The sequence below is a fragment of the Nocardioides salarius genome (genome assembly GCF_016907435.1).
Taxonomy (GTDB): Bacteria; Actinomycetota; Actinomycetes; order Propionibacteriales; family Nocardioidaceae; genus Nocardioides; species Nocardioides salarius.
Genome location: NZ_JAFBBZ010000001.1, coordinates 787242 through 900990, shown reverse-complemented (window position 1 = coordinate 900990; position 113749 = coordinate 787242). Strand labels below are relative to the sequence as shown.

General features: G+C 73.8%; 100 protein-coding genes and 1 tRNA gene (1 of these 101 running past the window's edge). 69 read left to right on the top strand and 32 right to left on the bottom strand.

What is annotated here, in order from left to right:
- The first annotated feature begins 42 nt into the window (after window positions 1–42).
- From JOE61_RS04360 to clpX, 6 genes are all read left to right on the top strand, one after another.
- Window positions 43–115, top strand: a tRNA-Pro gene (locus tag JOE61_RS04360).
- A 57-nt stretch (window positions 116–172) separates the two neighbouring features.
- Complete coding sequence (tig, locus tag JOE61_RS04355; protein ID WP_193667826.1) at window positions 173–1600, top strand: trigger factor; 1428 nt, start codon at window positions 173–175, stop codon at window positions 1598–1600.
- 115 nt (window positions 1601–1715) lie between these two features.
- Window positions 1716–2894, top strand: coding sequence for a PGAP1-like alpha/beta domain-containing protein (locus tag JOE61_RS04350; RefSeq protein WP_193667827.1), 1179 nt, complete (start codon window positions 1716–1718; stop codon window positions 2892–2894).
- Window positions 2895–3043: 149 nt separating this feature from the next.
- A complete protein-coding gene (locus tag JOE61_RS04345; RefSeq protein ID WP_193668010.1) occupies window positions 3044–3646 on the top strand; it encodes an ATP-dependent Clp protease proteolytic subunit in 603 nt (200 codons plus the stop codon).
- Window positions 3647–3663: 17 nt separating this feature from the next.
- Window positions 3664–4269, top strand: a complete 606-nt coding sequence (locus tag JOE61_RS04340) for an ATP-dependent Clp protease proteolytic subunit (protein ID WP_193667828.1) — start codon at window positions 3664–3666, stop codon at window positions 4267–4269.
- A gap of 174 nt (window positions 4270–4443) precedes the next feature.
- Complete coding sequence (clpX, locus tag JOE61_RS04335; RefSeq protein WP_193667829.1) at window positions 4444–5727, top strand: ATP-dependent Clp protease ATP-binding subunit ClpX; 1284 nt, start codon at window positions 4444–4446, stop codon at window positions 5725–5727.
- A gap of 94 nt (window positions 5728–5821) precedes the next feature.
- On the opposite strand, the gene valS is transcribed toward clpX, so the two are convergent.
- Window positions 5822–8434, bottom strand: a complete 2613-nt coding sequence (gene valS / locus JOE61_RS04330) for a valine--tRNA ligase (RefSeq protein WP_193667830.1) — start codon at window positions 8432–8434, stop codon at window positions 5822–5824.
- Window positions 8435–8531: 97 nt separating this feature from the next.
- Here valS and JOE61_RS22390 point away from each other — a divergent pair, with 97 nt between their 5' ends.
- A complete protein-coding gene (locus tag JOE61_RS22390) occupies window positions 8532–9428 on the top strand; it encodes a GNAT family N-acetyltransferase (RefSeq protein WP_204797143.1) in 897 nt (298 codons plus the stop codon).
- On the opposite strand, the gene JOE61_RS04320 is transcribed toward JOE61_RS22390, so the two are convergent.
- Complete coding sequence (locus JOE61_RS04320) at window positions 9406–10506, bottom strand: NAD(P)-dependent alcohol dehydrogenase (protein WP_193667832.1); 1101 nt, start codon at window positions 10504–10506, stop codon at window positions 9406–9408. The two genes, JOE61_RS22390 and JOE61_RS04320, sit on opposite strands and share 23 nt — an antisense overlap.
- Before the next feature lie 65 nt (window positions 10507–10571).
- Between JOE61_RS04320 and folC the strand changes: the two genes are divergently transcribed.
- Together folC and JOE61_RS04310 are read left to right on the top strand one after the other, a co-directional pair.
- Window positions 10572–12002 (top strand): bifunctional tetrahydrofolate synthase/dihydrofolate synthase, encoded by a 1431-nt coding sequence (folC, locus tag JOE61_RS04315; protein ID WP_193667833.1) that lies wholly within the window; start codon window positions 10572–10574, stop codon window positions 12000–12002.
- Window positions 11999–12364 carry a DUF4233 domain-containing protein gene (locus JOE61_RS04310; RefSeq protein ID WP_307822804.1) on the top strand — a complete coding sequence of 122 codons (366 nt, stop codon included), beginning with the start codon at window positions 11999–12001 and terminating at the stop codon, window positions 12362–12364. The genes folC and JOE61_RS04310 overlap by 4 nt, the downstream gene beginning before the upstream one ends.
- A gap of 3 nt (window positions 12365–12367) precedes the next feature.
- Here the strand turns inward: JOE61_RS04310 and pdxR are convergent, their stop codons facing one another.
- Entirely contained in the window at window positions 12368–13699 is a 1332-nt protein-coding gene (gene pdxR / locus JOE61_RS04305; protein WP_193667834.1) for a MocR-like pyridoxine biosynthesis transcription factor PdxR, read from the bottom strand.
- Window positions 13700–13770: 71 nt separating this feature from the next.
- On the opposite strand from pdxR, the gene JOE61_RS04300 reads away from it, so the two are divergent.
- From JOE61_RS04300 to JOE61_RS04265, 8 genes are all read left to right on the top strand, one after another.
- The gene (locus JOE61_RS04300; protein WP_193667835.1) at window positions 13771–14466 is read left to right on the top strand and encodes a pyridoxamine 5'-phosphate oxidase family protein; all 696 of its coding nucleotides are present in this window, start codon (window positions 13771–13773) and stop codon (window positions 14464–14466) included.
- Window positions 14467–14476: 10 nt separating this feature from the next.
- Window positions 14477–14896, top strand: a complete 420-nt coding sequence (gene ndk, locus JOE61_RS04295; protein ID WP_193667836.1) for a nucleoside-diphosphate kinase — start codon at window positions 14477–14479, stop codon at window positions 14894–14896.
- A 368-nt stretch (window positions 14897–15264) separates the two neighbouring features.
- Window positions 15265–16293: a rod shape-determining protein gene (locus JOE61_RS04290; RefSeq protein ID WP_193667837.1), complete on the top strand. Its 1029-nt coding sequence runs from the start codon at window positions 15265–15267 to the stop codon at window positions 16291–16293.
- Window positions 16293–17351: a rod shape-determining protein MreC gene (gene mreC / locus JOE61_RS04285; RefSeq protein ID WP_227491398.1), complete on the top strand. Its 1059-nt coding sequence runs from the start codon at window positions 16293–16295 to the stop codon at window positions 17349–17351. The genes JOE61_RS04290 and mreC overlap by 1 nt, the downstream gene beginning before the upstream one ends.
- Complete coding sequence (gene mreD, locus JOE61_RS04280; protein ID WP_193667838.1) at window positions 17348–17857, top strand: rod shape-determining protein MreD; 510 nt, start codon at window positions 17348–17350, stop codon at window positions 17855–17857. The genes mreC and mreD overlap by 4 nt, the downstream gene beginning before the upstream one ends.
- A gap of 46 nt (window positions 17858–17903) precedes the next feature.
- On the top strand, window positions 17904–20057 hold the full coding sequence (gene mrdA, locus JOE61_RS04275; protein ID WP_193667839.1) for a penicillin-binding protein 2: 2154 nt from the start codon (window positions 17904–17906) through the stop codon (window positions 20055–20057).
- Window positions 20054–21259: a rod shape-determining protein RodA gene (gene rodA / locus JOE61_RS04270; protein WP_193667840.1), complete on the top strand. Its 1206-nt coding sequence runs from the start codon at window positions 20054–20056 to the stop codon at window positions 21257–21259. Before mrdA ends, rodA begins: the two co-directional genes overlap by 4 nt.
- Before the next feature lie 106 nt (window positions 21260–21365).
- Entirely contained in the window at window positions 21366–23336 is a 1971-nt protein-coding gene (locus JOE61_RS04265) for a TIGR03960 family B12-binding radical SAM protein (RefSeq protein ID WP_193667841.1), read from the top strand.
- A gap of 63 nt (window positions 23337–23399) precedes the next feature.
- Here the strand turns inward: JOE61_RS04265 and JOE61_RS04260 are convergent, their stop codons facing one another.
- On the bottom strand, window positions 23400–24164 hold the full coding sequence (locus tag JOE61_RS04260) for a DUF4190 domain-containing protein (RefSeq protein WP_193667842.1): 765 nt from the start codon (window positions 24162–24164) through the stop codon (window positions 23400–23402).
- Window positions 24161–25366, bottom strand: a complete 1206-nt coding sequence (locus JOE61_RS04255) for an MFS transporter (RefSeq protein WP_307822803.1) — start codon at window positions 25364–25366, stop codon at window positions 24161–24163. Before JOE61_RS04255 ends, JOE61_RS04260 begins: the two co-directional genes overlap by 4 nt.
- A 174-nt stretch (window positions 25367–25540) precedes the next feature.
- Between JOE61_RS04255 and JOE61_RS04250 the strand changes: the two genes are divergently transcribed.
- From JOE61_RS04250 to ligA, 12 genes are all read left to right on the top strand, one after another.
- Window positions 25541–26737: a winged helix DNA-binding domain-containing protein gene (locus tag JOE61_RS04250; protein ID WP_193667843.1), complete on the top strand. Its 1197-nt coding sequence runs from the start codon at window positions 25541–25543 to the stop codon at window positions 26735–26737.
- Window positions 26730–27443: a TIGR03936 family radical SAM-associated protein gene (locus JOE61_RS04245; RefSeq protein ID WP_193667844.1), complete on the top strand. Its 714-nt coding sequence runs from the start codon at window positions 26730–26732 to the stop codon at window positions 27441–27443. Before JOE61_RS04250 ends, JOE61_RS04245 begins: the two co-directional genes overlap by 8 nt.
- Window positions 27444–27830: 387 nt before the next feature.
- On the top strand, window positions 27831–31523 hold the full coding sequence (locus tag JOE61_RS22045; protein WP_193667845.1) for an Rne/Rng family ribonuclease: 3693 nt from the start codon (window positions 27831–27833) through the stop codon (window positions 31521–31523).
- 198 nt (window positions 31524–31721) lie between these two features.
- Entirely contained in the window at window positions 31722–32024 is a 303-nt protein-coding gene (gene rplU, locus JOE61_RS04235) for a 50S ribosomal protein L21 (RefSeq protein ID WP_179615856.1), read from the top strand.
- Between the two features lie 60 nt (window positions 32025–32084).
- Window positions 32085–32339, top strand: a complete 255-nt coding sequence (rpmA, locus tag JOE61_RS04230; protein ID WP_179615857.1) for a 50S ribosomal protein L27 — start codon at window positions 32085–32087, stop codon at window positions 32337–32339.
- Window positions 32340–32474: 135 nt separating this feature from the next.
- Entirely contained in the window at window positions 32475–34049 is a 1575-nt protein-coding gene (gene obgE, locus JOE61_RS04225; protein ID WP_193667846.1) for a GTPase ObgE, read from the top strand.
- 7 nt (window positions 34050–34056) lie between these two features.
- Window positions 34057–35172 (top strand): glutamate 5-kinase, encoded by a 1116-nt coding sequence (gene proB, locus JOE61_RS04220; protein ID WP_193667847.1) that lies wholly within the window; start codon window positions 34057–34059, stop codon window positions 35170–35172.
- Between the two features lies 1 nt (window position 35173).
- Window positions 35174–36175, top strand: a complete 1002-nt coding sequence (locus JOE61_RS04215) for an endonuclease/exonuclease/phosphatase family protein (protein WP_193667848.1) — start codon at window positions 35174–35176, stop codon at window positions 36173–36175.
- Window positions 36172–37356, top strand: coding sequence for a cysteine desulfurase family protein (locus JOE61_RS04210; protein ID WP_193667849.1), 1185 nt, complete (start codon window positions 36172–36174; stop codon window positions 37354–37356). The genes JOE61_RS04215 and JOE61_RS04210 overlap by 4 nt, the downstream gene beginning before the upstream one ends.
- Window positions 37356–38459 (top strand): tRNA 2-thiouridine(34) synthase MnmA, encoded by a 1104-nt coding sequence (mnmA, locus tag JOE61_RS04205; RefSeq protein ID WP_193667850.1) that lies wholly within the window; start codon window positions 37356–37358, stop codon window positions 38457–38459. The genes JOE61_RS04210 and mnmA overlap by 1 nt, the downstream gene beginning before the upstream one ends.
- Complete coding sequence (locus JOE61_RS04200) at window positions 38456–39469, top strand: uroporphyrinogen decarboxylase/cobalamine-independent methonine synthase family protein (protein ID WP_193667851.1); 1014 nt, start codon at window positions 38456–38458, stop codon at window positions 39467–39469. The genes mnmA and JOE61_RS04200 overlap by 4 nt, the downstream gene beginning before the upstream one ends.
- Before the next feature lie 56 nt (window positions 39470–39525).
- Window positions 39526–41622: an NAD-dependent DNA ligase LigA gene (gene ligA, locus JOE61_RS04195; RefSeq protein ID WP_193667852.1), complete on the top strand. Its 2097-nt coding sequence runs from the start codon at window positions 39526–39528 to the stop codon at window positions 41620–41622.
- 33 nt (window positions 41623–41655) lie between these two features.
- On the opposite strand, the gene wrbA is transcribed toward ligA, so the two are convergent.
- The 3 genes from wrbA to JOE61_RS04180 all read right to left on the bottom strand — a co-directional run bounded on the left by wrbA (window position 41656) and on the right by JOE61_RS04180 (window position 44687).
- Window positions 41656–42249: an NAD(P)H:quinone oxidoreductase gene (gene wrbA, locus JOE61_RS04190; RefSeq protein ID WP_193667853.1), complete on the bottom strand. Its 594-nt coding sequence runs from the start codon at window positions 42247–42249 to the stop codon at window positions 41656–41658.
- A gap of 90 nt (window positions 42250–42339) precedes the next feature.
- Entirely contained in the window at window positions 42340–43332 is a 993-nt protein-coding gene (locus JOE61_RS04185; RefSeq protein ID WP_193667854.1) for a cobalamin B12-binding domain-containing protein, read from the bottom strand.
- Window positions 43329–44687 carry a PP2C family protein-serine/threonine phosphatase gene (locus JOE61_RS04180; RefSeq protein ID WP_193667855.1) on the bottom strand — a complete coding sequence of 453 codons (1359 nt, stop codon included), beginning with the start codon at window positions 44685–44687 and terminating at the stop codon, window positions 43329–43331. Before JOE61_RS04180 ends, JOE61_RS04185 begins: the two co-directional genes overlap by 4 nt.
- A 139-nt stretch (window positions 44688–44826) precedes the next feature.
- Between JOE61_RS04180 and gatC the strand changes: the two genes are divergently transcribed.
- The 9 genes from gatC (at window position 44827) to JOE61_RS04140 (ending at window position 55407) form a co-directional block, all read left to right on the top strand.
- Window positions 44827–45126, top strand: coding sequence for an Asp-tRNA(Asn)/Glu-tRNA(Gln) amidotransferase subunit GatC (gatC, locus tag JOE61_RS04175; protein WP_193667856.1), 300 nt, complete (start codon window positions 44827–44829; stop codon window positions 45124–45126).
- 32 nt (window positions 45127–45158) lie between these two features.
- Complete coding sequence (gene gatA / locus JOE61_RS04170; protein WP_204797361.1) at window positions 45159–46649, top strand: Asp-tRNA(Asn)/Glu-tRNA(Gln) amidotransferase subunit GatA; 1491 nt, start codon at window positions 45159–45161, stop codon at window positions 46647–46649.
- Entirely contained in the window at window positions 46646–48145 is a 1500-nt protein-coding gene (gene gatB / locus JOE61_RS04165) for an Asp-tRNA(Asn)/Glu-tRNA(Gln) amidotransferase subunit GatB (protein ID WP_193667858.1), read from the top strand. Before gatA ends, gatB begins: the two co-directional genes overlap by 4 nt.
- 240 nt (window positions 48146–48385) lie before the next feature.
- Window positions 48386–49477 carry a hypothetical protein gene (locus JOE61_RS04160; protein WP_193667859.1) on the top strand — a complete coding sequence of 364 codons (1092 nt, stop codon included), beginning with the start codon at window positions 48386–48388 and terminating at the stop codon, window positions 49475–49477.
- Entirely contained in the window at window positions 49474–50439 is a 966-nt protein-coding gene (locus tag JOE61_RS04155; RefSeq protein ID WP_193667860.1) for a hypothetical protein, read from the top strand. The genes JOE61_RS04160 and JOE61_RS04155 overlap by 4 nt, the downstream gene beginning before the upstream one ends.
- Window positions 50440–50673: 234 nt before the next feature.
- Complete coding sequence (locus tag JOE61_RS21490) at window positions 50674–51810, top strand: hypothetical protein (protein WP_227491399.1); 1137 nt, start codon at window positions 50674–50676, stop codon at window positions 51808–51810.
- On the top strand, window positions 51807–52961 hold the full coding sequence (locus JOE61_RS04150; RefSeq protein ID WP_307822802.1) for a CbiQ family ECF transporter T component: 1155 nt from the start codon (window positions 51807–51809) through the stop codon (window positions 52959–52961). The genes JOE61_RS21490 and JOE61_RS04150 overlap by 4 nt, the downstream gene beginning before the upstream one ends.
- Complete coding sequence (locus JOE61_RS04145; RefSeq protein ID WP_193667862.1) at window positions 52958–54568, top strand: ABC transporter ATP-binding protein; 1611 nt, start codon at window positions 52958–52960, stop codon at window positions 54566–54568. Before JOE61_RS04150 ends, JOE61_RS04145 begins: the two co-directional genes overlap by 4 nt.
- Window positions 54565–55407 (top strand): ECF transporter S component, encoded by an 843-nt coding sequence (locus tag JOE61_RS04140; RefSeq protein WP_307822801.1) that lies wholly within the window; start codon window positions 54565–54567, stop codon window positions 55405–55407. Before JOE61_RS04145 ends, JOE61_RS04140 begins: the two co-directional genes overlap by 4 nt.
- Here JOE61_RS04140 and JOE61_RS04135 read toward each other — a convergent pair.
- From JOE61_RS04135 to JOE61_RS04120, 4 genes are all read right to left on the bottom strand, one after another.
- A complete protein-coding gene (locus JOE61_RS04135; protein ID WP_193667863.1) occupies window positions 55391–56584 on the bottom strand; it encodes a PQQ-dependent sugar dehydrogenase in 1194 nt (397 codons plus the stop codon). The two genes, JOE61_RS04140 and JOE61_RS04135, sit on opposite strands and share 17 nt — an antisense overlap.
- Entirely contained in the window at window positions 56581–57492 is a 912-nt protein-coding gene (locus JOE61_RS04130; protein WP_193667864.1) for an alpha/beta fold hydrolase, read from the bottom strand. The genes JOE61_RS04135 and JOE61_RS04130 overlap by 4 nt, the downstream gene beginning before the upstream one ends.
- A 42-nt stretch (window positions 57493–57534) precedes the next feature.
- Window positions 57535–57768 (bottom strand): hypothetical protein, encoded by a 234-nt coding sequence (locus JOE61_RS04125; protein ID WP_193667865.1) that lies wholly within the window; start codon window positions 57766–57768, stop codon window positions 57535–57537.
- A 121-nt stretch (window positions 57769–57889) separates the two neighbouring features.
- Window positions 57890–58768 carry an EamA family transporter gene (locus JOE61_RS04120; protein WP_193667866.1) on the bottom strand — a complete coding sequence of 293 codons (879 nt, stop codon included), beginning with the start codon at window positions 58766–58768 and terminating at the stop codon, window positions 57890–57892.
- Window positions 58769–59124: 356 nt separating this feature from the next.
- Here JOE61_RS04120 and JOE61_RS04115 point away from each other — a divergent pair, with 356 nt between their 5' ends.
- Window positions 59125–59913: a WD40/YVTN/BNR-like repeat-containing protein gene (locus JOE61_RS04115; protein ID WP_307822800.1), complete on the top strand. Its 789-nt coding sequence runs from the start codon at window positions 59125–59127 to the stop codon at window positions 59911–59913.
- Here the strand turns inward: JOE61_RS04115 and JOE61_RS04110 are convergent.
- Together JOE61_RS04110 and JOE61_RS04105 are read right to left on the bottom strand one after the other, a co-directional pair.
- Window positions 59910–62411 carry a glycoside hydrolase family 65 protein gene (locus JOE61_RS04110; protein WP_372440050.1) on the bottom strand — a complete coding sequence of 834 codons (2502 nt, stop codon included), beginning with the start codon at window positions 62409–62411 and terminating at the stop codon, window positions 59910–59912. The two genes, JOE61_RS04115 and JOE61_RS04110, sit on opposite strands and share 4 nt — an antisense overlap.
- Window positions 62408–63118 carry an HAD family hydrolase gene (locus JOE61_RS04105; RefSeq protein ID WP_193668015.1) on the bottom strand — a complete coding sequence of 237 codons (711 nt, stop codon included), beginning with the start codon at window positions 63116–63118 and terminating at the stop codon, window positions 62408–62410. The genes JOE61_RS04110 and JOE61_RS04105 overlap by 4 nt, the downstream gene beginning before the upstream one ends.
- Window positions 63119–63219: 101 nt before the next feature.
- On the opposite strand from JOE61_RS04105, the gene ilvD reads away from it, so the two are divergent.
- Window positions 63220–64908 carry a dihydroxy-acid dehydratase gene (gene ilvD / locus JOE61_RS04100; protein ID WP_193667867.1) on the top strand — a complete coding sequence of 563 codons (1689 nt, stop codon included), beginning with the start codon at window positions 63220–63222 and terminating at the stop codon, window positions 64906–64908.
- Between the two features lie 15 nt (window positions 64909–64923).
- Here the strand turns inward: ilvD and JOE61_RS04095 are convergent, their stop codons facing one another.
- Window positions 64924–66471 carry an acyl-CoA carboxylase subunit beta gene (locus JOE61_RS04095; RefSeq protein ID WP_193667868.1) on the bottom strand — a complete coding sequence of 516 codons (1548 nt, stop codon included), beginning with the start codon at window positions 66469–66471 and terminating at the stop codon, window positions 64924–64926.
- A 43-nt stretch (window positions 66472–66514) separates the two neighbouring features.
- On the opposite strand from JOE61_RS04095, the gene JOE61_RS04090 reads away from it, so the two are divergent.
- The gene (locus JOE61_RS04090) at window positions 66515–67750 is read left to right on the top strand and encodes a kynureninase (RefSeq protein ID WP_193667869.1); all 1236 of its coding nucleotides are present in this window, start codon (window positions 66515–66517) and stop codon (window positions 67748–67750) included.
- Window positions 67747–68784, top strand: a complete 1038-nt coding sequence (locus JOE61_RS04085) for a S66 family peptidase (RefSeq protein WP_193667870.1) — start codon at window positions 67747–67749, stop codon at window positions 68782–68784. The genes JOE61_RS04090 and JOE61_RS04085 overlap by 4 nt, the downstream gene beginning before the upstream one ends.
- Here the strand turns inward: JOE61_RS04085 and JOE61_RS04080 are convergent.
- Window positions 68765–69418 (bottom strand): Pr6Pr family membrane protein, encoded by a 654-nt coding sequence (locus JOE61_RS04080; RefSeq protein ID WP_193667871.1) that lies wholly within the window; start codon window positions 69416–69418, stop codon window positions 68765–68767. The genes JOE61_RS04085 and JOE61_RS04080 overlap by 20 nt on opposite strands.
- Before the next feature lie 37 nt (window positions 69419–69455).
- Between JOE61_RS04080 and JOE61_RS04075 the strand changes: the two genes are divergently transcribed.
- The 4 genes from JOE61_RS04075 to ilvC all read left to right on the top strand — a co-directional run bounded on the left by JOE61_RS04075 (window position 69456) and on the right by ilvC (window position 73561).
- A complete protein-coding gene (locus JOE61_RS04075; protein ID WP_193667872.1) occupies window positions 69456–69863 on the top strand; it encodes a VOC family protein in 408 nt (135 codons plus the stop codon).
- A 283-nt stretch (window positions 69864–70146) separates the two neighbouring features.
- Complete coding sequence (locus JOE61_RS04070; protein WP_193667873.1) at window positions 70147–71931, top strand: acetolactate synthase large subunit; 1785 nt, start codon at window positions 70147–70149, stop codon at window positions 71929–71931.
- A 13-nt stretch (window positions 71932–71944) separates the two neighbouring features.
- The gene (gene ilvN, locus JOE61_RS04065) at window positions 71945–72484 is read left to right on the top strand and encodes an acetolactate synthase small subunit (RefSeq protein ID WP_193667874.1); all 540 of its coding nucleotides are present in this window, start codon (window positions 71945–71947) and stop codon (window positions 72482–72484) included.
- A 48-nt stretch (window positions 72485–72532) separates the two neighbouring features.
- Entirely contained in the window at window positions 72533–73561 is a 1029-nt protein-coding gene (ilvC, locus tag JOE61_RS04060) for a ketol-acid reductoisomerase (protein WP_307822799.1), read from the top strand.
- A 78-nt stretch (window positions 73562–73639) separates the two neighbouring features.
- Here ilvC and JOE61_RS04055 read toward each other — a convergent pair whose 3' ends face one another.
- Window positions 73640–74464, bottom strand: coding sequence for an ABC transporter permease subunit (locus JOE61_RS04055; RefSeq protein ID WP_193667875.1), 825 nt, complete (start codon window positions 74462–74464; stop codon window positions 73640–73642).
- Window positions 74461–75378, bottom strand: a complete 918-nt coding sequence (locus JOE61_RS04050; RefSeq protein WP_193667876.1) for an ABC transporter ATP-binding protein — start codon at window positions 75376–75378, stop codon at window positions 74461–74463. The genes JOE61_RS04055 and JOE61_RS04050 overlap by 4 nt, the downstream gene beginning before the upstream one ends.
- Before the next feature lie 108 nt (window positions 75379–75486).
- Here JOE61_RS04050 and JOE61_RS04045 point away from each other — a divergent pair, with 108 nt between their 5' ends.
- From JOE61_RS04045 to arr, 5 genes are read left to right on the top strand one after another with little or no spacing between them, the layout of a single operon-like run.
- Window positions 75487–76194, top strand: a complete 708-nt coding sequence (locus tag JOE61_RS04045; RefSeq protein WP_193667877.1) for a DsbA family oxidoreductase — start codon at window positions 75487–75489, stop codon at window positions 76192–76194.
- 54 nt (window positions 76195–76248) lie between these two features.
- The gene (gene efeU / locus JOE61_RS04040) at window positions 76249–77088 is read left to right on the top strand and encodes an iron uptake transporter permease EfeU (protein WP_193667878.1); all 840 of its coding nucleotides are present in this window, start codon (window positions 76249–76251) and stop codon (window positions 77086–77088) included.
- 19 nt (window positions 77089–77107) lie between these two features.
- The gene (gene efeO / locus JOE61_RS04035; RefSeq protein ID WP_307822797.1) at window positions 77108–78298 is read left to right on the top strand and encodes an iron uptake system protein EfeO; all 1191 of its coding nucleotides are present in this window, start codon (window positions 77108–77110) and stop codon (window positions 78296–78298) included.
- Entirely contained in the window at window positions 78295–79557 is a 1263-nt protein-coding gene (efeB, locus tag JOE61_RS04030; protein WP_193667880.1) for an iron uptake transporter deferrochelatase/peroxidase subunit, read from the top strand. Before efeO ends, efeB begins: the two co-directional genes overlap by 4 nt.
- 29 nt (window positions 79558–79586) lie before the next feature.
- Complete coding sequence (gene arr / locus JOE61_RS04025) at window positions 79587–80003, top strand: NAD(+)--rifampin ADP-ribosyltransferase (protein WP_193667881.1); 417 nt, start codon at window positions 79587–79589, stop codon at window positions 80001–80003.
- Here the strand turns inward: arr and JOE61_RS04020 are convergent, their stop codons facing one another.
- Together JOE61_RS04020 and JOE61_RS04015 are read right to left on the bottom strand one after the other, a co-directional pair.
- Complete coding sequence (locus JOE61_RS04020) at window positions 80004–80408, bottom strand: PPOX class F420-dependent oxidoreductase (RefSeq protein WP_193667882.1); 405 nt, start codon at window positions 80406–80408, stop codon at window positions 80004–80006. It abuts the gene before it with no gap.
- Window positions 80405–81814, bottom strand: coding sequence for an ATP-binding cassette domain-containing protein (locus JOE61_RS04015; RefSeq protein ID WP_193667883.1), 1410 nt, complete (start codon window positions 81812–81814; stop codon window positions 80405–80407). Before JOE61_RS04015 ends, JOE61_RS04020 begins: the two co-directional genes overlap by 4 nt.
- Before the next feature lie 109 nt (window positions 81815–81923).
- Between JOE61_RS04015 and tnpB the strand changes: the two genes are divergently transcribed.
- A complete protein-coding gene (tnpB, locus tag JOE61_RS04010) occupies window positions 81924–83315 on the top strand; it encodes an IS607 family element RNA-guided endonuclease TnpB (protein WP_204797142.1) in 1392 nt (463 codons plus the stop codon).
- Between the two features lie 492 nt (window positions 83316–83807).
- Here the strand turns inward: tnpB and yczR are convergent, their stop codons facing one another.
- Window positions 83808–85241 carry a MocR-like transcription factor YczR gene (gene yczR / locus JOE61_RS04005; protein ID WP_193667885.1) on the bottom strand — a complete coding sequence of 478 codons (1434 nt, stop codon included), beginning with the start codon at window positions 85239–85241 and terminating at the stop codon, window positions 83808–83810.
- A gap of 62 nt (window positions 85242–85303) precedes the next feature.
- On the opposite strand from yczR, the gene yczE reads away from it, so the two are divergent.
- Window positions 85304–85996 (top strand): membrane protein YczE, encoded by a 693-nt coding sequence (yczE, locus tag JOE61_RS04000; RefSeq protein WP_193667886.1) that lies wholly within the window; start codon window positions 85304–85306, stop codon window positions 85994–85996.
- Here the strand turns inward: yczE and JOE61_RS03995 are convergent.
- On the bottom strand, window positions 85977–86546 hold the full coding sequence (locus JOE61_RS03995) for an O-methyltransferase (RefSeq protein WP_193667887.1): 570 nt from the start codon (window positions 86544–86546) through the stop codon (window positions 85977–85979). The two genes, yczE and JOE61_RS03995, sit on opposite strands and share 20 nt — an antisense overlap.
- 402 nt (window positions 86547–86948) lie before the next feature.
- Between JOE61_RS03995 and JOE61_RS22035 the strand changes: the two genes are divergently transcribed.
- The 12 genes from JOE61_RS22035 to JOE61_RS03940 all read left to right on the top strand — a co-directional run bounded on the left by JOE61_RS22035 (window position 86949) and on the right by JOE61_RS03940 (window position 99757).
- Window positions 86949–87074, top strand: a complete 126-nt coding sequence (locus tag JOE61_RS22035) for a hypothetical protein (protein ID WP_264675470.1) — start codon at window positions 86949–86951, stop codon at window positions 87072–87074.
- A gap of 10 nt (window positions 87075–87084) precedes the next feature.
- The gene (locus JOE61_RS03990; protein ID WP_193667888.1) at window positions 87085–88167 is read left to right on the top strand and encodes a 3-isopropylmalate dehydrogenase; all 1083 of its coding nucleotides are present in this window, start codon (window positions 87085–87087) and stop codon (window positions 88165–88167) included.
- Window positions 88168–88200: 33 nt separating this feature from the next.
- On the top strand, window positions 88201–89289 hold the full coding sequence (locus JOE61_RS03985) for a branched-chain amino acid aminotransferase (RefSeq protein ID WP_193667889.1): 1089 nt from the start codon (window positions 88201–88203) through the stop codon (window positions 89287–89289).
- Between the two features lie 52 nt (window positions 89290–89341).
- Window positions 89342–90367: a FecCD family ABC transporter permease gene (locus JOE61_RS03980; protein WP_307822793.1), complete on the top strand. Its 1026-nt coding sequence runs from the start codon at window positions 89342–89344 to the stop codon at window positions 90365–90367.
- The gene (locus JOE61_RS03975) at window positions 90364–91434 is read left to right on the top strand and encodes a FecCD family ABC transporter permease (RefSeq protein ID WP_204797141.1); all 1071 of its coding nucleotides are present in this window, start codon (window positions 90364–90366) and stop codon (window positions 91432–91434) included. Before JOE61_RS03980 ends, JOE61_RS03975 begins: the two co-directional genes overlap by 4 nt.
- A complete protein-coding gene (locus JOE61_RS03970; protein WP_193667891.1) occupies window positions 91431–92261 on the top strand; it encodes an ABC transporter ATP-binding protein in 831 nt (276 codons plus the stop codon). The genes JOE61_RS03975 and JOE61_RS03970 overlap by 4 nt, the downstream gene beginning before the upstream one ends.
- A gap of 103 nt (window positions 92262–92364) precedes the next feature.
- Window positions 92365–93354, top strand: a complete 990-nt coding sequence (locus tag JOE61_RS03965) for an iron-siderophore ABC transporter substrate-binding protein (protein WP_204797140.1) — start codon at window positions 92365–92367, stop codon at window positions 93352–93354.
- A 26-nt stretch (window positions 93355–93380) separates the two neighbouring features.
- Window positions 93381–95063 (top strand): serine/threonine-protein kinase, encoded by a 1683-nt coding sequence (locus tag JOE61_RS03960; RefSeq protein ID WP_193667892.1) that lies wholly within the window; start codon window positions 93381–93383, stop codon window positions 95061–95063.
- A gap of 99 nt (window positions 95064–95162) precedes the next feature.
- Window positions 95163–96761, top strand: a complete 1599-nt coding sequence (gene cimA / locus JOE61_RS03955) for a citramalate synthase (protein ID WP_193667893.1) — start codon at window positions 95163–95165, stop codon at window positions 96759–96761.
- A gap of 178 nt (window positions 96762–96939) precedes the next feature.
- The gene (locus JOE61_RS03950) at window positions 96940–97470 is read left to right on the top strand and encodes a SigE family RNA polymerase sigma factor (RefSeq protein ID WP_193667894.1); all 531 of its coding nucleotides are present in this window, start codon (window positions 96940–96942) and stop codon (window positions 97468–97470) included.
- A complete protein-coding gene (locus JOE61_RS03945; RefSeq protein WP_193667895.1) occupies window positions 97463–98185 on the top strand; it encodes a hypothetical protein in 723 nt (240 codons plus the stop codon). Before JOE61_RS03950 ends, JOE61_RS03945 begins: the two co-directional genes overlap by 8 nt.
- Before the next feature lie 384 nt (window positions 98186–98569).
- Complete coding sequence (locus JOE61_RS03940) at window positions 98570–99757, top strand: IS110 family RNA-guided transposase (RefSeq protein ID WP_204797139.1); 1188 nt, start codon at window positions 98570–98572, stop codon at window positions 99755–99757.
- 26 nt (window positions 99758–99783) lie between these two features.
- Here the strand turns inward: JOE61_RS03940 and JOE61_RS03935 are convergent, their stop codons facing one another.
- On the bottom strand, window positions 99784–100464 hold the full coding sequence (locus tag JOE61_RS03935) for a hypothetical protein (RefSeq protein ID WP_193667897.1): 681 nt from the start codon (window positions 100462–100464) through the stop codon (window positions 99784–99786).
- Window positions 100465–100893: 429 nt separating this feature from the next.
- Between JOE61_RS03935 and JOE61_RS03930 the strand changes: the two genes are divergently transcribed.
- The 3 genes from JOE61_RS03930 (at window position 100894) to JOE61_RS03920 (ending at window position 104238) form a co-directional block, all read left to right on the top strand.
- The gene (locus tag JOE61_RS03930) at window positions 100894–102207 is read left to right on the top strand and encodes an HNH endonuclease signature motif containing protein (RefSeq protein ID WP_193667898.1); all 1314 of its coding nucleotides are present in this window, start codon (window positions 100894–100896) and stop codon (window positions 102205–102207) included.
- A gap of 65 nt (window positions 102208–102272) precedes the next feature.
- The gene (locus tag JOE61_RS03925; RefSeq protein ID WP_193667899.1) at window positions 102273–102818 is read left to right on the top strand and encodes an NADPH-dependent FMN reductase; all 546 of its coding nucleotides are present in this window, start codon (window positions 102273–102275) and stop codon (window positions 102816–102818) included.
- 16 nt (window positions 102819–102834) lie between these two features.
- Window positions 102835–104238, top strand: coding sequence for an amidase (locus tag JOE61_RS03920; protein WP_193667900.1), 1404 nt, complete (start codon window positions 102835–102837; stop codon window positions 104236–104238).
- Window positions 104239–104272: 34 nt separating this feature from the next.
- Here the strand turns inward: JOE61_RS03920 and JOE61_RS03915 are convergent, their stop codons facing one another.
- Genes JOE61_RS03915 through JOE61_RS03905 form a run of 3 tightly spaced genes read right to left on the bottom strand, consistent with a single transcriptional unit; the run spans window position 104273 to window position 106225 of the window.
- Entirely contained in the window at window positions 104273–104887 is a 615-nt protein-coding gene (locus JOE61_RS03915) for an energy-coupling factor transporter transmembrane component T family protein (protein ID WP_193667901.1), read from the bottom strand.
- Between the two features lie 18 nt (window positions 104888–104905).
- On the bottom strand, window positions 104906–105601 hold the full coding sequence (locus JOE61_RS03910) for an energy-coupling factor ABC transporter ATP-binding protein (RefSeq protein WP_193667902.1): 696 nt from the start codon (window positions 105599–105601) through the stop codon (window positions 104906–104908).
- A gap of 3 nt (window positions 105602–105604) precedes the next feature.
- Window positions 105605–106225, bottom strand: coding sequence for a biotin transporter BioY (locus JOE61_RS03905; protein ID WP_193667903.1), 621 nt, complete (start codon window positions 106223–106225; stop codon window positions 105605–105607).
- Window positions 106226–106335: 110 nt separating this feature from the next.
- Between JOE61_RS03905 and JOE61_RS03900 the strand changes: the two genes are divergently transcribed.
- Window positions 106336–106920: a TetR/AcrR family transcriptional regulator C-terminal domain-containing protein gene (locus JOE61_RS03900; protein WP_193667904.1), complete on the top strand. Its 585-nt coding sequence runs from the start codon at window positions 106336–106338 to the stop codon at window positions 106918–106920.
- On the opposite strand, the gene JOE61_RS03895 is transcribed toward JOE61_RS03900, so the two are convergent.
- From JOE61_RS03895 to JOE61_RS03870, 6 genes are all read right to left on the bottom strand, one after another.
- Window positions 106894–107490 carry a pentapeptide repeat-containing protein gene (locus JOE61_RS03895; protein ID WP_193668020.1) on the bottom strand — a complete coding sequence of 199 codons (597 nt, stop codon included), beginning with the start codon at window positions 107488–107490 and terminating at the stop codon, window positions 106894–106896. The two genes, JOE61_RS03900 and JOE61_RS03895, sit on opposite strands and share 27 nt — an antisense overlap.
- A gap of 14 nt (window positions 107491–107504) precedes the next feature.
- Window positions 107505–107732: a hypothetical protein gene (locus JOE61_RS03890; protein WP_193667905.1), complete on the bottom strand. Its 228-nt coding sequence runs from the start codon at window positions 107730–107732 to the stop codon at window positions 107505–107507.
- A gap of 46 nt (window positions 107733–107778) precedes the next feature.
- Window positions 107779–110070 carry a GNAT family N-acetyltransferase gene (locus JOE61_RS03885; RefSeq protein WP_193667906.1) on the bottom strand — a complete coding sequence of 764 codons (2292 nt, stop codon included), beginning with the start codon at window positions 110068–110070 and terminating at the stop codon, window positions 107779–107781.
- Complete coding sequence (locus tag JOE61_RS03880) at window positions 110067–111389, bottom strand: lysine N(6)-hydroxylase/L-ornithine N(5)-oxygenase family protein (RefSeq protein ID WP_193667907.1); 1323 nt, start codon at window positions 111387–111389, stop codon at window positions 110067–110069. The genes JOE61_RS03885 and JOE61_RS03880 overlap by 4 nt, the downstream gene beginning before the upstream one ends.
- Entirely contained in the window at window positions 111386–112870 is a 1485-nt protein-coding gene (locus JOE61_RS03875) for a pyridoxal phosphate-dependent decarboxylase family protein (RefSeq protein WP_193667908.1), read from the bottom strand. The genes JOE61_RS03880 and JOE61_RS03875 overlap by 4 nt, the downstream gene beginning before the upstream one ends.
- Window positions 112871–113000: 130 nt before the next feature.
- Window positions 113001–113749, bottom strand: the 3' portion of a protein-coding gene (locus JOE61_RS03870; RefSeq protein WP_193667909.1) for a PP2C family protein-serine/threonine phosphatase. The gene runs 430 nt beyond the window's last position; the window shows 749 of its 1179 coding nt (coding positions 431–1179); the start codon falls outside the window, past its right edge; its stop codon occupies window positions 113001–113003.

The window sequence follows — 113749 nt, the reverse complement described above, 5'->3', positions numbered from 1 at the left end:
CCCCCGGCGGCCTCGCGACGCGAGCCGGAGGGGGCGCTTTGGCGGGGCGTAGCGTAGTGGCTAGCGCGCCTGCTTTGGGAGCAGGAGACCGCAGGTTCGAGTCCTGTCGCCCCGACGTCACACCACGAACCACCTGTGCCGACACCACCACCGAACCATGAGGAGACACCCTGTGAAGAGCGCCGTCGAGACCTTGAGCCCGACCCGGGCCAAGCTGACCGTCGAGGTGCCCTTCGAGGAGCTCAAGCCGAGCCTCGACGCGGCCTACAAGGCGATCGCCCAGCAGATCAACGTCCCCGGCTTCCGCCGGGGCAAGGTGCCGCCGATGGTCATCGACCGTCAGGTCGGCCGGGGCGCGGTCCTCGACCAGGCCATCAACGACGCGCTGCCGAAGAAGTACATGGAGGCGCTGCAGGAGAACTCGCTCGAGCCGCTCGCGCAGCCCGAGATCGAGGTGACCCGGCTCGAGGACAACGACCTCGTCGAGTTCACCGCCGAGGTCGACGTCAAGCCGCAGATCGAGCTGCCGGCCTACGAGGGCCTCGAGGCCCAGGTCGACGACATCGAGATCAGCGACGAGGACGTCGACGAGCAGGTCCAGTCGCTGCGTGAGCGCTTCGGCACCCTCGCCGACGTCGAGCGTGCCGCGGCCGAGGGTGACTTCGTCGTGCTCGATCTCAAGGCCATGAAGGACGGCGAGGTGCTCGAGGGCGCCGAGGTGGCCGGCATGAGCTACCAGGTCGGCAAGGGCGGCATGATCGACGGCCTCGACGACGCGCTGGTCGGCATGAAGGCCGGCGACGACAAGACCTTCACCTCCCAGCTCGTCGGCGGCGACCTCGTCGGCGAGGAGGTCGAGGTGGCCGTCTCGGTCAGCCAGGTCCAGGAGCAGGAGCTGCCCGAGCTCGACGACGAGTTCGCCCAGCTGGCCTCCGAGTTCGACACCTCCGAGGAGCTCGTGGCCGACGTCCGCTCGCGCCTGGGCAACGGCAAGCGCCTCGAGCAGGCCGCCGAGGCCCGCGACGCGGTGCTCGAGGCCCTCCTCGAGAAGATCAGCGTCCCGCTGCCGGAGACGATGGTCACCGACGAGCTCAACGCGCGCCGCCAGAACATCGAGCAGCAGCTGATGATGGCCGGCATCACGATGGAGAAGTACCTCGAGGACGAGGAGCAGACCCAGGAGGAGTTCGAGGCCGAGCTCGACCGCCGGGTCCGCGACGCCGTCGCCGCGCAGTTCCTGCTCGACGAGATCGCGAAGAAGGAGGAGCTCGGCGTCGACCAGCAGGAGCTCTCCCAGCACCTGATCCGTCGCGCCCAGCAGTCCGGCCAGGACCCGCAGGAGTTCGCGAACCACATGTTCGAGCACAACCACATCCCCGAGCTCGTGCAGGAGATCCTGCGCGGCAAGGCGCTGGCGGTGCTGGTGGAGTCGGCGACCGTCAAGGACGCCTCGGGCAACGTGCTGGAGCTGAAGAACCTGCAGCCCGACGGCACCATCATGGAGCAGCCGGCCGAGGAGCCCGAGGCGGAGGCCGCTGAGCCGGCCGAGGCCCAGGTCGAGGACGAGAGCGACAGCGAGACCGAGGACGCCCAGGCCTGAGCCTGGCGCGTGCCCGCCCACGACCCGCCCGAGCACTGCTCGGGCGGGTCGTGGCGTCCGGGGGCCCCGCGATGATCGAGTGCACGCTCGTCCACTGAGGCGCTAGGGTGCACCCATGACCACCGCCAGCGGCCCCTCGGTGCTCGACCTCGCCTCGCTGGCCTGCGAGGTCGCCGACGCCCTGGTCGTGCGCAGCGCGCGCGACACCCACACCGCCTGGCTCGACCGGGTGCACGGCCTGGGCCGTCGCCTCGGCGGCACCGGGCCCGGGGTCGTCGAGACGGCCCACCGCGGCATCGCGGGCGCCGTGTACGGCGGGCTGGGGCTGGGCCTGCGCACCGCCTCGCGCGGGCTCGACCGCGCGGCGGCCACCGGCGCCGGCCCGCGCCTGGAGGACTCGACCCGGGGCCGGTTCGTCAGTGCCGCCGTCAACGGCCTGATCGGCGACCGGTTGCTGCGCGAGCGCCCGCAGATGGCCATCTCGACCGCGGTGCGGCTCGGCGGGCGCGACGTGGTGCCCGACGGTCCCGGGCTGGCCCAGGCCTTCCCCGACGCGACCGGACGGGTCGTGGTGCTGCTGCACGGCCTGTGCGAGGACGAGTCCTACTGGGGCCGGCACCGCGAGCGCACCGGCACGACGTACGCCGACGACCTGGCCGCGCGCGGGTGGACCCCGCTGCTGCTGCGCGCCAACACCGGCCTGTCGCTGCGCGAGAACGGCGCGGCCCTGACCGCGCTGCTGCAGCAGGTCGTCGAGCACTGGCCCGTCGAGGTCACCCGGATCGCCCTGGTGGGCCACTCGATGGGCGGGCTGGTGATGCGCGCCGCGGGCGCCGTGGCCGTGCAGCCCGACGGGACGGGCGCGGGCTGGACCCGGCTGGTCAGCGACGTCGTCACGCTCGGCACCCCGCACCTCGGCGCGCCCGTGGCCCAGGGCATCGGGCACGGCAGCCGCGGGCTGTCGCTGCTGCCCGAGACGGCCGCCTTCGGGCGGCTGCTCGACTGGCGCTCGGTGGGGGTGCACGACCTGGTCGCCGGTCTCGCCGAGGACGTGCCGGCCCTGCCGCACGCGCGCTACCGGCTGGTGGCGGCCACCCTGAGCGCCGCCGAGCGGCACCCCGTGGGCCAGGTGGTCGGCGACCTGCTGGTGCGTCCGCCCTCGGCGTACGGCCGCGACCGGCGAGGTGGCGAGCTGTTCCCCGGCGCCACGGTGCTGCACGTCGGGCGCAGCGGCCACTTCGACCTGCTCAACCATCCCGAGGTGCTGACGTCGCTGCGCCGCTGGCTGGACTGAACGGCTGGACCGGACCGGTGCGGCGCCGGGATCCGCTGTCGGCGAACAGGGCGGGGTTGCCCGTGGAACTGTCCGTCCTTCGGGCTAGTGTCGGCGACGTGAACCAGAACTCCAGCTCCGCAGGCCGCGACACCGCCTCCGACCAGAGGATGGGTGGTGGCGCCGGGCTCAACGTCCTCGACGACCACATCTACCAGCGTCTGCTCCGGGAGCGGATCGTCTTCCTCGGCTCCGAGGTGCGCGACCAGAACGCCAACGCGATCTGCGCGCAGCTGCTGCTGCTCTCGGCAGAGGACCCCGAGGCCGACATCTTCCTGCACATCAACTCCCCGGGCGGGTCCGTGGACGCCGGCATGGCGATCTACGACACCATGAACTACATCCCCAACGACGTGGCCACGGTCGGCATGGGCCTGGCCGCCTCGATGGGCCAGTTCCTCCTGTGCGCCGGCACCAAGGGCAAGCGCTACGCCCTGCCCCACGCGCGCATCATGATGCACCAGCCCTCCTCGGGCATGGGCGGCTCGGCCTCGGACATCAAGATCCAGGCCCAGCAGTCGCTGCACATCAAGAAGGTGCTGCTCGACCTGATCGCCGAGCACACCGGCCAGCCGATCGACCAGGTCGTCGCCGACGCCGACCGCGACCGCTGGTTCACCGCCGACCAGGCCAAGGAATACGGCCTGGTCGACCAGGTCATCAAGAGCGCTCGCGAGGCGGCCGACGACGGCCGTCCGGCCCACACGAAGTGACGGGAGCACCGCACACCATGAACTACTACATCCCGCAGTGGGAGGAGCGCACCTCCTACGGCGTGCGCCGCATCGACCCCTACGCGAAGCTCTTCGAGGAGCGGATCATCTACCTCGGGACGCCGATCTCCGACGACGTCGCGAACGCGGTCATCGCCCAGCTGCTGTGCCTGCAGTCGATGAACCCCGACCAGGAGATCAGCATCTACATCAACAGCCCCGGTGGCTCGTTCACCGCGCTGACGGCGATCTACGACACGATGAACTTCATCAAGCCCGACGTGCGCACGGTGTGCCTGGGCCAGGCCGCCTCGGCGGCCGCGATCCTGCTGGCCGCGGGCACCCCCGGCAAGCGGATGGGCCTGCCCAACAGCCGCATCCTGATCCACCAGCCCTACACCGAGGGCACGTTCGGCCAGACCTCCGACATCGAGATCCAGGCCAACGAGATCATCCGGATGCGCGAGCTGCTCGAGAAGATGATCAGCGACCACTCCGGCCGTCCGGTCGAGGAGGTCAGCCGCGACATCGAGCGCGACAAGATCCTCACCGCCCAGCAGGCGGTGGAGTACGGCCTGATCGACTCGGTCCTGGAGTCGCTGAAGACCCCGGCCCTCACCTGAGGTCCACACGGCGAGGGTGTCTCCCCGCGTCCTCCCCCACGAGGGGCGGCTCGGGGAGTACCTTCGTCCAGATCGCTGCAACACGGCTGCCCCCCGCCCGACGGGGGAGCGGCGCACCAAGACGCACGACCCGGGCGCCCCTCGCGCCCGAGGTGATCGAGGAGGGTGACCCCGGTGGCACGGATCGGTGACGGCGGAGACCTGCTGAAGTGCTCGTTCTGCGGCAAGTCGCAGAAGCAGGTGAAGAAGCTCATCGCCGGACCCGGCGTCTACATCTGCGACGAGTGCATCGACCTGTGCAACGAGATCATCGAGGAGGAGCTCAGCGAGGGCACCGAGGTCGGCATGGGCGAGCTGCCCAAGCCGCGCGAGATCTTCGACTTCCTCAACTCCTACGTGATCGGCCAGGAGCAGGCCAAGAAGTCGCTGGCGGTGGCGGTCTACAACCACTACAAGCGCGTCCAGTCCGGACTCGCGCCGGCCGCGGGCAAGCACGCCAAGGACGAGGTCGTCGAGGTCGCCAAGTCCAACATCCTGGTGATCGGGCCGACCGGCTGCGGCAAGACCTACCTGGCCCAGACGCTGGCCCGGATGCTCAACGTGCCGTTCGCCATCGCCGACGCCACCGCGCTGACGGAGGCCGGCTACGTCGGCGAGGACGTCGAGAACATCCTGCTCAAGCTGATCCAGGCCGCCGACTACGACGTCAAGAAGGCCGAGACGGGCATCATCTACATCGACGAGATCGACAAGGTGGCCCGCAAGTCCGAGAACCCCTCGATCACCCGCGACGTCTCCGGCGAGGGCGTGCAGCAGGCGCTGCTGAAGATCATCGAGGGCACCACCGCCTCGGTGCCGCCGCAGGGCGGGCGCAAGCACCCGCACCAGGAGTTCATCCAGATCGACACCACCAACATCCTCTTCGTGGTGGGTGGCGCGTTCGCGGGTCTCGAGCACATCATCGAGCAGCGGGTCGGCAAGAAGACCCTGGGCTTCACCGCCGAGGTCAAGAAGCAGGCCGACCGCACCGAGGACGACCTGCTGGCCCTCGTGCGGCCCGAGGACCTCACCAAGTTCGGCCTGATCCCCGAGTTCATCGGCCGGCTCCCGCTCATCGCCAGCGTCTCCAAGCTCGATCGGCCCGCGCTGGTCCAGATCCTCACCGAGCCGCGCAACGCCCTGGTCAAGCAGTACCAGAAGCTCTTCGAGATCGATGGGGTCGAGCTCGAGTTCACCGCCGAGGCGATCGACGCCATCGCCGACAAGGCCATGGAGCGCGGCACCGGTGCGCGCGGGCTGCGCGCCATCATCGAGGAGGTCCTGCTCCAGGTGATGTACGACGTGCCCTCGCGCGGCGACGTCGCCAAGGTGATCCTGTCCGCCGAGGTCGTCACCGGTGACGAGAGCCCCGAGCTGGTGCTGCGCGAGAGCGAGACCAAGAAGAAGAAGTCCGCCTGAGCGGCTCCCGCCGCCGCACGCAGCAGCGCCCCGACCGGACCGGTCGGGGCGCTGCTGCGTTGCAGGGTGGCCAGGGAGGGTGGCTGGGGGCCGATCAGCCCTCGGCGACGGGGGCCAGCTCGGCCGCGACGCTGATCTCGCCGGCCGACGCGTCGGCGGTGAAGAGCAGCTCGCCCACGATGCGGCCCGAGCGGCGCAGGTCGTCGGCGGCCTGCTCGGCCGCGCGCACCAGCGCCTCGGGGCCACGCACCTCGACCCGGCCCAGCTCGGCGCGCATCGAGACCTTGGCCTGCGACTTGGCGCCGCGGATGCCCACCAGGGCCGCGGCGACGGCGTCGAGCACGCCGGGGTCGGCGGCGGCCGCCGCGCCCAGGTCGATCTCGGTGGGCCAGCTGGCGCGGTGGATGGAGCCCTCCTGCCACCACGACCAGACCTCCTCGGTCACGTAGGGCAGGAACGGGGCCAGCAGGCGCAGCTGGACCTGCAGAGCGATGGCCAGCGTGGCCTTCGCCGAGGCGGTCGCCGCGCCGCCGTCCTCGGCGTACGCGCGCTCCTTGACCAGCTCGAGGTAGTCGTCGCAGAACTCCCAGAAGAACTTCTCGACGCTCTCGAGGGCGCTGGTGTAGTCGTAGGCGTCGAACGACTCGGTGGCCCGGCGCACCACCAGGGCCAGGCGGCCCAGCAGCGCGCAGTCGACCGGCTCGGAGACCTCGAAGGCGTTGCACGAGGTCGCGCCGACGTTGCCGAGCACGAACTTGGAGGCGTTGAGGACCTTCATGGCCAGGCGGCGCCCGACCTTCATCTGGGCCTCGTCGAAGGGCGAGTCGAGGCCCGGGCGGGCCATCGCGGCGCGCCAGCGCACGGCGTCGGCGCCGAACTTCTCGAGGATCTCGGTCGGCACGACCACGTTGCCCTTGGACTTCGACATCTTCTTGCGGTCGGGGTCGAGGATCCAGCCCGAGAGCATCGCGTGGGTCCACGGGGTGCGCCCGTGCTCGAAGTGCGCGCGCACCACGCGGCTGAAGAGCCAGGTGCGGATGATGTCGTGGCCCTGGGTGCACAGGTCCATCGGGAAGACCCGCTCGAAGAGGTCGGTGTCGTCCTCCCAGCCGCCGGCGATCTGCGGGGTCAGCGACGAGGTGGCCCAGGTGTCCATCACGTCGGGGTCGCCGAGGAAGCCACCGGGCTGGTTGCGCTGCGACTCGTCGTAGCCGCGCGGGGCGTCGGTGGACGGGTCGACGGGCAGCTCGGCCTCGGTGGGCAGCAGCGGGTGCTCGTAGTCGGGCTCGCCCTCGGCGTCGAGGGGGTACCAGACCGGGAAGGGGATGCCGAAGAAGCGCTGGCGCGAGATCAGCCAGTCACCGTTGAGGCCGCCGACCCAGTTGTCGTAGCGGTGCTTCATGTGGGTGGGCAGCCAGGTGATCTCGTCGGCGCGGGCGAGCATCTCGCCGCGCAGGTCGGCGTCGCGCCCACCGTTGCGCACGTACCACTGGCGGGTCGCGACGATCTCGAGGGGCTTGTCGCCCTTCTCGAAGAAGTTCGCCATCCGCTGGGTCGGCTTCGGGTCGCCCTCGAGGTCGCCGACCTCGCGCAGCATCGCGACCATCTCCTCGCGCGCCGAGAACGTCGTCTTGCCGGCCAGGCGCTGGTAGGACTCCTCGGCCGCGGCCAGCCAGGGCGGCGTCTCGCGCGTGAACCGGCCGTCGCGACCGATCACGGTGCGCACCGGCAGGTCGAGCTCGCGCCACCAGGTGACGTCGGTCAGGTCGCCGAAGGTGCAGCACATGGCGATGCCGGCGCCCTTGTCCATCTCGGCGCCCGGGTGGGCCAGCACCGGCACCTCCACGCCGAAGACCGGCGAGGTGACGGTGGTGCCGAACAGCGGCTGGTAGCGCTCGTCGTCGGGGTGCGCGACCAGCGCCACGACGCTGGGGATCAGCTCGGGGCGGGTCGTCTCGATGTGGATCGGGGTGCCGTCGGGGGCGTGGTAGGCGACGCGGTGGTAGGCGCCGGCGTACTCACGGGCCTCGAGCTCGGCCTGCGCGACGGCGGTCTGGAAGGTGACGTCCCACAGCGTGGGCGCCTCCTGCAGGTAGGCCTCGCCGCGCGCGAAGTTGCGCAGGAACGCGCGCTGGCTGACGGTCTGTGCCTTCGGGCCGATGGTCGTGTAGTGCTGCGACCAGTCGACCGAGAGGCCCAGGGTGCGCCACAGCGACTCGAAGACCTCCTCGTCCTGAGCGACCAGCTCCTCGCACAGGGCGATGAAGTTGGGCCGGCTCACCGGCACCTGCTTCTTGGGGTCGGGCTTGGCCGGCGGGGTGAAGTCGGGGTCGTAGGGCAGCGAGGGGTCGCAGCGCACGCCGTAGTAGTTCTGCACCCGGCGCTCGGTGGGCAGGCCGTTGTCGTCCCAGCCCATCGGGTAGAAGACCGACTTGCCCTGCATGCGCTGGTAGCGCGCGATCAGGTCGGTGTGGGTGTAGGAGAAGACGTGGCCCACGTGCAGGCTGCCGCTGACGGTCGGCGGGGGAGTGTCGATGGAGTAGACGTTCTCCCGCGGCTGGGTGCGGTCGAAGGCGTAGGTGTCCTGCTCCTTCCAGCGCGCCGCCCAGGTCGACTCGAGACCCTCGAGCGCCGGCTTCTCCGGTACGACGAGGGCACGCGCGTCGGTGCTCGTCGTGTCGGTGGCCTGCTGCGTGGTCTCGGTCATGGGGGAATCCTATGAGTGGCGCCTCGAGGGGTGCGAACCCGCGTCGTGCCCGAAACCGGCGTGCGGTGCCCGTCGGGCAGCACCTAGCGTGCGCCCCGTGACGTCCTTCCTCTTCGAGAGCACCACCGACCCGGCCGACTTCCTGGACCGTGCCGGGGCCCACCTGGCCCTCGAGCCGGTGCTCGCCACGGTGCTCGCCGGCTCCGCCCACGGCGTGCTGGAGGGCGGTGCGTCGCGGCCGGCGCACCCGCAGTGGTGGGTCAGCGTGCTGGCCGGTCGCGGCGCGGAGGTGGTGGGCGTGGCGATGCGCACCGCGCCCTTCCGGCCCTACCCGATGTGGGTGCACCAGATGCCCGACGAGGCCGCGGTCGCGCTGGCGCACTGGGTGCACGAGCGCGGCGACGACGTCACCGCCGCCAACGGCGCGCTGCCCGCGGTGCGGGTCTTCATGGACGAGCTGGCCCGGCTGCGCGGCGCGGCGGCGTACGTGCACGAGCACCTGCGGCTCTTCGAGCTGCGCCGGCTCGTGGAGCCCCGGGTGACGCGTGGCGCGGCCCGGACCGCCGGGCCGGCCGACCTCGACCTGCTCACCTGCTGGGCGGCGGCGTTCTCGGTCGACGCCGACGAGCAGGCCGGTCGCCCGCCCGAGCCCCTCGAGCACCTCGACCGCGAGTGGACGCGTGAGCGCCTCGAGCGCGGGCTGCTGTGGGTCTGGGAGGTCGACGGCGTGCCGGTGCACTTCAGCGCGCGCACGCCGGCGCGCTTCGGCGCGGCCCGGATCGGTCCCGTCTACACCCCTGCCCAGCACCGTGGGCACGGCTACGCCAGCGCGCTCGTGGCGCACCTGAGCCGCGGGGTGCTCGACGAGGGCGCGCGGCCCACCCTCTTCACCGACCAGGCCAACCCGGTCTCCAACCGGATCTACCAGGCGCTGGGCTACGAGGCGGTCACCGACACCGCCAACCTGCGGCTCACCACACCAGCACCGGCTTGACGACCCGCCCGGCCAGCACGTCGGCGACCGCCTCGTCGACCTGCTCGAACGGGTAGGTGGTGACCAGGGCGTCGAGGTCGAAGCGGCCGGCCTCGCGCAGCGCCAGCAGCCGGGGGACCATCTCCTGCGGGTCGGAGTCGCCCTCGATCGACGACATCACCCGCTTGCCGCCCTGCAGCAGGTCGATGGCGTCGAGCTGGTACTCCTCGGGGCCGAGCCCGAGCGCCACCAGGGTGCCGCGCGGGGCGAGGGCCTGCTGGGCCTGCTTGACCACGACCGGCAGTGCCGTGGTGTCGATGGCGCACGTCGATCCCGCGCCGCCGGTGAGCTCCTTGACGCGGGCGACCACCTCGGCCGGCTCCAGCCCGCCGGCGTCGACGGGGGTCGCCCCGAGGCGCTGCGCCTCGGCGAGCCGGCCGCCCACGAGGTCGACGGCCAGCACGGTCGCGACCCCCTCGGCCGCCGCGGCCGCCACGGCGGCGAGCCCGACGGCGCCGGCGCCGTACACCGCCAGGGAGTCGGACGGGGTGGGACGCAGCACGTTGAGCACGGTGCCGGCGCCGGTCTGGAAGCCGCAGCCGTAGGGCGCGGCGATGCGCAGGTCGAGCGCGGGGTCGACCACGACGCAGTTGTCGGCGTGCGCGAGGGCGTGGCGCGCGAGGCTGGACTGGCCGAAGAAGGAGCCGAGGACGGGGGAGCCCTCGTGGGTCATGGTGGTCGAGCCGTCGGGGCGCATGCCCATGTAGTTGAGCAGCAGCGTCTGCTCGCAGTAGCCCACGTCGCCGGCCCGGCACGGGGCGCACGCGCGGCAGGAGCGGAAGGAGAGCACGACGTGGTCGCCCACCGCGACGCCCTCGACGCGTGGGCCGACGGCCTCGACGACGCCGGCACCCTCGTGGCCGAAGACGTGGGGGAACATCTCCGGCGGCAGGAAGTGACGCATCGTCAGGTCGGTGTGGCACAGCCCGGTGGCCACGATCCGCACCAGCACCTCGTCGTCGCGGGGGTCGTCGAGCTCGACCTCCGTGAGCTCGAAGGCGCCGCCCTGCTCGGTGACGATCGCCGCTGTCGTCCTCATGCGCAGAACTAGAACGCGTTACAGAGTCGGGGTCAAGGGGGTCGCGTCCCTAGACTGGACCGGACATGAGTGACGCATCCGCCCTGCCAGACGACGAGACCGTCGTGCCCCGCGCCGCCGAGACCTTCAGCGAGGTCGAGGACGCCCTGCTCTCGCGCTGGCCCGAGACCCGCCTCGAGCCCTCGCTGGAGCGGATCGAGGCGTTCCTCGAGCTGCTCGGCGACCCGCAGCGATCCTTCCGGATGATCCACCTGACCGGGACCAACGGCAAGACCTCGACCTCGCGGATGGTCGACGCGCTGCTGCGCGCCCTCGAGCTGCGCACCGGGCGCTTCACCAGCCCGCACGTGGAGACCATGAACGAGCGGATCAGCGTCGACGGCGAGCCGCTCGACGACGACGCCTTCGTGCGCGCCTTCAACGACGTCGCGCCCTACACGCACCTGGTCGACGAGGACCAGGCCCACCCGCTGTCGTTCTTCGAGACCGTGGTCGGCATGGCCTACGCCGCCTTCGCCGACGCCCCGGTCGACGTGGCCGTCGTCGAGGTCGGCATGGGCGGCTCGTGGGACGCCACCAACGTCGCCGACGCCGACGTGGCCGTGGTGCTGCCGGTCGCGGTCGACCACGCCCGCTACCTCGGCGGCACCACCGAGGCGATCGCCCACGAGAAGGCCGGCATCATCAAGGCCGGCTCGACCGTCGTGATGGCCCAGCAGGAGGCCGAGGCCGGCGCGGTGCTGCTGGCCCGCGCCGCCGAGGTCGGTGCCACCGTGGCCCGCGAGGGGCTGGAGTTCGGCGTGGTGGCGCGCACGCCCGCCGTGGGCGGGCAGATGGTCTCGCTGCAGGGCCTGCGGGCGCGCTACGACGACGTCTTCCTGCCGCTCTACGGCGCCCACCAGGCCCAGAACGCCGCCGTCGCGCTGGCCGCGGTCGAGGCGTTCGCCGCCTCCGGTCCCGACGCGCAGCCGCTGGACGCCGAGCTCGTGCGTGCCGCCTTCGCCGACGTGACCTCGCCGGCCCGGCTCGAGGTCGTGCGGCGCAGCCCCACGGTCGTGCTCGACGCCGCCCACAACCCCCACGGCGCCGAGGCCGTCGGCGCCGCCCTCGAGGACTCCTTCACCTTCGAGCCGCTGATCGGCGTGCTCGGCGTGATGGGCGACAAGGACGCCGAGGGCCTGCTGGTCGCCCTCGAGCCGCACCTGGCCCACGTCGTGTGCACCCAGAACAGCACCGACCGGGCCATGCCGGCCGCCGCGCTGGGCGCCGCCGCCGTCGAGGTCTTCGGCGAGGACCGCGTCACCGTCATCGAGCGGCTCCTCGACGCGGTCGACGCCGCCGCCGCGCTCGCCGAGGCGGGCGAGACCGTGGGCTCCTCGATCGGGTCGGGGGCGGTGCTGGTCACCGGCTCGGTGGTCACCGCCGGCGAGGCCCGCACGCTGCTGACCCGCGGCCGCCGCGTCCCCGGCACCCCCCGCGAGGAGGACCAGGAGTGAACCGCTCGCCCCGCCGCGGCATGTGCGCCGCGATCCTCTCGCTCGAGGCGATCACCCTCGGACTGACCACGCCGGTGCTGGTCTCGCTGACCGACGTGCCCACCGGGCTCGCCCTGCTGATCGGCCTCGGGCTGGCCGTGGTGTGCCTGCTGCTGGCCGGCATGCTGCGCTCCGAGTGGGCCTACACCGCCGGCTGGGTGGTGCAGGGCGCCGCGATCGCGCTGGGCCTGGTGATCCCGATGATGTTCTTCCTGGGCGGCGTCTTCGCCCTGCTCTGGGGCACCGCGGTCCTCCTGGGGCGCAGGATCGAGAGCGAGCGGGCCGCCGCCTACGCGGCGTACGAGGCGGAGCAGGGCAGCTAGGCCCTAGGCCCGCAGGGCGGCCGTGACCGCTGCCAGGGCCCGGTCCAGCTCGGCGTCGGTGCAGCCCCCGAAGCCGAGCACCAGCCCGCTGCGTCGCGCCGAGCGGCAGTAGTCGTCGAGCAGCGGCACGTCGAAGCCCGCCGCGAGCGCCGCGTCCCGGGCCCGCCGGGCCGCGTCCGCCGGCAGCGGGACGGTGGCGTACATCCCCGCGACCGGTCCGTCGAGGTGGGCGCCGAGCACCTCGACCACCCGCGCCGCCCGGGCCGCGTAGGTGCGCCGCGCCGAGCGGACCACGCGGTCGACGTAGCCCTCGCGCAGCAGGGAGAGGTAGGCCCGCTGCACCGGCCAGGGCGCGGCGTCGTGGGTGCGCGCCCGCTGCTCGTCGATAACGGCGCCGAGCCCGGCCGGCGGCACCACCCAGCCCAGGCGCAGGCTGGGGGAGACCGACTTGCTGGTGGTGCCCAGGTAGGCGACCCGCTCGCGGTCGAGGCTGGCCAGGGCGGGGATGGGCGCGACGTCGTAGCGGAACTCCGAGTCGTAGTCGTCCTCGACCAGCACCGCCCCGGCCTCGCGGGCCGCCGCCAGCAGCGCCAGCCGCTCGGCTCCCGGCATGGTGCGCCCGAGCGGGTGCTGGTGGGCCGGGGTGACGTACGCCGCCGCGAGACCGCGCAGGTCGGAGCCGGCCGCCCCGGGCGGCAGGTCGACGACCCGGCGCCCGGCGGCCTCGACCGTGGCGACGGCCGCGCGGTAGCCGGGGTCCTCCACCCCCACGGGACCCGGGGGCAGCGCGCCCAGCAGGTGCCGCAGCCCGTCGGTGGTGCCGACCGTGACCCGCACGTCGTCGGGGTCGACCTCCAGCCCCCGGGTGCGGGTCAGCCGCGCCGCGAGCTCGGCGCGCAGCTCGGGCAGCCCCCGCGGGTCGTCGTACCCACGAGGCGGGGTGGCGGCCGCGACGTCGCGCCAGGCCCGGCGCCACAGGCCCTGGTGGCGCGGGTCGATCCAGGGCGTGCCGGTGTCGAGGCGCACGAGCGGTGCCTCGCCGGTCGCCGGGCTGGGCCGGCGGGGGCGCGGTGCTGCGCCGGCGCTGCGGCCGGCGGCCACGAAGGTGCCCGACCCGTGCCGCCCCTCGAGCCAGCCCTCGGCCACGAGCTGCGCCCACGCCTGCTCCACCACGCTGCGGGCCACGCCGAGCTCGACGGCCAGCGCGCGACTGCTGGGCAGCCGCTCGCCGGGGCGCAGCCGTCCGTCGGTCACGCGGTCGCGCACCGCGTCGGCCAGCTGGACGCCCAACGGGGCGGGAGCGGTGCGGTCGAGGTGCAGGGCGAGCGAGGTCATCCGGAGTGGCCTGTCGAAGTCGGGCGCAAGTGGCCCTCGAGAGCGGGCCACTTCACGATCACGATGGTCGCATGACCACCGCACCGCTCTCACCCACCGACCGCACCACCGCCACCCGCGGCCGGCACCGCATGGTCGACGACCGGGCCGCCCTGCACGCCCTGCTCGACGAGGCGCTGGTGGCCCACCTGGGCCTCGTCGTCGGGTCGGGGCCCGACGCGCACCCCCTCGTCCTGCCCACGGCGTACGCCGCCGACCCCGACGGCCCCGACGACGGCGGCTCGCTCTACCTGCACGGCTCGGTCGGCGCCGGCTGGCTGGCCCCGGTGCTCGCCGGCGAGGTCTGCGTGAGCATCACCCTGCTCGACGGGCTGGTCGCGGCGCGCTCGGGCTTCCACCACTCCATGAACTACCGCAGCGCCGTGGTGGTGGGGCGGCCCCGGCTGGTCGACGACGAGGCGGAGCGGGCCAGGGCGCTCGACCTGGTGGTCGACCAGGTGGTGCTCGGGCGCTCGGCGACGCTGCGCCCGCACACCCGCAAGGAGCTGGCCGCCACGGTCGTGCTGGCCCTGCCGCTCGCCGAGGCGTCCTTGAAGGTCCGCGGAGGTGGCCCCGTCGACGACGAGGCCGACGTCGAGGCGGGCGTGTGGGGAGGCCACGTGCCGCTGCGGCTGGTGGCCGGCGAGCCGGTCGCCGACGCCGATGCGCGCGACGTGGCGGTGCCCGCCGACGTGGCCGCACGCGCGGCGGGGCTCGGGGCTCGGTAGGCTCGCGGCCATGACCGAGCGCACCCTTGCCCTGATCAAGCCCGACGGCGTCCGCCGCGGCCTCACCGGCGAGATCGTGCGCCGCATCGAGGCCAAGGGCTACACCCTGGTCCGCCTCGAGCTGCGCGAGGCCACCCCCGAGCTGCTCGCCGAGCACTACGAGGAGCACCACGGCAAGCCCTTCTACGAGCCGCTCGTCGAGTTCATGCTCTCCGGCCCGGTCGTGGCGATGGTGCTCGAGGGCGAGCGCTGCATCGAGGGCTTCCGCTCGCTGGCCGGCGCCACCGACCCGACCGCAGCCGCCCCCGGCACCATCCGCGGCGACCTGGGCCGCGACTGGGGCCTGAAGGTGCAGCAGAACCTGGTGCACGGCTCGGACGCCCCCGAGACCGCCGAGCGCGAGATCGGCATCTGGTTCCCCGAGCGCTGACCCGGCCCGAACTTCGCCCTGACCCGGCCTGAACTTCCCACTGACCCGGCCTGAACTTCCCACTGACCCGGCCCGAACCCACGTTTGTAGGTCCGGGCCGACTCGGCGGGAGATCTGGGCCGGGTCAGTGCGAAATTTGGGCCGGGTCAGTGCGACATTTGGTACGGGTCGGCGGGGGATGTGGGCCGGGTCGCGCGTGGTGGAGACGGGTGTGACTCGTGTGGCGCGTGGTGACTCGGCGTGGCGTCCGGGATCTGTGGTAGGCGCTCCTTAGGCTCGGGACCGGGTCGTGCCGGGATCGTGCGCGCGGGGCGGCCTACCTTCCCCGGTCAGCACTCGCGCACGAGGGACCACGAGGCGCACCTGCCATGGCGAACAGCTTCTTCGGCCGCGACATGGCCGTCGACCTCGGCACCGCCAACACGCTGGTCTACGCCCGCGGCCGCGGCGTGCTGCTCGACGAGCCCAGCGTCGTGGCGCTGAACTCGACGACCGGCGAGATCCTGGCGGTGGGCCACGAGGCCAAGCGGATGATCGGGCGCACGCCCGACAACATCACCGCCATCCGCCCGCTCAAGGACGGCGTGATCGCCGACTTCGAGGCGACCGAGCAGATGCTGCGCTACTTCATCCAGCAGGTGCACCGCCGCAGCGCCTTCGCCAAGCCCCGCATGGTCATCTGCGTGCCCAGTGGCATCACCGCCGTCGAGCAGCGCGCGGTCAAGGAGGCCGGCTACCAGGCCGGCGCCCGCCGGGTCTACATCGTCGAGGAGCCGATGGCCGCCGCGATCGGCGCCGGCCTGCCGGTGCACCAGGCCACCGGCAACATGGTCGTCGACGTCGGCGGCGGCACGACCGAGGTCGCCGTGATCAGCCTCGGCGGCATCGTGACCAGCCTGTCGATCCGCACCGCCGGCGACGACCTCGACGCCGCGATCGTGGCGTGGATGAAGAAGGAGTACTCGCTCATGCTGGGCGAGCGCACCGCCGAGGAGGTCAAGATGACCCTCGGCTCGGCGTTCCCGCTGCCGGACGAACCGGAGGCCGAGATCCGCGGCCGCGACATGATCTCCGGCCTGCCGCGCACCGTCGTGGTCTCCAGCGCCGAGGTCCGCCAGGCCCTCGAGGAGCCGCTGCACGCCATCGTCGACGCGGTGCGCACCACCCTTGACCAGACCCCGCCCGAGCTGGCCGGCGACATCATGGACCGCGGCATCGTGCTCACCGGCGGCGGCGCGCTGCTGCGCGGCCTCGACGAGCGCCTGCGCCACGAGACCGGCATGCCCGTGCACGTGGCCCCCGACCCGCTGAGCTCGGTGGCGCTGGGCGCCGGCAAGTGCGTCGAGGAGTTCGAGGCCCTGCAGCAGGTACTCGTCACGGACCCGAGGCGCTACTGATGGCCCTGCTCGACCGCGTCAGCACCGCCCGCCGCACCCCCGGTACGCCGCGCGAGGAGCAGCCGGCGCGCCCCGGGCGACCCGGCCGCACCCGGCGTACCCGCTCGCTGATGGCCCGCCACGAGCGCCGCGAGCGCCGGTGGGGCCACGACGGCGGCCCCGGCGCCGAGCCGCCGCGCGCCTCGCGCTCGCTGCTGGTCGCCCTGCTGCTGGCCAGCGCCACGGTGACCACCCTCGACCTGGCCACCGGTGAGGACTCGCCGCTCGACCCGGTGCGCGGCGTGCTCGCCGACACGATGGGGCCCGCCCAGAGCGCGGCGACCGCCGTGGTGCGCCCCTTCACGGCGATCGGCGGCTGGTTCGAGAGCAACGGCTCGCTGCGCGACGAGGTCGCGACCCTCGAGGCCGAGAACTCCGCGCTGCGCTCCGAGCTCAACACCTCCGCCTACGACCGCAACCGCCTCGCCGAGTACGACGGCCTGACCAGCGTCGCGGCCGACCTCGGCTACTCCCTGGTGCCCTCGCGGGTCGTCGGCGTGGGCCCGGCGCAGTCGTTCTCGAGCACCGTGACCATCGACGCCGGCACCGACGCGGGCGTGCAGCCCGACATGACGGTGGTCAACAACGACGGCCTCGTCGGGCGGGTGCTCAGCGCCGGCCGCTCCACCGCCACGGTGCTGCTGCTCGTCGACCCCGAGGCGACCGTCGGGGCCCGGGTGGGCGACTCGATGGAGATGGGCTTCCTCAGCGGACGCGGCGTGATCGGCGACGAGGGCCGCCTCGACCTCGAGCTGGTCGACGACTCCTCGGTGCCCGCGCGCGCCGACAGCGTGGTGACCTGGGGCAGCGACGGCGGCGCGCCGTACCTGGCCGGCATCCCCGTCGGACGCGTGACCAAGGTCTACTCCTCGCTGCGCGAGACCGCCCAGCGCGCGGTGATCGACCCGTACGTCGACTTCGGCGCGCTCGACCTCGTCGGCGTGGTCGTGCCCACCGGCACCCGCAGCGACCGCGGCATCATCGGTGCCGACGGCGAGATCGCCGGGGGTGAGCGGTGAGCGCGGTGCGCGCCGCCGTCGCGGCCGTGGCCGTCGCGCTGGCGCTGGTGCTCCAGGTCTCCGTCTTCGGCCCGCTGGCCTGGGAGGGCGTCGTGCCCAACCTGTGCCTGCTCGTGGTGGTGGCCGCGGCACTGACCCGCGGGCCGCAGTTCGCGATGGTCCTGGGCTTCGGGGCGGGGCTGCTGCTCGACCTCGCACCCCCCGCCGACCACGTGGCTGGGCGCTGGGCGCTGGCGCTGCTGCTGGTGGGCTACCTGGTGGGCCGGGTGCGACCGGAGTCGCGGCCCACCGCGACCACGGTCGTCGCCACCGTCGCCGGTGCGTCCTTCGTGGGCACCTCGGTCTTCGCGCTCAGCGGCGTGGTGCTCTCCGACCCGGTCGTCGGGGTGGGGGAGACCCTCTCGGTGCTGGCGGTCTCGCTGGTCTGGGACGTGCTGCTCACCCCCTTCGTGCTGCCCCCGCTGATGGCGCTGTTCCGCCGTCTCGAACCGGTCCACGCCCTGTGAGCCGCCCCGTGAACCGCCCCCTGAACAACCCCGTGAGGTCCAGCTGATGCGTGCTCCCACCCGCGGCGAGGAGGCGACCGGCACCCGCCGCTCGCGCCTGCGGATCGTGGTGATCCAGGCCCTGGTGCTCTCGCTGTTCGCGACCCTGCTGGTGCGGCTGTACTACCTGCAGGTCGTCACCGGCGAGGAGTACACCGCCCAGGCCGCCTCGCAGTCGGTGCGCGACATCGTCGTGCAGCCCCAACGCGGTCTCATCGTCGACGACATGGGTCGTCCCCTGGTCACCAACCGCACCGCGTGGGTCGTCTCCGTCGACCGCACCCTGCTGGGCAAGATGGGCGGGCGCGACCGGCGCGAGGTCCTCGACCGGGTCGCCACCGTCACCGGCGAGGAGCGCGCCACGCTCGAGAAGCGCCTGGTCACCTGCGGCGACGAGGGATCGATCAGCGGCACCTGCTGGAACGGCTCGCCCTACCAGCCCGTGCCGGTGGCCACCGACGTCGAGCGCGGGGTCGCGCTGAAGATCCTCGAGCAGCCGGAGGACTACCCCTCGGTGCTGGCCGAGCAGCAGACCGTGCGCGCCTACCCGCGCCCCTACGGCGTCAACCTCGCCCACGTGCTGGGCTACCTCAGCCCGATCACCGAGGACGAGCTCGACCAGGCCGAGTCCGACGGCGACGCCAGCGTCAACGGCGCCTCGTCCGTGGGCCGGGCCGGCGTCGAGAAGCAGTACGACGCGTGGTTGCGCGGCATGCCCGGCTACCAGTCCGTGGCGGTCGACTCGATGGGCCGCGTGCTGGGCGAGGACAGCGAGACCCAGGCCCGCCCCGGCGACACCCTGGTCACCTCCATCGACGCCCGCGTGCAGAGCGTCGTCGAGGAGCAGCTCGCCGAGACCATCAAGACCGCGCGCGCCACCACCGACACCGTCACCGGGCGGAGGTACGCCGCCGACTCCGGCGCCGCGATCGTGCTCGAGGCCGACACCGGCCGGGTCGTGGCGATGGCCAGCCAGCCGACGTACGACCCGGAGGTCTGGGTGGGCGGGATCTCCGACAAGGAGCTGGCCCGCCTCTACTCCGAGGCCGCCGGCACCCCGCTGCTGGGCCGCGCGACCCAGGGCCAGTTCGCGCCCGGCTCGACGTGGAAGCCGTTCATGACCGCCGGCGCGCTGAGCAACGGCTACGACACCGACACGGTGCTCAACTGCTCCTCGGCGTTCCGTGTCGGCAACCGCGACTTCAAGAACTACGAGTCCGGCGCCTACGGCTCGATCTCCTTCGCCAAGGCGCTCGAGGTCTCCTGCAACACCTTCTTCTACCGCATCGGCTACGACTACTGGCGCCGACTGGGCTCCGACGTCGACGACGTCGACGCCAAGGACCCGCTGGTCGAGGAGGCCAAGGACTGGGGCTTCGGCGAGGAGACCGGCATCGACCTGCCCGGCGAGGCCTCGGGCCGAATCGCCGACCGGCAGTGGAAGCGCGACTACTACGAGTCGATGAAGGGCTACTACTGCGGCATCTCGAAGAAGCCGCAGGACGCCGACACCTCCGACTTCGTCTACAAGTTCGCCCGCGAGTTCTGCATCGAGGGCTACGCCTACCGCGCCGGTGACGCGGTGAACTTCGCGATCGGCCAGGGCGACACGATCGTCACGCCGCTGCAGCTGGCCCGGGCCTACGGCGCCATCGCCAACGGCGGCACCCTCTACGAGCCGCGCGTGGCCAAGGCGGTCGTGGGCCCCGACGGCAAGGTGCTGCGCCACATCGACCCCGAGGTGCAGGGCACCGTCGACCTGCCCGAGAAGACCTTCGGCTACATCGACCAGGCGCTGGCCGGGGTGACCCGCCAGGGCACGATGTCGTGGCGGATGATCGGCTTCCCGCTCGAGGAGGTGCCGATCCGCTCCAAGACCGGCTCGGCCGAGGTCTACGGCAAGCAGTCGACCTCGTGGGTGGCCTCCTACTCCGAGGACTACGTCGTGGTGATGATGGTCAGCCAGGGCGGCACCGGCTCGGGCACCTCGGGCCCGGCGATCCGCACGATCTGGGAGACGCTGTACGGCGTCGAGGGCGACCAGGTGCGCCCCGCGCAGGCCGCGATCCCCGGCACCGTCCCCCCGACCAAGCTGCCCACCTTCACCCGCGACGGCTCGGTGCTGCCGCCGGCGCGGACCCGCTCGAAGGACGACCGGTGAGCGCCGGCCTCCGGCTGCGCTCGCCCGGGGGGACCCGGCCGCGCCTGCGCTGGAAGGGTCTCGACTGGGTGCTGCTGGGCGCGGTGCTCGCGCTCGTGGTCGTCGGGACGCTGCTCGTGTGGTCGGCGACCTCGACGCGCGACGACCTGACCGGCGGCAACCCGCGCGCCTACCTCGAGAAGCAGCTGTTCAACATCTCGGTGGGGCTGCTGCTGATGGCGGCCGTGGTGGTCGCCGACCACCGCTGGGTGCGGGTGGCCGCGCCGGTGGTCTACCTGGCCTCGGTGCTGGGCCTGGTGCTGGTGCTGGTGATGGGCTCGACGATCAACGGCTCGCGCTCGTGGCTGATGGTCGGCGGGATGTCGGTGCAGCCGGCCGAGTTCGCCAAGCTGGCCGTCATCATCGGGATGAGCCTGGTGCTGGCGCACCGGGCGGCCGGGAGGTGGCGGCCCAAGGTGGGCCTGGTCGAGGTGGTGCTGATGCTGCTGATCGCGGCCGTGCCCGCGGTGCTGATCCTGCTCCAGCCCGACCTCGGCACGATGCTGGTGCTGACCGCCACCGTGGTCGGCGTGCTCGCCGTCTCCGGGGCGCCGCGGCGCTGGCTGGGCCTGCTCGGTGCCGGCGGCGTGACCGCGGCCGTGGTGGCGGTGGCGGCCGGGGTGCTCAAGGACTACCAGGTCGACCGCTTCCTGGCCTTCACCAACCCCGACCTCGACCCCCGCGGGGCCGGCTACAACGTCGAGCAGGCCCGGGTCGCGGTCGGCAACGGCGGCCTCTTCGGCCAGGGCCTCTTCAACGGCTCGCAGACCCGCTCGGGCTTCGTGCCCGAGCAGCACACCGACTTCGTCTTCACCGTGGCCGGCGAGGAGCTCGGCCTGCTCGGCGCCGGCCTCGTCGTGGTGCTGCTCGGCGTGGTCATCTGGCGCGCGCTGGCCATCGCGACCCGCACCGAGGACGTCTTCGGCCGGGTCGCCGCCGCCGGCATCGCCTGCTGGTTCGGCTTCCAGGCCTTCCAGAACGTCGGGATGTGCCTGGGCATCATGCCGGTGACCGGCGTGCCGCTGCCCTTCGTGTCGTACGGCGGCTCCTCGATGTTCGCGGGCCTGGTCGCGGTGGGGCTGCTGCAGAACATCCACCTGCGCGCCACCGAGCCCGCTCCCCGCCGCTACTCCGCCCCACGGGTGCTGGTCGCGGCCCGCTGACCCGCGTGACCCGGCGCGCACCGGCGGCGAAATGGTCCGGGGCCCGGCGCCGCCGTACCCTGGATGCTTCGCCCCACCGCCCCACCACCGCTTGCGAGGTTGCTGCATGTCTGCGTCCACCGTCGAGACCACGCGCCAGGCAGGCCGCTCCGTCTTCGCCGACCTGGAGCCGCACCTGCCCGGCGTCTCGAAGCCGATCCAGTACGTCGGCGGCGAGCTCAACTCCACCGTCAAGGAGTGGGACGCGGCCCCCGAGGGCGAGACGGTGCGCTGGGCGCTGATGTACCCCGACGCCTACGAGGTCGGCCTGCCCAACCAGGGCGTGCAGATCCTCTACGAGGTGCTCAACGAGCGCGACTGGATCGTGGCCGAGCGCACCTACGCGGTGTGGCCCGACATGGAGGCGGTGCTGCGCGAGCACGACATCCCGCAGTTCACCGTCGACGCCCACCGCCCCGTCGGCGACTTCGACGTGCTGGGCCTGAGCTTCTCCACCGAGCTCGGCTACACCAACATGCTCACCGCCCTCGACCTGGCCCGCATCCCGTTGCACGCCGTCGACCGCGGCGAGCACGACCCGGTGGTGCTCGCCGGTGGCCACGCCGCGTTCAACCCCGAGCCGATCGCCGACTTCCTCGACGCGGCCGTGCTCGGCGACGGCGAGGAGGTCGTGCTGGCGATCTCCGAGGTGGTGCGCGAGTGGAAGGGCGAGGGCCGCCCCGGTGGTCGCGACGAGCTGCTGCGCCGCCTCGCGGTGACCGGCAACGTCTACGTGCCGAAGTTCTACGACGTCGTGCACGCCGAGGACGGCTCGATCGAGGCCGTGGTGCCCAACAAGCCGGGCGTGCCGTTCCGGGTCAAGAAGCACACCCTGATGGACCTCGACGCCTGGCCCTACCCGGCCAAGCCGCTGGTGCCGCTCGCCGAGACCGTGCACGAGCGCTTCAGCGTCGAGATCTTCCGCGGCTGCACCCGCGGCTGCCGCTTCTGCCAGGCCGGGATGATCACCCGTCCGGTGCGCGAGCGCTCCATCGAGACCATCGGCGACATGGTCGAGAACGGCATCCGCAAGTCGGGCTTCGAGGAGGTCGGCCTGCTCTCGCTCTCGAGCGCCGACCACACCGAGATCGGCGACGTCGCCAAGGGCCTGGCCGACCGCTACGAGGGCTCCAACGTCTCGCTGTCGCTGCCCTCGACGCGCGTCGACGCCTTCAACATCACCCTGGCCAACGAGTTCTCCCGCAACGGGCGCCGCTCGGGGCTGACCTTCGCCCCCGAGGGCGGCTCGGAGCGGATGCGCAAGGTCATCAACAAGATGGTGACCGAGGAGGACCTGATCCGCACCGTGGCCGCGGCGTACTCGCACGGCTGGCGGCAGGTCAAGCTCTACTTCATGGTCGGGCTGCCCACCGAGACCGACGACGACGTGCTGCAGGTCGCCGAGCTGGCCAAGAAGGTGATCGCCAAGGGCCGCGAGGTCTCCGGGCGCAACGACATCCGCTGCACCGTCTCGATCGGCGGCTTCGTGCCCAAGCCGCACACCCCGTTCCAGTGGGCCGCGCAGCTCGACCACGAGACCACCGACGAGCGGCTCAAGAAGCTGCGCGACACGGTGCGCGAGGACAAGAAGTTCGGTCGCGCGATCGGCTTCCGCTACCACGACGGCAAGCCCGGCATCATCGAGGGACTGCTCTCGCGCGGCGACCGCCGCGTCGGGCGGGTCATCGAGCAGGTCTGGCGCGACGGCGGCCGCTTCGACGGCTGGAGCGAGCACTTCTCCTACGACCGCTGGCTGGAGGCGGCCACCACCGCCCTGGCCGGCACCGGCGTCGACCTCGACTGGTACACCACCCGCGAGCGCACCATCGACGAGGTCCTGCCCTGGGACCACCTCGACTCGGGCCTCGACAAGGACTGGCTGTGGGCCGACTGGGAGGACGCCCTCGACCCCGACTCCGTCGACGTCGAGGACTGCCGCTGGACGCCCTGCTACGACTGCGGCGTGTGCCCCGAGATGGGCACCGAGATCCAGGTCGGCCCCACCGGCCAGAAGCTGCTGCCGCTCCAGGTGGTCTGACCCGGCCCGGACTTCGTGCCGACCCGGCCTGAACTTCGCGCCGACCCGGCCCGGATCCTCGTCTCAGTCGAGCAGCGGCTCGTCGAGGGGCGAGCCGTCGGCGTTGTAGAGGATGCAGGCGACCTGGTCGCCGGCGTCGGGCTCGGCCGCGTCGGTGATCGTCAGCACCTCGATGCCGGGGCCGACCAGGGCGAACAGCTCAGGGTCGTCGAGCACCAGGCTCTGGCAGATCTCGCCGACCGGCGAGGCGTCGTACGCCGCGGCCTGCTCGGCGTCGAGGGTCAGCGTCCCCACGACCTCGGCGTCGTGCTCGTCGGTGCAGCTCTCGATGGTCATCAGCCCGAAGCCCTCGTCCTCGACGTCGGGGTCGACCAGGTTGTCGGCGCTGATGCAGTCGCCGACCGCGAGGTCGTTGACGTCCTTGAACGTGTTGAGGCCCAGCACCACCGCCACGACCAGCAGCGCCACCGTGGCCAGCATGACCGCCGTGCTGATCACGATGCCGGCGATGGCCATGCCCCGACCGTGGTCACGCCCGTCCTTGCTGCGCCCGAGCACGATCACGCCGAGCACGATCGAGGCGATCGCGGCCACGAAGGGCACGCAGAACAGCAGCGACAGCGCCAGCGAGGTGATCGCCATCGCCTTCGACGGCGGCGCCTCCTGTCGCGGGTCGCCACCCCCGGGGAACGCCTGCCCGTAGGGGTGGCCTCCTGCGGGCGGGTAGCCCTGCCCGTACGCCGGCTGCTGGGGCTGCTGGGGCTGCTGCCCGTACGGCGGCGGCGGGTAGCCCTGGTCCTCGGGACCCTCGGGCGGTGTGCTGCTCATGTGCGTGGGCTCCTTCGTGCGGCGTGCTGCTCGATCTCGTCCTCGAGCACCAGCGGGCGGGACAGCCAGGTGGCCAGACCCAGCATGGGTACCACGAGGACCAGCAGCAGGATCAGTGGAATCGTCCAGTCGCCGGTCGCGTCGTAGAGCAGGCCCACCACGAAGGGACCGGTCGCGGCCAGCAGGTAGCCGGCGGACTGGGTGAAGGCCGACAGCGCCGCGGTGCCCTCGGCGGTGCGGGCGCGCAGCCCGATCAGGGTGAGGATGAGCGGGAAGGTGCAGGCACCGATCCCCGCCAGCAGCGCCCAGAGCACGGCCGGCCCGGCCGGAGCGACCAGCAGGCCGACGTACGCCACGGGGTAGCAGGCGATGACCGGCACCAGCACCCGCAGCTGGTGCTGCGAGCGGGCCAGCAGCCGCGGCAGCAGCCACGAGAGCGGGATGCTCACCCCGGCCAGCAGCCCCACGAGGGCACCCGCGGTGGCGGGGGAGTAGCCGGCGTCGCGCCACAGCTGGGCGAACCAGCCGAACATCACGTAGGCGTGCAGCGACTGCACGCCGAAGAAGATCGCCATCGCGCGGCCCAGCCGGGTGCGGGCCACCTGCCCGACGGTGATGGGGCCGCCGGGGGTCGGGGCCACCCGGTCGTGGCGCGCCAGCAGCACCCAGGGCAGCAGCGCGAGCCCGGCGAGCACCGCCCACGCCCCCAGGCCGCCGCGCCAGCCGCCGAGGGCCTCGGAGAGCGGCACGGTCAGCACCAGTGCCGAGGTGAGCCCGATGGCCAGCGCCGTGGAGTAGACGGCCGTGACCGCACCGATGCGCTCGGGTGCGTGCCGCTTGACCAGGGAGGGCATCAGCACGTTGGCCATCGCCATGCCGGCCACCGCCAGCAGCGACAGGGCCAGGAAGGCGAGGTCGGAGCCGGTCGCGGCACGCCCCGCGAGCCCGGCGACCACCGCGACGAGGGCGGCCAGCGTCACCCGGTGCAGCCCGACGCTGGCCGCAGCGCGCGGGGCCAGGGCGCCGAAGACCGCGAAGGCCAGCACCGGCAGCGTGGTGAGCAGCGAGGCCTCGGCCGCCGACATCGCCAGCCCCGAGCGCACCTCGGCCAGCACCGGACCGACGCTGACGGCCGCCGGCCGCAGGTTGAGCGACAGCAGGACGAGACCGACCAGGAACAACCATCCACCACGACGAGACACCCGAGGATGGTCCCACTCGTCGTACCACCCGCTGGGTCGGGGCGTCCACGGGCCCGGACTTGTCGGCCTTCTCCTGCGCTTGATGGGTGCTGCAACCCCTGACAAGCGCAGGAGTCCCCGGCCGGCCGGGGACTCCTGCAGCGGATGTCGGCACCCCGCTGCAGGATGGGGGCCATGCGGGAGGTGAGCGTGGGGGAGCGGCGGGCGAGGCTGGCGCGCCGGCAGGCGGTCGCCCCCGCCCACCGGGTCGGCGACGCGGTGGGCGCGACCAGGGCCGTGGTGGCGCTGCACGCCACCGAGCCGGCCACGGTGCACCTCTCGGTGCAGGCACGGGTCGACGACGCGGCGCCGGGCGCGGGCGGCCTCGACCACGCGCTGCACGTCGACCGCAGCCTGGTGCGCCAGCTGGCGATGCGCCGCACCCTGTTCGTGTTCCCGCTCGACCTCCTGGGCGCCGCCTGGGGCAGCGCGGCGGCCCGGGTCGCGCAGAGCGAGGGCGCCCGGCTGGTCAAGGACCTCACCGCCACCGGCGAGGTCGCCGACCCCGCCCGGTGGCTGGAGCGGGTCCGGGCCGGGGTGCTGGAGGTGCTGGGCTCGGAGCCGGGAGGGCTCACCGCGCTCGAGCTGCGCTCCAGCGTGCCCGGCCTCGAGGTGCGCCTGGCTGCCGGCGGGGCGACGTACGCCGGCAGCCGGGTGCTGACCTGGCTCGGCGCGCGCGGCGAGGTCGTGCGGGGCCACAGCACCACCCACTGGCGCCAGTCGCGCCCGCGCTGGACCCTGGCCGAGCACTGGCTGGGGGAGCCTCCCGCGGCCCTGGCACCCGCCGAGGGCTACGCCGCGCTGGTGCGCCGTTGGCTCGAGCGCTTCGGCCCGGCCACCGAGGCCGACCTGGTGTGGTGGCTGGGCGCGACCAAGGGGGCGGTGCGTGCCGCGCTGGGCGCCGTCGGGGCCCGCGAGGTCGACCTCGAGGGTGGCGGGCCGGGCCACCTGCTGCCCGACGACCTCGAGGAGGAACCGCCCGTGGAGCCGTGGGCGGCGCTGCTGCCGGTGCTGGACCCGACGGTGATGGGCTGGAAGCAGCGCGACTTCTACCTGTCCGAGCACGCGGCGGTGGTCTTCGACCGCAACGGCAACGCCGGCACCACCGCCTGGTGGGACGGGCGCGTGGTGGGCTGCTGGGTGCAGGATCCCGACGGCGTCGTCGAGGTGCGGGTGCTCGACGACGTCGGCCGCGAGGCCCGGGCCCGGCTGGGCGAGGAGGCCGCCCGGCTCACCCGGTGGCTCGCCGGTCAGCGGGTCGGCACCGTCTACCCCTCGCCGGCGATGCGGGCCGACCCCGGTGACCTCACCTACCCTGTCGTGCGTGCGTGACCAGCCCGAGCAGCAAGCCCCGCCCGTCCAGCGGCTCCGCATCCGCTATGCCAAGAGGGGGCGGCTGCGCTTCACCAGCCACCGCGACTTCTCGCGCGCCTTCGAGCGCGCGGTGTTCCGCGCGCGGGTGCCGATGGCCTACTCCTCGGGCTTCAACCCGCACCCGCGCATCTCGTACGCCGGTGCCGCACCGACCGGCTCGGCCAGCGAGGCGGAGTACCTCGAGATCGGCCTGGCCCAGGTGGTCGACCTGGCCGACATCCACGCCGAGCTCGCCGAGGCGCTGCCCACCGGCCTCGACGTGCTCGAGGTGGTGGAGTCGCCGGGCGGCTCGCTGGCCGACCGGCTCGAGGCCAGCCGCTGGCGCCTCGACATCGAGGCGCTCCCCGAGGAGTCGGCGGCCGCGGTCAGCACCTTCCTGGCCACCGAGTCGGTGCTGGTGGAGCGGATGATGAAGAAGGGGCTGCGCGAGTTCGACTGCCGCGCGCCGGTGGTCTCCCTCAGCAGCTCCCCGCGCGAGCAGGGCTCCTCCCTCGACCTGGTGCTGCGCCACGGGGTGCCGTCGGTGCGCCCCGACGACGTGCTGCGCGGCCTGGCCGCCGTGGCGGGCCTCGAGGCCGGGCGGGCGCCGCTGCTGACGCGCCTGGCCCAGGGGCCGTTGGAGCAGGACGGGAGCGTCGGCGACCCGCTGGCCACGTCGACATGACGACCACGGGGCCGTGGTGTGCGATACTCGCCACGGTCCCCGACCTGCGGTCGTACCCGACGAGGGCGCACTCCAGCGCCCGCCCTGACGGCACAGCTGCGGTCGTCGACCCGACGACGTTCTCGCCGGTCCTCCCAGCAGGAGGGCGGCACACCAGGGAACCGGTCGTCGCCAGACCGCGACGCGGCAGGCAGGCCCGGTGACAGCGAGTCAGCCACCTCCATCCGGAGGAGAGCCCGGCGACCGCGGAAGGTGATGGCCGTGACCGTGGTGACGCGCACGCGGAGGGTGTCGTCGCCACCGAAGGCTTTGCGTCGCGACCGCGCTGCGGACGACGACGTCTGACGAGTCCGGCACCCGCTGGCGTGCCGGGCAGAGGAGCACCACATGCCCGACGAGACCCAGGTCGGCCAGGAGCCGACCACCTCGAAGGAAGCACCCGCCGAGGCCGCCGCCCCGACGGTGACCACCACGACGCGCACCCGCAAGAGCGCCGCCAAGAAGGCGCCCGCGAAGAAGGCGCCGGCCAAGAAGGCCGAGAAGGCCGAGCAGGCCGACCCCGAGGGCGGGCCCGACAGCGCCGTGGAGGCACCGCCGGCCAAGAAGACGCCGGCGAAGCGCACCACCAAGAAGGCGGCCAGCGCGCAGGCGCCGGCCGACGAGCAGCTCGAGCTCGGCGAGGCCGCCACCCAGGCGCCGGCCAAGAAGAGCGCGGCGAAGAAGACCGCGGCCAAGAAGGCGCCGGCCAAGAAGACCGCCGCCAAGCGGACCAGCGCGAAGAAGCCGGCCGAGGCCACCGAGGCAGCTGCAGCCGGCGAGGCCGCCGCGTCGACCGAGGCTGCCGCTGCCGACAAGCCGGTCGTCAAGCGCACCACCCGTCGCTCGACGACGGCGAAGGTGGCGGCCCCGGCCGGCGAGGGCGTCCAGAGCGCCGAGAACGCCGAGAACGCCAAGAGCGCCGAGAACGCCAAGAGCGCCGAGACCACCGAGACCACCGGGACCACCGGGACCGCCAGCGTCGCGCCGGTCTTCCAGGCGCCGACCGTCACCACCACGACGCGCACCCGCAGCGCCCGCAAGGCCACGACGGCCAAGGCCGCCGAGCCCGTCGCCGCGACGCCGGTCGAGGTCGAGGACGCCGCCGAGACCGAGGAGGTCGACGAGGCCGCGACCGAGGAGTCGAGCGCCACCACGCGCACGACCACCACGACGACCACGCGGCGCAGCCGCTCGTCGGCCCGCGCCGCGCGCACCGACGACTCGGCCGACGACACCACCGGCGGCACCGCCGGTGACACCGACACCACCGACGAGACCGCCGACGAGAAGTCCGACGGGCAGCCGCGCGGTGAGAAGCCCGCGACCCGGACCCGGACCCGTCGCGCCGCCGAGGCCGACGACGACAGCGCCGCCGGTGACGACGACGACAACGACGACGACAGCGACAACGACGACGAGGGCCAGGGCTCCGGCACCGGGCGTCGTCGCCGCCGTCGCGGCGGGCGCCGTCGCCGCAGGTCCGGCGAGGGTGGCGGCGACAACGCCCAGAACGGCCAGGACGACCAGCAGGACGACCAGCAGGCCGACCAGCAGGCCGGCGGCCAGGGCAGGGGCGGCCAGGGCCAGGGCGGCCAGGGCCAGGGCGGCCAGGACAAGGGCGGCCAGGGCGGCCAGCGCGGCGGCGGCCGCGGCAAGGCCGGCGACGCCGAGCAGGACTCGGGCGACGACACGGCCGGCGACGACACCGAGAGCAGGAAGGGCGGCGGCCAGAACGGCCAGAACGGCGGCCAGAACGGTGGCCAGGACGGCGAGGAGGGCGGCAGCAGCAGCTCGCGCCGTCGCCGGCGCCGGCGCCGCTCGGGCGACGACGGTGGCGAGGGCGGCGACGACCCGAGCAACACCGTCACCCGGGTGCGCAGCTCGCGCACCGGCGACGACCAGATCACCGCGGTCTCCGGCTCGACCCGCCTCGAGGCCAAGAAGCAGCGCCGCCGCGAGGGCCGTGAGGCCGGTCGCCGCCGCGCCCCGATCGCCAGCGAGGCCGAGTTCCTGGCCCGCCGCGAGGCCGTCGACCGGGTCATGGTGATCCGCCAGCGCGACGACCTCACCCAGATCGGCGTCCTCGAGGACAAGGTGCTCGTCGAGCACTACGTGGCCCGCGAGTCGCAGACCTCCCTGATCGGCAACGTCTACCTCGGCCGGGTCCAGAACGTGCTGCCCTCGATGGAGGCCGCCTTCATCGACATCGGCAAGGGCCGCAACGCGGTCCTGTACGCCGGCGAGGTCAACTGGTCGGCGCTGGGCCACAAGGAGGGCCAGCCGCGCAAGATCGAGTCGGTGCTCTCCTCGGGCCAGTCGGTGCTGGTGCAGGTCACCAAGGACCCCATCGGCCACAAGGGCGCCCGCCTGACGAGCCAGGTCAGCCTGGCCGGCCGCTTCCTGGTCTACGTGCCCGACGGCACCACCAGCGGCATCTCGCGCAAGCTGCCCGACACCGAGCGGGCGCGGCTCAAGGCGCTGCTCAAGGAGATCGTCCCCGACAGCGCCGGCGTGATCGTGCGCACCGCGGCCGAGGGGGCCAGCGAGGACGAGCTGACCCGCGACGTCGAGCGGCTCAAGGCGCGCTGGGAGGACATCGAGAAGAAGACCAAGGGCAACGGGCCTCAGCTGCTCTACGGCGAGCCCGACCTGACCCTCAAGGTGGTGCGCGACCTCTTCACCGAGGACTTCTCGCAGCTGGTCATCGACGGCGACGAGGCGTGGGAGACCGTGCAGAGCTACGTCAGCCACGTCGCGCCGGACCTCGAGGAGCGCCTGCAGCGCTTCGAGCCCGCCACCGAGGGCAAGAACGCGGGCAAGGACGTCTTCGCCGCCTACCGGGTCGACGAGCAGATCGCCAAGGGCCTGGACCGCAAGGTCTGGCTGCCCTCGGGCGGCTCCCTGGTGATCGACCGGACCGAGGCGATGACCGTCGTCGACGTCAACACCGGCAAGTTCACCGGCTCGGGGGGCAACCTCGAGGAGACGGTGACCAAGAACAACCTCGAGGCGGCCGAGGAGATCGTGCGCCAGCTGCGGCTGCGCGACATCGGCGGCATCATCGTCGTCGACTTCATCGACATGGTGCTGGAGTCGAACCGCGACCTGGTGCTGCGGCGCATGGTCGAGTGCCTGGGCCGGGACCGCACCCGTCACCAGGTCGCCGAGGTCACCTCGCTGGGCCTGGTGCAGATGACCCGCAAGCGGATCGGCACCGGCTTGCTCGAGGCCTTCAGCGAGCCGTGCCAGCACTGCCAGGGCCGCGGCATCGTCACCCACGACCACCCGATCGAGCCCAAGAACGGCGGTGACGACGAGGGTCGTCGCAGCGGCGGCCGACGCGGCGGCAAGGGCGGCAAGGGCGGCGACGACTCCGGCAACCAGGGCAACCAGCAGGGCAACCAGCAGGGCAACCAGCAGGGCGGCGGCAAGGGCGGCGGCCGGGGCCGGGGAGGCTCCGGTGGCGAGGACTCCTCGCCCGCCAAGGCCCCCTCGCCCAAGGACGTGGCAGCGATGGCGCGGCACGAGAACGCCGAGAGCCCCGACAGCCCGGACAGCCCCGAGGCCGCGGAGCAGCACCCCGAGCCCAAGCAGCCGGAGCCCAAGCAGCCGGAGCAGAAGCAGCCCGAGCCCGAGCAGCCCGAGCCCGAGCAGCCCGAGCCTGAGCAGGCCCCCGAGCAGCCCAAAGGAGCCGAGCCGCAGCCCGCTGCGCCGGTTGAGGAGGGTGCTGGGCAGGTCGAGCCGGCGCCGGCCGCCGGCACCCGGGTCGTGACCCGGACCCGCCGTCGTGCGGCGACCCGCCCCGCGGGGCAGCCGACCACGGCGGGGGAGCCGGTGGTGATGTCGGCGCCCGCGACGACGGCGCCTGCCGCGCAGGCACCGGACGCCACCGAGGCCGCACCGTCCCAGGCGCCCAAGGTGGTCACCCGGACCCGTGGGCGCGCCGCCAGCGCCCCGGCGGCTGCGCCCGAGGCAGCAGGGAGCGGCGAGGCCGACAGCGTCGCCCACGTGCCCGTCAAGAAGGGCGCGCGCAAGCGCTGAGGACGCCGGTGCCGGGCAGGAGCGGGCTCACGTTTTGCTCCTGTCCGGCCCCGTCCGTAGTATTGCCTCTCGGTGCGCCTACGCGTGCCGTCTCTGCGTGGCACCCCCACTGACGAGGCATCTCCTCGGAGGTGGCCCGCTAGCGGGTGGGCAGCCCCAGACCGAAGACACATCCAGAGTTCGACGAAGGAGACCGCGGTGTACGCGATCGTGCGCGCTGGCGCAACCCAGCAGAAGGTTGCCGTGGGCGACGTCATCGAGATCGACAAGGTCACGACGGCCGTCGGCGAGACCCTGACGCTCCCCGTCCTCATGGCTGTCGACGGTGAGAAGGTCACGGCCAACGGCCTCGACAAGGCCGCGGTGACCGTCGAGGTCCTCGGCGCCACCAAGGGCCCCAAGATCATCATCCAGAAGTACAAGAACAAGACCGGCTACAAGAAGCGCCAGGGTCACCGCCAGAAGTACACCCAGGTCAAGGTCACCGACATCTCGCTCTGAGCCCCGGCTCGAGCCTGCTGCAGGCCCTCCCCGAACGAATCCAGGACTAAGGAACACGACATGGCACACAAGAAGGGTGCGGCGTCCACCAAGAACGGCCGCGACTCCAACTCCCAGCGCCTCGGCGTCAAGCGCTTCGGCGGCCAGCTCGTCAACGCCGGCGAGATCATCGTGCGCCAGCGTGGTACCCACTTCCACCCGGGTTCCAACGTGGGCCGCGGTGGCGACGACACCCTGTTCGCCCTGGAGGCCGGCGCCGTCGAGTTCGGCACCCGCCGCGGCCGCAAGGTCGTCAACATCGTCCCGGGCGAGTGACCTGAGGCGACCACGTCTGCGCCGGTCCTGACCGGCAGCTGTCCAGGAGGGCGCCCCCACCCGGGGCGCCCTTCGGCATTTCCGCACCACCCTGAGCACCACCTGAGCACCACCCCAGCCCCGAGGAGCACCCCCATGGCCGTCCCCACCTTCGTGGACCGCGTCACGCTGCACGTCAGCGCCGGCCGCGGCGGCAACGGCGTCGCCTCGGTGCACCGCGAGAAGTTCAAGCCGCTCGGCGGCCCCGACGGCGGCAACGGCGGCCCCGGCGGCTCGGTGGTCCTGCGCGTCGACACCGACGTCACCACGCTCCTGGACTACCACCACAGCCCCAAGCGCCGGGCCGAGCACGGCGGGCACGGCGCCGGCGACCACCGCAACGGTGGCCACGGCTCCGACCTGGTGCTGCCCGTGCCCGAGGGCACCGTGGTCAGCGACCAGCAGGGCAACGTGCTGGCCGACATGGTCGGGCCCGGCACCGAGCTGGTCATCGCCCAGGGCGGACGCGGCGGCCTCGGCAACGCCGCGCTGGCCTCCTCCAAGCGCAAGGCCCCGGGGTTCGCGCTCCTCGGCGAGCCCGGCGACGAGCTCGAGATCGTCCTCGAGCTCAAGGTGGTCGCCGACATCGGGCTGGTGGGCTTCCCCAGCGCCGGCAAGTCGAGCCTGATCGCGGCGATCTCGCGGGCCCGGCCCAAGATCGCCAACTACCCCTTCACCACGCTGGTGCCCAACCTCGGCGTGGTCACCGCGGGTGACCTGACCTTCACCGTGGCCGACGTGCCCGGGCTGATCGAGGGCGCGAGCGAGGGCCGCGGCCTGGGCCACGACTTCCTGCGCCACGTCGAGCGCTGCGCGGCGATCGTGCACGTCATCGACACCGCCTCCATCGAGCCGGGCCGCAACCCCGTCGACGACCTCGACGTGATCGAGAACGAGCTCGCGCGCTACGGCGGGCTCGAGGACCGCCCGCGCCTGGTGGCGCTGAACAAGGTCGACGTGCCCGACGGGCGCGACCTGTCCGACATCACCATCGACGAGCTGCGCGAGCGCGGCCTGCAGGTCTTCCCGATCTCGGCCGCCTCCGGCGAGGGGCTGCGACAGCTGACCTTCGCGATGGGTGAGATCGTGGCCGCGGCGCGCGCCGAGAAGGAGGTCGTCGAGGCCCAGCGCATCGTGCTGCGACCGCCCAGCGCCGACGGCGGCGACGACTTCACCATCAAGGAGACCGGCGAGGGCTGGCGGGTGCGTGGCACCAAGCCCGAGCGCTGGGTGCGCCAGACCGACTTCAGCAACGACGAGGCCGTCGGCTTCCTCGCCGACCGCTTCAACCGCCTGGGCATCGAGGAGCGGCTCGTGCGGATGGGCGCCGTCGAGGGCGACACCGTGCTCATCGGGCACCCCGACAACGCCGTGGTCTTCGACTTCCAGCCCGGCATCGAGGCCGGCGCCGAGATGCTCGGGCGTCGCGGTGAGGACCAGCGCTTCGACGACTCCCGCCCCGCCGCCAGGCGCCGCCGCGAGATCGACGAGGCGATGGAGGGGCGCGAGGAGAACGAGACCCGTGCCGACGTGGCCCGCCGTCTCGACACCCCCAGCCCCGTGAAGCAGAAGCGCGGCGGCTCGAGCGGCCCGACGTCGTACGAGATCGGCACGCCCTCGGACCCCGACTGGGAAGAGTCGGACCCCGGCACGGGCCAGGACCGCGAGTGACGTCGCGATGAGCCTGCGCCCCGAGGTCACCGGGGCCCGGCGTGTCGTCGTCAAGGTGGGCTCCTCGTCGCTGACCACCGCCGCCGGCGGGATCGATCCCGACCGGCTGCGGGCGCTGGTCGACGTGCTCGGCGCCGCGCGCGAGCGGGGCGTCGAGGTGGTGCTGGTCTCCTCGGGGGCCATCGCCGCCGGGCTGGCGCCCCTCGGGCTGCGCCGGCGCCCCTCGGGCCTGGCCGCCCAGCAGGCCGCCGCCTCGGTGGGCCAGGGGCTGCTGGTGCACCGCTACACCGAGGAGCTGCGCCGCCACGGGTTGATCGCCGGGCAGGTGCTGCTCACCGTCGACGACGTCACCCGGCGCGCGCACTACCGCAACGCCTCGCAGACCTTCACCCAGCTGCTCGACCTGGGGGTGCTGCCCATCGTCAACGAGAACGACACCGTCGCGACCTCCGAGATCCGCTTCGGCGACAACGACCGGCTCGCCGCGCTGGTGGCCCACCTGGTGCACGCCGACCTGCTGATGCTGCTCTCCGACGTCGACGGCCTGTACGACGCCGACCCGCGCACCCCGGGCAGCCGGCTGCTCGCCGACGTCCACGGCCTCGACGACCTCGACGGCGTGCGCATCGGTCGCACCGGGGCCGCGGGCCTGGGCACCGGGGGCATGGAGACCAAGGTGCAGGCCGCCCGCATCGCCACCGGCGCCGGCATCCCGGTGGTGCTCACGGCCGCCGACCGGGCCGCCGCGGCCCTGGCCGGCGAGCCCGCCGGCACCCTGTTCCACCCCACCGGCAAGCGCCGACCCAAGCGGCTGCTGTGGCTGGCGCACGCGACCGAGCCGCTGGGCACCCTGCACCTCGACGAGGGGGCGGTGCGCGCGGTCGTCGAGCGGCGCGCCTCGCTTCTTGCCGCCGGCGTCACCGGGGCCAGCGGTGCCTTCCAGGCGGGCGACCCGGTCGACCTGGCCGGGCCCGACGGCGTCGCCGTCGCGCGCGGGCTGGTCAACTTCGACGCCGACGAGGTGCCCCGGCTGGTGGGGCGCACCAGCCAGGAGCTGGGCCACGAGCTCGGCGCCGGCTACGAGCGCGAGGTCGTGCACCGCGACGACCTGGTCCTGCTCTGAGATGAGCGTGCGTCGCGTCGCCTGGTGGGTGCTGCTCCTCGCGAGCCTCCTGCCCGCCCTGGGCCTGACCGTGCTGCGCCTGGGGGCCTGGGAGGCCGGCCCGGCCATCCGCCTGGTCTCGTTCACGCCGTACGCCGTCGTGGCCTACGCACTCGCCCTCCTGCTCCTCCTCGGCGTCGCCCGGCGCCGGCGCGCGGTCCTGGTCGCGGCGCTGGGCGTGGTGGCGGCGCTGGGGCTGCACGCCTCGTGGCTGGCGCCGCTGGTGACCGGGCCCCCGGTGCCGGCCGGCGCCGGGCAGGCCGCGGCCGGCGAGCGGGTCGTGGTGATGAGCAGCAACCTGCTGATGGGGCGTGCCGACACCGCCCAGGTGGTGCGGGCGGCCGTCGACGCCGACGTCGACCTGCTGGTGCTGCAGGAGGTCACGCAGCGGGCCCTGGCCGGGCTCGACCGCGCGGGCCTCGACGAGCTGCTGCCGCACCGGATCGGCTTCCCGGTCACCGGCGAGCGGCCCTTCGCCGACACGGTCGGCACCATGGTCTTCGCCCGCGAGCCGCTGGGTGAGCCGCGCCCGCTGGGCACGGTGCTGCAGTCGTGGGAGGTCGAGGCCGAGGGGCTGGTGCTGCTCGCGGTGCACCCCTCGGCGCCCACCGACCCCGAGGGCTGGGTGCGCGACCACGCGCTGCTGCGCGAGGCCGCCCGCGAGAGCGGCGCCGACCTGGTGGTCGGCGACCTCAACGCCACGCTCGACCACGCGCCGCTGCGGCGCCTGGTCGACGACGGCTACCGCGACGCCGTCGAGCAGAGCAACGGCGGCTGGCAGCCCACCTGGCCGGCCAACGGGCTCTTCGCCGGGCTGCCCGGACCCCTCGTGCAGATCGACCACGTGCTGGCCGGGCCCGGGCTGCGGGCGGACTCCGCACGCACCGTGGCGGTCGATGGCACCGACCACCGTGCGCTGCTGGTCGAGGTGCTGGTCGAGGCACGTAGGCTGGGCCGGTCATGAGCACGCCCGTCTACCTCGACCACGCAGCGACGACGCCGATGGCGCCCGCCGCGCTCGAGGCGATGGCCGCCCACCTGGCCACCGCGGCCAACCCGTCCTCGCTGCACGCCTCCGGGCGCCGGGCGCGCCGGGTGGTCGAGGAGTCCCGCGAGACGATCGCGCGGGCCCTGGGCTGCCGCCCCGGCGAGGTGGTGCTGACCTCGGGCGGCACCGAGGCCGACAACCTCGCCGTCAAGGGCATCTACTGGTCGCGCCGGGCCGCCGACCCGCGCCGCTTGCGCGTGCTGACGACCGCGGTCGAGCACCACGCCGTGCTCGACCCGCTGCACTGGCTGGCCGAGCACCACGGTGCCGAGGTCGAGCTGCTGCCCGTCGACGCCGATGGCCGCCTCGACCTCGACGCCCTGCGCGCCAGCATCGAGCGCGACCCCGCCAGCGTGGCCCTGGTCTCGGTGATGTGGGCCAACAACGAGGTCGGCACCCGCCAGCCCGTCACCGACGTCGTGGCGCTCGCGGCCGAGCACGCGGTCCCCGTGCACACCGACGCCGTGCAGGCCCTCGGCGTGCTGCCCGTCGACTTCGCCGCCTCCGGCGTCGACGCGATGACCGTGACCGGGCACAAGGTCGGCGGCCCCCACGGCGCCGGCGCCCTCGTCGTACGCCGCGAGGTCGGGGTGGTCCCGCTCGTGCACGGCGGCGGGCAGGAGCGCGACATCCGCAGCGGCACCCTCGACGCCCCCGCGATCGCCGGCTTCGCCGCCGCGGTCGAGCTGGCCGTGGCCCGCCAGCCCGAGCACGCGGCGCGGATGGCGGGCCTGCGCGAGCGGCTGGTCGCCGGCGTGCGCGAGGTCGTGCCCGACGCGGTGCTCAACGGCCCCGGCCCCGACGCCTGGGACGCCGAGCGGTTGCCCGGCAACGTGCACCTGTCCTTCCCCGGCTGCGAGGGCGACTCGCTGCTGATGCTCCTCGACGCCCGCGGCATCGAGTGCTCCACCGGCTCGGCCTGCTCGGCCGGCGTGCCGCAGGCCTCCCACGTGCTGCTGGCGATGGGCCGCGAGGACGCCGCGGCCCGCAGCTCGCTGCGCTTCTCGCTGGGCCACACCTCTACCGAGGCCGACGTGGCGGCCCTGGTCGGCGCGATCGGCGCCTGCGTCGAGCGGGCCCGCGGGGTCCGGCTCTGATGCGGGTCCTGGCCGCGATGTCGGGCGGCGTGGACTCCGCGGTCGCCGCAGCCCGCGCCGTCGAGGCCGGCCACGACGTGACCGGCATCCACCTCGCGCTCTCGCGCAACCCGGCGTCGTACCGCTCGGGCGCGCGGGGCTGCTGCACCATCGAGGACAGCAACGACGCGCGCCGCGCCGCCGACGTGATCGGCATCCCGTTCTACGTCTGGGACATGTCCGAGCGCTTCCACGAGGACGTGGTGGAGGACTTCATGGACGAGTACGCCGCCGGGCGCACCCCCAACCCGTGCCTGCGCTGCAACGAGAAGATCAAGTTCGCCGCGGTGCTCGACAAGGCGCTCGCGCTCGGCTTCGACGCGGTCGTCACCGGGCACTACGCGCAGCTGCGCACCGGTGGCGACGGGCTCGTGGAGATGCACCGCGCCCTCGACCACGGCAAGGACCAGTCCTACGTGCTCGGGGTCCTCGACCAGCGCCAGCTGCAGCACTCGCTCTTCCCGCTCGGCGGCTCGACCAAGACCGACGTGCGCGCCGAGGCGGCCGAGCGCGGCCTGTTGGTGGCCGACAAGCCCGACAGCCACGACATCTGCTTCGTCGCCGACGGCGACAACGCCGGCTGGCTGCGCGAGAAGCTGGGCGAGCGGGCTCCCAACCACGGCGGCGCCGTGGTCGACGACGCCACCGGCGAGGAGCTCGGGCGCCACGACGGCACCTACGGCTTCACCATCGGCCAGCGCAAGGGCCTGCGGATCGGCCGGCCGGCCCCCGACGGCAAGCCCCGCTTCGTGCTCGACATCGAGCCGGTCACCGGCACCGTGCGCGTGGGCCCGCGCGAGCGGCTGGCCGTGCACCGGCTGCGCGGCATCCGCCCGCGCTGGTGCGGCACCCGCCCCACCCGTCTCGAGGGCCCGGCGGTGAGCGTGCAGCTGCGCGCCCACGGTGCCGAGCTGCCGGCCCGGGTGGTCGTCGGCGGCGAGGGCGTCGACGTCGAGCTGGGCGAGCCGGCGTACGGCATCGCGCCGGGGCAGGCGGTCGTCGTCTACGACGGCAGCCGCGTCGTCGGCTCGGCCACCATCAGCGAGACCGGGGGAGAGCCATGAGCGTGCTGGCGACGGCGATCGGGTCGATGCCCGGCGACGAGACGACGGGCGCGGGCTACCGCGAGGCGGTCAAGGTCGTGCTCGACCGGCTGCCCGACCTCGCGGCCGTGCCCGAGCAGCCCGGTCGCGGCCCCGCCGCCACCATGACCGGGCGCACCCTGGCCGTCCTGGCGGGGCTCGACGTCGACCTGCAGCCCGCCGGGTGGCGCCTCACCGGGGGCTCCGGCAGCCCCGGGCTCGACCACCGCCGCACCCGCAGCCTGCTGGCCCAGGACCTCGACGCCCTCGAGGAGCTCGGCCAGGGGTACGCCGGTGTCGTGAAGCTGCAGGTCGCCGGCCCCTGGACCCTCGCCGCCACGGTGGAGAAGCCGCGCGGCGACCGCGTGCTCGGCGACCACGGGGCGCGGCGCGACCTCGCCGAGGCGCTGGCCGAGGGCCTGCGTGACCACGTGCGCGACGTGCGCCGCCGGATGCCGGCGGCGGCCTCCCTGGTCGTCCAGCTCGACGAGCCCGCGCTGGCCTCGGTGCTGGCCGCGGCGGTCCCGACCGCGTCGGGCTTCGGGCGGCACCGCGCCGTGCATCCGCCCGAGGCCTCCGCGCTGCTCGAGACGGTCATGGCAGCGGTCGTCGCCGAGGGCGCGGAGCCCTGGGTGCACTCCTGCGCGGCCGGCACCCCGCTGGCCCTCCTGCGCGGCGCCGGCGCCCGGGGGCTCCTGGTCGACGTCGACCAGCTGGGCGCCGCCGACCACGACGTGCTCGCCGAGGCGCTCGAGGCGGGCGACGCGGTCGTCCTGGGGCTGGTGCCCAGCACCGACCCCGAGGGCGCGGTCAGCGACACCGCCCTGACCCAGCGCGTCGTGCGCTGGCTCGACATGCTCGGCCTCGACCCCGCCTCGGGCCGCCTCGGCGTCTCGCCGACCTGCGGCCTGGCCGGGGCGTCGTACGACTGGTCGCGGCGGGCGCTGGCGCTGAGCCGCACCGTCGCCGACAACCTGGCGAACCTGGGGTAGCCGGCCGCATCCAGGCCGCACCCGTGGGTGTCCCCGGCACCGGGCAGGATGTCCCCATGAGCGACCCCACCCCGCCCGGAGACGAGGCCCGCGAGGAGCACCGCCGCCTGGCGGAGGACATCAACGACGCGCGCTGGCGCTACTACGTGCTGGACAGCCCGACGATCGACGACGCCGACTTCGACGCCCGGATGCGGCGCCTGGAGGAGCTCGAGGAGGCCTACCCCGAGCTGCGCACGCCCGACTCGCCGACCCAGCAGGTCGGGGGAGCGGTGTCGACGCTGTTCACCGCCGTCGACCACCTCGAGCCGATGCAGAGCCTCGACAACGCCTTCTCCTACGAGGAGCTGGCGGCCTGGCACGAGCGGCTGCGCCGCGACGGCGTCGACGACCCGGCGCTGCTGTGCGAGCTGAAGGTCGACGGGCTGGCCATCAACCTGCTCTACGAGCAGGGCCGGCTGGTGCGGGCCCTGACCCGCGGCGACGGCCGCACCGGCGAGGACGTGACGCCCAACGTCAAGACCATCGACACCATCCCGCACCGCCTCACCGGCACCGACGAGTTCCCGGTGCCCGAGCTGGTGGAGGTGCGCGGCGAGGTGTTCCTGCCGGTGGCCGCCTTCGAGCGGCTCAACGAGGCGATGACCGAGGCCGGCAAGCCGGTCTTCGCCAACCCCCGCAACGCCGCCGCCGGATCGCTGCGCCAGAAGGACCCCCGCGTCACCGCGACCCGCGCCCTGGGCATGGTCTGCCACGGCGTCGGCGCACGCCGTGGCTTCGAGCCCCTCTCGCAGTCCGAGGCCTACCGCGCGCTGCAGGCCTGGGGGCTGCCCACCAGCGAGCGGGCCACGGTCCTGGGCACCCTCGCCGAGGTGGAGGAGCTCATCGCCCACCACGGGGAGCACCGCCACGACGTGGAGCACGAGATCGACGGCGTGGTGGTCAAGGTCGACGCGGTCAGCGACCAGCGGCGCCTGGGCTCCACCAGCCGCGCGCCACGCTGGGCGATCGCCTTCAAGTACCCGCCCGAGGAGGTCAACGCCGAGCTGCTCGACATCCGCGTCAACGTCGGGCGCACCGGCCGCGTCACGCCGTACGGCGTCATGGTGCCCACCCGGGTGGCCGGCTCGACGGTCGAGAACGCCACCCTGCACAACGCCCACGAGGTGCGCCGCAAGGACGTGCGCCCCGGCGACACCGTGATCCTGCGCAAGGCCGGCGACGTGATCCCCGAGATCCTCGGCCCGGTGCTGGCGCTGCGCCCCGAGGGCCTGGAGCCCTGGGTGATGCCGACGCACTGCCCGGCCTGCGGCACCGAGCTCGCCGAGCAGAAGGAGGGCGACAAGGACCTGCGCTGCCCCAACCACGAGCAGTGCCCCGCCCAGGTGCGCGAGCGGGTCTTCCACGTGGCCGGGCGCGGCGCCTTCGACATCGAGGGCCTGGGCTACGAGGCCGCCTCGGCGCTGCTCGAGGCGGGCGTGATCACCAACGAGGGCGACGTCTTCGCGCTGACCGAGCAGCACCTGCTGCGCACCGAGCTCTTCACCCGCGCGGCCAAGCGCACCGAGACCGACCTGGCCACCGACGGCCGGGTGCTCTCGGCCAACGGGCAGCGGCTCCTCGACCACCTCGACCGGGCCAGGCAGGTGCCGCTGTGGCGGGTGCTGGTCGGGCTCTCGATCCGCCACGTGGGCCCGACCGCCGCGCGGGCGCTGGCCCAGGAGTTCGGGTCGATGCAGCGCATCCGCGAGGCGGGGGAGGACGAGCTGGCCGCCGCCGAGGGAGTGGGGCCCACGATCGCGACCGCGGTCATCGAGTGGTTCGACGTCGCGTGGCACCGCCGCATCGTGGAGGCCTGGGAGGCGGCCGGGGTCACGATGGCCGACGAGCGCGACGAGTCGGTGCCGCGCACCCTCGAGGGCCTCACGGTCGTGGTCACCGGCTCGCTGGTCGACTTCAGCCGCGACTCGGCGAAGGAGGCGATCCTCTCGCGGGGCGGCAAGGCCGCGGGGTCGGTGTCGAAGAAGACCGACTTCGTCGTCGTCGGCGACAACGCGGGCTCGAAGGCCGAGAAGGCCGAGCAGCTGGGGGTGCCGGTCCTCGACGAGGACGGGTTCAAGTCACTGCTGGAGCAGGGCCCCCCGGAGGCCTGAGCGGCCCCGGGGAGCCCGGAGGGAGCGGTCGGCTCAGGCGGCGAGCTTGGCGCCGATGCGCAGGGCCCGCTCGACGAGGTGGTCCATCGCCGCGTGGTCGTCGTCGGTGAGCTCCGCGGAGGCCCCGGTGACCTTGCCCACGCCGTAGGGGTTGCCGTCGGTGAACTTGATCGGGTCGGTGTAGCCCGGGGGCACGATGATGCCGCCGAGGTGCACGAAGGTGGTCAGCATCGAGAGCAGGGTGGTCTCCTGGCCGCCGTGGGCGGTCTGGCTGGCGGTGAAGCCGGCGTAGACCTTGTCGGCCAGCTTGCCCTCGGCCCACAGCGGGCCGAGGGTGTCGATGAAGGACTGCAGCTGGCTGGTGACGCTGCCGTAGCGGGTGCCGGAGCCGAGCAGCACGACGTCGGCCCACGCCATGTCGTCGGGCTCGGCGACCGGGCGGTCCTCGACCTCGGCGCGATGGGCGGCCCAGCCCTCGACCGAGGACCAGACCTCCTTGGGGGCGGTCTCGGCGACGTGGCGCAGCCGCACCTCGGCGCCGGCCTTCTCGGCGGTCTGGGCGGCGCGCTCGGCGAGCGCGTGGACGCTGCCGTAGGAGGAGTAGTAGACGATCGCGATCTTGGTCATGCGGAGACTCCCGATGAGGTCGAGGAATGATTCACTCTTCAACTTCAACGGTAGGTCGCGGCGCCCCACCCCCACGGGTGGACTGACCGCTCAGGAGCGCAGCATCGCCAGCGCCACCGGGAAGTCGCGCAGCTCGTGGGCCAGCGCCTCCCACAGCCTGCCCACCGCGGCCGGGTCGCCGCCGCGACCGGTGACGACCTCGTCCAGCCAGGCGCGGGCCTCGACGAGCACCGAGGCGTCGTCGCAGAGCAGCGCGCTGGCCACCGAGTCGACGACGTGCGGGGTGTGCGTGGCCAGCACCACCCGCCAGTCGTCGGGCGGCAGCGCCAGGTTGCCCAGGTCGAGGGCCGCCAGCACGTCGCGCACGACCCGGTCGGCGGCGGCCTGCAGGGTGCGCGACTCGGTCGCGCCCGGGTGCGCCAGCGGGACGGCGGGGCCGACGTGGCGCGGCAGGTCGGCCAGCACCGCCACCGCGTGCGCTGGCGACGCGGCGTACGCCGTCGCGCCGAGCGTGCGCCACCGCTCGCCGCCCGTGAACGCCCGCCCACCGACGACCACGGGCGTGCCGGTGCCGCGCACCGCCTCGACCTGGCGGCGCAGCCGGGGCAGCGACGAGGACAGCGAGGCGCTGAGCAGCACCGCGCGGGGGCCTCGGTCGAGGATGGCGGAGACGAGCTCGTCGCGCGAGGTGGAGGCACCGGTGTGCACCGCGTCGAGCCCCCGGGCGCGCAGGGTGGTGGTCAGCACCAGGGCGGGCATGGCGTGCCACTCCCGCTCGGCGCAGCCGACCAGCAGCAGGGGACCGGAGCCGCCGGGCAGGGTGTCGGCGAGCCGGCGCACCACCGCCTCGGAGACGGCGGTGGCCGCGTGCTCCTGGGCCACGCTCCAGTCGTTGGTGGCCCACAGCTCGCCCACGCGACGCTGCGCCTCGACGACGACCTCCTGCAGGAAGGTCTCGACGTCGGTGCCGTCGGCCAGGGCGCGGGCCGCCACCGCGTGCGCGCCGTCGGCGTCGCCGACCGAGACCGCGGCCCAGTAGTCGTCGCGGTGCGGCGCGGCCGACTCGGTGACCGGGGCGCTCACGCGCCGACCACGGGCTCGCGGTGCAGCACCACGAGCGCGATGTCGTCGTGGGCGCGCTCGCCGAGGTGGTCGGAGACGGCCAGTGCCACCGCCTCCACGACCGCGGTGGCGGGCATGCCGGCGACCGTGGCCAGCGTGGCCTCGAGGCGCTCCTGGCCGAAGAGGTCGTCGGCGCCGCGGGCCTCGGTGACCCCGTCGGTGTAGAGCACCAGCGTGTCGCCGGGGTGCATCGAGGCGGTCGTCTCGGGGAACTCGGCGCCCGGCAGCAGGCCCAGGGCCACGCCCTCGCCGGGCATCGCCTCGACCCGGCCGTCGGCGCGCAGCAGCAGGGCGTCGGGGTGCCCGGCGCCGGCCAGCGTCACGCCCAGCTCGTCGCCGTCGCGGCTCAACCGGCCGCAGACGGCGGTGGCGAGCCGCTCGCTGAACTCGTCGTCCTGGTCGGCCTCGAGCACCAGCACCCGGTTGGTCAGCGCGAGCACGGCGCCGGGGGAGTCGTGCACCAGCGACGTGGTGCGCACGGCGTTGCGGATGCGGCGCGCGTGCACCGCGGCCTCGACGCCCTTGCCCGTCACGTCGCCGCACAGCAGCACCAGGTCGTCGGGGTGCTCGGGGTCGTGGAGCACGTCGAAGAAGTCGCCGCCGACGGCCTGGGACTCGTGGGCCACGCGCACGTGGGTGGCGATCTGCAGGCCGGGGACCTCGGGCACCCGGCCGGGGGCGAGCGAGCGGCGCAGCACGTCGGCGACGTAGCGGCTCTCGGCGACGAGCAGGGTGGCGTCGAGGCCGACGCCGATCCGCTCGGTGAGGTCGGCCAGGAACGCCTGCGAGCCGGAGAAGTCGCTGCCCCGGTCACGGCCCACGACCAGGGAGCCGAGCGTGCGTCCGCGCGCGGACAGCGGCAGCACCGCCAGCAGCTCGACCTCGCTGCGCTCGAGGCGGGCGGCGAGGTCGTCGTCGACGACCACCGAGCGCAGCGCCTCACCTCTCCCCGGGCCGCTGCGCGGGAGCACGACCTCGGCGCCGAGCCCGGTCTCCATCGTCGCCGCGCTGTCGCGCGGCAGCGGGTCGGCCAGCGGCCGGCGCACGGTGGTCGGCTCGTCGAGGTGGGTGCCGCTGCAGACCAGGTGGTGGGGGCCGGAGCGGACCACGACCTGGGCGACGTCGACGACCTCGTCGAGCAGCAGCTCGACGAGCGCCTCGAGGCCGCGGTCGGGGTTCTGCACGGCCGAGACGTTGCGCGAGAGGCGCAGCAGGAAGTCGGCCCGGCTGACCGCCTGGGCCAGTCGGGCACGGGGCTCGGCGGAGCGCGAGTCGGCCAGCAGGCGCGCCGGGCGCTCGCGCGTCGTCGCCGTCATCGTGCCTCCAGGTGCCGTGCCAGGTCTCCAGCCAGGGTGCTGCCGGGGCCCAGCCTAAGGAAGGATGTCGTGAAGCGGGCCTTCTCGGGCCGACCCACCCGGTCGGGTGGTCGCCGCGGCGCCTCCTAGGATGGCGCCCATGCCCGAGATCACCCGTGACGAGGTCGCCCACCTGGCGACCCTGGCCCGGATCGACCTGTCCGACGACGAGCTCGACCACCTGGCACCCCAGCTGTCGGTCATCCTCGATTCGGTCGCCTCGATCAGCGAGGTGGCCGGCGCCGACGTGCCGCCGACCTCGCACCCGCTGCCGCTGACGAACGTCTTCCGCGAGGACGTCGTCAGGCCCGGCCTGAGCGCCGAGGAGGCCCTCGCCGGCGCCCCGGCCTCCGAGGAGCAGCGCTTCATGGTGCCGCGGATCCTGGGGGACGAGCAGTGAGCGCCGACCTGGGCCGCGCCAGCGCCGACGAGATGGCGCGCGCGCTGGCGGCCGGTGAGACCACCTCCGTCGAGCTGACCCGCGCCGCCCTCGACGCGATCGCCGCCGTCGACGGCCTCGTGCACGCCTACCTCCACGTCGACGCCGAGGGCGCGCTGGCGCAGGCCGCCGAGTCCGACGCCCGCCGCGCCGCCGGCACCCCCGCCTCCGCGCTCGACGGGGTCCCCGTGGCGGTCAAGGACGTGCTGGCCACCACCGGGCTGCCGACGACCTGCGGCTCCAAGATCCTCGAGGGCTGGCTGCCGCCGTACGACGCCACGGTCGTCGCGCGCCTCAAGGCCGCCGGCCTGCCGATCCTGGGCAAGACCAACATGGACGAGTTCGCGATGGGCTCCTCCACCGAGCACTCCGCCTACGGCCCCACGCACAACCCCTGGGACCTCGAGCGGATCCCCGGCGGCTCGGGCGGCGGCTCGGCCGCGGCCGTGGCCTCCTTCCAGGCGCCGCTGGCGCTGGGCACCGACACCGGCGGCTCGATCCGCCAGCCCGGCGCGGTCACCGGCACCGTGGGCGTCAAGCCGACCTACGGCGGCGTCTCGCGCTACGGGCTGGTCGCGATGGCCAACTCGCTCGACCAGGTGGGCCCGGTGACGCGCACCGTGCTCGACGCGGCGCTGCTGCACGAGATCATCGGCGGGCACGACCCGTTCGACTCCACCTCGGTCGACCAGCCGCTGCCGCCGCTGGTCGAGGCGGCCCGCCAGGGCGCGGCCGGGGACCTGTCGGGCCTCAAGGTCGGCGTCATCACCGAGCTCTCGGGCGAGGGCTACCAGGCCGGGGTCCTGGCCCGCTTCCAGGAGTCCCTGGAGCTGCTGACCCAGGCCGGCGCCGAGGTCGTGGAGGTCTCGTGCCCGCACTTCGTGCACGCGCTGGCCACCTACTACCTGGTGATGCCCTGCGAGGCGTCCTCCAACCTCGCCAAGTTCGACGCGATGCGCTACGGCCTGCGGGTGCTGCCCGAGGGCGTCGAGTCGCCGTCGGCCGAGGAGGTCATGCGCGCGACCCGCGACGCCGGCTTCGGCGACGAGGTCAAGCGCCGCATCATCCTGGGCACCTACGCCCTCTCGAGCGGCTACTACGACGCCTACTACGGCACCGCCCAGCGGGTGCGCACCCTGATCTCGCGCGACTTCGAGGCGGCCTTCGAGAAGGTCGACGTGCTGGTCAGCCCGACCGCGCCGACCACCGCCTTCAAGCTCGGCGAGAAGCTCGACGACCCGCTCGCGATGTACCTCAACGACCTCGCGACGATCCCCGCCAACCTCGCCGGCGTGCCGGGCATCTCGGTGCCCAGCGGGCTGGCCGACGAGGACGGGCTGCCCACCGGCTTCCAGGTGCTGGCCCCGGCGCTGGCCGACGACCGGCTCTACCGGGTCGGCGCGGCGCTCGAGGCGGCCCTCGAGGCGCAGTGGGGCGGCCCGCTGCTCGACAAGGCCCCCACCCTGGAAGGAGCGGCCCGATGAGCGCCACCGAGACCCTCGTGCCCTTCACCGACGTGCTCGCCGCCTACGACCCCGCGCTGGGCCTCGAGGTGCACGTCGAGCTCAACACGGCCACGAAGATGTTCTGCGGCTGCCCCACCGGATTCGGCGCCGAGCCGAACACCCAGGTCTGCCCGACCTGCCTGGGCCTGCCCGGCGCGATGCCGGCGGTCAACCGGGTGGCGGTCGAGTCGGCGATCCGCATCGGCTTGGCCCTCAACTGCGAGATCGCCGAGTGGTGCCGTTTCGCGCGCAAGAACTACTTCTACCCCGACATGCCGAAGAACTTCCAGACCAGCCAATACGACGAGCCGATCGCGTTCGAGGGCTGGATGGACGTCGAGGTCGAGGGCGAGACCTTCCGGGTCGAGATCGAGCGTGCGCACATGGAGGAGGACACCGGCAAGTCGCTGCACGTGGGTGGCGCCACCGGGCGCATCCACGGTGCCGACTACTCGCTGGTCGACTACAACCGCGCCGGCATCCCGCTGATCGAGATCGTCACCAAGCCGATCACGGGCATGGGGGAGAAGGCACCGGCGGTGGCGCGCGCCTACGTGCAGCAGCTGCGTGAGCTGATCGTCGCGCTCGGGGTCTCCGAGGCCCGGATGGACCAGGGCAACCTGCGCGCCGACGTCAACCTGTCGCTGGCCCCGAAGGGCAGCGGGGTGCTCGGCACCCGCACCGAGACCAAGAACGTCAACTCCTTCCGCTCGGTGGAGCGGGCGGTGCGCTTCGAGATGCAGCGCCACGCCGGCATCCTGGGCTCGGGCGGCTCGATCCTGCAGGAGACGCGGCACTGGCACGAGGACACCGGCGTGACCACCAGCGGCCGCGAGAAGTCCGACGCCGACGACTACCGCTACTTCCCCGAGCCCGACCTCGTCCCGGTCGCGCCGACCCGCGAGTGGGTCGAGGAGCTGCGGGCCACGCTGCCGGAGAACCCGACGCAGAAGCGCGCCCGGCTCCAGGCCGACTGGGGCTTCTCCGACATGGAGATGCGCGACACGGTCGGTGCCGGCGCCTTCGGGCTCGTCGAGGCCACCGTGGCGGCCGGCTGCCCCCCGCAGGCCGCGCGCAAGTGGTGGCTGGGCGAGATGGCGCGCCGCGCCAACGACTCCGGCACCGAGATCGCCGACCTGGGGGTCACGCCGCTCGACGTGGCCCGGGTGCAGGCGCTGGTCGACGAGGGCTCCCTCAACGACAAGCTGGCGCGCCAGGTCTTCGACGGCCTGCTGGCCGGCGAGGGCACCCCCGACGAGATCGTCGCCTCCCGCGGGTTGGCCATCGTCTCCGACGAGGGTGCGCTCAACGCCGCCGTCGACGAGGCGATCGCGGCCAACCCCGACGTCGCCGACAAGATCCGCGACGGCAAGCACGCCGCCGCCGGTGCCCTCATCGGCGCGGTGATGAAGCAGATGCGCGGGCAGGCCGACGCCGCCCGGGTGCGCGAGCTGGTGCTCGAGAAGCTCGCCTGACGGACGCGGTGCCGCCGCCGGGCCCCGGCGGCGGTACGCTCCGCTCACCAACCACACATGCACGCCCACGCAGGGGGAAGCCGGTCGAAGTCCGGCGCTGACCCGCAACCGTAGACCGCCCCGGGGCGGTGAGCCGGAGCACCCGCGCGGCGCGTACCGATCACACGCTGTCGAGGACCGCAGCGGTGTCGTCCCCGCCGCGCGGGGTCGTCGCCGCTGCCTGCAGCGGAGGGGAACCCCGTGAAGCACCCGCTCACCCGCGGTGCGGCGCTCGTCGCCGGCGCCGCCGCCACCACCCTGGCCGTCGTGGCCACCGCCACGCCCGCCGTCGCCGGACCGGCCGACAAGCAGCAGGCCGCGGCCGGCTGGCTGGCCGGCCAGCTCGACGGCGGCGTCGCCGTCAACGAGCAGTACGAGTTCAACGACTACGGCCTGAGCATCGACACCGGTCTCGCCCTGCGCGCCCAGGGTCTCAAGGCCCGCAAGGTCTCGAAGATCTCCGCGGCCCTCGCCGAGGCCGTCGACAGCTACACCACCGGCGGGGAGGCGGATGGCGCCTACTCCGGCGCCACGGCCAAGCTGGCCTCCTTCGTGGTCCGTACCGGCGGCGACCCCGCCGACTTCGGTGGGGTCGACCTGGTGGAGCGCCTCGAGGGCCTGGTCTCCACGGACGCGCCCTCCGAGGGCCGCCTGCAGGACCGCTCCGACTACGGCGACTTCGCCAACAGCATCGGCCAGTCCTTCGCCGCGCAGGCGCTGCACGCGGTGGGCTCCGAGCAGGCCGCGCCGGTGACGTCGTACCTGCTGCAGCAGCAGTGCGAGGCCGGCTACTTCCGGCTCTCCTTCGCCGCCGTCGACGCCGACGAGCAGGGCTGCGACGCGGCCCCCGGCGACCCCGACCAGGGCGCCGACGTGACCTCGCTGGTGGTGCTCAACCTGCTCGAGGTCGCGGACCCCTCGGCCGAGGTCGCCGCCGCGATCGACGACGCCACCGCGTGGCTGGTCGCCCAGCAGAGCGACGGCGGAGCCTTCGACGGTGGCCCCGACGCCGGGGTGAACTCCAACAGCACCGGCCTGGCCGGGTGGGCGCTGGGCGACGCGGGTCTCTGCGGCAAGGCGCAGCAGGCCGCGCAGTGGGTCAAGAAGCAGCAGGCCGGCGGCCGCGACAAGGCGCTGGGCGTCGAGAAGGGCGCCATCGCCTACGACCGCGCCGCCTTCCTGCAGGGCAAGAAGCAGGGCATCGGCGTCGACACCCGCGACCAGTGGCACCGCGCCACCGCCCAGGCCGCGCCCGCGCTGGAGAACCTGCGCAAGGTCGAGTGCAAGGCGTGAGCCTGCGCCCCTCCAGCACCCTGTCGGTGCTGGGCTCGGTCATGGGCTCGGTCATGGGCTCCGTCGTCGTCGCGCTCGGCGTGACGACGGCGGGGCTCGTGGTCGGCGCGCCGGCCGCCACCGCCGCCACCTGCGGCGGCGCCGGTGTCTCGGTCGTCGTCGACTTCAAGGGCCTCGGCGGGGGACAGCAGACCGGGTGCGTCAGCGGCAAGGGTGGCAGCAGCGCCGCCACCGTCCTGGGGGCCGCCGGGGTCGAGCTGACCCGGGCGCGCAACCAGCCGGGCTTCGTCTGCCGGGTGCAGCAGGTGCCGGCGAGCGACCCGTGCGTCAACGCCTCGCCCTCCGAGGCCTACTGGTCGCTGTGGTGGTCCGACGGCTCGTCGGGCTCGTGGAGCTATGCCAGCCTCGGCGTCGACCAGCTGAAGATCCCCGAGGGCGGCTCGGTCGGCTTCGCCTGGGACGACCAGTCCGGCCAGGTGCAGCCCGGCACCGCCCCGCCGAAGGCCCCGAGCCCGAGCCCCAGCCCGAGCCCGAGCAGCCAGGGCGGCCAGGGCAGCCAGGGCGGCACGTCCCCGGCCGCACCGGCACCCACCGCGGGGTCGGCCAGCGCCGGGGCCGGCGCCGGCGAGGAGACGCCCGAGGACGGGCCCTCCCAGCAGGCGGGGACCGGGAAGGCCGACACGACCGGGGGCGCCGAGAAGGACCGCCGGAAGTCGGGGAAGCAGGGGAAGGCCGACCGCGCCGGTCAGGACGACGAGGACACCGACGAGGACACCGACGAGGAGACCGAGACGGAGACCGACGACCAGGACACCGTCGTCGACCTCGACGGCACCGAGCCGACCGCCGCGCCCGTCGACGACCCCGCCGGGCTCCCGGTCTGGGTGGCCCCGGCGGTGCTGGTCCTGCTGGGCGCGGGCCTGGCCGGCCTCGCCGTCGTACGCCGTCGCCGCAGGGGCTGAGGGACGCATGCCGCCGTCGGGCCCCGGCGGCGGTATGCTCCCAGCACCAACCACACACCCGCGCACGTCGGGGGAAGCCGGTCTAAGTCCGGCGCTGACCCGCAACCGTAGGCCGCCGGCAGGCGGCGAGCCGGAGCACCCGCGTGCCGCGCACCGATCACACGCTGTCGAGGACCGCAGCGGTGTCGCCCCCGCTCCACCGGGTCGCCGCCGCGTGCAGCGGAGGGGAGCCCCGTGAGGAGCCGACACCCAGGCACCGCCCTGGCCACCGTCCTGGCCGCGACCCTGCTGGCCCTGACCGCCTGCGGCGCCGGCGAGCAGGACGAGCAGCAGGCCGAGCCCCGAGAGCCCCAGGTCGAGCAGCCGGCCGAGGCGGCGCTCGCCGCCGACTGGCTCGCCGCCCAGGTCGACGACGGCGTCGTGCGCAACGAGCAGTACGACTTCGACGACCACGGCCTGGGCATCGACGTGGCCCTGGCGCTGCGCGCGCTCGGCGGGCACGAGCCGGTCGTGCAGCAGGTCGCGGGAGCCCTCGAGGGATCGGTCGAGGACTACACCACCGGCGGCACCGAGGGTCTCTACTCCGGCGCGGTGGCCAAGCTGGCGTCCTTCGCCGTCCTGTCCGGCGGGGAGCCCACCTCCTTCGGTGGCGTCGACCTGGTGGAGCGGCTCGAGGGCCTGGTCAGCACCCGGCCGGTCTCCGCCGGGAGGCTGCAGGACAGCGCCCCGGGCGCCGACGTCGCCAACACCATCGGCCAGGCCTTCGGCGCCCACGCCCTCGAGGCCGTCGGCTCGCCGGCCGCCGCGCCCGTGACGGCGTACCTGCTCGACCAGCAGTGCGCAGGCGGCTGGTTCCGGCTGCTGCTCACCGAGGACGCGACCGCCCGCGACCAGTCCTGCGACGGCGGCGACCCCGAGGGGCGCAGCGCTCCCGACACCGACGCGACGGCGCTGGTCGTGCTGGCGCTGCTGGAGCTGGAGGAGCCTCCGGCCGAGGTCCGGGAGGCGCTGCGGCGCGCGCAGGGATGGCTCGTCGAGCAGCAGGACGCCGACGGCAGCCTCGTCGCCGAGCCGGGCGCCGGAGATCCGGTCGCGAGCTCCAACTCCACCGGACTGGCCGGCTGGGTGCTGGGCCGGCTCGGCGCCTGCGAGGAGGCCGCACGGGCAGCCCAGTGGCTGGCGGCGGTCCAGGTGGCCGAGGGGGAGCGCGAGGCGGGCGCCGTCGCCTACTCGCAGGAGGCCTTCGCCTCGCTGCCGCCGAGCGGGCGCATCGCCGTGCCCGAGCGCGACCAGTGGCGCCGCGCCACCGCCCAGGCCGCCCCCGCGCTCGAGCACCTGCGGGCCGAGCGCTGCGAGTCGGGGTCGCCGTGAGCGTCCTGACGCCCGCGAGCGGCACCGAGAGCCCGGTCGCGGAGCCTCCCGACCGGCGTCCCGCGGGCGGCAACGCCCGGCTGCCGCGCGACCTGCACCCGGTGGCCTGGTGGGTCTGGGCCATCGGCCTGGCCGCCGCAGCCTCGGGGACCACGAACCCCCTGAGCCTCCTGCTCCTGGTCGGGGTCGCCGCCCTGGTCGTCTCGTCCCGCCGCTCCGACCAGCCCTGGGCACGCTCCTTCCGGCTCTACCTGTGGCTCGGTGCGGCCATCGTGGTCGTCCGGGTGCTCTTCCGCATCCTGCTCGGCGGCGGGTACGCCGGCGGGCCGGTGCTGCTCGACCTGCCCGAGGTCCCGCTGCCCGACGTGGCCGCGGGCATCGCCCTGCTCGGGCCGCTGACCTCCCAGGCCCTCCTGGCGGGCCTCTACGACGGCATGCGGCTGGCCAGCATCGTCGTGTGCGTCGGCGCCGCGAACTCGCTGGCCAACCCCAAGCGGCTGCTGCGCTCGGTGCCGCCCGCGCTCTACGAGATCGGCACGGCGCTGGTGGTGGCGGTGACGGTGCTGCCCCAGCTGGCCGACTCGGTGCGCCGGGTGCGCGCGGCCCAGGGTCTGCGCGCGGGCGCGGAGGGCCGCATCGGGCTGCTGCGCCGCTCCCTGGTGCCGGTGCTCGAGGATGCCCTCGACCGCTCGCTGGCGATGGCGGCCGGCATGGACGCCCGCGGCTACGGCCGGCTGCCCGACCAGGGCCGGGGGACCCGGCTGCTCACCGGCGCGCTGATGGTCGCCGGGCTCGTCGGCGTCTGCGTGGGCACCTACGCGCTGCTCGACACCACGGCGCCACGGGTGCTGGCCCTGCCCATGCTGGGGCTGGGGGTGCTGCTCGCGGTGGCCGGGCTGGCCACGGCCGGGCGACGGGTCCAGCGCACCCGCTACCGGGCCGACCGCTGGCGCTGGCCCGACCTGGTCGTCGCCGTCTCGGGCGTGGGGGCCGGCGCCCTCGGTCTCTGGGTCGCCCAGGCCCAGGTCGCGATCGCGCACCCGCCGCTGGACGCCGTGCCGACCGTGAGCGCGGCAGCGCTGGCGGCCGCCCTGGTGGCCGGTGCCGGTGGCCTGGTGGCGCCGCCGGCCAGGCGGGGGGCCCTCGCATGATGGAGCTGCGCGGCGTCGGGTTCTCCTACGAGCCGGGGCCCGGCACCGAGGCCCGGCGCGTCCTCGGCTCGGTCGACCTGGTGGTCGAGGAGGGCGAGCTCGTCGTGGTCTCCGGGCCCACCGGCGTCGGCAAGTCGACCCTGCTCGGGATCGTCACCGGCCTCGTGCCGCGCTTCTCGGGCGGCCACCTCGAGGGTGACGTGCTGCTCGACGGCGAGAGCATCGTGCACCGCCCGCCGCGTGAGCGCGCCCACGCCATCGGCTACGTCGGCCAGGACCCGGCCCGGGGCTTCGTCACCGACACCGTCGAGGAGGAGCTGGCCTACGGCATGGAGCAGCTGGGGCTGCCCGCCGAGACGATGCGCCGCCGCGTCGAGGAGACCCTCGACCTGCTCGGCATCGCCGAGCTGCGCGCCCGCGACCTGCGCACCCTCTCGGGCGGGCAGCAGCAGCGGGTGGCCATCGGCTCGGTGCTGACCATGCACCCGCGGCTGCTGGTGCTCGACGAGCCCACCTCGGCGCTCGACCCCACCGCCGCCGAGGAGGTGCTGGCCACCTTGACCCGGCTCGTGCACGACCTCGGGGTCTCGGTGCTCCTGGCCGAGCACCGGCTCGAGCGGGTGGTGCCGTTCGCCGACGCCATGTGCCTGCTGCCCGGCGACGGCCGGCTCCTGGTCGGGCCGCCGGCCGAGCTGCTGCGCACCTCGCCGGTCGCCCCGCCCATCGTCGAGCTCGGCCGCGCCGCCGGCTGGTCGCCGCTGCCGCTGAGCGTGCGCGAGGCCCGACGTGCGGCCCGCCCCCTGCAGCAGCGCCTGGCCCGTCCGCCCGAGGACCCCGCCCCCGTCGTCAGCCCTGCGGGCCAGGGGCTGCTCGCCCGCGGCCTCACGGTCAGCCACGGCACCAAGGTGGCGGTGCGCGAGGTCGACCTGGTGCTGCCGCCCGGTCGGGTCACCGCGCTCATGGGCCGCAACGGAGCCGGCAAGTCGTCGCTGCTGTGGGCGCTCCAGGGGACCGGTCGCCGGTCGGCCGGCACGGTCACGGCCGCCGGCACCGACCCGGCCGCGGTGCCCTCCGGGCAGCGCCGTGCGCTGGTCGGCCTGCTGCCGCAGAACGCCGCCGACCTGCTCTACCTCGAGACCGTCGCCGAGGAGCTCGCCGCCGGTGACCCCGACGGCTCCCCGGGAGCCTGCCGCGAGCTGCTCGACCGCCTGGTGCCCGGCATCGGCGACGCGGCCCATCCCCGCGACCTCTCGGAGGGACAGCGCCTGGCGTTGGCGCTGGCCCTGGTGCTCGCCGCGCGCCCGGGGGTGGTGCTGCTCGACGAGCCCACCCGCGGCCTCGACTACGCCGCCAAGGCCGAGCTGTCGCGCACGCTGCGCGCCCTGGCGGGCGAGGGCCACGCGGTGCTGGTGGCCACCCACGACGTGGAGTTCGTGGCGCAGGCGGCCGACGACGCGGTCGTGATGGCCGAGGGCGAGGTGGTCTCCTCGGGGCCGGCGCGCCGGGTCGTCGTCGAGTCGCCCGCCTTCGCCCCCCAGGTCACCAAGGTCCTGGGTGCGCCGTGGCTGCGCGTCGACGAGGTCGTCGCGGCGCTGGAGCCGGTGTGAGCGCCCCGGCCACGCAGCGCCCCGGCCGGGTCGACGCCGTGCCGCTCGGTCGACGCTCCGCGCTCGTGCTGGCGCTGGCCTCGCTCGCGGGCCTGATGATGCTGGTCTGGCCGCTGCTGCTGCGGGTGCCCGAGGGCACCCGGGTCGACCCGCCCTTCCTCTTCCTGGCGCTGCTGCCCATCGTGGTGGCCGTCGTGCTGGCCGAGGTGAGCGAGGGTGGTCTCGACGCGCGGGTGCTGGCCGTCCTGGGGGTGCTCAGCGCCGTCAACGCGCTGGCGCGGGCCATCTCCCCGGGCATCGCCGGGGTGGAGCTGGTCTTCTTCCTGCTCGTGCTGGGTGGACGCGTCTTCGGGCCGGGCTTCGGCTTCGTGCTGGGCTGCACCAGCCTGTTCGCCTCGGCGCTGGTCACCGCCGGCGTCGGCCCGTGGCTGCCCTACCAGATGCTGGTGGCCGCCTGGGTGGGCATGTTCGCGGGCCTGCTGCCGCGCCGTCCTCGCGGGCGCGGCGAGATCGCGATGCTCGTGGTCTACGGGATCGTGGCCGCCTACCTCTTCGGCGCGCTGATGAACCTGTCCGGGTGGCCCTTCATCCTGGGCGTCGCGGTGCCTGGCCACGAGGGCGACCTCAGCTACGTGGCCGGGGCGCCGGTGGTCGAGAACCTGCAGCGCTTCGCGGTCTACACGCTGCTGACCTCGACCGGTGGCTGGGACACCCTGCGCGCGGTCACCAACACTGCCGCGATCGTGCTGCTGGGCCCCTCGATCCTCGCCGTCCTGCGCCGCGCCGCGCGCCGGGCGACGGTGACCGGCGTCGTGGCGGGGGTCAGGGACGGATCCTGAGGATCTTGTCGTCCCCGGGGCCCGGGTCGCCGCGCCCGTCGCGGTTGCTGGTCGTCACCCACAGCGACCCGTCGGGGGCCTGCGCGACGCTGCGCATCCGGCCGTGCTCGCCGACCAGGTACGCCGTCGCCTCGCCGGCCCGGCGGCCGTCGGGCCCGACCTCCACGCGCCACAGCCGCTCGCCCTGCAGCGCGCCGAGCCACAGGTGGCCGCAGGCCAGCGCCAGGCCCGACGGCGACGCCTCGCCGGTGCCCCAGGTGACCTGCGGGTCGACGTAGCGCTGCTGGTCGCCGACGCCCTCGACGGCCGGCCAGCCGTGGTCCTGCCCGCCGTCGATGCGGTTGAGCTCGTCGGCGGTGCTGTCGCCGAACTCCGAGGCCCACAGCTGGTCGCCGACGAACGCCAGGCCCTGCACGTTGCGGTGCCCCGAGGAGAAGACGGGGCTGTCGGGGCGCGGGTTGCCGGGGGCCGGCTCGCCGTCGGTGGTGATCCGCAGGATCTTGCCGCCGAGGCTGTCGGGGTCGGGGGCCCGGGAGGGCTCGCCGGCGTCGCCGGTGGAGACGTAGAGGTGGCCGTCGGGCCCGAAGAGCAGCCGGCCGCCGTCGTGGATGAAGCCGTTGGGGATGCCGGTGAGCACCGGCTCGGTCGCGCCGAGCCGCGCCCCCTCGAGCCGCGCCCGCACCACCCGGTTGTCCTCGGCGGTGCTGACGTAGAGGTAGAGCAGGCGGTCGTCGTCGAAGTCGGGGGAGACCGCCACGCCGAGCAGGCCGGCCTCGCCCTGGGCGACCCGCTCCTCGACGGTGCCCGCCACCACGACGCGGTGTCGCTCGCCGCGCAGCAGCAGCACCCGCCCGCTGTCGCGCTCGGTGACCACGGCGTCGCCGTCGGGCAGGAAGTCCAGGCCCCAGGGCACCGACAGCCCGGTGGCCACGATGCCGAGGAGCCGGGGCTCCCGGTCGGCCGGGGTCAGCGTGGCCCCGGGCGCCTGCGAGGGCGCGGTGGGGCTGGTGCTCGCACTGGTGGTCGCACTGGGCGTCGGGGTGGCCGGCAGGGGAGTGGCGTCGGGGGTCGTCTCCAGGATCCGTACGTCGGTGCTGTTGCCCTCGTCGAGGCAGCCGCCGAGCACCAGGGCGCCCAGCAGCCCGCCGACCAGGGCGAGGGCGGGGCGGCGCCTCATGCGGCGCGCTCGAGGAGCTCGAGCAGCAGGCGGTGCACCTCGTCGGGGTGCTCCAGGGAGAGGAAGTGGGTGCCGGGCAGCTCGTGGTAGGTCGCCCCCGGGACCCGCGCGGCGGCGCTGGCCATGTCGCGGGCGCCGGCGAGCAGGTCGTAGGTGCCGGCGACGAAGGTGACCGGCACCGTCAGGTGACGCAGCGAGACCCGGGCGTGCTCGGAGGTGCGCAGCGCCAGGTGGAAGTACCAGTCGAGCGGGGTCGAGAGGAACTCGCGCACCGCCAGGGCCGCCATCTCGGGATCGCGCACCGGCAGCATGAACCCGCTGTGGCTCAGCGCCGTGATCGTCAGCGGGCCGACCGGCAGCCGGCTCGCGACCGGGCTCAGCAGGCAGCCCACCTGCTTGGCCGCCCGGGCGGCGTTGACCGTGAGCAGCCGCGCGAGCGGGCGCGGCACCCGCAGGGGCGCCAGCATGGTGGCGAAGGTGTCGCCGGGGACCCCGGCGACCGCGAAGAGGCCGCTGACCCGCTCGGGGTGGCGCAGCGCGAGCTCGAACATCGTGTTCACGCCGATCGACCAGCCCATCAGCACCGCCCGGTCGATCCCGAAGTGGTCCATCACCGACAGCCCGTCGTCGACGACGTCCTCGATGCGGCAGTGCGAGCGGTCGCTGGGCCGCTCGGAGCCGCCGACGCCGCGGTGGTTCCACGAGACGACCCGGACCCCGCAGCCCGGGTCGAGCAGCGCCGGCCAGGCGTAGGCGTTGGTGCCGAGGCCGTTGCACAGCACCACCGTGGGACCGTCGATCACCCCCTCCTGGTCGTTGGTCCAGGCGCGCAGGCGCGTCCCGTCGTCGGAGAGCACCTCGTCGAAGGCGAGCGCGGGGGTCGAGGTGCGGGCCCGGGTGGTCGACATGGCGCCGATTGTGCCGCACCGGCGGCACGGTGGTGCGGCGGATCAGACGTGGTGGGCGCGCGGCTGGGCCGGCGGGTGCGGCCGCTCGTGGCCGCGGGCGACCGCGAGCTCCTCGAGGTAGTGCTCGACCTCGTGGCGCTCCACCCGCCGCCGGGCCGCCTCGGTGCTGGCCAGCATGGCGTTGTGCTGGGCTCGCTGGTGGGCGACGACCGGCCAGCGCCGGGCGGCCCCGGCCAGGCCCAGGACGGGCAGGACGGCGCGGCGTGCCAGGGACATGGGGGGCTCCAAGCGGGGTGTCGAGGACGTCGCCGAATCTAGGACGCTCCGGCGTCGCTGGGGAGTCCGCGCCGTCACCGGAGCGTGAACAGGCAGGTCAGGGCGGGGTTGCGGAGCGGGCTCAGTCGACGACCGGCACCGCGGGCCGTCGGCTGCGGGTGGCGCCGATGCTGGCCAGCACCACGCACGCGACGGCGGCGTACTGCACCGGGCCGAGCAGCTCGCCCAGCACGACGATGCCGGCGAGGGCGGCGGCCGCCGGCTCGAGGCTCATCAGGATGCCGAACACGGCCGGTCGCAGGCTGCGCAGCGCCACCAGCTCGCAGCTGTAGGGGATCACCGACGACAGCAAGCCCACGGCGGCGCCGATGAGCAGCACCCGGGGGTCGAGCAGGTCGCTGCCGCCGACCCCGACCGCGAACGGCATCAGCAGCAGGGCCGCCACCGCGCTGGCCAGCACCAGGCCGTCGACGCCCTGCCAGTGCCGCCCGGTCTCGGCACTGAGCAGGATGTAGGCCGCCCACGCGGCGCCGGCCAGCAGCGCGAACCCGACCCCGGCCCAGTTCACGTCGGCGCCGTCGAGGCCCAGCAGCGCCACCCCGACCCCGGCCAGCCCCACCCACACCAGGTCGCGGGCGCGCCGGGAGCCCAGCACGGCCAGGCTCAGCGGGCCGATGAACTCGATGGTGACCGCGACCCCGAGCGGGATCCGCGCGAAGGACTGGTAGATCGCCCAGTTCATCAGCCCCAGGCTCAGCCCGAAGGCCACGACCACGGCCCAGTCGCGGCGGCTGCGTCCACGCAGCCGCGGGCGCACCACCAGCGCGAGGACCAGCACGCTCGAGGCCAGCCGCAGCCAGACCATGGTGGTGGGGCCGATCTCGTCGAAGATCGACTTCGCGACGCTGGCGCCCAGCTGCACCGAGGCGATCCCGATGAGCACCAGCCAGACCGGTGACACGGCCCGCGTGAGGGGCGACGATGAGTTCCGGCCGACCACGCGGTCAATGTACGGGTGGGCCGCCGAGGAGAGGACAGCGACATGGCGCAGGAGACGCAGGGCAGGACGGTGCTGGTGGTGGGCACCCGCAAGGGCCTGTGGGTGGGGGAGTCGGACGAGCGGCGAGCGGAGTGGTCCTTCACCGGGCCGCACCACGACATGCAGGAGGTCTACTCCTGCCTGGTCGACACCCGGGTGCGCGACGCGCAGGGCCGCCCGCGGCTGCTGGCCGGGGCCTCGTCGACCTGGTTCGGCCCGCAGGTGCAGGTCTCCGACGACCTCGGTGCCTCGTGGCGACCGGGGCAGCGCCCGCCGGCCTTCCCCGACGACGTGGACGCCTCGGTCGACCGGGTCTGGTGGCGGGCGCCGAGCCGGGCGTGGTCTGGGCGGGCACCGAGCCGGGGGCGGTCTTCCGCTCCCGCGACGGCGGCGAGACCTGGGACCTCGAGCGCGCCCTGTGGGAGCACCCGCACCGTGCACAGTGGTCGGAGGGCTTCGGCGGCCAGGCCTTCCACACGGTGCTGCCGCACCCCACCGACCCGGGCTCGGCCGTGGTCGCGCTGTCCACCGGCGGGGTCTACCGCACCACCGACGACGGCGCGTCGTGGGAGCCGCGCAACAGCGGCATCCGTGCCGAGTTCCTGCCCGAGGGCGAGCAGTACCCCGAGTTCGGGCAGTGCGTGCACAAGGTCGCCCGCCACCCCTCGCGCCCCGAGAGGCTCTTCGCCCAGAACCACGGCGGCGTCTACCGCTCCGACGACGAGGGCGGCAGCTGGACCTCGATCGCCGAGGGGCTGCCGGCCGACTTCGGCTTCCCCGTCGTGGTGCACCCCCACGAGCCCGACACCGTCCACGTCTTCCCGCTGGGTGGCGCCGGTGGCCGCTACCCGCCCGACGGGCGGGCGCGGGTGTGGCGCTCGCGCGACGCCGGCGAGAGCTGGGACGAGCTGGGGGAGGGCCTGCCCGACGGGTTCTTCGTCGGGGTGCTGCGCGACGCGATGTGCAGCGACGACCACGCCGAGACCGGGCTCTACCTCGGCGCCCGCAACGGCACCGTGTGGGCCTCGGCGGACGCCGGGCGGACCTGGCGGCTGGTGGTGGCCGACCTGCCCGACGTGGTCTGCGTGCGCGCCGCGGCGTACTAGAGGGTGGCGGCCGGCACGCCGGCGGTGATCCTGCTGCCGTCGGCGCGGGTGCCGCCCAGCTGCGGGCGGTCGTCGAGCGGGTGCGGCAACCGGGTGCCGCGGGCGTCGAGGTCGACCACGAGCGGGCGCTCGGCGTCGACCTCGTGCTCGGTGCCGCGCACGCTGATGCAGACCGCTCCTCGACCCTCGAGCACCGCGACGCACAGGCGGTCGGGCCGCACCTCCAGGGCCAGCCGGTGCCCCTGCCAGCGCAGCGTGCAGCGCAGCACCGGGAAGGCGTCGGGCAGCCGCGGGTCGAAGGAGAGCCGACCCCCGTGGTCGCGCATGCCGGCGAAGCCGTTGACCAGCGCCGCCCACACCCCGCCGGCCGAGGCGATGTGCAGGCCGTCGTCGGTGTTGCCGTGCAGGTCGGCCAGGTCGACGTGCAGGGCTTGGCGGAAGTAGCCCCAGGCCGCGTCGGCGTAGCCGACCTCGGCCGCGACCACCGACTGCACCACGGCCGAGAGGGTCGAGTCGCCGGTGGTGATCGGGTCGTAGTACTCGAAGTCGGCGCGCTTCTCCTCCTCGCTGAAGCGGTCGCCCTGCAGGAACAGCGCCAGCACCACGTCGGCCTGCTTGAGCACCTGGAACCGGTAGATGACCAGCGGGTGGTAGTGCAGCAGCAGCGGGCGCAGCGAGTCGGGCGTCTCGGAGAGGTCCCACACCTCGCGGTCGAGGAACGCGTCGTCCTGCGGGTGGATGCCCAGCCCCTCGTCGAAGGGGATGTGCATCCCGGCCGCGCAGCGAGCCCACTCCTCGACCTCGGCGTCGTCGAGCTCGAGGCGGGCGCGCACCTGCTCGAAGTCCTCGGGGTGGTCGCGGCGCACGGTCTCGACGGCGGCCACGGCCTGCTCGAGGTTGTAGCGGGCCATCACGTTGGTGAACAGGTTGTTGTTGACGACCGTCGTGTACTCGTCGGGTCCGGTGACCCCGTGGATGTGGAAGGACGGCGTGCCGTTGCTGCGCCAGAAGCCGAGGTCGACCCACATCCGCGAGGTCTCGACCAGCATGTCGATGCCGTCGCGCACCAGGAAGCCCACGTCGCCCGAGGCGGCGACGTACTGCATGAGGGCGTGGGCCACGTCGGCGTCGATGTGCACCTGGGCGGTGCCGGCGGCGTAGTAGGCCGAGGCCTCCTCGCCGTTGATGGTCCGCCACGGGTAGAGCGCGCCGCTCTGGGCCATCTCGCGCGCGCGGTGCCGGGCGGCGGGCAGCATCCGGCTGCGGAAGTGCAGCAGGTTCCGCGCCAGGTGCGGCTGGGTGTAGGTGAGGAACGGGGCGACGTAGATCTCGCTGTCCCAGAAGTAGTGGCCCTCGTAGCCCGAGCCGGTGACCCCCTTGGCGGGCACCCCCTGCTGGTCGGCGCGGGCGCTGGCCTGGGCCAGGGAGAAGAGGTTGAACCGGATCGCCTGCTGCACGGCGATCTCCTCGTCGGAGGCGTCGGCGTGGGTGACCTCGACGTCGGCGGCCGACCAGAAGTCGGCGTACCAGTCGCGCTGCTCGTCGAGGTAGTGGTCCAGGCCGTGGTGCCGCGCCCGGTCGAGGGTGCGCTCGCAGCGGTCGGCCAGCTCGCGCACCGGGACGCCGCGCGAGGTGTGGTAGGCCACCACCTTCTGCAGGCGCACCGGGTTGCCCTCGGTGGCCTCGACGCGGAAGACCATCTTGGCCAGGTCCTGCTCGGCGCTGCGCACGACCTCGCTGGGGTCGTCGGTGGTCAGGGTGTGGTCGGCGGCGACCGCGATCGTCATCCGGGAGTTGGCGCAGCTGTAGCCCAGCTCCATGCGCTGCTGCTGGGCGGAGTGCAGGCGCGGCACCAGCACCCGGTCCTCGAAGCTGGCGGCCTTGCGGGGGTCGATCCCCTCGCCCATCGCGGCGCGCGGGTCGTGGTACTCGTCGGTGCCGTCCTGGCGGTTGAGCAGCTGGGAGGAGATGGTGATCGGGGCGTCGCCCTCGAGCATCGTCACCGTCAGGCCCAGCAGCGCGAGGTGGCGCTGGGTCATGGAGACCATCCGCGTCGACTCGACCTTGACCCGCTTGCCCGAGGGGGTCCGCCAGACCAGCGAGCGGCGCAGCACGCCGTCGCGGAAGTCCAGGGAGCGCTCGTAGCGCTCGAGGTCGGCGGTGCCCAGGATGAGCGGCTCGTCGTCGACGTAGAGCTTCATCAGCTTGGCGTCGGGGACGTTGACGATCGTCTGCCCGGTCTGGGCGAACCCGACGGCGGCCTCGGCGTGCCGGATCGGCCAGGTCTCGTGGAAGCCGTTGACGAAGGTGCCGTGCGCGTGGGCGTCGCGACCCTCCTCGGGGTTGCCACGCATGCCGAGGTAGCCGTTGGCCACCGCGAAGAGCGTCTCGGTGACGCCGAGGTCCTCGGCACGGTGCGAGCGCTCGACCAGGCGCCACGGGTGCACCGGGAACCGGCCCCGGTCCATCGGGTCGTCGGCGACGAAGCGGCGGGTCACGCGACCGGCCCGGGGAGCAGCTCGGCGAGGTCGGCGACGACGAGGTCGGCCCCGGCCTCGCTCAGCGTCTCGACGCCGGCGCCGCGGTCGACGCCCACCACCAGGGCGAAGCCGCCGGCCGCGCCGGCCCGCACGCCCGAGACGGCGTCCTCGAAGACCACCGAGCGCGCCACGTCGGCGCCCAGCTCGCGGGCGGCGTGCACGAAGGTGTCGGGCTCGGGCTTGCCGGGCAGGCCCAGGTCGGTGGCCACGGCGCCGCTGACCACGGTGCCGAAGCGGTCGGCCAGGCCCGCGGCCTCGAGCACCGCCGGGGCGTTGGCCGACGACGAGACGACGCCCAGGGGCATCCCGAGCTCGCGCAGGTGGTCCAGCAGCGCCACCGAACCCGGGTAGGCCACGACGCCGTCGCGGGCCAGCACCTCGTTGAACGCGTCGTTCTTGCGGTCGCCCAGCTCGCGGACCCGCTCCTCGGACAGCTCGATGCCGCGCGCGGCCAGGAAGTCGCGCACCCCGTCGTAGCGGGGCTTGCCGTCGACGTGGGCGAAGTAGTCGGCCTCGGTGTAGGGCGAGCGGTCGGCCGCCGCGCCGTCGTAGGAGCCCAGGAAGGCGTTGAACATGTCGGCCCAGGCCCTCATGTGCACCTCGGCGGTCGGCGTGATGACGCCGTCGAGGTCGAGCAGCACGGCGTCGTGGTCTGTCCAGGTCACGGTCCTCACCCCACGAGGCTAGGGCCCTTTGCGTCCCGACGCAGATCGACGCGGTGAGACACCGTGCCGACTGCGACGACCGTCACGGATAGCCTGGTTCCATGACCGGACCGTCCGAGCGACCCGACCTCAAGCCCCGTTCCCGCGACGTCACCGACGGCCTCGAGCGTGCCGCCTCGCGCGGCATGCTCCGAGCGGTCGGGATGGGCGACGACGACTGGGAGAAGCCCCAGATCGGCGTCGCGTCGAGCTGGAACGAGATCACGCCCTGCAACCTGTCGCTGGACCGGCTGGCCAAGGCGGTCAAGAACGGCGTGCACGCCGCCGGCGGCTACCCGCTGGAGTTCGGCACGATCTCGGTCTCCGACGGCATCTCGATGGGCCACGAGGGCATGCACTTCTCCCTGGTCTCGCGCGAGGTCATCGCCGACTCCGTCGAGGTGGTGATGAGCGCCGAGCGCCTCGACGGGTCGGTGCTGCTGGCCGGCTGCGACAAGTCGCTGCCCGGCATGCTGATGGCCGCCGCGCGCCTCGACCTCGCCTCCGTCTTCATGTACGCCGGCTCGATCATGCCCGGCCAGGTCGACGGCGAGGACGTGACGATCATCGACGCCTTCGAGGCCGTCGGTGCGTGCCTGGCCGGCAAGATGAGCCGCGAGGAGGTCGACCGGATCGAGCGGGCCATCTGTCCCGGCGAGGGCGCCTGCGGCGGCATGTACACCGCCAACACGATGGCCGCCGTCGGCGAGGCGCTCGGCATGTCGCTGCCCGGTTCGGCCGCGCCGCCGGCCGTCGACCGGCGCCGCGACGGGTTCGCCCACCGCTCCGGGGAGGCCGTGGTCGAGATGCTGCGTCAGGGCATCACCGCACGCCAGATCATGACCATGGAGGCCTTCGAGAACGCGATCACCGTCGTGATGGCGCTCGGTGGCTCCACCAACGCGGTGCTGCACCTGCTCGCGATCGCCCGCGAGGCCGAGGTGCCGCTGAGCATCGACGACTTCAACCGCATCGGCGACAAGGTGCCGCACCTGGGCGACCTCAAGCCCTTCGGCCGCTACGTGATGAACGACGTCGACAAGATCGGCGGCATCCCCGTGGTGATGAAGGCGCTGCTCGACGCCGGCCTGATGCACGGCGACGTGCTGACCGTGACCGGCCGCACGATGGCCGAGAACCTCGAGGCCCTCGCGCCGCCGTCCCTCGACGACGACGTGATCCGCAGCCTCGAGCGCCCGATCCACGCCACCGGCGGGCTGACCATCCTCAAGGGCTCGCTGGCCCCCGAGGGCGCGGTCGTGAAGTCGGCCGGGTTCGACGAGACCGTCTTCGAGGGGACCGCCCGGGTCTTCGACGGCGAGCGTGCCGCGATGGACGCGCTGTCGGCCGGCAAGGTCCAGGCCCGCGACGTCGTCGTCATCCGCTACGAGGGCCCCAAGGGCGGCCCGGGCATGCGCGAGATGCTCGCCATCACCGGCGCCATCAAGGGCGCCGGCCTCGGCAAGGACGTGCTGCTGCTGACCGACGGGCGCTTCTCCGGCGGCACCACCGGCCTGTGCGTGGGCCACGTCGCCCCCGAGGCCGTCGACGGCGGCCCGATCGCGTTCGTGCGCGACGGCGACCGGATCACCCTCGACGTCCTCAACCGCACCCTCGAGGTCGAGCAGGGCGACGACTGGGAGTCGCGCAAGGAGGGCTGGGAGCCCAACCCGCCGAAGTACACCCGCGGGGTCCTGGGCAAGTACGCCAAGACGGTCTCCTCCGCCGCCCACGGCGCGGTCACCGGCTGACGACCGGTCGTGCTGCTACCAGGTGTCGACGGTGCGGCCGCTGCCGGTGAGCCGCCCGTCGCGGGCGGCGGCCGCGAGGAGCGCCGCGACGACCTGACGGGTCTCGGCGGGGTCGACGACGTCGTCGATCTCGAAGTGGCGGGCGACGTTGAGGGCCGCGGAGTGCGCCTGGGCGTACGCCGTCAGCTCGCGCACCGTCCGCTCGCGCTCGGCGTCGTCCTCGATCGCCTCGAGCTCGCGGCGCATCGACAGCCGCACCGCGCCCTCGAGCCCCATCGCGCCCAGGTGCGCCCCGGGCCAGGCCAGCGTCATCAGCGGCTGGTGGGTGCTGCCGCCGAGCATCGCCTGCGCGCCCAGGCCGTAGCCGCGGCGCAGCACCACCCCGATCATCGGGACCTGCAGCTGGGCGCCGGCGACCAGCAGCCGTGAGGTGTGGCGCACCAGGCCGGTGCGCTCCGCGTCGGGACCGACCATCATGCCGGGGGTGTCGACCAGCGAGACGACCGGGATGCCGTGGGCGTCGCAGAGCTGCAGGAAGCGCGCGGCCTTGTCGCCGGCGTCGGCGGTGATCGCGCCGGCCAGGTGGCGGGTGTCGTTGCCGATGACCCCGACGGTGCGGCCCTCGATGCGGCCCAGCGCGGTCAGCAGCTCGGGCGCGAAGTCGGGACGCAGCTCGGTGACGGTGCCCTCGTCGCAGATCGTCTCCACCACCGGCACCAGCTCGTACGACGTGCGCTCACCGTCGGGGACGGCCTCGCGCAGCGGCGTCTGGTCGGGCACCTCCCACGAGTCCTCGTCGCCCAGGAAGTAGCCGATGAGCGCGCGGGCGGCCTCGACCGCGTCGTCCTCGTCGACGGCCACGTCGACCACGCCGTTGGCGGTCATCACGTCGAGGGGACCGACCTCGGCGGCGCCCACGTCGCCGAGCCCGCCGCCGGCGATCATCGCCGGGCCGCCCATCCCGAGGGAGGCGCGCGGCGTGGCGACCACGAGGTCGGAGCAGCCGGCGACCACCGCGTTGCCGGCGAAGCAGGGGCCCTCGACCACGGCGATGCGCGGCACCCGGCCCGACAGCCGCGCCCAGGCGGCGAAGGTGGTGACGTCGAGCGCGGAGACGAGCGGGATGTCGGTGTCGCCGGGCCGCCCGCCGCCCCCGGCGGCGAAGAAGACGCAGGGCAGGGCGAGGCGCTCGACGACGTCGAGGAGCCGGTCGGTCTTGCGGTGCCCGCGCATGCCCTGGGTGCCGGCCATCACGAGGTAGTCGTAGGAGAGCACCGCCACGGAGCGGCCGCCGACGGTGGCCAGGCCGCCGACGATGCCGTCGGCGACGGTGCGGTCGAGCAGGTCGTCCATCGACCGCTTGTCCTCCTGCGCCGCGGTGACGAAGCGGCCGTACTCGACGAAGCTGCCCGGGTCGACCAGCGCCGCGACCTGCTCGCGGGCGGTGCGGCCGCCGCGCGCGTGGAGCCGCTCGACGGCCTCGGGGCGGGCGGCGTCCTCGGTCAGGGCCCGCCGTGCGAGCACCTCGAGCAGGGCGGGCCGGATCGGGTCGGGGGTCGACATGGCGGGGAGTCTAGGAGCGGGCCCGGTGGGGTAGACATGCGCCGTGACCTCCACCACGCACCAGGGCGCCGCCCACCTCGACGCCGACGACGAGCTGGCGTCGTACCGGGACCGCTTCGTCGGCGCGCAGAGCCCCCTGGTCTACCTCGACGGCAACTCGCTGGGCCGCCCGCTGCGGGTGACGGGGGAGCGGCTGCGGACCTTCGTCGAGCACGAGTGGGGCGGCCGGCTGATCCGCGGCTGGGACGAGGCCTGGATGGACCTGCCGACCGTCGTCGGCGACCGCATCGGCGCCGCCTGCCTGGGCGCGGCGCCCGGGCAGACCGTCGTCGCCGACTCGACCACGGTGCTGCTCTACAAGGCGCTGCGCGCCGCCGTGGCGGCGCGACCGGGCCGCCACGAGGTGGTGCTCGACCGCGACAACTTCCCGACCGACCGCTACGTGGCGGCCGGTGTCGCCGACGAGCTGGGCCTGACCCTGCGCTGGATCGACGTCGACACCAGCGCCGGGGTCACACTCGAGCAGGTGCAGGAGGTCGTGGGCGAGCAGACCGCCGTGGTGCTGCTCAGCCACGTCGCCTACCGCTCGGCGTGGCTGGCCGACGCGCCCGCGATCACCGCCGCCGTCCACGACGCCGGGGCGCTGGTGCTGTGGGACCTGAGCCACTCGGTCGGCTCGGTGCCCCTCGAGCTCGACGCGTGGGGCGTCGACCTGGCGGTCGGCTGCACCTACAAGTACCTCAACGGCGGCCCCGGCTCGCCGGCGTTCGTCTACGTCGCTGAGCGGCTGCACGACGGGCTGCGCCAGCCGGTCCCGGGCTGGATGGGCCACGCCGACCCGTTCGCGATGGGCCCCGGCTGGACCCCCGCGCCGGGCATCCGCCGGATGGTCTCGGGCACCCCGCCGGTGGTCGGGATGCTCGCGGTCCAGGACATGCTCGACCTGCTCGAGGAGGTCGGCATGCCGGCCGTGCGCGCGAAGTCGGTGGGCCTGGCCGAGCACGTCCTGGCGCTCACCGACGACCTGCTCGCGCCGCTGGGCGTCGGCGTCGCCACGCCCCGCGAGGCGCAGCGTCGCGGCGGCCACGTCACGCTCACCCACCCCGCCATGCGCGAGGCCACCGCCCGGCTCTGGGCCGCCGACGTGGTCCCCGACTACCGCGACCCCGGCGGCCTGCGACTGGGCCTCTCACCGCTCTCGACGTCGTACGACGAGGTGGCGCGCGGGATGGAGGCGGTTCGCGAGGTGCTCGCCGACCTGACAGCCTCGGACGCATGAGCAGCACCGACGTCCGCTTCCCCCGCCCGCTGCGCCCCGGCGACACCATCGGGGTCACCGCGCCCTCCTCGGGCGTGCAGACCTCGTTGCTGCCGAGGCTCGACGTGGCCTGCGAGCACCTGCGCCAGCGGGGCTACGAGGTGCGCCGCGGCGCGGTGCTCGAGGCGCCCGACGGGGGAGTGGCCGCCCCGGCCGCCCAGCGCGCGGCCGAGCTGACCGCGATGCTCTGCGACCCCGACGTGCGCGCCGTGGTGCCGCCGTGGGGCGGGGAGCTGGCGATCCAGGTGCTCGACCACCTCGACTGGGACGCCCTGGCCGCGGCCGAGCCGACCTGGCTGGTCGGCTGGAGCGACCTGACCACGCTGATGGTGCCGCTGCTGACCCGGCTGGGCTGGGCGACGCTGCACGGCGGCAACCTGATGGACACTCCCTACCGCCAGCCCGAGGGCCTCGCGCACTGGCTCGACGTGCTCGAGACCGAGCCGGGCGACCCGGTCGTGCAGGCCTCGCCCGGCCGGCACCGCTCCGGCGGCTTCGACGACTGGGAGGCCGAGCCGGGGCTCGCCGAGCAGCAGCTCGACCTCACCGGCTCGTGGGAGGTCGTCGGCGGCGGCGGGCTCGACCTGACCGGCCGGATCGTGGGCGGCTGCATCGAGGTGCTCGGGCCGCTGGTCGGCACGCCGTACGCCGACGTCGCCGGCTGGGGCCGCGCCCAGGTCGACGAGGGCCTCGTGGTCTACGTGGAGGCGGCCGAGCACGCCGCCTTCGACGTGTGCCGCGCGCTGCACGGGATGCGGATGGCGGGCTGGTTCGACGAGGCCGAGGCGGTGCTGGTCGGGCGCACCTCGGGGCCCGACAGTCCGGGGCTGAGCCAGCGCCAGGCGGTCCTCGACGCGCTCGGCCCGCTGGAGGTGCCGCTGGTGCTCGGGGTGGACGTGGGCCACGTGCCGCCCAACCTGCCGCTGGTCAACGGCGCGTCGTGCCGCGTGGTCGTCGACGCCCGGCGCAGCGAGATCACCCAGGTGTGGGGCTGAGCGGCTCGCTCTCCTGGGCCGAGGAGCGGCCCAGCAGCGACAGCGCCCCGAGCAGCGCGACGAAGAGCGCGGTGATCGCCACGCAGGTGACCAGCACCGCGGCCCAGCCGTCCTCGCGGTGGTCGAGGAAGGGGTAGGGGAACCAGCCGCTCACCAGCCCGACGACCAGCGTCCAGGCCAGCCACGCCAGCGGCCAGACCAGCGCCAGGCACGCCGTACGACGGGTGACGCGCGGGCGCGGGCCCACGACGACGAAGCCGACGACCGCCAGGACCGGCACCACCAGGTGCAGCAGCGCGTCGGCCAGCGCGTCGGCGCCCTGCAGGTCGAGCAGCGGGCGCAGCAGCACGAAGTGCACCAGGCCGGTGATGGTGATGCCGACGACCGCGTCGAGGCGCAGCACCGGGCGGCCCGGACGCGGGTGCCGGGCCAGGTGGGCGGCGGCCAGGGCGACCAGCAGGTTGCTCTGCACGGTGAAGTAGGAGACCAGGCGCCCCAGGCGGACCTCCAGCGGCGGCACCGACTGCTCGTCGAGCACCCGCCCGCCCTGGACGACCAGCACCAGCTGGAGCAGCAGGGCAGCGGCGGCGACCACCGCCACGAGTGCGTGCCAGGACCGGACCCGTGACGTCATGGGCCCTGACGCTAGGGCATCTGGCAGCATCTGGGCCGTGGACCAGCGGATCAGCTTCATCACCCTGGGTGTGCGCGACCTCGCCGCCTCGCGCGCCTTCTTCCTCGACGGCCTGGGCTGGCAGGCCAGCCACGACGACGACGAGGTGCTGATGCTGCGGGCGGGCGAGCACCTCGTCCTGTCGCTGTGGGACCGCGCCGCGATGGAGGCCGAGGTGGGCGCGCTCGGCTCGGGAGCGGCCCCGCTGACGATCTCGCACAACGTCGCCACCCGAGAGGAGGTCGACGCGGTCCTCGAGCAGGCGCGGGTTGCCGGCGCGCGCGTCGTCCTCGCGCCGCAGGAGCGGGCCTGGGGCGGCTACACCGGCTACTTCGCCGACCCGTCCGGCTACCGGTGGGAGGTGGCCTGGAACCCGGGACCGGTCGGCCAGGAGGTGCTGCCCTGACGGCGTGCCCGGGGTCCCCGGGCGCCAGAGAGTCGGGGGGAGCCAGCATGTGGGACTCGCGTCCCAGATGTTGGGACGCCTGGCAGACTGGCGTGACGAGGCGACGGGGCCCGGGATACCGTGCAGCCATGCGCCAGGACCTTCTCGTACCCACGCGACGCGTGAGCTGAGCCGGCACCGGCACACAGCCAGCGCGTCACCCCTCGTTGCCCCCAGGGCCGAGGGGCTTTTTCATGAGTAGGCACGGCGACAGGCACCACACCAGCAAGGGGAGCGGCAGGGCATGAGCACTGAAACGTCCGGGACACCGACCACCGGCGACCAGGTCACGGGCGCACAGAGCCTGGTCACCTCGCTCGAGGCGGCCGGCGTCACCGACGTCTTCGGCATCCCCGGCGGGGCGATCCTGCCGGCCTACGACCCGCTGATGGACTCCTCCATCCGCCACATCCTGGTCCGCCACGAGCAGGGCGCCGGCCACGCCGCGCAGGGCTACGCCGCCGCGACCGGCCGGGTCGGCGTCTGCATGGCCACCTCGGGGCCGGGCGCCACCAACCTGGTCACCGCGCTGGCCGACGCGCACATGGACTCGGTGCCGATGGTGGCGGTCACCGGGCAGGTCGGCGCCTCGCTGATCGGCACCGACGCCTTCCAGGAGGCCGACATCCGCGGCATCACGATGCCGATCACCAAGCACAACTTCCTGGTCACCGACCCCGCCGAGATCCCGCAGAAGATCGCCGAGGCCTTCCACATCGCCTCGACCGGGCGCCCCGGCCCGGTGCTGGTCGACGTGGCCAAGTCGGCGCTGCAGTCGATGACCACCTTCCGCTGGCCCACCGAGCTGCACCTGCCGGGCTACCGCCCGGTGACCAAGCCGCACAGCAAGCAGATCCGCGAGGCCGCCCGGCTGATCCTCGAGGCCCGGCGCCCGGTGCTCTACGTCGGCGGCGGCACCATCCGCGCCGGCGCGTCGCGCGAGCTGCGGGTGCTCGCCGAGATGACCGGCATGCCGGTGGTGACCACGCTGATGGCGCTGGGCGCCTTCCCCGACAGCCACCCCCAGCACCTGGGCATGCCCGGCATGCACGGCACCGTCGCGGCGGTCGCCGGGCTGCAGAAGAGCGACCTGATCATCAGCCTCGGCGCGCGCTTCGACGACCGCGTCACCGGCAACCTCGACTCCTTCGCGCCGGGCGCCAAGGTGATCCACGCAGACATCGACCCCGCCGAGATCGGCAAGAACCGCTACACCGACGTGCCGATCGTGGGCGACTGCCGCGAGGTCATCTCCGACCTCGTCGTGGCGCTCAAGGCCGAGGCCGACGCCGGCCACAGCGGCGACTACGAGGCCTGGGTGGCGTTCCTGTCAGGGGTCAAGAAGAAGTACCCGCTGGGCTACGAGCAGTCGCCGGCCGGCACGCTGGCGCCCCAGCACGTCATCGAGCGGCTCAGCGCGATCGCGGGCCCCGAGGCGATCTACACCTCCGGCGTGGGCCAGCACCAGATGTGGGCGGCGCACTTCGTGCAGTACGAGCACCCGCGCACCTGGCTGAACTCCGGCGGCCTGGGCACCATGGGCTACTCGGTGCCGGCCGCGATGGGCGCCAAGGTCGGTCGCCCCGACACCACCGTGTGGTCGATCGACGGCGACGGCTGCTTCCAGATGACCAACCAGGAGCTGGCCACCTGCGCGATCGAGAACATCCCGATCAAGGTCGCGGTCATCAACAACGAGTCGCTGGGCATGGTGCGCCAGTGGCAGACGCTCTTCTACAACGAGCGCTACTCCAACACCAACCTGCAGCGCCAGGGCGGCGTCGTGCGGATCCCCGACTTCGTCAAGCTCGCCGAGGCCTACGGCTGCGTGGGCCTGGCGTGCGACGGCCCCGACGACGTCGACGCCACCATCGAGAAGGCCATGGAGATCAACGACGTGCCCGTCGTGGTCGACTTCCGCGTGCACCGCGACGCGATGGTCTGGCCGATGGTCGCCGCCGGCACCAGCAACGACGACATCAAGTACGCCCGCGACCTGGCCCCCGACTTCGACGAGGACGACCTGTGAGGATGATCCAGCCATGACCCAGCACACCCTCTCCGTCCTGGTCGAGGACAAGCCCGGCGTCCTGACCCGCATCGCCGGCCTCTTCAGCCGCCGGGGCTTCAACATCCACAGCCTCGCGGTCGGCCCGACCGAGCACCCCGAGATCTCGCGGATGACGATCGTGGTCAACGTCGAGGAGTCCCCGCTCGAGCAGGTCACCAAGCAGCTCAACAAGCTGATCGAGGTCATCAAGATCGTCGAGCTCGACCCCGACGCCTCGGTGAACCGCGAGCTGGTGCTGGTCAAGGTCGGCGCCAACGCCGAGACCCGGGGCCAGGTGCTCGACACCGTGCAGCTCTTCCGCGCCAAGGTCATCGACGTCGCCCCCGACGCGATCACCATGCAGATCACCGGCAACCAGGGCAAGATCGCCGACTTCCTGCGGATGCTCGAGCCCTTCGGCATCCGTGAGCTCGTGCAGTCGGGCATGGTCGCGATCGGGCGCGGTCCGCGCTCGATCTCCGAGCGCCACCAGCGCCCGGTGGCCGTGCCCGCCCCGCCCGCAGCAGTCTGACCACCACCCGCTCGACGACCGTTCCACCCACCAGAAGGAGAAGCCCCCGTGGCTGAGATGTTCTACGACGACGACGCCGACCTGTCCCTGATCCAGGGCAAGAACGTGGCCGTCATCGGCTACGGCAGCCAGGGCCACGCGCACGCGCTGTCGCTGCGCGACTCGGGCGTCGACGTGCGCATCGGCCTGCAGCCCGGCTCCAAGAGCCGCGCCAAGGCCGAGGCCGAGGGCCTGCGCGTGGTCACCCCGGCCGAGGCCGCCGAGGAGGCCGACGTCATCGTGATCCTGGCCCCCGACCAGCACCAGAAGAAGCTCTTCGCCGAGGAGATCGCCCCGCAGCTCGCCGAGGGCGACACCCTGGTCTTCGGGCACGGCTTCAACATCCGCTTCGGCTTCATCGAGCCCCCCGAGGGCGTCGACGTCTTCATGGTCGCCCCCAAGGGCCCCGGCCACCTGGTGCGCCGCGAGTACGTCGACGGGCGCGGCGTGCCCGTGCTCGTCGCGGTCGAGAAGGACGCCTCGGGCTCGGCCTGGGACCTCGCGCTGTCCTACGCCAAGGGCATCGGCGGCCTGCGTGCCGGCGGCATCAGGACGACGTTCACCGAGGAGACCGAGACCGACCTGTTCGGTGAGCAGGCCGTGCTCTGCGGCGGTGCCTCGCAGCTGGTGATGTACGGCTTCGAGGTGCTCACCGAGGCCGGCTACCAGCCCGAGGTCGCCTACTTCGAGTGCCTGCACGAGCTCAAGCTCATCGTCGACCTGATGTACGAGGGCGGCATCGCCAAGCAGCGCTGGTCGGTCTCCGACACCGCCGAGTTCGGCGACTACGTCTCGGGCCCGCGGGTCATCGACGAGCGCGTGAAGCAGAACATGGTCGGTGTCCTCGAGGACATCAAGAACGGCTCGTTCGCCGAGCGCTTCATGACCGACATGGAGAACGGCCAGCCCGAGTTCACCAAGTTCCGCGAGCAGGGCGAGTCGCACCCGATCGAGAAGACCGGCCGCGAGCTGCGCAAGCTGATGGCCTGGGTCAAGAGCCACGACTCGGACTACACCGAGGGCTCCTCCGCACGCTGAGCACCTCCCAGGCACCTCCTGGGCAGGCACCCCCGACGCCGAGCCGGCGCGTCCACACGCGCCGGCTCGGCGTCGCTGTCACTTGACCTCGACCCGGGCCACGCGCCACAGGCCCAGCGCGAGGGGCAGCACCAGCCACAGCAGGCTGGTGGCGCCGAGCTGGGCCCACGCCTCCCCGGTCTCGGGGAAGCCCTCGAAGAGGGAGCCCTGCGTGTAGTTGAAGTCGACCCACGGCTGCAGGTCGGCGAACCACTGCTGGGCCTGGGCCAGGGTGAAGGTCAGGCCGGTGAGGGCGTAGACGTAGACGAGGTAGCCGACCAGCGCGGCCGACGAGCTGCGCAGCACCACCCCGAGCATGAAGCCGATCAGCACGCCCAGGACGTTGGCCAGCACGATCGCGGCGAAGTCGGCGAGGCTCACGTCCCACACGGTGGGTGTGCCTGCCAGCGCCGAGCCCAGCAGGTTGCCCACGGCTCCCACGGCGGCGGCCACGAGCATCCCGGCGACCGCGACCACCACGGCGTCGACGGTCTTGGCGGCCACGACCCGCCCCCGGTGGGGCACCAGGGTGAAGGTGGTCAGCCCGCTGCGCTGGCTCCACTCGCTGGTCACCGAGAGGATCGCGATCACCGGCAGCAGCACCGCCATCGGGAAGCCGACAGCCTGCGCGAACGACGCGTAGGTGATGGCGTCGTCGGGCGCCCAGAGCACCACCGCGCCGCTGGCCAAGGCTGACAGCACGCCCACGCCGATCATCAGCCAGACCCCCGAGCGGGTGTCGAACATCTTGCGCAGCTCCACGCCCAGCAGGCGGCGGAACGGGATCGGCGCCGGCACCGGGCGGGCGTCGTACGCCGCCCGGCCGGGCTCGCGGTGGGGTGCGGTGAGGGTCGGGGTGCTCATGCTGCTGCTCCTGCTCGGGTCGGGGTGGTCTCGCGCTGGGTGTCGGCGGTGAGCTCGAGGAACATCTCCTCCAGCCCCGCGCCGTCGGCGGCGCGCAGCTCGTGCAGCGCGACCCCGGCGTGCAGGGCCAGCCGGCCGACGACGGCGGGGTCGGCGTCGGTGGCGAGCGCGCCGTCGCCGGTGGGGTGGGCGGTGTGCCCGGCCGCGGTGAGTGCGGCGCCGAGCGTCTCGCGGTCGCGGACGCCGACGTGGGTGCCGGCGCGGGCGAGCAGCTCGGCCTTGGTGCCGCCGGCGACGATCCGGCCGCGCCCGATGACCACGAGGTCGTCGGCGATGACCTCGATCTCGTGCAGGAGGTGACTGGAGAGCAGCACGGTGCCGCCGCGGTCCGCGTAGTCGCGCAGCAGGTCGCGCATCCAGCGGATGCCGGCGGGGTCGAGCCCGTTGGCCGGCTCGTCGAGCACCAGCACCTGAGGGTCCCCGAGGAGCGCGGTGGCGATGCCCAGGCGCTGGCGCATGCCCAGCGAGTAGTGCCGCACCCGGCGCCCGGCCTCCTCGTCGCTGAGGCTGACCCGCTCGAGCATCTCCTGCACCCGGGTGCGGGGGAGCCCCATGGTGCGCTGGGCCAGGGTCAGGATCTCCCGGCCGGTGCGGCCGGCGTGCTGGGCCGACGCGTCGAGCAGCACGCCCACCTCGCGGCCGGGGTTGGGCAGGTCGGCGAAGCGCCGGCCCAGGACCGTGGCCGAGCCGGAGGTGGGCGGGGTCAGCCCGACCAGGACGCGCATGCAGGTGGACTTGCCGGCGCCGTTGGGGCCCAGGAACCCGGTGACACGACCGGGGCGGGCGGTGAAGGTGACGTCGTCGACGGCCGTGTGGGCGCCGTAGCGACGGGTGAGGTTCTCGAGCGTGATCATGCTCGGAGTCTTGGCCGCGCGAGGGGTGGTGCACATCGGGGATGACGCGGGCCGCGACCCTGGTCGGACCCCGGGAAGAACCAGGGGTCCCTCGGGGTTGGGGCCCACATGCGTATCGAGATCTGGTCCGACGTCGTCTGCCCCTGGTGCTACATCGGCAAGCGCCGCCTCGAGACCGCCCTGGCGGGCTTCGAGCACCGCGACGAGGTCGAGGTGGTCTGGCGCTCCTTCCAGCTCGACCCGGGCGCGCCGTCGGTGGCCGACGAGACGATCGCCGAGCACCTGGGCCGCAAGTACGGCGGCGGCCCCGAGGCCGGGCAGCGGATGATCGACCAGATGGAGGCCGTGGCCGCCGAGGAGGGCCTGGTCTACCGGCTGGGCCAGGCGCACCGGGTCGGCACCGCCGACGTGCACCGGGTGCTGCACGCGGCTCGCGACCACGCGCAGCGCGCGGAGCTGAAGGAGGCGCTGCTGGCGGCGTACATGCTCGAGGCGCGCAACGTGGCCGACCACGACGTGCTGACCGAGATCGCCGTCTCCGCCGGTCTCGAGGAGGCGCGGGTGCGTGAGGTGCTGGCCGGCACCGAGTATGCCGACGAGGTCGAGGCCGACATCCGCCAGGCCGGCGCGTACGGCGCGACCGGGGTGCCGTTCTTCGTCGTCGACGGTCGCTACGGCATCGCGGGCGCCCAGCCGGCCGATGTCTTCACCGACGTGCTGCAGCGGGCCTGGGACGACAGCCACCCCGCCGTCGAGATGGTGGGCGCGCAGACCGGCGCGGACGGCGCGGTGTGCGGCCCCGACGGCTGCAGCTGAGGCGTACCTCACTTCGGTTAGGCAAACCTAAGTCAGAGGAGTAGCGTCCGGCGGGTGCTGGGCAACTTCCTGATCGGGCTGCGCGAGGGCCTCGAGGCCTCCCTCGTGGTCAGCATCCTCGTCGCCTACCTCGTCACCTCGGGTCGTCGACACCTGCTGCCGCGGATCTGGACCGGGGTCGCGCTGGCGCTCGGCACGTGCGTGGCGCTGACCGTGGGCCTGGGCCTGCAGGCACGCCAGCTCACCTTCGAGACCCAGGAGATCATCGGCGGCAGCCTGTCGATCGTGGCCGCCGGCTTCGTGACCTGGATGATCTTCTGGATGGCGAGCGCCGCCCGCTCCATGGGTGCCCAGCTGCGCGGGCGCGTCGACGCGACCGCCGACGGCCCCGCCTGGGGCCTGGTCCTCGTCGCGGTGCTGGCGGTGGGCCGTGAGGGCCTGGAGACGTCGTTGATCCTGTGGACCAACACCCGGCAGGCCACGGGTACCGGCGCCGGTCAGCAGACGGCCACCCCCATCGTCGCCGCACTGCTCGGCATCGGCGTCGCCGTGCTCCTCGGCTGGCTGCTCTACCGCGGCGCGATCAGCATCGACCTGACCCGCTTCTTCACCTGGACCGGCGCACTCCTGGTGGTCGTGGCCGCCGGTGTGCTGGCCTACGGCTTCCACGACCTGCAGGAAGCCGGGGTGCTGCCCGGCCTGTACTCCTACGCCTTCGACGTCTCCGGCGTGATCAGCGCCGGCGGCTGGCTCGGCACGCTGCTCAAGGGCGTCTTCAACTTCTCCCCGCAGACGACCTGGCTGGAGGCGGTGGTCTGGGTGGCGTACGTCGCGCCCGTGCTGGCCCTCTTCCTGCACCGGGTCCGTCGTTCCGTCCCGGCTCCCAGCCACTGACCCGATGAGGAACCCACTCGTGCGCACGAAGATCTCCATCTCCCGCCCCCTGGCCACCACCCTGGTGCCCCTGGTGCTCGCCGTCCCGGCTCTGGCCGCCTGCACCGAGAGCACCGAGACGGCCGGCACGTCCGACGGCGACGCTCGCTCGGTGACGGTCACCTCCACTGACGACGCCTGCGACGTCTCCACGCTCGAAGCGCCCTCGGGCACGCTGCGCTTCGACGTCACCAACGACGGCTCGCAGGTCACCGAGTTCTACCTCCTCGCCGAGGACGGGCTGCGGATCGTGGCCGAGATCGAGAACATCGGTCCGCAGGCGACCCGCCAGCTGGTCGCCGACGTGGCCCCCGGCTCCTACCGCACCGCCTGCAAGCCGGGGATGAGCGGCGAGGGCATCCGCGCCGACTTCACCGTCACCGACTCGGGGGAGGAGCGCGAGGTCTCCGCCGACGAGCAGCAGCTCGTCGACCAGGCCCTGGCCGGCTACCAGGCCTACGTCGAGGACCAGTCGGCCCAGCTGCTGGAGAAGACCGAGGAGTTCGTCGCGCTCTACGAGGCCGGCGACGACGACGAGGCCCGGGCGCTCTACCCGGTGGCGCGCACGCACTGGGAGCGCATCGAGACGGTGGCCGAGTCCTTCGGCGACCTCGACCCGCAGATGGACCTGCGCGAGGCCGACCTCGAGCCCGGCCAGGAGTGGACCGGCTGGCACCGCATCGAGAAGGACCTGTGGCCGGCCCGTGCCGAGGACTACACGGCGCTGACGCTGCGGCAGCGCTCGACGTACGCCCAGGACCTGCTGGCCAACACCCGCATCCTGGACGACCAGATCCAGGGCCTGGACTTCACGGTCGACCAGATCGCCAACGGCTCGCGCGGCCTGCTCGAGGAGGTCGCGACCGGCAAGGTGACCGGCGAGGAGGAGTACTGGTCGCGCACCGACCTCTACGACTTCCAGGCCAACGTCGACGGCGCTCGCGTCGGCTTCGAGGGTGTTCAGCCGATCGTCGCCGAGAAGGATCCCGAGCTGGCCGAGACGCTCACCGACCGCTTCGCCGAGCTGCAGGACCTGCTCGACCAGCACCGCGACGGCGACGGCTTCGTCTCCTACGACGAGCTCGACGCCGACGAGGTCAAGGCGCTCGCCGACGCCGTCAACGCGCTCTCCGAGCCGCTGTCGCGACTGACCGCGACCGTCCTGGCGTGAGGTCGGCGCGGGTCTCGCGCCGCGGCCTGCTGGGCGGTGGCGGCGTCGCGGTCGTCGGGGTGGCCGGGGGCTTCGCCGCAGGGCGTGCCGGCGCGGGCGAGTCCGAGGCGACCACGGTCGAGTCGTACGCCTTCCGCGGCGAGCACCAGGCCGGCATCGTCACCCCGGCCCAGGACCGGCTGCACTTCGCGGCGCTCGACGTCACCACGGACTCCCGCGAGGAGCTGGTGGCGCTGCTGCAGGAGTGGACCGAGGCCGCCGAGCGGATGACGCGCGGCGAGGACGCCGGGCCCGAGGGGGCGGTCGGAGGCAGCTACCTGCTGCCGCCCGACGACACCGGTGAGGCGATCGGCCTGCCGGCCAGTGGCCTGACGGTCACGTTCGGTCTCGGACCCGGGCTGTTCCGCGACGCCGGGGGCCGGGACCGCTTCGGGATCGCCGACCGGCAGCCCGAGGCGCTGCGCGACCTGCCGCACTTCCCGGGCGACGCGCTCGACCCGCGCCGCTCCGGCGGCGACCTGTGCATCCAGGCGTGCGCGCAGGACCCGCAGGTGGCGGTGCACGCGGTGCGCAACCTGGTGCGGATCGCTTTCGGACGGGTCTCGGTGCGCTGGTCGCAGCTCGGATTCGGCCGTACGTCGACCACCTCGACCAGCCAGGACACCCCGCGCAACCTCTTCGGCTTCAAGGACGGCACCGCCAACGTCAAGGCCGAGGAGCCCGAGGCGCTGGCCGAGCACGTCTGGGTCGGGCCCGATGACGACCCGGCCGCGGGCTGGCTCGCGGGCGGCTCCTACCTGGCGGCCCGGCGGATCAACATGACCATCGAGGTCTGGGACCGCCAGCCGCTCGGCGACCAGGAAGCCTTCATCGGTCGCACCAAGGGCACCGGGGCTCCGCTCTCGGGCGGCTCGGAGCACACCGAGCCCGACTTCGAGATGCCCGGCAGCAACGACACCACCGTGATCGCCCCCGACGCCCACGTGCGCGTCGTGCACCCCGACATGCACAGCGGGGCGCGGATGCTGCGGCGCGGCTACAACTTCGTCGACGGCAGCAACGACCTGGGCGGGCTGGACGCCGGCCTGTTCTTCATCGCCTTCGTGCGCGACCCCCGCACGGGCTTCATCCCGGTGCAGAACGCGATGGCCAAGCAGGACTCGTTGATGGAGTACCTGCGCTTCACCGGCTCCGCGCTCTTCGCCGTGCCGCCCGGTGTCGGCGAGGGCGAGTACGTCGGGCAGACGCTGCTGGGTTGAGCGTGCGTCCGGGCCCGGCGTCAGCGAGGATGTCGGACGTGGACGCACGCTTCTTCCACGGCACCCGCGCGGTGCTCGTGCCCGGTGACGAGCTGGTGGTGGGCCACGGGTCGAACTTCCAGCAGGGCCGGATCTCCCGCAACGTCTACTTCACCTCGCTGGTCGCGACCGCGGCCTGGGGGGCGCAGCTGGCGAGCGCGCTGGCCGGGGACGCTGGGTCGGGGCAGGTCTACGAGGTGGTGCCGCTGGGTCCGTTCGAGGACGATCCCAACGTCACCGACAAGCGGTTCCCCGGCAACCCCACCCGGTCCTACCGCACGGTGCACCCGGTGCGCGTCGTCGCTGTCGTCGAGGACTGGCCGCGCCACCCGCCGGAGGCCCTCGAGGCGATGCTGGCCAGCCTTGCCCGGCTGCGGGAGCAGGGCCTGGACGTGATCGAGGACTAGTCAGTCGAGGCGGACCAGCACCACCGTGTCCGCGTAGCCCAGGCCGCGCCGTCCCTGCGGTCCGAGCCGGGCGAGCAGACGGGTCACCGTCGTCATCCACCCGTACTTCTCGCGGACCCGGCCCTGCACCTCGTCGAAGAACGCGCCCGAGCGCACCATCTCGGCCTGCCCGTCGACCGGCGAGGTGGCCTCCTGGGTGCGCCCGCGCGCGTCGCCCGGCTCGACCCGCACGCGCGGGTCGTGGCGCAGCCGCTTGGTCTTGCCGGTGCCCATGGCGGTCCAGAACCCCAGGCGCCCGTCGCTGACCGGCACGACCCACACCGGCGTGGTGACCGGCTCGCCGGAGCGGCGGAAGGTCGTGAAGGCGAGGTACTTCTCGGCGGCCAGCTGCTCGGCGGTGGTCATGCGTCCAGGCTCCCACGACCGCTGCTCGGGGCGCCGAGGTCGATGGTGCGCTGCAGGTCGAGGTCGTCGAGGAGGGCCCGGTCGTGGCTGGCGACGACGAGCGCCCCGCGGTAGCCCGCCAGCGCCGCGACCAGGGCGTCGTACGACGCGAGGTCGAGGTTGTTGGTCGGCTCGTCGAGGAGCAGCAGGCGGGGCGCGGGCTCGGTCAGCAGCAGCGCGGCCAGGGTGGCGCGCAGCCGCTCGCCGCCGGAGAGGTCGCCGGCGAGCCGGTCACCGACGGCGCCGCGGAAGCCGAAGCGGGCCAGCCGGGCGCGCACCTGCTCGGGACCGGCCCCGGGGTGGCGGCGAGCCACCGCGGTGGCGAGCGGGGCGTCGGCGTCGAGGAGGTCGAGCCGCTGGGGGAGCAGCGCCACCGGCACGTGGGCGTGCACCTCGCCGCGCGCGGGCGGGACCAGGCCCGCCCAGGTGCGCAGCAGCGTCGTCTTGCCGCTGCCGTTGGGCCCGACCAGCGCGATCCGCTCGGGCCCGACGATGTCGCGGTCGGTCTCGGTGTGGGTGAGCACGCGGCTGCCCCGCGGCACGGCTGTCTGCGGGAGGTCGACACGGATGGCGAGGTCGTCGCGCACGGCCTCGACGGCGTCACGGCGCTGGCGACGCACCTCGTTGCGAACGGTCGCCACCGCCTGCTGCGCGGCCTCCTGCTCGGCCGCGACCTGGGCGGCGTACGACGACCAGCCGCCGCCGTACCAGCGCAGCGAGCCGCCACGCAGGTCGGCGATCCGGTCGACGCGATCGAGGAGCTCGCGGTCGTGGCTGACGACGAGGAGGGTGCGCGGCCAGGTGGCCACGAGGTCGTGGACGCGTCCGCGACCGGCCCGGTCGAGGTTGTTGGTGGGCTCGTCGAGCAGCAGGACGTCGGGCCGGGCCAAGAGCGGGCGGGCGATGGCCAGGCCGGTGAGCTCGCCGCCCGAGAGCTCGCCGAGGCGGCGGTGCAGCGCGCCGGCAGGCAGGCCCTGGCGGTCGAGCTCGGCGTGCGTGCGCTCCTCGACGTCCCACTGGTCGGCGACGGTGCCGTAGAGCTCCTCGTCGCTCCGCCCGGCCTCGATGGCGCGCAGGGCGGCGATGATCGCGCTGACGCCGAGGAAGTCGGCGACCGGCCGGGACGGGTCGGCGTCGAGGTCCTGCGGCAGGTAGCCGACCTCGCCGTGGATCGCCACGCGGCCGGCGCAGGGGCGCAGCTGCCCGGCCGGCACCCGCAGCAGGGTCGACTTGCCGGAGCCGTTGGCCCTGACCAGACCGGCGCGGCCCCGCGAGAGGGCCAGGTCGAGGTCGCGCAGCGCGGGGGAGCCGTCGGGCCAGGTGACGGTGAGGCCGGAGACGGAGACGACGGGGTGCGTCGAGGGCATGGGTGGTCCGGGTGAGGGGTCGGGTGCGTCGCGGCGGACGCGGAGACGGGCCTCAGAGGACGTGTCCCTATTGGCGGCACTGTCGGTGCCGGGCGGCACCATCGGTTTCGTGCCCGTTGCTACCGGATCTGCTGACACGCTCGTGTCGCACACCGGCGTGCCGTTGGCACGTGTGACGACGTTCAAGTTCACCCTCGATGTGAACGACGAGCAGCACCACCGACTCCTCGCGCACGCCGGCGCGTCCCGTCTGGCGTTCAACCACCACCTCGCGCGGGTGAAGGCGAATCTCGACCAACGCGCCGCCGAGAAGTCCTACGGGGTCGACGAGGCGGACCTGACACCGGCGCTGTCATGGTCGAAGATCAGCTTCATCAGCGAGATGAACGCTTGGAAGGACGGTCGCGCACCCGATGCCCGCGTCGAGATCCAGGACGAAGGCACGATCGTCAGAGGGTTGCCGTGGCGCAGCGAGGTTTCTGCCGACGTGTTCGAGACCGCGTCGGTGAACGCCGCGCAGGCGTTGAAGAACTGGGCCAACTCCCGCAAGGGTGCTCGGGCGGGAAAGTCGGCAGGGTTTCCGCGGTTCAAGTCCCGCCACCGCACGACCCCGAAGTTCCGGGTCCGGGCGAAGTACAAGGAGGGGTCCGCGCCGTCGGTCCGCGCCTCCTCGGCACGGGCGATCACGTTCCCCAAGCTCGGCGAGCTCCGCGTCCGGGAGAAGACCCGCCAGCTCCGCCGGCTCTACGAGAGGGGCCGGTTCCACGCCTATGCCGCGGCGTTCACCTACGAACGTGGCCGCTGGACGGTGACCATCACCGGGGTCGCCGCTCAGCTGCACCACCAACGCCGTAACGCCGCTGCACCAGGGCGCACCCAGGCGCGGGTCGGGGTCGACCTGGGTGTGAAGACCCTTGCCGTCGCCGCGGACGAGCACGGCAACCAGATCAAGGTGTGGGAGGGGGTGAAAGCACTACAAGCAGCCCAGGTACGCCTGAAGCTGGCCAACCAAGCTCTCGCGAGAACCAAGCGGAGCTCGAACGGCCGGCGCAAGGCAGCACGTCGTCTGGGCAAGATGCACGGCCGGGTCGCTGCGGTGAGGAAGGCGCTGCTGCACAGTATCTCCTCCGAGCTCGCGAAGGGCTCTGCGGTCCTGGTGATCGAGGACCTCAACGCAGCCGGCATGCTGCGCAACCGCAAGCTCGCGAGGCACATCTCGGATGCCGGGTTCCGTGAACTGCGCCGCCAGCTCGAGTACAAGTCGGCCTGGTACGGCACCGAGCTGGTGGTGGCGGACCGGTGGTTCCCCTCATCGAAGACCTGCTCCAGCTGCGGTGCCGTGAAGGCCTACCTGAGCCTCGCCGACCGGGTCTACGAGTGCGCCGCGTGCGGCCTGGTCATCGACCGCGACCTCAACGCGGCCATCAACCTGGCCCGCTACACCCCACCCACAGACCCCGAGGGCACGAAGACTTCACCGCCGCTACCCGCGGCCGCCTGACACACGCAACAGTGTGTCCGCGCCTGGATGGACCGGGCCGTAGAGCCGACCGCCACCCCGCTACACGAAGGGGCCCTGGGTCGGAACCGAGACAAGACCACCTCGTGTGGCCCTCGGATGACAACCGAGAACCACCGCTCTGTTGGGAGCGGTGGTCAAGGGAAGTCAGTGCGTTCCGAGTAGGGACACACCCAGTCAGAGGAGCAACGGGACCTTGCCTGGGATCGGGAGTTGGACCCGGCCAGGCTAGGACGGCGGGTGGGGGAGCGGCACCTGGTTTCGCAGAGCAGCGCAGCGCACCATCCTGACGACCCGTACGCCGCGGTCGGCGTGTCGCGTGAGGGTCGTCAGGACCGTGGTGGGGCGGTCGGCGTACGGAGGTTGGGCGGGTCACTGGGTCTCGACGGGCGCTCCTCGCTGGCGCTCGTCACCGCTCGACCGACGACCACTCCGCGAGTCGGCTCGTTCGAACCGGCCGGCTCGGCGCGGGACTCAGGCGACCATCACGCGCGTGCCGCGTCGGACGCGGCCGGCGGGGGCGTCACGGACCTCGGCCCAGGCGAGGGCGAGGCGCTCGACGGCGACGGCGAGCTCGTCGGGACGGCGGGTCCAGGGGATGCGCACGTAGCGGTCGAGGCCGCCCTCGGCGGCGAAGACCGGTCCCGGGGCGACGATGACGCCGTGCTGCTCGGCCGCAGCGGCCAGCGCGCTGCCACGGGCCGTCGGCAGCTCGACCCACAGGGCCAGCCCGCCGCCGGGCACCTGGAAGCGCCACTCGGGCAGCCGCTCGGCGACCTCGTGGACCAGCCGGTCGCGCTGCTCGCGCAGCCGCTCGCGGTGCCCGGGCAGCACCGGCCCGTGCTCCAGCAGCCTCGCCAGGGTCAGCTGCTCGAGCACCGGCGCCCCGAGGTCGAGCGCGAGCCTGGCCTCCTGCAGCGTCTCGACGCACTCGTGCGGGGCGCGGACCCAGCCCAGCCGCAGACCGCCCCAGAAGCTCTTGCTCGCGCTGCCGATCGTGATCGTGCCGGGCGCGTGGGCGGCGAACGGGGCGGGCATGTCCTGCCCGTCGAGCGCCAGCGCCTGGTGCGCCTCGTCGACCACCGCGCGGGTGCCGGCGGCGCGCAGGTGCCCGGCGTACGCCGCGCGCTGCTCGTCGCTCATCACGTGGCCGGTCGGGTTCTGGAAGTCCGGCACCAGGTAGGCCAGCCGTGGCCGCGAGCCGCGCAGGCTCGCCCCCACGGCGTCGAGGTCCCAGCCCTCCGGGTCGACCGCCGAGGGCACCAGCCGTGCGCCGGCGTTGCGCAGCGCCTGGGTGGCGTTGGGGTAGACCGGCGACTCGACCAGCACCCGGTCGCCGCGGCCAGCGAACGCCTGCGCCACGACGGCCGCCGCGGCCAGCGCGCCGGGGGTCACCAGCACCTGGTCGGGGTCGGTGGGCAGGCCCCGGGCGTCGTACGACGCGGCGATGCGCTGCTGCAGCCACGGCAGCCCGGCCGGGAAGTAGCCGTGGCCGCCGAGGTGGGCCGGCAGGTCGCCGATCGCGTCGGTGTAGGCCTGCATCAACCCGGCCGGTGCCGGGGCGGCGGCGCAGTTGAGGTCGATGGCGTCGCCGTCGTCGACGCCCGGCAGCAGCGCCCGGTCGTGCGAGCGGGCCCGCCCGCCCGGCACCCGCGTGAACGTGCCCGAGCCCTGCCGCGACACGGCGTACCCGCTCTCGCGCAGCAGTGCGTAGGCGCGCGTGACGGTGGTGCGCGAGACCGCGAGCGCCTCGGTCAGCTCGCGCTCGCTGGGCAGGCGCACGTCGAAGCCGATGCGTCCGTCGCCGATGAGCAGCGTGAGCGTGTCGGCGAGCCCGACGTAGGCGGGGGAGCGGTCGAAGGAGCCGACCAGGGCGGCGACCCGGGCGGCTGAGACGGCGGTGGCCATGCAGACCACTGTCGCACGATTGGCTATTTCACACCAGGCCAATCGGCCTGCACCCTGGACCCATGCTCCTCGCCGACCTCGGACCCCTCGCCCAGCTGCGCGCCGGGCGCCTGGGCCGCCGCCTGCCCCAGCTCTACGTCGGCCTGTGGCTGTACGGCGTCTCGCTGGCCATGATGGTGCGCGCCGACCTCGGCGCCGCCCCGTGGGACGTGCTGCACCTGGGCATCGCCCGCTACGTGCCGCTGAGCCTGGGCGAGGTGCTGATCGTGGTCAGCCTGCTGGTGCTGCTGCTGTGGATCCCGCTGCGCGAGGTGCCCGGCCTGGGCACCATCTCCAACGCGCTGGTCATCGGCGTCGCCACCGACGCCACCTTGTCGGTGCTCGAGCGCCCCGACGAGATGTGGCTGCGGATCACGCTGATGCTCGTCGGCGTGCTCGGCAACGGCGCCGCGACCGCCTTCTACATCGGCGCCCAGCTCGGTCGCGGGCCGCGCGACGGGCTGATGACCGGCCTGCACCGGCGCACCGGCGTCTCGCTGCGCGTGGTGCGCACCGGCCTCGAGGTCACCGTCGTGGCGATCGGCCTCGTGCTCGGCGGCGTCGCCGGCATCGGCACGGTGCTCTACGCGCTGAGCATCGGCCCGGTCACCCAGGCGCTGCTGCCCGCGCTCACGGTGCGGCTGCGACCGCCCGCGGCGCCGCCCCTCGTCGAGCCCGGCGTCGACCCCGCGAGCGCTACCGCTTCGTCGCGATGATCGTGGAGGCGTCGGAGGCGACCATCACCTCGACGGCGGTGAAGCGCGGGTCGGTCAGCCACTGCTCGCGCAGCACGTCGACGCGGCCGTAGGTCACCGGCGGCCACTGCTCGCACGGCGTGAAGTCGTCGAGGACCACGATCCCGCCGTCGGCGACCAGGTCGGCGATCGCGTCGACCCCGACCTCGCCCGGCTGGCCCGAGTCGAGGAAGAGCAGCGAGAAGGGGCCCTTGTCGAGCAGGGTCGACCAGTCGGCGGCCAGCACCTCGACCAGCGGGTCGTCGACGAAGATCTCCGAGGCCGCCCGGGCCAGCCGGGGGTCGAGCTCGGCGGTCACGATGCGGGCGTCCTGCCCGCGCACACCGCTGCGCAGCCAGGCCGTGCCGACCCCGCAGCCGGTGCCGAACTCGGCCATCGTGCCCTCGCGGGTCGCGGCCAGCGTGGCCAGCAGCCGACCGGTCTCGTTGCGGCAGAACGAGACGTAGCCGGCGCGGCGCGAGACCTCGAAGGCGCGGCGCACGACGTCCGGCAGCTCGGGAGGGGCACTCATGGCGGGGAGTCTGTCACCTCGAGACGCTCGTCCCGGATCGTGGACACATTCCGGAAAGCGGTAGCCGGCGTCCGGTGTGCGTGCCTAGGCTGTGTCCACCATGCGGAGCATCTACGTACTTATCGAGTGCCGCGGCGAGGCCCAGCAGCGATAGCTGCCAGTGAGGCCACCTCGCCGCGGTGTTCGGCGTTGCTCTTGGTCTCACGGCACATCTGAAGATGTCTCCGCGGCGGGTCCACTTCGCTGAACACGCGTGATCCGCTCCTCTCGAGGTCTCCACCTCCCATGCGATCCATGGGTCGTCCGTCCCCACCGCGGGGTCATCTCCGGCCGTGGCGTGAGCCATCGCAGGAGAACCACCGCAGGACCGACACCAGATCACCACCGAGAAGGAGACGCACCATGTACGACATGTACCCCGAGTGGGGCCCGGCGGCCCACCACCCCGAGAACCCGCGCAGCGTCGAGGCGGTCCAGGCCTCGCTCGACCTGCGGGACAACGGCGGCCAGCGCCCCGACGACAACTAGCGTTCGGCCCATGACCTCCACTCCTGTCGCGACCGGTCCCGTCAAGCTCGCCGTCATCCCCGGCGACGGCATCGGGCAGGAGGTGACCGCCGAGGCCCTCAAGGTCCTCGAGGTCGCCTCACCGGCAGGGGTCACCTTCGAGCAGACCCGCTACGACCTCGGCGCGGAGCGCTACCTCGCGACCGGCGAGGTGCTGCCCGACACCGTGCTCAGCGAGATCCGCGAGCACGACGCCATCCTGCTCGGCGCCGTCGGCGGCAAGCCGAACGACCCGAGCATCCCTCCCGGCCTCCTCGAGCGCGGCCTGCTGCTGCGGCTGCGCTTCGAGCTCGACCACTACGTCAACCTGCGCCCCTCGCGGATCTTCCCCGGCGTCACCTCGCCGCTGAGCCGCGAGGTCCTCGGCGACGACGAGGTCGACTTCGTCGTGGTGCGCGAGGGCACCGAGGGCCCCTACACCGGCAACGGCGGCGCCCTGCGCGTCGGCACCCCGGCCGAGGTGGCCACCGAGGTCTCCGTCAACACGGCGTACGGCGTGGAGCGCGTCGTGCGCGACGCCTTCGCACGCGCCGAGCGCCGCCCGCGCAAGAAGCTGACCCTGGTCCACAAGACCAACGTGCTGGTGCACGCGGGCTCGGTGTGGTGGCGCCTGACCCAGGCCGTGGCCGCCGAGCACCCCGACGTCACCGTCGACTACATGCACATCGACGCGGCGATGATCCACATGACCACCAACCCGCAGCGCTTCGACGTGGTCGTCACCGACAACCTCTTCGGCGACATCATCACCGACCTGGCCGGCGCCATCAGCGGCGGCATCGGGCTCGCGGCCTCGGGCAACATCAACCCCGACCGCACCACACCGTCGATGTTCGAGCCGGTGCACGGCTCGGCCCCCGACATCGCCGGGCAGCAGGTCGCCGACCCGACCGCGGCGATCCTGTCGACCGCGCTGCTGCTCGACCACCTCGGCCACCCCGAGGCGGCCGCGCGCATCGAGGACGCGGTGCTGGCCGACCTCGCCGAGCGTGGCACGGCGCGTCGCCGCACCGCCGAGGTGGGCGACTCGGTCGCCAAGCGGGTAGCAGGCTGAGCCCCACCTGACGAGAGCGGTAGTTTGATGCCCATGGAGATCAGCGTCACCCGCAACCCCTCGCCCGTCCCCGACGACCGGCTGGCCGAGATCCTGGCCGCCCCCGGGTTCGGCACCCACTTCACCGACCACATGTTCACGGTGGAGTGGACGCCGGAGAAGGGCTGGCACGACGCGCGGATCACGCCGTACGGGCCGCTGACCCTCGACCCCGCGACCGCGGTGCTGCACTACGCGCAGGAGACCTTCGAGGGGATGAAGGCCTACCGCCACGAGGACGGCTCGGTGTGGGCCTTCCGTCCCGAGCAGAACGCCGAGCGAATGGCGCGCTCGAGCCACCGCCTCGCGCTGCCGGTGCTCGAGACCGAGGACTTCCTGGCCGCGGTGCGCGCGCTGGTCGAGGTCGACCAGCGCTGGGTGCCCGACAACACCGGTGAGAAGAGCCTCTACCTGCGGCCCTTCATGTTCGCCTCGGAGAAGTTCCTGGGCGTGCGCCCGTCCCAGCACGTGACCTTCATGGTCATCGCCAGCCCCGCCGGCGCCTACTTCAAGGGCGGGCTCAAGCCGGTGAGCCTGTGGCTGACCGAGGAGTACACCCGCGCCGGTCGCGGCGGCATGGGTGCGGCCAAGACCGGCGGCAACTACGCCTCGTCGCTGGTGGCCCAGCAGGAGGCCACCGCGCACGGCTGCGACCAGGTGGTCTTCCTCGACGCGCAGGAGATGCGCTACGTCGAGGAGCTCGGCGGGATGAACATGTACTTCGTGCACGACGACGGCACCATCGTCACCCCGGCCACCGGCACGATCCTGGAGGGCATCACCCGCGCCTCGATCATCGAGCTGGCGGGCAAGCTGGGGCACCGCGTCGACGAGCACCGCTTCTCGGTCGAGGAGTGGCGCGACGGCGTCACCTCGGGCCGGATCCGCGAGATCTTCGCCTGCGGCACCGCTGCGGTCGTGACCCCCGTCGGCGCGCTCAGGCACGCCGGGGGAGAGGTGCCCGCCCCCGCCGACACCGGCGAGGGCGGCGGCGACCTGACCCGCAGCGTCCGCCAGGCGCTCGTCGACATCCAGTTCGGTCGCGCCGAGGACTCCTTCGGCTGGATGCACCGCATCGTGTGACCTGCGCGACGCCCGGTGTGCGTCGGCGGGAAGGTGAGGCTAGCCTAAGTCGGTGTCCTCGACCCTGACCCGTGCGCCCGCCGCGTCGCTGCGAGGCCCGGTGCTGCCCGGCCTGCTCGCGCTGCTGCTGCTCGCCGTGGTCGCCAGCCTGGCGCTGGGGGCCCGCGACGTCTCGCTGGCGCAGGTGTGGGCCGCGCTGGTCGACCCGGTCGCCGGCGACAACGACCACCTGGTGGTGCGCGACCTGCGGGTGCCGCGCACCCTGGTCGGGCTGGTCGGCGGGGCCGCGCTGGGCGTGGCCGGCGCGCTGATGCAGGGGGTCACCCGCAACCCGATCGCCGACCCCGGGCTGCTGGGGATCAACTCGGGCGCCTCGCTGGCGGTGCTGGGCGCGATCTCCCTGCTCGGCGTCACCTCCGTCTCGGGCTACCTGTGGTTCGCCTTCGCCGGCGCCGCGCTGGCCGCCGTCGTCGTCTACGGCGCCGCGTCGCTGGGCTTCGAGGGCGTCACGCCCGTCAAGCTCGCCCTCGTCGGCGCCGCCGTCACCGCCACCTCGACCTCCGTCATCACCGTCGTGCTGCTCGCCGACACCCAGGCCCTCGACGACTACCGGTTCTGGCAGGTCGGCTCGCTGGCCAACCGCCCCCTCGACGTGCTGACCACGGTGCTGCCCTTCGTGCTCGTCGGCCTCGCGCTGTCGCTCGCGGCCGGCCGCGTGCTCAACGCGCTGGCACTGGGCGACGACGTGGCCCGCGGGCTGGGCCAGGACGTCGTGCGCGGGCGCCTGCTGGTCGTGCTCGCGGTGGTGCTGCTCTGCGGCTCGGCGGTCTCGATGGTCGGCCCCATCGCCTTCGTGGGTCTCGCGGTGCCGCACCTGGCCCGGGTGCTCGTCGGCCTCGACTACCGCTGGATCGTCACGGTCTCGGCGCTGCTGGGCCCCGTGCTGCTGCTGGGCGCCGACGTCGTGGGTCGCCTCGTCGTGCGCCCCGGTGAGCTCGAGGCCGGGCTGGTCGTCGCCCTGGTCGGGGCGCCGGTGCTGCTGCTGATCGTGCGCCGCTCGACGGCGGTGGCCGCGTGAGCGCGGGCATGCTGGAACGCAGCCCCCTGGGGCGCCACCAGGTCGCCGCAGCAGGCCTGCGGGCCGCGCGCAGGCGCCGCCGCACCCGGCGTACGGGCGTGCTGGCGGTGCTCGTCGCGCTGGCCCTGTCGCTCTCGGGTGCGGCGCTGGTGATGGGTGACTTCCCGCTCTCGCTCGGCCAGGTGCTGGGCGCGCTGGTCGGTGCCGAGGACCCGTCGGCGCGCTTCATCGTCGTCGAGCTGCGCGCGCCCCGGCTGCTGCTCGCGGTGCTGGTCGGCGTCGCCTTCGGGCTCGCCGGCGCGCTGTTCCAGTCGGTGCTGCGCAACCCCCTGGCCAGCCCCGACATCATCGGCATCTCGCAGGGGGCCAGCGCCGGCGCGGTCGCCGCCCTGCTGCTCGGCGGGCTCAGCGGGGCGGCGGTGTCGCTGTCGGCGCTGGGCGGGGGCTCGCTCGTCGGCCTGCTGCTGTACGCCGTCGCGTGGCGCGGCGGGATGACCGGTCACCGCTTCGTGCTCTCGGGCATCGGGGTGGCCTACGTCTGCGCGGCGGTGGTCGGCTACCTGCTGACGCGCAGCGAGGTGAACCAGGCCCAGGTGGCGCTGCGCTGGATGGCCGGCAGCCTGGCCCAGGCCGAGTGGGGGCTGGTGCAGGTGCTCGCGGGCGCGCTGGCGCTGCTGGTGCCGCTGGTGGCCCTGGTCGCTCGCCGCCTCGACCTGCTCCTGCTGGGCGACGACCAGGCCGGCGGCCTCGGGCTGCGTCCCGAGCTGGTGCGCGCCGCGGTGATCGCGCTCGGCGTCGCCCTGGCGTGCGCCGCGACCGCCGCGGCCGGGCCGGTGGCCTTCGTGGCGTTCGTCGCCGCGCCGGTCGCGCGCCGGCTGCTCTCCGACGGCAGCCTGGCGCTGGCGGAGTCGGCGCTGGTGGGCGTCGTGCTGGTGGTGGGGGCCGACCTGCTGGCCCAGCACCTCCTGCCCGGCGACCTGTCGGTGCCCGTGGGGGTCGTCACCGGCGCGATCGGTGGGCCCTACCTGATCTGGCTGATGAGCACCGGAAGGACGGCAGCACGATGACCGACCAGAACCGCCTGGTGGCGCACGGCGTGCACCTGGCCTACGACCAGCACCGGGTGGTGCACGGGGTCGACCTCGCGGTGCCGACCGGTCAGGTCACGGCGATCGTGGGCGCCAACGGCTGCGGCAAGTCGACGCTGCTGCGCGGGCTGGGGCGCATCCTGCGCCCGGTCGAGGGCCGTGTCGAGCTCGGCGGGCGCGACCTGCACCGGATGCGTCCGCGCGAGGTCGCCTCGGTGCTGGGCCTGCTGCCCCAGCAGCCGGTGGCGCCCGAGGGGATCAGCGTCGGCGACCTGGTCGGTCGAGGCCGCCACCCGCACCAGGGCGCCTTCCGCCGCTGGAGCGCCGACGACGCCGACGCGGTCGCCCGGGCCCTGGCGCTCACCGACACCCAGGACCTCGTGGGGAGGCGGGTCGAGGAGCTCTCCGGCGGTCAGCGCCAACGCGTCTGGGTGGCGATGATGCTCGCCCAGGACCCGCGCATCCTGCTGCTCGACGAGCCCACCACCTACCTCGACATCGCCCACCAGGTCGACGTCCTCGACCTGCTGGCCGACCTCAACGAGCAGCGGGGCACCACCGTGGTGATGGTGCTGCACGACCTCAACCTCGCCGCGCGCTACGCCGACCACCTGGTCGTGATGGCCCGCGGGCGGCTGGTGCGCGAGGGGGCGCCGGCCGACGTGCTCGACGCGCAGTGCGTCCGCGAGGCCTTCGGCCTGGTGGCGCGGGTCGTCGCCGACCCGGTGACCGGGTGCCCGATGGTGATCCCCGCCGGGGCCCGGGAGCGCCGAGGAGCAGAGTGCGGTAAGGTTAGCCTCACCTAATAAACGACCGGGCTCGGCCGGTCCTTCACAGTGAGGAGTGGACGTGTCGTCCCTTCGTCGACGGACCTCCCGGTCCCGCCTGTCCGGTCTCGTCCTTCCCCTCGTGGCGGGCCTGCTGGTGCTGCCCCTGGCCGCCTGCGGCACCGACGACGCCGCCGAGGAGCCCCAGACCGACGACGCCGCCGGTGCCGAGGAGTTCGAGCCGGTCACCGTCGAGCACGCCTTCGGTGCCACCGAGGTCACCGAGCGCCCCGAGCGCGTCGTCACCTGGGGCTGGGGCACCCCCGACGCCGTGCTCGCGCTGGGCGTGGTGCCCGTGGCCATGGAGAAGCTCAGCTACGGCGCCTCCGAGGAGGGCTTCATGCCGTGGCAGGAGGAGGCCTTCGAGGAGCTCGACGCCGAGCAGCCCACCGCGCTGACGCCCGGCGAGGCGCCGCCGTTCGAGGAGATCGCCGCCGCGGCCCCCGACGTGATCCTGGCCAACTACTCCGGCATCACCGAGGCCGACTACGACAAGCTCACCCAGATCGCCCCGACCGTGGCCTACCCCGACCAGCCGTGGTCGACGCCGTGGCGCGAGGTCATCACCACCGTCGGCGACGTGCTGGGCCAGGACGACGAGGCCGACCAGGTGCTCGCCGACATCGACGCCGACGTGGCCGCCGCGGCCGAGGCGCACCCCGAGTTCGAGGGCACCAGCATCGCCGCGGTCGCCATCGACCCGAGCGCCTTCTACGTCTACAGCGCCGCCGACCCGCGTGTGCAGTTCCTCGAGGACCTCGGCTTCACCGTCGCCCCGAGCGTCGACGAGCTCGACACCGGCGAGAGCACCTTCTACTACACGCTCAGCACCGAGAACGTCGACCAGCTGGAGTCCGACGTGCTGCTGTCCTACGCCGCGACGCAGGAGCGGGCCGACGAGATCGCCGAGGACCCGACGTACCAGACCATGGAGCAGTTCCAGGAGGGTCACGTGGCCACCGTCGCGGGCGAGGCCGTCGTCTCCTCGGTCTCCCCGCCGACCGCGCTGTCGCTGACCTACAGCCTCGACACCTTCGTCGAGGCGCTGGCCGGTGCCGTCTCCAGCGAGTGAGGCCCCGGTGTCGGTAGCCTCGTGACGTGAGCACCACGCCGCGCAGCGCCGCCCTCGCCACCGTCGGCGGCTACACGCTGCTGACCCAGATCGGCGAGGGCGGCATGGGCGTGGTGCACCTGGCCCGGCGCCCCGGCGGCGAGCGGGTGGCGCTCAAGGTGCTGCGCCCCCACGTCGTCGGCGGCGACGAGGCCCGCCAGCGGCTCGAGCGCGAGGTCTCCTCGCTCTCGCGGGTGCGCAGCCGCTGGGTGGCCGAGGTCATCGACGCCGACCCCTGGGGCGACGTGCCCTACGTCGCCACCCGCTACGTGCCCGGGCTCTCCCTGCACGACCACGTCGTCGAGGAGGGCCCGGTCGTCGGGCGCGACCTCGTCTGGTTCGCCGGGTGCCTGGCCGAGGGCCTGGCCTCGGTGCACGAGGTCGGGGTGCTGCACCGCGACGTCAAGCCCTCCAACGTGCTGATGGAGGGCCGCACCCCGATCCTCATCGACTTCGGGCTGGCCCGCGTCGCCGACGACCCGCGCCTGACCCACACCGGCTGGCTGATCGGCACCCCCGGCTACCTGGCCCCCGAGATCCTCTACGGCGACGACGCCAGCACCGCCTCCGACGTGCACTCGTGGGCGGCCACGGTCGCCTACGCCGGCACCGGCCGGGCCCCCTTCGGGCGGGGCCCCTCGATGGCGGTGATGGACCGGGTGCGCCGCGGCGAGCACGACCTCGACGGGCTGCGCGGCGACCTGCACGACGTCGTCGAGGCCGCCCTCGACCCCGACCCGGAGCGTCGGCCCACCCTGGGGGAGATCCTCGACTGGCTGCGCCCGCAGTCGACCCAGGTGCACCGGCGACCGGTCGCCGGCCCGCTGCCCGAGGTGGTCGAGACCGCGCCGATGCGGGCCGCCGTGTGGCCTGAGGAGGAGACCCGCGTCGAGGCCGAGCCGGTCGACTGGCAGGAGGGCCGGCAGGACGACTGGCGGGACGACCGGCCGGAGGAGGGCCCGCACACCGCCGTGCTGCCCACCGAGCAGTGGTCCGACGAGCAGTGGTCCGACCAGCAGTGGGACGACCAGGCGCCTCGGGTGCCGCCGCTCGAGCGGGTGCGCCGCGGGCTGCTCACCCTGGCCGGCGGGGTGGCCGTGGCGGTCGGGGTGGCCGCGGTGCCGTACGCCGGCCTGGCGCTGGTGCTGGTGGCCGTCTGGCTGCTGCGCAGCGGGTCGCTGGCCGCCAGCCACGTGGGCGATCGCCGGCGGCTGCGCGGGCGTCGCTGGTACGACGCGCCCGTGGTGCTGGTGCGCGCGCCGTGGGACCTGCTGCGCTCCATCCCCTCCACGATCGTGCTGCAGCTGTGGGCCCTCGGGCTGGCCGCGGCCGCGGGACTGGTCTGCTACTCGTTGGCCGCCGGCACCGTCGTGACGCTGCTCGCGGGCGCCGGGGCCCTGGTGCTGGGGCTGTGGTGGGGGCCGGGCGGCTCGCGGGTGCGCTCGCCCCTGGGCCGCGTGGTGCGCCCGCTCTCGGCCGCCCCGGGGCGCTGGGTCGCGGGGCTGCTGCTGGTCACGGTGGCCGCCGGGGCGGCGGCGTACGTGCTCGACCAGCGGGGCCCCTGGTGGGTGCCGGCGCAGGACCAGCCGGTCGGATCGCGAGACGCCGCCCGTGGCGGTGTGGTCGGTGGCACACTCGACGACGTGCAGCACGTCTCCATCATTCGCTAGCGCGCCGGGACCTCCCCGGCGCGCCAACCTCTCGTCCGCGAGAGGTTTTTTTGTTGGAGCACCTCCCCACGACCCCCACCCAGCAGCGGAGCAGCAGCGATGGACCTCCACGGCGCCTTCCACGTCTACGACACGACCCTGCGCGACGGAGCGCAGCAGGAGGGGCTGAACCTGTCGGTCGCCGACAAGCTCGCGATCGCGCGCCAGCTCGACGGGCTCGGTGTGGGCTACATCGAGGGCGGGTGGCCGGGGGCGAACCCCAAGGACACCGAGTTCTTCCGCCGCGCCGCCACCGAGCTCGACCTGTCCCACGCCCGCCTGGCCGCCTTCGGCGCCACGCGGCGCGCCGGCGCCCGGGCCGCCGACGACCCGCAGGTGGCCGCGCTGCGCGACAGCGGCGCCGGGGTGGTGACGCTGGTGGCCAAGTCGCACGACCGCCACGTCGAGCTGGCGCTGCGCACCACGCTCGAGGAGAACCTCGCGATGGTGCGTGACACCGTGGCCCACCTGCGCGCCGAGGGCCAGCAGGTCTTCCTCGACGCCGAGCACTTCTTCGACGGCTACCGCGCCAACCGCGACTACGCGCTCGAGGTGCTGCGCACCGCCTTCGAGGCCGGCGCCGAGGTGGCCGCGCTGTGCGACACCAACGGCGGGATGCTGCCGCCGTGGGTCTCCGACGTGGTCCACGACGTCGTCGAGACGACCGGCGGGCGCATCGGCATCCACTGCCACAACGACACCGGCTGCGCGGTGGCCAACTCGCTGGCCGCCGTCGACGCGGGGGCGACGCACGTGCAGGGCACCGTCAACGGCTACGGCGAGCGCACCGGCAACGCCGACCTCGTCACCGTCGTGGCCAACCTCGAGCTCAAGCTGGACCGTCAGGTGCTGCCGCCGGGGCTGCTGCGCGACGCGACCCGCATCGCCCACGCCGTCGCCGAGGTCACCAACATCGCGCCGGCCGCGCGCCAGCCCTACGTCGGCACCTCCGCCTTCGCCCACAAGGCCGGGCTGCACGCGAGCGCGATCAAGGTCGACCCCGACCTCTACCAGCACATGGACCCCCTCGGCGTCGGCAACGACATGAGGCTGCTGGTCTCCGACATGGCCGGGCGCGCCTCCATCGAGCTCAAGGGCCGCGAGCTCGGCTTCGACCTGTCGGGCGACACCCCCGAGGCCAAGGCGCTGCTCACCCGCATCACCGAGCGGGTCAAGGTGCTCGAGGGACGCGGCTACACCTTCGAGGCCGCCGACGCCTCCTTCGAGCTGCTGCTGGTCGAGGAGGTCGAGGGCGAGCGGCCGTCGTACGTCGACGTGGAGTCGTGGCGCGTCATCACCGAGACCCAGCCCGGCCCGGGGGTGGAGGCGCTCTCGGAGGCGACCGTGAAGCTGCGGGCCGGGGGAGTGCGCTACGTCGTGGCGGGCGAGGGCAACGGTCCGGTCAACGCGCTCGACCACGCCCTGCGCTCCGCGATCGGCCAGGCCTACCCGGAGGTCGCCCGGCTCGAGCTCGTCGACTACAAGGTGCGCATCCTCGACCAGGGCCACGGCACCGACGCGATCACCCGGGTGCTCATCGAGACCGCCGACGGCGAGGGCTCGTGGGTCACCGTCGGGGTGGGGCACAACGTCGTGCAGGCCTCGTGGGAGGCACTGCTCGACGCCGTCACCTTCGGGCTGCGGCGCCACCACCGCTGAGGCCCGCCGAGCGGTCACTTCTGCACCATCGAGCAGTCGATCCTGGGATCGGGTCCCCGGTGACGGCGTACGACGTCAGCGCTCGCCGCGAGACTCCCCGCCGGCAGGTGTGACATCGGGCGGGGGTGCTGCGTCGACAAGGATGAGCCCACCGAGCCGCCACCCCAGGAGCGAACACATGCAGGAGCAGGAGTTCGAGGAGCTCGCCCGAGCGCGAGCGCCCCAGCTCTACCGGTCGGCCTGGCTGCTGTGCGGCAGCCACCACGAGGCCGAGGACCTGGTGCAGGAGACCCTGGCCAAGGTCTTCAGCCGGTGGAGCTCCCCGTTCGGCCGCCGCATCGACAACCCGGCGGCGTACGCCCAGACCACCCTGACCCGCACCTTCATCAGCGCGCGCCGCCGGCGCAGCAGCGGGGAGGTGCCGCGCAGCGACCTGCCCGACTCGGCCGACACGGCGACCTCCGAGGCGGCCGCGCTCAGCGAGACCCGCCTCGCGATCCTCGAGGCGCTGGCGGGGCTCCGGCCCGCCGACCGGGCCGTGCTGGTGCTGCGCTACCTCGAGGACCTCTCGGTGGAGGAGACCGCGCAGCGGATGGGCACGTCGTCGGGCGCGGTGCGCACCCGGTCGGCACGAGCGCTGGAGCGGGTGCGGCCCCTGCTCGACCGCTCGCTCACGACCACGACCACGAGAGGCGACGACCATGAGTGACCCGACCCCGACCACCGACCGCGCCGCCTCCGGGTTGCTCCACGCCGCGACCGACACCCTCGTCCCCGACGTCGACCGGCTGGTGCGTGGTGGCGTGTCCCGGGGACGCGCCCTGCGTCGCCGCCGTCGGGTCGGCGCCTCGCTGGCCGCGCTGGCCGCGGTCGTCGCGGTCGGCGTGGCCGTCGGCGTGGGCACCCCGTTGCTCGGCGGCGACGCGGCGCCGCCCGAGGTCGCGGACACGCAGACCGACGACGTCCGGGCGACCGACCGGGCGCTCGCCGTCACGGCCGCCGACATCCCCGCCCTCGTCGACGAGATCCTGGGGTCCGAGGCCACCGCCCCCGTGAAGGGCGTCCCGACGTACACCAAGGACGCGGCCCGGGAGAAGATCAAGCACTTCCTCTACGACGGCGCGCGCGCCACTGTCATCATCGAGCCCGCGGGCCTCACCTGCTCCGAGCGGGTCGCGATGGACGCCGCGGAGGAGCGTCTCGACGTGCGCAGCAGCTGCGGGGAGCAGGGCGGGCTGACGGTGCTGACCTCCCGCGAGCGTGTGGACGAGGTCGTGACCCGCGAGGCCAGCGCCTGGAACCACGGCTACGTCGTGCGGGCCCTTTCCACCAACGCCGACCGGCGCACGGTCGTCGAGGCGCCGACGCTCTCGCAGGACGAGCTGCTCGCCCTCGCTACCAGCGAGCGCTGGTTCGGGCGGTGAGTGTCCGACGCTGCGTACGCCGGCCGTCCGCGCGCCGAGCCGCCTGGTTCGACGTGAAGTCGTGGCGCGTCATCCGGTGAGGGGGCGAAGTGCGGGTCGCGGCAGATGAGCGCGCGCTGACGCGCACGCTACGCGGCTACTAGGAGACTTCCCAGCAGGACCGGCGTCTGGCCAGACTCGGTCCAGGGGTCCGGCGGGACGCTCGTTATGCGGCTGCCCACCGGCTACTGGGGTGTGGCTCTCATCTGGACTGCGACCCGTCGGGCCCCGTGACGAGGAGTGGCTCAAGAGGGGTCTGCCCAGCTCGTAGTAGCAATGCCCACCTCGTCGTCCCCAACTGGAACCACGACGGACGAGGTGAACAGGTTGAAGACAACCAGGGACGTGATCATCGGGGTCGATCCCCACAAGATGTCGGTGACGATCGAGGTCGTCGACCCCAACGAGCGCCTGCTCGGCACCGGGCGCTTCGGGACCGATCAGGCCGGCTACGCCGCGATGCAGCGTTATGTGAAGCAGTGGCCACACCGCACCTGGGCCGTGGAGGGAGCCAACGGCGCCGGTCGCCCACTGGCCCAGCGACTCATCGCCGCCGGTGAGCACGTCGTCGATGTGCCGGCCAAGCTCGCGGCCCGGGTGAGGTTGTTCGACACCGGGCACAACCGCAAGACCGACGCCCTGGATGCCCACTCCATTGCCGTGGTCGCGGTCCGCACTCCGGGGCTACGGGTCGTGGTCGAGGACGGTGAGCTCGAGGCGTTGCGGATGCTCACCGAGCGCCGTGATGAGTTGGCCCACCAGCGTGTGCAGACGGTCAACCGGTTGCAGCGCCTGCTCAGCGAACTGCTGCCTGGCCAGCGCAAACGCGACCTGTCCGCTGCACAGGCCAAGGCCATGCTGGCCACCGTGCGGCCTCGCGACGTCGCCGGCAAGACCCGACGCCGGATGGCAGCTGAGCAGGTCGCCGACCTGGTCGTACTCGATGCGAAGCTGAAGAAGATCAAGGCCGAGCTGAAGGACGCCGTGACCGCGCGCGGATCGAACCTCATGGGCATCTACGGGATCGGCCCCGCCGGTGCCGCACGCATCCTGGCCGACGTCGGTGACGTGGCCCGGTTCGCCGACCGGAACCGGTTCGCGTCCTGGACCGGGACCGCACCCCTGGACGCTTCATCGGGTGAGCAGAACCGTCACCGGCTCTCCCGCGCCGGGAACCGCCGGATGAACCACGTGCTGCACATCGCCGCGATCGTGCAAATCCGCCACGACACCGAAGGCCGCGCCTACTACCGCCGCAAGCTCGCCGAAGGCAAGACACCGATGGAGGCACTGCGCTGCCTCAAACGACGCCTGTCCGACGTCGTCTACCGCCAGCTCGTCGCCGACAGCAAGGCCCCCACCACGCCCGTGGACGCGGATCCGGGAGGGCACCGCGGGGCGACTCTTCACTCCAGCGCGGTCGACTCACACCCGCACATCGACACTTCGGATCAGCCACTTCCCGGACCCGCGAGGCCGACGCTACGCCCCGACCGCGAGCACGTGAAGAACCTCGTCCCCAGCACCCGTTGACACAGAGGGGTGCCAGATCCGGACGATCAGTTCGAGCGACCGACGCCAAGGACATCGAGGATTGCAGCGCCACCGTCGAGAACGCCGCCGACCGTCCCTTCCTGGTTGTCTGCACCGGGCGGCGTCGCGGTCGGGTTGTCTGTGAGCCGGACGTCGCGGCAGCCGTAGTCGTCGACGACTACTCCGGTCAGGTCGCCATCGTGGCTGTAGACGACCATCCAGCGCGGGCCGAGGTCGGCGTTGCATCCACCGCTGCGATCAGCGGGGGCAAGATCGTCCAGGGCGTCCTGCAGGTCCGGGAGGTCGGTGGCGGCGACGGGTTTAGGACGCCCTGCACGGCTCCACCCGTAGACGGCCCCGCCGCTGGCGGTCGTGCCGACATCGAACGTGTTGTACTGACAGACCCATGCCTCTTGCGGAACGAGGAGAGTCGGACGTTCGTCCGCGACCTCCTCGATGCCGAAGCCGTGACCGGACGGGTCCTCACCGATAGGCAACTCCTGCGGGCACGGTTGACCAGCCGCGTCGGTGAGCTCGCTCGGACGGACCTCGGGGTCTTTAGCAGTTGGGCTGCCCGACCAGGGCAGGTCGCATCCGGCGAGGAGCAGGACTGCGGTCGCAACGCCGAGGGTCGCGCCGATCCGCCTCCAGGCGCGAGAGCGGGAAGCTGCGGCAACGGGGAGGCTCGAGGAGTTCGGCAGCGGCATGGTTGTTCGACGATCTCATAGCGCCAGTGGTTCCGCGGTCAGTGCGCGCTGCTCGGCAGAGTCGGATGCCAGCCCCCGCGTCAGTTTCGCTCGAGCAGGTCGTAGTCGAACGGGCACAACGGCCCGTCGCGCCGTGCGCCCCTGCGGAGAGCCGGTGTCGGGGCTGCCTGGCGAAGCGTTGTGCCCGTTCGGCTACGGGCCCGGAGCGGAGTCCCTGGGCTGCACGGACATCGGCAGGAGTGCGCGTCCTGATGCGTGACCTGTCCCGCAGCCCGGAAGCTCGCCCTCCGGGCATCGGAGGGTCCGTGGCGACCGGCGACCCAACCTCGCCGCCGGGGTCGCGCAGCAGGCCCTGGCAGGGTCCGGGAGCGACGAACCAGGTGTGCACAATCCCTTGCTCTCGAACACCTGTTCGAGTAAAATCGGGTCATGATCGAGACTGACAGCCACGGCCAGCCTCTCGAGGTCGACGACCTCGACGCTGAGTGGTTGCTCGACTTCGCCCACGAGGCCGAGGCGGAGGTCCGCAAGGCCGAGCGGCGCCGGTTGCGGGTGGTGCTGCGCTGGTGCGACCTGAACCCCGCAGCAGACGACGAGAGCCGGCTCTCGTGGGGCGAGCAGGAGCGGGTCTGGGACTGCGACGCCTGGATCGGCGGGGAAGGGGTGCCTGCGGTCGCGGAGTTCTCGGCCGAGAAGCTGGCCGCGGTGATGCGGATGTCGCCGGCGGCGACCACCAGCCTGATGGCCGAGGCGCTCGAGCTGCGGCACCGGTTGCCGAAGATCCACGCCCGGGTGGAGTCCCTCGACGTCGCGCTGTGGCGCGCACGTCGGGTCGCGAAAGCCACCCAAGGGCTCTCGCCCGAGGCCGCCGCGCACGTCGACACCGTGCTGGCACCGGTCGTGGACTCCGTGGGTCCGACCCGCATCGACCGGGCGGTCGCCGAGGCGATCGCCCTGTACGACCCCGCGTCGTTGGAGGTCGCGGAGGAGAAGGTCGCCACCAACGAGTGGGGCCTCACCCTGCGCCACCGACGCCCCGGTGAGGGCGGGCAGTGGGCCGGCACCTCCTGGCTCGGCATCACCGGAGACACCCCCACCCTGCAGCGCCTGCACGACCTGATCACCGACACCACCGCCCCGTCAGCCGATCCCACCGACCCCGCCGATACGGACAACGAGCGCGACCTGGGTGTGCGGCAGATCGAGGCGCTCGGCGCCGTGCTCGACGGGCTCGGTGCACCCCGGCCTCGGGTGCGGCTCAACATCGACATCACCAGCGAGGACCTGGCGGCCGACACGACGCAGGTCGGTCAGGTGCTCGGCCTCGGTCCCGCGACACTCGCGAAGATCCGCGGCTGGCTCGCAGGCGCAGCCTCTGTCAGCGTGCTGCCGGTCCTCGACATGGCACGGGTCGACGCGATCGACGACCACGACCCGCCCCGCTGGATGCGCGACCTGGTCACCCGCCGCGACACCCACTGCGTCTTCCCGTTCTGCGACACCGGCTCCCCGCGCTGCGACCTCGACCACATCAGTCCCTACGTCCCGATCCACCTCGGCGGCCCGCCCGGCCAAACCCATCCAGGCAACCTCGCGCCACTGTGTCGACACCACCACCGGGCCAAGACCGAGGAACGCTGGACCTACCACCGCACCGACCACGGCGACTACCTCTGGCGCGACCAACACGGGCACAGCTACGCCGTCACCACCCACGGCACCCTCGAGCTCGACGCGCGGTGACCGGCTTCACGCCTCAAGGGGCTCGCCCGGGGAATGTCGCAGGGGCTTCATTGGTTGAAGCTTGCATGACTTCAACCCGTATCGCCGTCCTCGTCGGCAGCCTCCGTGCCGACTCCCTCAACCGCCGCCTGGCCGAGGGCCTGGTGGCCTCCGCGCCCGAGGGCGTCGAGCTCGAGATCGTCGACGGCCTGGGCGAGCTGCCCTTCTACAACGAGGACCTCGACGGCGAGACCCCGCCGGCCGCGGCCGTGCGCCTGCGCGAGACCGTCGGCGCCGCCGACCGCGTCCTCGTCGTCACCCCCGAGTACAACGGCACCATGCCGGCCGTGCTCAACAACGCCATCGACTGGCTCTCGCGGCCCTACGGCGCCGGTGCCCTGGTCGGAACCCCGCTCGGCGTCATCGGCGCCACCCCGACGCCGTACGGCGGCCGCTGGGCGCACGCCGACGTCGTGCGCTCCGCCGGTGTCGCCGGCGCGACCGTCGTCGAGGACATCACCGTGTCGCAGTCGGCCCTCGAGGTCGACCCGCTGACCGACCCCGAGGTGCAGGAGAAGCTGGCCGACGCCGTGCGACGCCTCGTCGCGCACAGCGACGCCGTCGCAGCCTGAGGCCTAGGGTCGTGGCATGGCCGACCTCCACGACCTGACCGCCCTCGAGCAGGGGGCGCTCGTCCGCCGCGGCGAGACGTCCCCGCTCGAGCTGGCCGAGCACTACCTCGACCGTGTCGAGCGGCTCGACGACGTCGGCGCCTTCGTGCACCACACCGCCGAGCAGGCCCGCGAGCGAGCCGCCGCCCTCGGCGCCGTCCCGCCCGACGGCGCCGGCCCCCTCTGGGGCCTGCCCACCGCGGTCAAGGACCTCAACCTCACCGCCGGTGTCCGCACCGCCTTCGGCTCCGCCGCCTACGACGACTTCGTGCCGGAGGTCTCCGACGGGGTGGTGCTCTCGCTGGAGGACGCCGGGCTGGTCAGCCTCGGCAAGACAGCGACGCCCGAGTTCGGGTCGCCCTGCTACACCGAGCCCGAGGGGCACCCGCCCGCCGTCACCCCCTGGGACCGCACCCGGATGGCCGGCGGCTCCTCCGGGGGCGCGGCCGCCGCGGTGGCCGCCGGCCTGGTGCCGCTGGCCCAGGGCTCCGACGGCGGCGGCTCGATCCGCATCCCCGCCTCGTGCTGCGGCCTGGTCGGCCTCAAGCCCTCGCGCGGCCGCATCAGCGGCTTCCCGATGTACGGCGACCCGATCGGTCTCGCCACCGCCGGCCCGATCACCCGCACCGTCCGCGACGCCGCGGCCCTCCTCGACGTGCTGGCCGGGCCCCGCACCGGTGACCCGAGCTGGGCACCCGAGCCCGACGGCACGTTCCTCGACGCCTGCGACCGCGAGCCCGGCCGGCTGCGGATCGCCCGCTTCGCCCAGCCCGTCATCGCCGACACCGCCGTCGACGCCGAGTGCCTGACCGCCTGGGACGACGCCTCCCGGCTGCTCGAGGGCCTCGGCCACGAGGTCGTCGACGTGCCGGTGCCGATGAGCCGCGACGCCGTCCCGGTCTTCCACACCTGCTGGGCGGTGCTGACCGCCATGTCGACCGCCCCCGCCGGCCGCGAGCACCTGCTGCGCCCGCTGACCCGCTGGCTCAGCGAGCGCGGCCGCGCCGTCTCCGGCCCCGAGCTCGGCCTGGCCATCGGGGCGATGCGCCGCCACGCCGCTGAGGCGGTCCGGGCCCTCGCGGCGTACGACGCGGTGCTGACGCCGACGCTGGCGGCGCCGCCGCTGCCGGTCGGGGCGCTGCGCGACGACGCCGACCCGGCCGCCGACTTCGAGGCCCAGAAGCGCTTCACCCCGTGGACCTCGGCCTGGAACGTCACCGGCATGCCCGCGATCAGCCTGCCCCTGCACTGGACCCCCGACGGCCTCCCGGTGGGCGTGATGCTCGCCGGTCGCCCCGCCGGCGAGGCCGCCCTGCTGGCGCTCGCGGCCCAGGTCGAGCAGGCGGCCCCGTGGCACCACCGGCGACCGCCGGGCTGGTGAAGCCTCGCCCCTCGGCTCGGTCGGCTCGGTCGGCTCAGTCGTCGCCGAGACCGCGGGCGTGCAGGGCGTCGCCGGTCTCGTGGGCGCGCGCGACCACCCGCACCACGAAGGGCGTCACGTAGGCGCGGGGGTGCCGGCCCAGGCCGCGTGCACGCGCCGCGTCGCGGGTCTCCAGGGCCAGGCCCACCGTGCCCGGCAGCGCGCCGATCGCCATCGAGAAGGTCAGCGCCACCCGCTCGGGGTCGACGCCGACCCGACGCAGCGGGCCGACCCAGCGCACGATCGCGTCGAGCATCGCGTTGACCGACGTGGTCGCGCTGACCACGATCGCGCCCAGCGCGAGGGCCAGCAGGTCGACCAGGGTCTCCACCGCCTTCGCCGGGCCGTCGATCCACCACTGGAACGCCGAGACGACCACCGCCAGCACCAGGATCATCCGGGCCGCGCGCAGCAGGGTGCCCAGGTCGGTGCGCGCCACCAGCGCGGCCAGCAGCGCCAGGCCCAGCCACACCCACGAGGCCGGCATCGAGCGCACCAGCACCACCGAGAGGCTGAAGAGCGCCAGCGCGGCCAGCTTGGCGCCCACCGGCAGCCGGTGCACCAGGGTGTCGCCGGGCCGGTAGGCCGCGACGGTCACGGCGCTGCTCATCGGCTGCTCATCGGCAGGTCATCCCAGCACGCTCGCCTCGTACGCCGCCACCGCGGCCTCGGCCGGCCCGTCGTGCACGACCCGGGCGTCCTCGACCACCAGCACCCGGTCGCAGCGCCGGGCCAGGTCGAGGTCGTGGGTGACGAGCACCAGCTGCTGCTCCAGGCCCAGCAGCAGGTCGCCGATGCGCCGGGTGTTGGCCAGGTCGAGCAGGGTGGTCGGCTCGTCGGCGACCAGCACGTCGGGGTCGGTGGCCAGCACCCCCGCCAGCGCCAGGAGCTGGCGCTGGCCCCCGGAGAGGCTGTGCACCGAGACGTCCGCCTTGTCGGCGAGCCCGAAGCGCTCCAGCACCGCCGTCGCGAGCTCGCGGCGGCGACCGGCGCGGCGCTCGCGGCGGCGCAGGGACAGCTCGACGTCCTCGACGCAGGTCGGCATCACCAGCTGGGCCGCGGGGTCGGTGAAGCTGAAGGCGACCTTGCGGCGCACCGCCGCGCCCTGCTTGACGACGTCGAGGCCGGCGACGCGCACCGCCCCGGTGGTGGGGGCGACCAGTCCGTTGAGCATCCGGGCGAGCGTCGACTTGCCCGACCCGTTGGCGCCGACGACGGCGACGCGGTGCTCGGTGAGGGCGAGCGTGGTGGGCTCGAGCAGCACCCTGTCGCCGTCCGGGGTCGCGACGGCGACCCCGGCGGCGTCGAGCTCGATCAGCGGCACGGGTCAGCGACGCGCGCGCAGCAGCTGCGGGAAGGCGCGGTGCACCTCGGCGGCGACCAGCGCCACCAGCGTGGTCTTGAGGACGTCGCCGGCCCAGTAGAGGACGTCGATCTTGAGCGCCTCGGCCAGCGAGATGTCGAGGTAGAGGGAGAGGCCGGCGATGCCGGCGGGGTGGATGACGAGCACCGAGGCGGCCAGCGAGCAGCCGAAGACGATCGCGGCGCGCGTCTTGCCGCGCTCGCCGGCGGCGTACTTGACCAGCAGGCCGCCGACCAGGGCGGCGACGGGGAAGGACCACAGGTAGCCCGCGCTGGCGCCGGTCATCGCGCCCAGGCCCGAGGAGTGCTCGGCGAAGACCGGCAGGCCCACGGCGCCCAGGGCGAGGTAGAGCGCCACGGCCAGGAAGCCGCGGGCGGGACCGAGCAGGCACCCGGCGAGCATCACGCCGGCGGTCTGCAGGGTGATCGGCACGCCCGCGCCGCCGACGGGGATCGCGCCGACGTAGGCGAAGGCCGAGATCAGCGCGGCGAACGAGGCGATCAGTGCCAGGTCGGTGGGCGTCATCCGCCGCCGGCGCTCGTCGGCGTGGGTCTGGCCGGGCAGGGAGGTCTGGTCGGTCGCCATCGTGGAGCCTTCGCATACGGGGGAGGAGAGGGTCGCCTCCTGAACGGCGTTCAGGTTAGGGTGGCGCTCGCCGCCCGGTCAATGCGGGGGCCCGGACAGGAGGAAGTGACGTGCGCCACCACCGCGACGACGTCGTGCGCCACGCCATCGACGTCCTCGACGCCTACGGCCTCGCCGACCTGACCATGCGCCGCCTGGCGGGCGAGCTCGACGTGCGGCCCAGTGCGCTCTACCACCACTTCCGCGACAAGCAGTCGCTGCTGGCCGCGGTCGCCGACGAGCTGCTGCGCCGCGGCGCCCGCCCCCTGGCCGGCACCGCGTGGGACGAGCAGGTCGTCGAGATCTGCTCCGGCCTGCGCGACGCGCTGCTGGCCTACCGCGACGGTGCCGAGCTGGTCTCGACCGTGATCGCCTTCGGGCTCGGCGCCTCCCGGCCCTACGACGACCTGGTCGCGGCCCTGGGCCCCGCCGGGCTCGGCGACGAGCTGACCCCGACCGCGGCCCGCACCCTGCTGCACCTGGTGCTGGGCCACACCCTCGACGAGCAGACCCACCTGCAGGCCGGCAGCGCCGGCGCCATCGGCGACGAGCCGCGGCCACGCTCCGACTTCACCGCCGGGCTGGCTCTCGTCGTCGACGGGATCCGGCTGCGGGCCGTGGCGCGCGGCTCAGCCCGGCTCGACCAGGGCGCCTGACTGCTCGGCCAGCAGCACCGCGCCGGCGAGGTCGAGGCGGGTGCCGCGCAGCACCGCCCGGCCCAGGTCGCTGCCCTCCAGCCTCGCCCCGCGCAGGTCGGCCTCGCCCAGCCGGGCTCCCCGCACGACCGCGCCGCGTAGGTCGGCCCCCCGCAGGCCGGCACGGGTCAGGTCGGCGTCGGAGAGATCGGCCTCACGCAGGTCGAGCCCGCTGAGGTCGAGGCCGCCCAGCCCGGCGCCCACGAGCGCCACGCCCCGCCACTGCCCGCCGCGCACCGTCATCGGGCGCAGCGTGCAGCGCTCGAGCACCGAGCCGGTGAGCTTGCAGCCCTCGAGGGTGGCGCCGAAGAACGTGCAGCCGCGCAGGGTGCACGCCACGAACGCGGTCTCGACGTGGATGGAGGCGTTGAACCGGCAGGCCTCGAAGGTGCACCCGGTGAAGACCGCGCCCCGGCTGGTCGCCTCGGTCAGGTCGACGTCGCGGAAGGTGCAGTCGGTGAAGTGCGCGTCCGCGAGGTCGGCGGCGTACCAGTCCTCACCGACGAAGCTGCGGCCGTCCTCGACGCGCAGGGAGCCCGAGGCGTTCAGCGCGACCGCCGCTCGCGCTTGTTGAGCAGCCCGTGCCCGCGCGAGAACTCGTAGGCCGCGCCCCGGCCGGCGGAGGACTGCCCGAGCAGGTCGGAGTCGGTGCCGGGCCGGTCCGGGCCGCCCAGGCCCCGACGCTCGCGACGGGTGAGCAGCAGGTCGATCCCGAGGACCGCCAGGGCGAGGGTGATGACGACGACGGTGGCCACGACGGCGAAGGTCCCCATGGCGCCACCCTAGTGCCGGGACCCCCAGAGGGGGGGGGCAGGAGAATCACCCCGCCCCCTCGCCGCGGTGCAGCGGGTTGCGCAGGGAGCCCGCGTAGAGCAGCGAGGACGCCTGGTCGGCCAGGTCGACCATCTGGCGCGCGTCGCGCAGCTGCAGCCGGTTGAGGCAGGAGTGGGCGAACTCCTCGCGCTGCAGGTCGTAGGCCGCCACGGCCTCGGCCAGCTCGGGGTGGTCGGCGGCGTGCCGTTCGAGGCAGGCGGCCGCCTCCGACCAGAAGTCGGCGACCGGCAGCAGGCCGTCGTCGTCCCAGATGGCCGCGAGGTGGCGCAGCACGCCGTCGACGACGTCGGTGAGCACGGCGAGGCACCGCTCGTCGTGGCCGACCACGGCGCGCACCCGCTCGAGCCCCTCGGGCAGCGGCCGCTCGGCGTCCAGCAGGGCCACCTCCTCGCCCAGGTCCTTCATGATGCAGCGCGTCGGCGCCTGTCCCTCCAGCACCACCAGCACGTTCTCGCCGTGCGGCATGAAGGCGAGGTCGTGGGCCAGCAGGCAGTGCACGACGGGGCGCAGGTAGGCGTCGAGGAAGGCCCGCAGCCAGGCGCGCGGGTCGAGCCCCGAGGCACGCACCAGGGCGGCGACGTACGACGCCCCCGCCGGGTCGCGGTGCAGCACCGAGGCCATCGTGACCACCCGCTCGCCGGGGGCCAGCCGGAGCAGGGGGCTCTCGCGCCACAGGGCGGCGAGCATCCGGCGCTGCGGCGTCCCCGGGGCGGCGGCGTGGTAGACGTCGCCGGTGTAGCCCAGGGCGCCCACCTCGCGCAGCACCGTGAAGCGGCACCGCCCCAGCTCGGGGTCGCCCGCCACGACGCCGGCCACCCAGTCGCTGATCGCGGGGGTGGGGCGCATGTAGTCGGGGGACAGGCCCCGCACGAACCCCATGTTCTGGATGGCGAGCGCGGTCTTGACGTGCGGGCGCGCGGGGTCCTCGCGGTCGGCGAAGGTGCGGATCGACTGCAGCGCCTGGTGCTCGCGGGTGCCCTCGCCCAGCCACACCAGGTCGTGGCGTGCCAGGTCGGGCGCGAAGGTCACCGCCACCCGGCGCTCCCACTGCCAGGGGTGCACCGGCAGCAGGAGGTAGTCGTCGGGGTCGAGCCCCCGGGCGCGCAGCCGCGCGTGCAGCAGGTCGCGGTCGGCGCCCAGCGCGGCGTCGTACAGCTGGTCCTCGTGCAGGTCGTCGGCCAGCGCGAGGTGCGTGCAGGCCCGTCGGGCGCCCAGCCAGACCAGCCGCACCGGTGCGGCCGCGTCGGGGCTGTAGCGCTCGTGGTCCAGCGGCCCGAACCCGATGCGGCCCCGGTTGGCCACGAAGCCGGGGTGCCCCTCGGTCATCGCGGCCTCGACCTCGCCGTGGGTGGCGGTGAGCAGCTGCTCCACGCCCGGTCCCGGATGCGCCTCCTGCCAGCAGGTCCAGGCCAGGGTGGCGGCCAGCTCCTCGAGGTAGACGCCGACCAGCTCCGCGCGCAGGCCCAGCGCCTCGGCGTGCTCGACCACCAGCTCCTGCACGTCCAGCGGTGCCGGGGCGCCGTCGACGGTGCGGGTCAGGGTGGCGGCGTCGACCGCCCAGTGCTCCAGCGGCAGACGGCGGGCGGCGAAGGCGTACGTCGCGGCGGAGGGGGCGCGCAGCAGCCAGCGCCCCGGGCCGGCGGCGTGGTCGGGCTCGGGGTGCAGCAGCCGCTCGTGGCACAGCTCCGAGACCGCCTTGGCGACCAGCCGGCGCTGGGCACGCTCCAGGTGGCCCGGCCCCAGGTGCGGCACGGGGTCGCGCAGCACGTGGTGCTCGCGCGCCAGGAACGACAGCGCGGCCGTCTTGTGGCCCAGGTCGACGTCGCGGACCCGCGTGAAGCCGGCCCGGGCGTTGAGCCGCAGCACGGCCTCGTTGCCCACGTCGGGCTCGACGACGACCCGGCGGACCCGGGTGTCGGCGAAGCAGTGGCGCAGCACGGCCCCGAAGACGGCCCGGGTCAGCCCCGGGCGTGGCGTCCCGCCCGGCGGCGCCACCAGGAGGTGCATCCCCAGGTCGCCGGGTCGGACCTCGTCGAGGTCGGCCAGCTCGGAGCGGGCCGGGTCGTAGGTCTCGGCCAGGAAGGTCGGCTCGCCGTCCACCCGCCCGAGCCAGGCGTGGTGGTGGGCCGACTCGCTGATGCGCTCGTACTCGCGCGCCACCTCGTCGACGCCGGCGCCGCCCATCTGCCAGTAGACCGAGCGGGGGTGGGTGACCCAGGCGTGCAGCAGCCGCACCGTGGTGGCGTCGGGCACCAGGGGCTCGAGGGTGAACCTCATGCCGGCACCCCCTGCCGGAGCAGGTGTGCCGGCACCCCGAAGTCCTGCACCGCGACCCTGGCCCCGACGCGGTAGACCTCGCGTCCGGCCACCGCGTTGAGGATGGTGGCGCTGCGGTGCGCCCCCATGCCGAGGTCGGGGGCGACGAAGCCGTGGGTGTGCTCCTCGGCGTTCTGCACGAACACCTCGCGCCCGGTGACGTCGACGGCGTACGACGCGTCGGCGAGCAGGCGCCCTGCGTCGTCGTGCTCCAGGCGCGGGCGCAGCTCGTCGAGGAAGGACGGCGTGGTGGGCTCGTGGCCGGTGGCCAGCACCAGGCCGTCGGTGCGCAGGCCGAACGGCACCTGGCTCTCGTCGTGGTGCAGGTCGAGGTCGTAGTGCTGGCCGTCCCAGCGGGCCCCGACCAGGGAGGTGCTCGTCAGCAGCGTGGTGCGGGGGCCGTGACCCTGCACCCGCAGCCGGTAGTGCAGGTCGGAGATGGCGTCGACCAGCTCGGCGCTGATGCCCTTGTAGAGGCCGCGCTGCTCACGCAGCAGCCGGTCGCGGGTGTGGGCGGGCAGCGAGCGGAAGTAGGCGGAGTACTCCGGCGAGGTCATCTCGAGGGTCAGCTTCGTGTACTCCATCGGGAAGAACCGGGGGCTGCGGGTCACCCACACCAGGTCGTGGTCATGGTCGGGGGAGGCGAGCAGCAGGTCGTGGTAGACCTCCGCGGCGCTCTGCCCGCTGCCCACCACGGTGATCGTGCGGCACCGGCGCAGGCGCTCGCGCGCCGCCAGGTAGTCGGCGGTGTGCACGGCCGGGCCGCCCGCCTCGGCGACGCACCGGGGGAGCCGGGGTGTGCTGCCGACACCGACCACCAGGTGGCGTGCGCGCCAGGTCCGGCCGGCGCGCGTGGTCACCTCGTGCACCACCGGCTCGCCGGGCAGGTCCGTGCGGCGGCGCACGCGCACGACCTCCTGCCCCGTGTGCACCGTGCCCAGGGCGCTGCCCACCCACCGCAGGTAGTCGTCGTACTCGCTGCGCAGCGGGTGGAAGGACTCCCGCACGTAGAACGGCCACAACCGGTCCGTCTGCTGCAGGAAGGAGAGGAAGGACCAGCGCGAGGTGGGGTCCACGAGGGTGACCAGGTCGGCGAGGAAGGGCACCTGCAGCGTCGACTCCGGCAGCATCATGCCGGCGTGCCACGACAGGTCGTCGCGCGCCTCGAGCAGCACCACGTCGAGGTCGGGCACCGGGTCGGCGAGGGCCGCGAGGGAGAGGTTGAAGGGGCCGGCGCCGATGCCGACGACGTCGTGGACGCGTGCCTCGTCGCCGCTCATGCTGCCTGCTCGGCGACCACGGTGCGGGCGGCCTCGACCACGTCGGCGACCACCGCCTCGATGTCCTCGGGGGTGGCCAGCGGGTTCAGCAGCGTCAGCTTCAGCCACCGGCGCCCGTCCACGACCGTGGCCGCCACGACCGACCTGCCCCCGGACCACAGGGCGGCCCGGACCCGGGGCACGAGCGCGTCCTGCTGGGCGGCGTCGAGCCCGGGCACGACGGGCCGGACCAGCAGCGTGCTGAGCTCGGGGGCGGCCGCGACCTCGATGCGCGGGTCGGCCTCGAGCCGGGCGTGCACCGAGCGGGCCAGGTCGACGACCGCGTCGACGTGCTCGCCGATCGCGTCGGCACCCATCACGCGCAGGGTCATCCACAGCTTGAGGGCGTCGAAGCGCCGGGTGGTCTGCAGGCTCTTGTCGACCTGGTTGGGGGCTCGCGTCGCGCCGCCGCCGTCGGCCGGGTTGAGGTAGTCGGCCCGGAAGGTCACGTGGCGCAGGTGGTCGCGCTCGCGCACCAGCACGGCGCTGCACGAGACCGGCTGGAACCAGGTCTTGTGGAAGTCGACGGTCACCGAGTCCGCCAGCTCGATCCCGTCGAGGAGGTGGCGGTGGCGGCGCGAGACCAGCAGGCCGCCGCCGTACGCCGCGTCGACGTGCAGCCAGGCGCCGTGCGCGCGGGCCAGCCCGGCCACGGGGCCGAGCGGGTCGATGCTCCCGTGGTCGGTGGTGCCGGCGGTGGCCACGACCGCCATGGTGGTCGCGCCCTGCGCCTGCACCTCGGCCAACGCCCGGGCCAGCGCGTCGGGGCGCATCCGACGCCGCTCGTCGACGGCGACCGTGCGCACCGCGTCGGGGGCCAGGCCCAGCAGCCGGGTCGCCCGCTCGACGCTGACGTGGGCATCGACCGAGGTCAGCACCCGCAGCCGCGCCAGGTCCGTGCCGGGCCGGCGGCTGCGCACCTGGTCGCGGGCCAGGTGCAGGCCCTGGAGGTTCGACTGGGTGCCGCCGCTGGTGAAGACGCCGTCGGCGCGCGGCCCCAGCCCGGCGCGCGCAGCCACCCAGTCGACCAGGTGGCGCTCGACGAACGTCGCCCCGACGTTCTGGTCGAACGTGTCGAGGCTGGGGTTCACCGCCGAGAGCACGGCCTCGGCCACCAGGGCCGGGATGAGCACCGGGCAGTTGAGGTGGGCCGCGTAGCCGGGCTCGTGGAACCACACGGTGTCGTCGAGCCAGACCCGGTCGAGCTCGGACAGCGCCTGGGCGGTGCAGCCGAGCGGGGCGTCGAGGTCGACCTCGTGCACGGGCGCCGCGGCGCGGGCCGGGTCGAGGCCCGTGACGGGTCCGCGGACCCGGCCCAGGGCGTTGGTCACGTGGTCGATCGCCAGGTGGGCCGCGTCGGCGTACGCCGTCGCGTGCTGGGGATGCAGCAGCTGGCGGCGCGTCGAGGAGAGGGAGGACAGGTCGTGGGGGGAGGGGTGCACCGAGGTTCCTTCCGAGTTAGGTAAGGCTCACCTAAGTCCACGATGCCGCGTCAGGGCAACCCCGCCATGGTGTGGCGCACGTCGCACCCCGGTGCGGGTGCTGTGCTGCAGGCGGGGGCCGACGACGGCGTCAGCGCGTGGGCACGCCGAGCGCGAGCAGCGCGATGTCGTCGCGGGCGTCGCCCTGCTGGAAGTCGAGCACCTCGCTCAGCACGTCGTCGACCACCTGGCGAGGCCGGCTCGAGGCCGCGGCGTCGGCGACCCGGAGCAGCCGGTCGTCGCCGAAGAAGCCGAGGGGGCCCGTGGCCTCGGTGACCCCGTCGGTGAAGAGCACGAGCGTGTCGCCGGCGCCGAGGAAGATCTCGCGGTCGGTCCAGGTGGCGTCGTCGAGGACCCCGAGCAGCGGGCCCAGCAGGTCGAGCTGGCGGGCGCGGTCGTCGACACGCAGCAGCAATGGCGCGGGGTGCCCGGCCACCCCGATCTCGGCGCGCCAGCCGTCCTCACGACGTCGCAGCCGCACCAGCACGGCGGTGCAGAAGCGGTCGCTGCTGTGCTGCAGCAGGGTCTGGTTGACCTGCTCGAGCAGCAGGCAGGGGCGGCGGGTGCCCACCGCCAGCGCGCGCACCGTGTAGCGCACGAGGGCGGTCACCACCGCCGCCTCGGGCCCCTTGCCGCGCACGTCGCCCAGCACCACCATCCAGTCGTCCTCGGCCAGGCTGAAGACGTCGTAGAAGTCGCCGCCCACCTCGGTGCCGTCACCGGCCGGGCGGTAGGCGGCCGCCACGTCGAGGCCGGGCACGTGCGGGGGGATCGGCGGGATCAGCGTCTCCTGCAGCGTGCGGGCCAGGGTCTGCGCCCGCGCCTCCGAGGCCTCGGCGC

Excerpts from the sequence above, each read along its gene's own strand:
- arr (WP_193667881.1), top strand. The coding sequence starts at position 79,587 with ATGTCGGACGTGGACGCACGCTTCTTCCACGGCACCCGCGCGGTGCTC.
- gatB (WP_193667858.1), top strand. The coding sequence starts at position 46,646 with ATGAGCGCCACCGAGACCCTCGTGCCCTTCACCGACGTGCTCGCCGCC.
- JOE61_RS04015 (WP_193667883.1), bottom strand. The coding sequence starts at position 81,814 with ATGCCCTCGACGCACCCCGTCGTCTCCGTCTCCGGCCTCACCGTCACC.
- JOE61_RS04265 (WP_193667841.1), top strand. The coding sequence starts at position 21,366 with ATGTCTGCGTCCACCGTCGAGACCACGCGCCAGGCAGGCCGCTCCGTC.
- rpmA (WP_179615857.1), top strand. The coding sequence starts at position 32,085 with ATGGCACACAAGAAGGGTGCGGCGTCCACCAAGAACGGCCGCGACTCC.
- JOE61_RS04125 (WP_193667865.1), bottom strand. The coding sequence starts at position 57,768 with ATGTCCCTGGCACGCCGCGCCGTCCTGCCCGTCCTGGGCCTGGCCGGG.
- JOE61_RS04320 (WP_193667832.1), bottom strand. The coding sequence starts at position 10,506 with ATGAGGACGACAGCGGCGATCGTCACCGAGCAGGGCGGCGCCTTCGAG.
- mreC (WP_227491398.1), top strand. The coding sequence starts at position 16,293 with ATGGCCCTGCTCGACCGCGTCAGCACCGCCCGCCGCACCCCCGGTACG.
- yczE (WP_193667886.1), top strand. The coding sequence starts at position 85,304 with ATGCTCCTCGCCGACCTCGGACCCCTCGCCCAGCTGCGCGCCGGGCGC.
- JOE61_RS04020 (WP_193667882.1), bottom strand. The coding sequence starts at position 80,408 with ATGACCACCGCCGAGCAGCTGGCCGCCGAGAAGTACCTCGCCTTCACG.
- mrdA (WP_193667839.1), top strand. The coding sequence starts at position 17,904 with ATGCGTGCTCCCACCCGCGGCGAGGAGGCGACCGGCACCCGCCGCTCG.
- JOE61_RS04070 (WP_193667873.1), top strand. The coding sequence starts at position 70,147 with ATGAGCACTGAAACGTCCGGGACACCGACCACCGGCGACCAGGTCACG.
- JOE61_RS04260 (WP_193667842.1), bottom strand. The coding sequence starts at position 24,164 with ATGAGCAGCACACCGCCCGAGGGTCCCGAGGACCAGGGCTACCCGCCG.
- JOE61_RS04200 (WP_193667851.1), top strand. The coding sequence starts at position 38,456 with ATGAGCGTGCTGGCGACGGCGATCGGGTCGATGCCCGGCGACGAGACG.
- wrbA (WP_193667853.1), bottom strand. The coding sequence starts at position 42,249 with ATGACCAAGATCGCGATCGTCTACTACTCCTCCTACGGCAGCGTCCAC.
- JOE61_RS03970 (WP_193667891.1), top strand. The coding sequence starts at position 91,431 with ATGACCGACCAGAACCGCCTGGTGGCGCACGGCGTGCACCTGGCCTAC.
- ilvD (WP_193667867.1), top strand. The coding sequence starts at position 63,220 with ATGACCGGACCGTCCGAGCGACCCGACCTCAAGCCCCGTTCCCGCGAC.
- JOE61_RS04145 (WP_193667862.1), top strand. The coding sequence starts at position 52,958 with ATGATGGAGCTGCGCGGCGTCGGGTTCTCCTACGAGCCGGGGCCCGGC.
- JOE61_RS04250 (WP_193667843.1), top strand. The coding sequence starts at position 25,541 with ATGCGGGAGGTGAGCGTGGGGGAGCGGCGGGCGAGGCTGGCGCGCCGG.
- JOE61_RS04095 (WP_193667868.1), bottom strand. The coding sequence starts at position 66,471 with ATGTCGACCCCCGACCCGATCCGGCCCGCCCTGCTCGAGGTGCTCGCA.
- cimA (WP_193667893.1), top strand. The coding sequence starts at position 95,163 with ATGGACCTCCACGGCGCCTTCCACGTCTACGACACGACCCTGCGCGAC.
- JOE61_RS03905 (WP_193667903.1), bottom strand. The coding sequence starts at position 106,225 with ATGGCGACCGACCAGACCTCCCTGCCCGGCCAGACCCACGCCGACGAG.
- ligA (WP_193667852.1), top strand. The coding sequence starts at position 39,526 with ATGAGCGACCCCACCCCGCCCGGAGACGAGGCCCGCGAGGAGCACCGC.
- JOE61_RS04215 (WP_193667848.1), top strand. The coding sequence starts at position 35,174 with ATGAGCGTGCGTCGCGTCGCCTGGTGGGTGCTGCTCCTCGCGAGCCTC.
- JOE61_RS04210 (WP_193667849.1), top strand. The coding sequence starts at position 36,172 with ATGAGCACGCCCGTCTACCTCGACCACGCAGCGACGACGCCGATGGCG.
- JOE61_RS03930 (WP_193667898.1), top strand. The coding sequence starts at position 100,894 with ATGATCGAGACTGACAGCCACGGCCAGCCTCTCGAGGTCGACGACCTC.
- JOE61_RS03880 (WP_193667907.1), bottom strand. The coding sequence starts at position 111,389 with ATGAGCGGCGACGAGGCACGCGTCCACGACGTCGTCGGCATCGGCGCC.
- JOE61_RS04130 (WP_193667864.1), bottom strand. The coding sequence starts at position 57,492 with ATGTCGACCACCCGGGCCCGCACCTCGACCCCCGCGCTCGCCTTCGAC.
- ilvN (WP_193667874.1), top strand. The coding sequence starts at position 71,945 with ATGACCCAGCACACCCTCTCCGTCCTGGTCGAGGACAAGCCCGGCGTC.
- mnmA (WP_193667850.1), top strand. The coding sequence starts at position 37,356 with ATGCGGGTCCTGGCCGCGATGTCGGGCGGCGTGGACTCCGCGGTCGCC.
- JOE61_RS04290 (WP_193667837.1), top strand. The coding sequence starts at position 15,265 with ATGGCGAACAGCTTCTTCGGCCGCGACATGGCCGTCGACCTCGGCACC.
- JOE61_RS03935 (WP_193667897.1), bottom strand. The coding sequence starts at position 100,464 with ATGCCGCTGCCGAACTCCTCGAGCCTCCCCGTTGCCGCAGCTTCCCGC.
- JOE61_RS03995 (WP_193667887.1), bottom strand. The coding sequence starts at position 86,546 with ATGAGTGCCCCTCCCGAGCTGCCGGACGTCGTGCGCCGCGCCTTCGAG.
- JOE61_RS04080 (WP_193667871.1), bottom strand. The coding sequence starts at position 69,418 with ATGACGTCACGGGTCCGGTCCTGGCACGCACTCGTGGCGGTGGTCGCC.
- JOE61_RS04135 (WP_193667863.1), bottom strand. The coding sequence starts at position 56,584 with ATGAGGCGCCGCCCCGCCCTCGCCCTGGTCGGCGGGCTGCTGGGCGCC.
- JOE61_RS04345 (WP_193668010.1), top strand. The coding sequence starts at position 3,044 with ATGGGTGGTGGCGCCGGGCTCAACGTCCTCGACGACCACATCTACCAG.
- JOE61_RS04050 (WP_193667876.1), bottom strand. The coding sequence starts at position 75,378 with ATGATCACGCTCGAGAACCTCACCCGTCGCTACGGCGCCCACACGGCC.
- JOE61_RS03950 (WP_193667894.1), top strand. The coding sequence starts at position 96,940 with ATGCAGGAGCAGGAGTTCGAGGAGCTCGCCCGAGCGCGAGCGCCCCAG.
- JOE61_RS03985 (WP_193667889.1), top strand. The coding sequence starts at position 88,201 with ATGGAGATCAGCGTCACCCGCAACCCCTCGCCCGTCCCCGACGACCGG.
- JOE61_RS04300 (WP_193667835.1), top strand. The coding sequence starts at position 13,771 with ATGACCACCGCACCGCTCTCACCCACCGACCGCACCACCGCCACCCGC.
- gatA (WP_204797361.1), top strand. The coding sequence starts at position 45,159 with ATGGCGCGCGCGCTGGCGGCCGGTGAGACCACCTCCGTCGAGCTGACC.
- JOE61_RS03920 (WP_193667900.1), top strand. The coding sequence starts at position 102,835 with ATGGCCGACCTCCACGACCTGACCGCCCTCGAGCAGGGGGCGCTCGTC.
- folC (WP_193667833.1), top strand. The coding sequence starts at position 10,572 with ATGAGTGACGCATCCGCCCTGCCAGACGACGAGACCGTCGTGCCCCGC.
- JOE61_RS03990 (WP_193667888.1), top strand. The coding sequence starts at position 87,085 with ATGACCTCCACTCCTGTCGCGACCGGTCCCGTCAAGCTCGCCGTCATC.
- JOE61_RS22035 (WP_264675470.1), top strand. The coding sequence starts at position 86,949 with ATGTACGACATGTACCCCGAGTGGGGCCCGGCGGCCCACCACCCCGAG.
- JOE61_RS22045 (WP_193667845.1), top strand. The coding sequence starts at position 27,831 with ATGCCCGACGAGACCCAGGTCGGCCAGGAGCCGACCACCTCGAAGGAA.
- JOE61_RS04085 (WP_193667870.1), top strand. The coding sequence starts at position 67,747 with ATGAGCAGCACCGACGTCCGCTTCCCCCGCCCGCTGCGCCCCGGCGAC.
- JOE61_RS04340 (WP_193667828.1), top strand. The coding sequence starts at position 3,664 with ATGAACTACTACATCCCGCAGTGGGAGGAGCGCACCTCCTACGGCGTG.
- JOE61_RS03885 (WP_193667906.1), bottom strand. The coding sequence starts at position 110,070 with ATGAGGTTCACCCTCGAGCCCCTGGTGCCCGACGCCACCACGGTGCGG.
- JOE61_RS04045 (WP_193667877.1), top strand. The coding sequence starts at position 75,487 with ATGCGTATCGAGATCTGGTCCGACGTCGTCTGCCCCTGGTGCTACATC.
- JOE61_RS04180 (WP_193667855.1), bottom strand. The coding sequence starts at position 44,687 with ATGACGGCGACGACGCGCGAGCGCCCGGCGCGCCTGCTGGCCGACTCG.
- JOE61_RS03915 (WP_193667901.1), bottom strand. The coding sequence starts at position 104,887 with ATGAGCAGCGCCGTGACCGTCGCGGCCTACCGGCCCGGCGACACCCTG.
- yczR (WP_193667885.1), bottom strand. The coding sequence starts at position 85,241 with ATGGCCACCGCCGTCTCAGCCGCCCGGGTCGCCGCCCTGGTCGGCTCC.
- JOE61_RS03890 (WP_193667905.1), bottom strand. The coding sequence starts at position 107,732 with ATGGGGACCTTCGCCGTCGTGGCCACCGTCGTCGTCATCACCCTCGCC.
- JOE61_RS03945 (WP_193667895.1), top strand. The coding sequence starts at position 97,463 with ATGAGTGACCCGACCCCGACCACCGACCGCGCCGCCTCCGGGTTGCTC.
- pdxR (WP_193667834.1), bottom strand. The coding sequence starts at position 13,699 with ATGACCTCGCTCGCCCTGCACCTCGACCGCACCGCTCCCGCCCCGTTG.
- ndk (WP_193667836.1), top strand. The coding sequence starts at position 14,477 with ATGACCGAGCGCACCCTTGCCCTGATCAAGCCCGACGGCGTCCGCCGC.
- JOE61_RS04055 (WP_193667875.1), bottom strand. The coding sequence starts at position 74,464 with ATGAGCACCCCGACCCTCACCGCACCCCACCGCGAGCCCGGCCGGGCG.
- JOE61_RS04350 (WP_193667827.1), top strand. The coding sequence starts at position 1,716 with ATGACCACCGCCAGCGGCCCCTCGGTGCTCGACCTCGCCTCGCTGGCC.
- JOE61_RS03925 (WP_193667899.1), top strand. The coding sequence starts at position 102,273 with ATGACTTCAACCCGTATCGCCGTCCTCGTCGGCAGCCTCCGTGCCGAC.
- valS (WP_193667830.1), bottom strand. The coding sequence starts at position 8,434 with ATGACCGAGACCACGCAGCAGGCCACCGACACGACGAGCACCGACGCG.
- obgE (WP_193667846.1), top strand. The coding sequence starts at position 32,475 with ATGGCCGTCCCCACCTTCGTGGACCGCGTCACGCTGCACGTCAGCGCC.
- proB (WP_193667847.1), top strand. The coding sequence starts at position 34,057 with ATGAGCCTGCGCCCCGAGGTCACCGGGGCCCGGCGTGTCGTCGTCAAG.
- gatC (WP_193667856.1), top strand. The coding sequence starts at position 44,827 with ATGCCCGAGATCACCCGTGACGAGGTCGCCCACCTGGCGACCCTGGCC.